This is a genomic window from Agromyces marinus, from assembly GCF_021442325.1.
Taxonomy (GTDB): Bacteria; Actinomycetota; Actinomycetes; order Actinomycetales; family Microbacteriaceae; genus Agromyces; species Agromyces marinus.
Genome location: NZ_CP087879.1, coordinates 2,949,048 through 3,061,864 on the forward strand (window position 1 = coordinate 2,949,048; position 112,817 = coordinate 3,061,864).

At 72.1% G+C, this 112,817-nt stretch carries 106 protein-coding genes and 1 pseudogene (2 of these 107 cut by a window edge); 44 read left to right on the forward strand and 63 right to left on the reverse strand.

Going from position 1 to position 112,817, the window contains the following annotated elements; all coding sequences use genetic code 11:
• Nucleotides 1–757 carry the 3' portion of an aminotransferase-like domain-containing protein gene (locus tag DSM26151_RS13920; RefSeq protein ID WP_234660117.1) on the forward strand. Its footprint begins 656 nt before the window's first position, so 757 of the gene's 1,413 nt are visible here — the last part of the coding sequence; its start codon lies off the left edge, out of view; its stop codon occupies nt 755–757.
• 193 nt (nt 758–950) lie between these two features.
• On the opposite strand, the gene DSM26151_RS13925 is transcribed toward DSM26151_RS13920, so the two are convergent.
• Together DSM26151_RS13925 and DSM26151_RS13930 are read right to left on the reverse strand one after the other, a co-directional pair.
• Nucleotides 951–1,172, reverse strand: coding sequence for a PLDc N-terminal domain-containing protein (locus tag DSM26151_RS13925; protein ID WP_234660118.1), 222 nt, complete (start codon nt 1,170–1,172; stop codon nt 951–953).
• Nucleotides 1,173–1,174: 2 nt separating this feature from the next.
• Complete coding sequence (locus DSM26151_RS13930) at nt 1,175–1,726, reverse strand: hypothetical protein (protein ID WP_234660119.1); 552 nt, start codon at nt 1,724–1,726, stop codon at nt 1,175–1,177.
• Between DSM26151_RS13930 and DSM26151_RS15210 the strand changes: the two are divergent.
• Nucleotides 1,643–2,689: pseudogene (locus DSM26151_RS15210) on the forward strand (DUF222 domain-containing protein); the annotation flags it as partial. The gene DSM26151_RS13930 and the pseudogene DSM26151_RS15210 sit on opposite strands and share 84 nt — an antisense overlap.
• 330 nt (nt 2,690–3,019) lie before the next feature.
• On the opposite strand, the gene DSM26151_RS13945 reads toward DSM26151_RS15210, so the two are convergent.
• From DSM26151_RS13945 to DSM26151_RS13955, 3 genes are all read right to left on the reverse strand, one after another.
• On the reverse strand, nt 3,020–5,080 hold the full coding sequence (locus DSM26151_RS13945; protein WP_234660122.1) for an elongation factor G: 2,061 nt from the start codon (nt 5,078–5,080) through the stop codon (nt 3,020–3,022).
• A gap of 98 nt (nt 5,081–5,178) precedes the next feature.
• Nucleotides 5,179–6,060 carry an LLM class flavin-dependent oxidoreductase gene (locus DSM26151_RS13950; protein WP_234660123.1) on the reverse strand — a complete coding sequence of 294 codons (882 nt, stop codon included), beginning with the start codon at nt 6,058–6,060 and terminating at the stop codon, nt 5,179–5,181.
• Nucleotides 6,061–6,098: 38 nt separating this feature from the next.
• Nucleotides 6,099–6,755: a phosphoribosyltransferase gene (locus DSM26151_RS13955; RefSeq protein ID WP_234660124.1), complete on the reverse strand. Its 657-nt coding sequence runs from the start codon at nt 6,753–6,755 to the stop codon at nt 6,099–6,101.
• A 45-nt stretch (nt 6,756–6,800) separates the two neighbouring features.
• On the opposite strand from DSM26151_RS13955, the gene cofD reads away from it, so the two are divergent.
• Nucleotides 6,801–7,850 (forward strand): 2-phospho-L-lactate transferase, encoded by a 1,050-nt coding sequence (cofD, locus tag DSM26151_RS13960; RefSeq protein ID WP_234660125.1) that lies wholly within the window; start codon nt 6,801–6,803, stop codon nt 7,848–7,850.
• A 33-nt stretch (nt 7,851–7,883) separates the two neighbouring features.
• Here cofD and DSM26151_RS13965 read toward each other — a convergent pair whose 3' ends face one another.
• The 6 genes from DSM26151_RS13965 to DSM26151_RS13990 are packed head-to-tail and all read right to left on the reverse strand — an operon-like array spanning nt 7,884 to nt 12,750.
• Nucleotides 7,884–8,234 (reverse strand): hypothetical protein, encoded by a 351-nt coding sequence (locus DSM26151_RS13965; RefSeq protein ID WP_234660126.1) that lies wholly within the window; start codon nt 8,232–8,234, stop codon nt 7,884–7,886.
• Complete coding sequence (locus DSM26151_RS13970; protein WP_234660127.1) at nt 8,234–9,073, reverse strand: DODA-type extradiol aromatic ring-opening family dioxygenase; 840 nt, start codon at nt 9,071–9,073, stop codon at nt 8,234–8,236. Before DSM26151_RS13970 ends, DSM26151_RS13965 begins: the two co-directional genes overlap by 1 nt.
• A 12-nt stretch (nt 9,074–9,085) precedes the next feature.
• A complete protein-coding gene (locus DSM26151_RS13975) occupies nt 9,086–9,949 on the reverse strand; it encodes an amidohydrolase family protein (protein WP_234660128.1) in 864 nt (287 codons plus the stop codon).
• Nucleotides 9,946–11,160, reverse strand: a complete 1,215-nt coding sequence (locus DSM26151_RS13980; protein ID WP_234660129.1) for a CaiB/BaiF CoA transferase family protein — start codon at nt 11,158–11,160, stop codon at nt 9,946–9,948. Before DSM26151_RS13980 ends, DSM26151_RS13975 begins: the two co-directional genes overlap by 4 nt.
• On the reverse strand, nt 11,157–11,753 hold the full coding sequence (locus tag DSM26151_RS13985) for an OsmC family protein (RefSeq protein ID WP_234660130.1): 597 nt from the start codon (nt 11,751–11,753) through the stop codon (nt 11,157–11,159). The genes DSM26151_RS13980 and DSM26151_RS13985 overlap by 4 nt, the downstream gene beginning before the upstream one ends.
• Nucleotides 11,743–12,750 (reverse strand): alcohol dehydrogenase catalytic domain-containing protein, encoded by a 1,008-nt coding sequence (locus DSM26151_RS13990; protein ID WP_234660131.1) that lies wholly within the window; start codon nt 12,748–12,750, stop codon nt 11,743–11,745. Before DSM26151_RS13990 ends, DSM26151_RS13985 begins: the two co-directional genes overlap by 11 nt.
• A 245-nt stretch (nt 12,751–12,995) precedes the next feature.
• Here DSM26151_RS13990 and DSM26151_RS13995 point away from each other — a divergent pair, with 245 nt between their 5' ends.
• Together DSM26151_RS13995 and DSM26151_RS14000 are read left to right on the forward strand one after the other, a co-directional pair.
• Entirely contained in the window at nt 12,996–14,075 is a 1,080-nt protein-coding gene (locus DSM26151_RS13995; protein WP_234660132.1) for an ABC transporter substrate-binding protein, read from the forward strand.
• Between the two features lie 149 nt (nt 14,076–14,224).
• Nucleotides 14,225–14,548, forward strand: coding sequence for a hypothetical protein (locus DSM26151_RS14000; protein ID WP_234660133.1), 324 nt, complete (start codon nt 14,225–14,227; stop codon nt 14,546–14,548).
• Between the two features lie 89 nt (nt 14,549–14,637).
• On the opposite strand, the gene DSM26151_RS14005 is transcribed toward DSM26151_RS14000, so the two are convergent.
• Genes DSM26151_RS14005 through DSM26151_RS14035 form a run of 7 tightly spaced genes read right to left on the reverse strand, consistent with a single transcriptional unit; the run spans nt 14,638 to nt 20,993 of the window.
• On the reverse strand, nt 14,638–15,072 hold the full coding sequence (locus DSM26151_RS14005; protein WP_234660134.1) for a RidA family protein: 435 nt from the start codon (nt 15,070–15,072) through the stop codon (nt 14,638–14,640).
• Between the two features lie 9 nt (nt 15,073–15,081).
• On the reverse strand, nt 15,082–15,921 hold the full coding sequence (locus tag DSM26151_RS14010; RefSeq protein ID WP_234660135.1) for an ABC transporter permease: 840 nt from the start codon (nt 15,919–15,921) through the stop codon (nt 15,082–15,084).
• Complete coding sequence (locus DSM26151_RS14015; protein ID WP_234660136.1) at nt 15,918–16,751, reverse strand: ABC transporter permease; 834 nt, start codon at nt 16,749–16,751, stop codon at nt 15,918–15,920. The genes DSM26151_RS14010 and DSM26151_RS14015 overlap by 4 nt, the downstream gene beginning before the upstream one ends.
• Nucleotides 16,748–17,584 (reverse strand): ABC transporter ATP-binding protein, encoded by an 837-nt coding sequence (locus tag DSM26151_RS14020; RefSeq protein WP_234660137.1) that lies wholly within the window; start codon nt 17,582–17,584, stop codon nt 16,748–16,750. The genes DSM26151_RS14015 and DSM26151_RS14020 overlap by 4 nt, the downstream gene beginning before the upstream one ends.
• Nucleotides 17,585–17,623: 39 nt before the next feature.
• Nucleotides 17,624–18,631, reverse strand: coding sequence for an LLM class flavin-dependent oxidoreductase (locus tag DSM26151_RS14025; protein ID WP_234660138.1), 1,008 nt, complete (start codon nt 18,629–18,631; stop codon nt 17,624–17,626).
• A 2-nt stretch (nt 18,632–18,633) separates the two neighbouring features.
• Nucleotides 18,634–20,046 (reverse strand): dihydroorotase, encoded by a 1,413-nt coding sequence (locus DSM26151_RS14030; protein WP_234660139.1) that lies wholly within the window; start codon nt 20,044–20,046, stop codon nt 18,634–18,636.
• Entirely contained in the window at nt 20,043–20,993 is a 951-nt protein-coding gene (locus DSM26151_RS14035; protein WP_234660140.1) for an alpha/beta hydrolase, read from the reverse strand. Before DSM26151_RS14035 ends, DSM26151_RS14030 begins: the two co-directional genes overlap by 4 nt.
• Before the next feature lie 234 nt (nt 20,994–21,227).
• Between DSM26151_RS14035 and DSM26151_RS14040 the strand changes: the two genes are divergently transcribed.
• From DSM26151_RS14040 to DSM26151_RS14050, 3 genes are read left to right on the forward strand one after another with little or no spacing between them, the layout of a single operon-like run.
• A complete protein-coding gene (locus DSM26151_RS14040; protein WP_234660141.1) occupies nt 21,228–22,244 on the forward strand; it encodes a putative F420-0 ABC transporter substrate-binding protein in 1,017 nt (338 codons plus the stop codon).
• Complete coding sequence (locus DSM26151_RS14045; protein WP_234660142.1) at nt 22,244–23,314, forward strand: putative F420-0 ABC transporter permease subunit; 1,071 nt, start codon at nt 22,244–22,246, stop codon at nt 23,312–23,314. The genes DSM26151_RS14040 and DSM26151_RS14045 overlap by 1 nt, the downstream gene beginning before the upstream one ends.
• Nucleotides 23,311–24,195: an ABC transporter ATP-binding protein gene (locus DSM26151_RS14050; protein ID WP_234660143.1), complete on the forward strand. Its 885-nt coding sequence runs from the start codon at nt 23,311–23,313 to the stop codon at nt 24,193–24,195. Before DSM26151_RS14045 ends, DSM26151_RS14050 begins: the two co-directional genes overlap by 4 nt.
• A gap of 30 nt (nt 24,196–24,225) precedes the next feature.
• Here the strand turns inward: DSM26151_RS14050 and DSM26151_RS14055 are convergent, their stop codons facing one another.
• From DSM26151_RS14055 to DSM26151_RS14065, 3 genes are read right to left on the reverse strand one after another with little or no spacing between them, the layout of a single operon-like run.
• Nucleotides 24,226–25,083, reverse strand: coding sequence for an ABC transporter permease (locus DSM26151_RS14055; protein WP_234660144.1), 858 nt, complete (start codon nt 25,081–25,083; stop codon nt 24,226–24,228).
• Nucleotides 25,070–26,023, reverse strand: a complete 954-nt coding sequence (locus DSM26151_RS14060; RefSeq protein WP_234660145.1) for an ABC transporter ATP-binding protein — start codon at nt 26,021–26,023, stop codon at nt 25,070–25,072. Before DSM26151_RS14060 ends, DSM26151_RS14055 begins: the two co-directional genes overlap by 14 nt.
• Before the next feature lie 10 nt (nt 26,024–26,033).
• A complete protein-coding gene (locus tag DSM26151_RS14065; RefSeq protein WP_234660146.1) occupies nt 26,034–27,314 on the reverse strand; it encodes a LolA family protein in 1,281 nt (426 codons plus the stop codon).
• A 157-nt stretch (nt 27,315–27,471) separates the two neighbouring features.
• Here DSM26151_RS14065 and ggt point away from each other — a divergent pair, with 157 nt between their 5' ends.
• Nucleotides 27,472–29,319 (forward strand): gamma-glutamyltransferase, encoded by a 1,848-nt coding sequence (gene ggt / locus DSM26151_RS14070; protein ID WP_234660147.1) that lies wholly within the window; start codon nt 27,472–27,474, stop codon nt 29,317–29,319.
• Nucleotides 29,320–29,367: 48 nt separating this feature from the next.
• Here ggt and fgd read toward each other — a convergent pair whose 3' ends face one another.
• The 6 genes from fgd to cofE form a co-directional block, all read right to left on the reverse strand.
• Nucleotides 29,368–30,402: a glucose-6-phosphate dehydrogenase (coenzyme-F420) gene (fgd, locus tag DSM26151_RS14075; RefSeq protein WP_234660148.1), complete on the reverse strand. Its 1,035-nt coding sequence runs from the start codon at nt 30,400–30,402 to the stop codon at nt 29,368–29,370.
• On the reverse strand, nt 30,399–31,208 hold the full coding sequence (locus tag DSM26151_RS14080; protein WP_234660149.1) for a 2-phospho-L-lactate guanylyltransferase: 810 nt from the start codon (nt 31,206–31,208) through the stop codon (nt 30,399–30,401). Before DSM26151_RS14080 ends, fgd begins: the two co-directional genes overlap by 4 nt.
• Complete coding sequence (locus DSM26151_RS14085) at nt 31,205–32,071, reverse strand: coenzyme F420-0:L-glutamate ligase (RefSeq protein ID WP_234660150.1); 867 nt, start codon at nt 32,069–32,071, stop codon at nt 31,205–31,207. The genes DSM26151_RS14080 and DSM26151_RS14085 overlap by 4 nt, the downstream gene beginning before the upstream one ends.
• Nucleotides 32,068–33,039 carry a TIGR03557 family F420-dependent LLM class oxidoreductase gene (locus DSM26151_RS14090; RefSeq protein ID WP_234661906.1) on the reverse strand — a complete coding sequence of 324 codons (972 nt, stop codon included), beginning with the start codon at nt 33,037–33,039 and terminating at the stop codon, nt 32,068–32,070. The genes DSM26151_RS14085 and DSM26151_RS14090 overlap by 4 nt, the downstream gene beginning before the upstream one ends.
• Before the next feature lie 179 nt (nt 33,040–33,218).
• Complete coding sequence (locus DSM26151_RS14095; RefSeq protein WP_234660151.1) at nt 33,219–33,992, reverse strand: GntR family transcriptional regulator; 774 nt, start codon at nt 33,990–33,992, stop codon at nt 33,219–33,221.
• Nucleotides 33,993–34,092: 100 nt separating this feature from the next.
• Nucleotides 34,093–34,875, reverse strand: coding sequence for a coenzyme F420-0:L-glutamate ligase (gene cofE, locus DSM26151_RS14100; RefSeq protein ID WP_234660152.1), 783 nt, complete (start codon nt 34,873–34,875; stop codon nt 34,093–34,095).
• A 98-nt stretch (nt 34,876–34,973) separates the two neighbouring features.
• Between cofE and DSM26151_RS14105 the strand changes: the two genes are divergently transcribed.
• From DSM26151_RS14105 to DSM26151_RS14125, 5 genes are all read left to right on the forward strand, one after another.
• Entirely contained in the window at nt 34,974–35,345 is a 372-nt protein-coding gene (locus tag DSM26151_RS14105; protein ID WP_234660153.1) for a hypothetical protein, read from the forward strand.
• A gap of 15 nt (nt 35,346–35,360) precedes the next feature.
• Nucleotides 35,361–35,858: a DUF6328 family protein gene (locus tag DSM26151_RS14110; RefSeq protein ID WP_234660154.1), complete on the forward strand. Its 498-nt coding sequence runs from the start codon at nt 35,361–35,363 to the stop codon at nt 35,856–35,858.
• Nucleotides 35,859–35,921: 63 nt separating this feature from the next.
• The gene (locus DSM26151_RS14115) at nt 35,922–36,764 is read left to right on the forward strand and encodes an exodeoxyribonuclease III (protein ID WP_234660155.1); all 843 of its coding nucleotides are present in this window, start codon (nt 35,922–35,924) and stop codon (nt 36,762–36,764) included.
• Nucleotides 36,765–36,806: 42 nt separating this feature from the next.
• Nucleotides 36,807–38,042 (forward strand): serine/threonine-protein kinase, encoded by a 1,236-nt coding sequence (locus DSM26151_RS14120; protein ID WP_234660156.1) that lies wholly within the window; start codon nt 36,807–36,809, stop codon nt 38,040–38,042.
• Nucleotides 38,039–38,494, forward strand: a complete 456-nt coding sequence (locus tag DSM26151_RS14125; protein WP_234660157.1) for a hypothetical protein — start codon at nt 38,039–38,041, stop codon at nt 38,492–38,494. Before DSM26151_RS14120 ends, DSM26151_RS14125 begins: the two co-directional genes overlap by 4 nt.
• 15 nt (nt 38,495–38,509) lie before the next feature.
• Here DSM26151_RS14125 and DSM26151_RS14130 read toward each other — a convergent pair whose 3' ends face one another.
• A complete protein-coding gene (locus DSM26151_RS14130) occupies nt 38,510–39,346 on the reverse strand; it encodes an SDR family NAD(P)-dependent oxidoreductase (RefSeq protein ID WP_234660158.1) in 837 nt (278 codons plus the stop codon).
• Between the two features lie 113 nt (nt 39,347–39,459).
• Between DSM26151_RS14130 and DSM26151_RS14135 the strand changes: the two genes are divergently transcribed.
• The 3 genes from DSM26151_RS14135 to DSM26151_RS14145 all read left to right on the forward strand — a co-directional run bounded on the left by DSM26151_RS14135 (nt 39,460) and on the right by DSM26151_RS14145 (nt 42,421).
• Nucleotides 39,460–40,350: an ABC transporter ATP-binding protein gene (locus DSM26151_RS14135; protein ID WP_234660159.1), complete on the forward strand. Its 891-nt coding sequence runs from the start codon at nt 39,460–39,462 to the stop codon at nt 40,348–40,350.
• A gap of 63 nt (nt 40,351–40,413) precedes the next feature.
• Entirely contained in the window at nt 40,414–41,439 is a 1,026-nt protein-coding gene (locus DSM26151_RS14140; protein WP_234660160.1) for an aliphatic sulfonate ABC transporter substrate-binding protein, read from the forward strand.
• A 25-nt stretch (nt 41,440–41,464) separates the two neighbouring features.
• Complete coding sequence (locus tag DSM26151_RS14145) at nt 41,465–42,421, forward strand: ABC transporter permease (RefSeq protein ID WP_234660161.1); 957 nt, start codon at nt 41,465–41,467, stop codon at nt 42,419–42,421.
• 18 nt (nt 42,422–42,439) lie between these two features.
• Here the strand turns inward: DSM26151_RS14145 and DSM26151_RS14150 are convergent, their stop codons facing one another.
• Together DSM26151_RS14150 and DSM26151_RS14155 are read right to left on the reverse strand one after the other, a co-directional pair.
• Nucleotides 42,440–44,071: a DUF5671 domain-containing protein gene (locus DSM26151_RS14150; protein ID WP_234660162.1), complete on the reverse strand. Its 1,632-nt coding sequence runs from the start codon at nt 44,069–44,071 to the stop codon at nt 42,440–42,442.
• Entirely contained in the window at nt 44,068–44,535 is a 468-nt protein-coding gene (locus tag DSM26151_RS14155) for a hypothetical protein (RefSeq protein WP_234660163.1), read from the reverse strand. The genes DSM26151_RS14150 and DSM26151_RS14155 overlap by 4 nt, the downstream gene beginning before the upstream one ends.
• 222 nt (nt 44,536–44,757) lie before the next feature.
• On the opposite strand from DSM26151_RS14155, the gene DSM26151_RS14160 reads away from it, so the two are divergent.
• From DSM26151_RS14160 to DSM26151_RS14170, 3 genes are all read left to right on the forward strand, one after another.
• Nucleotides 44,758–46,224: a DUF6421 family protein gene (locus DSM26151_RS14160; RefSeq protein ID WP_234660164.1), complete on the forward strand. Its 1,467-nt coding sequence runs from the start codon at nt 44,758–44,760 to the stop codon at nt 46,222–46,224.
• Between the two features lie 14 nt (nt 46,225–46,238).
• Nucleotides 46,239–46,904: an SDR family NAD(P)-dependent oxidoreductase gene (locus DSM26151_RS14165; protein WP_234660165.1), complete on the forward strand. Its 666-nt coding sequence runs from the start codon at nt 46,239–46,241 to the stop codon at nt 46,902–46,904.
• A 74-nt stretch (nt 46,905–46,978) separates the two neighbouring features.
• Entirely contained in the window at nt 46,979–47,821 is an 843-nt protein-coding gene (locus DSM26151_RS14170; RefSeq protein ID WP_234660166.1) for a PIG-L deacetylase family protein, read from the forward strand.
• Here the strand turns inward: DSM26151_RS14170 and DSM26151_RS14175 are convergent.
• Nucleotides 47,814–49,163: an MFS transporter gene (locus tag DSM26151_RS14175; protein ID WP_234660167.1), complete on the reverse strand. Its 1,350-nt coding sequence runs from the start codon at nt 49,161–49,163 to the stop codon at nt 47,814–47,816. The two genes, DSM26151_RS14170 and DSM26151_RS14175, sit on opposite strands and share 8 nt — an antisense overlap.
• A 91-nt stretch (nt 49,164–49,254) precedes the next feature.
• On the opposite strand from DSM26151_RS14175, the gene DSM26151_RS14180 reads away from it, so the two are divergent.
• On the forward strand, nt 49,255–49,644 hold the full coding sequence (locus tag DSM26151_RS14180; protein WP_234660168.1) for a phage holin family protein: 390 nt from the start codon (nt 49,255–49,257) through the stop codon (nt 49,642–49,644).
• 10 nt (nt 49,645–49,654) lie between these two features.
• Here DSM26151_RS14180 and DSM26151_RS14185 read toward each other — a convergent pair whose 3' ends face one another.
• From DSM26151_RS14185 to DSM26151_RS14195, 3 genes are read right to left on the reverse strand one after another with little or no spacing between them, the layout of a single operon-like run.
• The gene (locus DSM26151_RS14185) at nt 49,655–50,767 is read right to left on the reverse strand and encodes an ABC transporter ATP-binding protein (protein WP_234660169.1); all 1,113 of its coding nucleotides are present in this window, start codon (nt 50,765–50,767) and stop codon (nt 49,655–49,657) included.
• The gene (locus tag DSM26151_RS14190; protein ID WP_234660170.1) at nt 50,764–52,323 is read right to left on the reverse strand and encodes an ABC transporter permease; all 1,560 of its coding nucleotides are present in this window, start codon (nt 52,321–52,323) and stop codon (nt 50,764–50,766) included. The genes DSM26151_RS14185 and DSM26151_RS14190 overlap by 4 nt, the downstream gene beginning before the upstream one ends.
• A 9-nt stretch (nt 52,324–52,332) precedes the next feature.
• Nucleotides 52,333–53,349: an extracellular solute-binding protein gene (locus DSM26151_RS14195; protein ID WP_234660171.1), complete on the reverse strand. Its 1,017-nt coding sequence runs from the start codon at nt 53,347–53,349 to the stop codon at nt 52,333–52,335.
• Nucleotides 53,350–53,509: 160 nt separating this feature from the next.
• Here DSM26151_RS14195 and DSM26151_RS14200 point away from each other — a divergent pair, with 160 nt between their 5' ends.
• The 4 genes from DSM26151_RS14200 to DSM26151_RS14215 all read left to right on the forward strand — a co-directional run bounded on the left by DSM26151_RS14200 (nt 53,510) and on the right by DSM26151_RS14215 (nt 56,257).
• A complete protein-coding gene (locus DSM26151_RS14200; protein WP_234660172.1) occupies nt 53,510–53,848 on the forward strand; it encodes an ArsR/SmtB family transcription factor in 339 nt (112 codons plus the stop codon).
• Nucleotides 53,845–54,306 carry an SRPBCC family protein gene (locus DSM26151_RS14205; protein WP_234660173.1) on the forward strand — a complete coding sequence of 154 codons (462 nt, stop codon included), beginning with the start codon at nt 53,845–53,847 and terminating at the stop codon, nt 54,304–54,306. The genes DSM26151_RS14200 and DSM26151_RS14205 overlap by 4 nt, the downstream gene beginning before the upstream one ends.
• A gap of 44 nt (nt 54,307–54,350) precedes the next feature.
• On the forward strand, nt 54,351–55,451 hold the full coding sequence (locus DSM26151_RS14210) for a threonine aldolase family protein (RefSeq protein WP_234660174.1): 1,101 nt from the start codon (nt 54,351–54,353) through the stop codon (nt 55,449–55,451).
• A 215-nt stretch (nt 55,452–55,666) separates the two neighbouring features.
• Nucleotides 55,667–56,257 (forward strand): nitroreductase family protein, encoded by a 591-nt coding sequence (locus DSM26151_RS14215; RefSeq protein ID WP_234660175.1) that lies wholly within the window; start codon nt 55,667–55,669, stop codon nt 56,255–56,257.
• Between the two features lie 31 nt (nt 56,258–56,288).
• On the opposite strand, the gene DSM26151_RS14220 is transcribed toward DSM26151_RS14215, so the two are convergent.
• Together DSM26151_RS14220 and DSM26151_RS14225 are read right to left on the reverse strand one after the other, a co-directional pair.
• Nucleotides 56,289–57,338: a zinc-dependent alcohol dehydrogenase family protein gene (locus DSM26151_RS14220; protein ID WP_234660176.1), complete on the reverse strand. Its 1,050-nt coding sequence runs from the start codon at nt 57,336–57,338 to the stop codon at nt 56,289–56,291.
• 75 nt (nt 57,339–57,413) lie between these two features.
• The gene (locus DSM26151_RS14225) at nt 57,414–58,970 is read right to left on the reverse strand and encodes a carboxylesterase/lipase family protein (protein ID WP_234660177.1); all 1,557 of its coding nucleotides are present in this window, start codon (nt 58,968–58,970) and stop codon (nt 57,414–57,416) included.
• 92 nt (nt 58,971–59,062) lie between these two features.
• Between DSM26151_RS14225 and DSM26151_RS14230 the strand changes: the two genes are divergently transcribed.
• Nucleotides 59,063–60,358 (forward strand): MFS transporter, encoded by a 1,296-nt coding sequence (locus DSM26151_RS14230; RefSeq protein ID WP_234661907.1) that lies wholly within the window; start codon nt 59,063–59,065, stop codon nt 60,356–60,358.
• Nucleotides 60,359–60,366: 8 nt separating this feature from the next.
• Here the strand turns inward: DSM26151_RS14230 and DSM26151_RS14235 are convergent, their stop codons facing one another.
• Complete coding sequence (locus DSM26151_RS14235) at nt 60,367–62,577, reverse strand: ATP-dependent Clp protease ATP-binding subunit (protein WP_234661908.1); 2,211 nt, start codon at nt 62,575–62,577, stop codon at nt 60,367–60,369.
• Nucleotides 62,578–62,735: 158 nt separating this feature from the next.
• Between DSM26151_RS14235 and DSM26151_RS14240 the strand changes: the two genes are divergently transcribed.
• Nucleotides 62,736–63,173, forward strand: a complete 438-nt coding sequence (locus tag DSM26151_RS14240) for a nitroreductase family deazaflavin-dependent oxidoreductase (protein WP_234660178.1) — start codon at nt 62,736–62,738, stop codon at nt 63,171–63,173.
• A 22-nt stretch (nt 63,174–63,195) separates the two neighbouring features.
• On the opposite strand, the gene DSM26151_RS14245 is transcribed toward DSM26151_RS14240, so the two are convergent.
• The 11 genes from DSM26151_RS14245 to DSM26151_RS14295 all read right to left on the reverse strand — a co-directional run bounded on the left by DSM26151_RS14245 (nt 63,196) and on the right by DSM26151_RS14295 (nt 75,159).
• On the reverse strand, nt 63,196–64,353 hold the full coding sequence (locus DSM26151_RS14245) for an FAD-dependent oxidoreductase (protein ID WP_234660179.1): 1,158 nt from the start codon (nt 64,351–64,353) through the stop codon (nt 63,196–63,198).
• A complete protein-coding gene (locus DSM26151_RS14250; protein ID WP_234660180.1) occupies nt 64,350–65,126 on the reverse strand; it encodes a methyltransferase in 777 nt (258 codons plus the stop codon). Before DSM26151_RS14250 ends, DSM26151_RS14245 begins: the two co-directional genes overlap by 4 nt.
• Before the next feature lie 3 nt (nt 65,127–65,129).
• Nucleotides 65,130–66,290 carry a type III polyketide synthase gene (locus DSM26151_RS14255; RefSeq protein ID WP_234660181.1) on the reverse strand — a complete coding sequence of 387 codons (1,161 nt, stop codon included), beginning with the start codon at nt 66,288–66,290 and terminating at the stop codon, nt 65,130–65,132.
• A 163-nt stretch (nt 66,291–66,453) separates the two neighbouring features.
• On the reverse strand, nt 66,454–68,196 hold the full coding sequence (locus tag DSM26151_RS14260) for a SulP family inorganic anion transporter (protein WP_234660182.1): 1,743 nt from the start codon (nt 68,194–68,196) through the stop codon (nt 66,454–66,456).
• Nucleotides 68,193–69,329 carry an AI-2E family transporter gene (locus DSM26151_RS14265; protein WP_234660183.1) on the reverse strand — a complete coding sequence of 379 codons (1,137 nt, stop codon included), beginning with the start codon at nt 69,327–69,329 and terminating at the stop codon, nt 68,193–68,195. Before DSM26151_RS14265 ends, DSM26151_RS14260 begins: the two co-directional genes overlap by 4 nt.
• Nucleotides 69,330–69,404: 75 nt before the next feature.
• Nucleotides 69,405–70,073 carry a GAP family protein gene (locus DSM26151_RS14270; RefSeq protein WP_234660184.1) on the reverse strand — a complete coding sequence of 223 codons (669 nt, stop codon included), beginning with the start codon at nt 70,071–70,073 and terminating at the stop codon, nt 69,405–69,407.
• 22 nt (nt 70,074–70,095) lie between these two features.
• Complete coding sequence (locus DSM26151_RS14275; protein ID WP_234660185.1) at nt 70,096–71,970, reverse strand: alkyl/aryl-sulfatase; 1,875 nt, start codon at nt 71,968–71,970, stop codon at nt 70,096–70,098.
• Nucleotides 71,971–72,024: 54 nt separating this feature from the next.
• A complete protein-coding gene (locus tag DSM26151_RS14280) occupies nt 72,025–73,725 on the reverse strand; it encodes a SulP family inorganic anion transporter (RefSeq protein WP_234660186.1) in 1,701 nt (566 codons plus the stop codon).
• 13 nt (nt 73,726–73,738) lie between these two features.
• Nucleotides 73,739–74,362, reverse strand: a complete 624-nt coding sequence (locus tag DSM26151_RS14285; RefSeq protein ID WP_234660187.1) for a hypothetical protein — start codon at nt 74,360–74,362, stop codon at nt 73,739–73,741.
• Nucleotides 74,363–74,367: 5 nt separating this feature from the next.
• Nucleotides 74,368–74,715 (reverse strand): SHOCT domain-containing protein, encoded by a 348-nt coding sequence (locus tag DSM26151_RS14290; protein WP_234660188.1) that lies wholly within the window; start codon nt 74,713–74,715, stop codon nt 74,368–74,370.
• A 12-nt stretch (nt 74,716–74,727) separates the two neighbouring features.
• Nucleotides 74,728–75,159 carry a DUF6325 family protein gene (locus DSM26151_RS14295; protein ID WP_234660189.1) on the reverse strand — a complete coding sequence of 144 codons (432 nt, stop codon included), beginning with the start codon at nt 75,157–75,159 and terminating at the stop codon, nt 74,728–74,730.
• Between the two features lie 178 nt (nt 75,160–75,337).
• Here DSM26151_RS14295 and DSM26151_RS14300 point away from each other — a divergent pair, with 178 nt between their 5' ends.
• Complete coding sequence (locus DSM26151_RS14300) at nt 75,338–75,736, forward strand: SHOCT domain-containing protein (protein ID WP_234660190.1); 399 nt, start codon at nt 75,338–75,340, stop codon at nt 75,734–75,736.
• A 78-nt stretch (nt 75,737–75,814) separates the two neighbouring features.
• Here DSM26151_RS14300 and DSM26151_RS14305 read toward each other — a convergent pair whose 3' ends face one another.
• The 3 genes from DSM26151_RS14305 to DSM26151_RS14315 all read right to left on the reverse strand — a co-directional run bounded on the left by DSM26151_RS14305 (nt 75,815) and on the right by DSM26151_RS14315 (nt 79,544).
• Nucleotides 75,815–76,942, reverse strand: a complete 1,128-nt coding sequence (locus DSM26151_RS14305) for a hypothetical protein (protein WP_234660191.1) — start codon at nt 76,940–76,942, stop codon at nt 75,815–75,817.
• A gap of 83 nt (nt 76,943–77,025) precedes the next feature.
• Nucleotides 77,026–78,174, reverse strand: a complete 1,149-nt coding sequence (locus DSM26151_RS14310; RefSeq protein WP_234660192.1) for an AI-2E family transporter — start codon at nt 78,172–78,174, stop codon at nt 77,026–77,028.
• A complete protein-coding gene (locus DSM26151_RS14315) occupies nt 78,171–79,544 on the reverse strand; it encodes a sulfatase-like hydrolase/transferase (RefSeq protein WP_234660193.1) in 1,374 nt (457 codons plus the stop codon). The genes DSM26151_RS14310 and DSM26151_RS14315 overlap by 4 nt, the downstream gene beginning before the upstream one ends.
• 84 nt (nt 79,545–79,628) lie before the next feature.
• Between DSM26151_RS14315 and DSM26151_RS14320 the strand changes: the two genes are divergently transcribed.
• Nucleotides 79,629–80,498 (forward strand): bile acid:sodium symporter family protein, encoded by an 870-nt coding sequence (locus DSM26151_RS14320; protein WP_234660194.1) that lies wholly within the window; start codon nt 79,629–79,631, stop codon nt 80,496–80,498.
• Between the two features lie 40 nt (nt 80,499–80,538).
• Here DSM26151_RS14320 and DSM26151_RS14325 read toward each other — a convergent pair whose 3' ends face one another.
• From DSM26151_RS14325 to DSM26151_RS14345, 5 genes are all read right to left on the reverse strand, one after another.
• Entirely contained in the window at nt 80,539–81,036 is a 498-nt protein-coding gene (locus DSM26151_RS14325; protein WP_234660195.1) for a DUF2017 family protein, read from the reverse strand.
• Complete coding sequence (gene clpS, locus DSM26151_RS14330) at nt 81,033–81,329, reverse strand: ATP-dependent Clp protease adapter ClpS (protein WP_407651000.1); 297 nt, start codon at nt 81,327–81,329, stop codon at nt 81,033–81,035. Before clpS ends, DSM26151_RS14325 begins: the two co-directional genes overlap by 4 nt.
• A gap of 58 nt (nt 81,330–81,387) precedes the next feature.
• A complete protein-coding gene (locus DSM26151_RS14335) occupies nt 81,388–84,057 on the reverse strand; it encodes an adenylate/guanylate cyclase domain-containing protein (protein WP_234660196.1) in 2,670 nt (889 codons plus the stop codon).
• Between the two features lie 81 nt (nt 84,058–84,138).
• Entirely contained in the window at nt 84,139–85,269 is a 1,131-nt protein-coding gene (locus DSM26151_RS14340; RefSeq protein ID WP_234660197.1) for a class I SAM-dependent methyltransferase, read from the reverse strand.
• Between the two features lie 25 nt (nt 85,270–85,294).
• Complete coding sequence (locus DSM26151_RS14345; protein ID WP_234660198.1) at nt 85,295–85,666, reverse strand: ArsR/SmtB family transcription factor; 372 nt, start codon at nt 85,664–85,666, stop codon at nt 85,295–85,297.
• 89 nt (nt 85,667–85,755) lie between these two features.
• Here DSM26151_RS14345 and DSM26151_RS14350 point away from each other — a divergent pair, with 89 nt between their 5' ends.
• Nucleotides 85,756–87,090 carry an FAD-dependent oxidoreductase gene (locus DSM26151_RS14350; protein ID WP_234660199.1) on the forward strand — a complete coding sequence of 445 codons (1,335 nt, stop codon included), beginning with the start codon at nt 85,756–85,758 and terminating at the stop codon, nt 87,088–87,090.
• Nucleotides 87,091–87,139: 49 nt separating this feature from the next.
• On the opposite strand, the gene DSM26151_RS14355 is transcribed toward DSM26151_RS14350, so the two are convergent.
• From DSM26151_RS14355 to dnaK, 5 genes are all read right to left on the reverse strand, one after another.
• Complete coding sequence (locus tag DSM26151_RS14355) at nt 87,140–88,474, reverse strand: ion channel protein (protein ID WP_234660200.1); 1,335 nt, start codon at nt 88,472–88,474, stop codon at nt 87,140–87,142.
• Nucleotides 88,475–88,620: 146 nt separating this feature from the next.
• A complete protein-coding gene (locus tag DSM26151_RS14360; RefSeq protein ID WP_234660201.1) occupies nt 88,621–89,043 on the reverse strand; it encodes a heat shock protein transcriptional repressor HspR in 423 nt (140 codons plus the stop codon).
• Entirely contained in the window at nt 89,043–90,056 is a 1,014-nt protein-coding gene (locus DSM26151_RS14365; RefSeq protein ID WP_234660202.1) for a DnaJ C-terminal domain-containing protein, read from the reverse strand. Before DSM26151_RS14365 ends, DSM26151_RS14360 begins: the two co-directional genes overlap by 1 nt.
• A gap of 96 nt (nt 90,057–90,152) precedes the next feature.
• The gene (locus DSM26151_RS14370; protein WP_234660203.1) at nt 90,153–90,830 is read right to left on the reverse strand and encodes a nucleotide exchange factor GrpE; all 678 of its coding nucleotides are present in this window, start codon (nt 90,828–90,830) and stop codon (nt 90,153–90,155) included.
• Nucleotides 90,827–92,713 (reverse strand): molecular chaperone DnaK, encoded by a 1,887-nt coding sequence (gene dnaK / locus DSM26151_RS14375; protein ID WP_234660204.1) that lies wholly within the window; start codon nt 92,711–92,713, stop codon nt 90,827–90,829. The genes DSM26151_RS14370 and dnaK overlap by 4 nt, the downstream gene beginning before the upstream one ends.
• 595 nt (nt 92,714–93,308) lie before the next feature.
• On the opposite strand from dnaK, the gene DSM26151_RS14380 reads away from it, so the two are divergent.
• The 6 genes from DSM26151_RS14380 to DSM26151_RS14405 all read left to right on the forward strand — a co-directional run bounded on the left by DSM26151_RS14380 (nt 93,309) and on the right by DSM26151_RS14405 (nt 100,513).
• Entirely contained in the window at nt 93,309–94,061 is a 753-nt protein-coding gene (locus DSM26151_RS14380) for a DUF559 domain-containing protein (protein WP_234660205.1), read from the forward strand.
• Nucleotides 94,062–94,370: 309 nt separating this feature from the next.
• Complete coding sequence (locus tag DSM26151_RS14385; protein WP_234660206.1) at nt 94,371–95,864, forward strand: M1 family metallopeptidase; 1,494 nt, start codon at nt 94,371–94,373, stop codon at nt 95,862–95,864.
• Nucleotides 95,865–95,942: 78 nt separating this feature from the next.
• Nucleotides 95,943–96,509 (forward strand): hypothetical protein, encoded by a 567-nt coding sequence (locus DSM26151_RS14390; RefSeq protein WP_234660207.1) that lies wholly within the window; start codon nt 95,943–95,945, stop codon nt 96,507–96,509.
• Between the two features lie 51 nt (nt 96,510–96,560).
• Complete coding sequence (gene rlmN / locus DSM26151_RS14395; protein WP_234660208.1) at nt 96,561–97,871, forward strand: 23S rRNA (adenine(2503)-C(2))-methyltransferase RlmN; 1,311 nt, start codon at nt 96,561–96,563, stop codon at nt 97,869–97,871.
• A 217-nt stretch (nt 97,872–98,088) separates the two neighbouring features.
• Complete coding sequence (locus tag DSM26151_RS14400; protein ID WP_234660209.1) at nt 98,089–98,985, forward strand: serine protein kinase RIO; 897 nt, start codon at nt 98,089–98,091, stop codon at nt 98,983–98,985.
• Between the two features lie 97 nt (nt 98,986–99,082).
• Nucleotides 99,083–100,513 carry an MFS transporter gene (locus DSM26151_RS14405; RefSeq protein WP_234660210.1) on the forward strand — a complete coding sequence of 477 codons (1,431 nt, stop codon included), beginning with the start codon at nt 99,083–99,085 and terminating at the stop codon, nt 100,511–100,513.
• A 97-nt stretch (nt 100,514–100,610) separates the two neighbouring features.
• On the opposite strand, the gene DSM26151_RS14410 is transcribed toward DSM26151_RS14405, so the two are convergent.
• Nucleotides 100,611–103,784 carry an ExeM/NucH family extracellular endonuclease gene (locus DSM26151_RS14410; protein WP_234660211.1) on the reverse strand — a complete coding sequence of 1,058 codons (3,174 nt, stop codon included), beginning with the start codon at nt 103,782–103,784 and terminating at the stop codon, nt 100,611–100,613.
• A gap of 167 nt (nt 103,785–103,951) precedes the next feature.
• Nucleotides 103,952–104,554 carry a nucleoside deaminase gene (locus DSM26151_RS14415; RefSeq protein ID WP_234660212.1) on the reverse strand — a complete coding sequence of 201 codons (603 nt, stop codon included), beginning with the start codon at nt 104,552–104,554 and terminating at the stop codon, nt 103,952–103,954.
• A 45-nt stretch (nt 104,555–104,599) separates the two neighbouring features.
• Here DSM26151_RS14415 and DSM26151_RS14420 point away from each other — a divergent pair, with 45 nt between their 5' ends.
• The 8 genes from DSM26151_RS14420 to DSM26151_RS14455 form a co-directional block, all read left to right on the forward strand.
• Nucleotides 104,600–105,340 (forward strand): sirohydrochlorin chelatase, encoded by a 741-nt coding sequence (locus DSM26151_RS14420; protein ID WP_234660213.1) that lies wholly within the window; start codon nt 104,600–104,602, stop codon nt 105,338–105,340.
• Nucleotides 105,341–105,480: 140 nt separating this feature from the next.
• Nucleotides 105,481–107,205 carry a nitrite/sulfite reductase gene (locus DSM26151_RS14425; RefSeq protein ID WP_234660214.1) on the forward strand — a complete coding sequence of 575 codons (1,725 nt, stop codon included), beginning with the start codon at nt 105,481–105,483 and terminating at the stop codon, nt 107,203–107,205.
• Nucleotides 107,202–107,921, forward strand: a complete 720-nt coding sequence (locus DSM26151_RS14430; protein ID WP_234660215.1) for a phosphoadenylyl-sulfate reductase — start codon at nt 107,202–107,204, stop codon at nt 107,919–107,921. Before DSM26151_RS14425 ends, DSM26151_RS14430 begins: the two co-directional genes overlap by 4 nt.
• On the forward strand, nt 107,918–108,862 hold the full coding sequence (gene cysD, locus DSM26151_RS14435; RefSeq protein WP_234660216.1) for a sulfate adenylyltransferase subunit CysD: 945 nt from the start codon (nt 107,918–107,920) through the stop codon (nt 108,860–108,862). Before DSM26151_RS14430 ends, cysD begins: the two co-directional genes overlap by 4 nt.
• A 152-nt stretch (nt 108,863–109,014) precedes the next feature.
• The gene (locus tag DSM26151_RS14440; protein WP_326491024.1) at nt 109,015–110,283 is read left to right on the forward strand and encodes a sulfate adenylyltransferase subunit 1; all 1,269 of its coding nucleotides are present in this window, start codon (nt 109,015–109,017) and stop codon (nt 110,281–110,283) included.
• Nucleotides 110,280–111,452 carry an ABC transporter substrate-binding protein gene (locus DSM26151_RS14445; protein WP_234660218.1) on the forward strand — a complete coding sequence of 391 codons (1,173 nt, stop codon included), beginning with the start codon at nt 110,280–110,282 and terminating at the stop codon, nt 111,450–111,452. The genes DSM26151_RS14440 and DSM26151_RS14445 overlap by 4 nt, the downstream gene beginning before the upstream one ends.
• Nucleotides 111,449–112,198: an ABC transporter ATP-binding protein gene (locus tag DSM26151_RS14450; protein ID WP_234660219.1), complete on the forward strand. Its 750-nt coding sequence runs from the start codon at nt 111,449–111,451 to the stop codon at nt 112,196–112,198. Before DSM26151_RS14445 ends, DSM26151_RS14450 begins: the two co-directional genes overlap by 4 nt.
• Before the next feature lie 136 nt (nt 112,199–112,334).
• On the forward strand, nt 112,335–112,817 hold the 5' portion of the coding sequence (locus DSM26151_RS14455; protein WP_234660220.1) for an ABC transporter permease. 441 nt of this gene lie beyond the right edge of the window; the window shows 483 of its 924 coding nt (coding positions 1–483); the start codon lies at nt 112,335–112,337; its stop codon lies off the right edge, out of view.

Sequence of the window (112,817 nt, forward strand, 5' to 3'; positions counted from 1 at the left end):
CCCCGACGCGCTCGCGGCCGCCCTGCGCAAGCGCCCCGTCGCCGTGCTGCTCCAGCCCCGCGCGCAGAACCCGACCGGCGCGTCGATGACCGCCGAACGTGCCGAGGCGCTCGCGCGCGTCATCCGCACCGCCGAACGCGTCGACGACCTGATCGTCATCGAGGACGACCACTCCGGACTCATCTCGATCGAGGGCGACGTGACCCTCGGCACCTGGCTGCCCGACCGCGTGGTGCACGTGCGCAGCTTCTCGAAGTCGCACGGCCCCGACCTGCGCATCGCCGCCCTCGGCGGACCGCGCGAGCTCGTCGAGCACATCGCCGGCCGCCGCATGCTCGGCCCCGGCTGGACCTCGCGCATGCTCCAGACGATCCTGCTCGACCTGCTCACCGACGGCCGCTCGATCGACGCCGTCGCCGAGGCGCGTCGCGCCTACTACACGCGCCAACGCGCGCTCGGCGACGCGCTCCGCGCCCGCGGGGTCGCCGTCGCGCACGCCGACGGCATCAACCTCTGGATGCCCGTCGTCTCGGAACGGTCGACGCTCGTGCTGCTCGCGGCATCCGGCATCCGGGTCGCCGGCGGCACGCCGTTCCTCGCCGCGGCGAACGGATCGCCGACCGCCGGGCTCGCTCGCCGGCCCCCGCACGAACGCGACTTCGTGCGGGTCACCGTCGGCGCGGTGCGCGAGGATGCGGCATCCGTCGCCGACGCGTTGGCGGTCGCGGCGCAGCATGTCGCGGCCGGGGGGTACTAGGCGGTGTCTCCAGAGCACCTTGCGGTGTCGAGTCGGTTCGCCGGAGCGGGATGTCCCGGACTCCTTCGCCCCTTGGAAGGCGCTTCGTCGTGTTGATCGGACCGGGCCGAGCTGGCTACGTCGAGCCGGCGACCACCTACCGTGGCGGCGCCGTCCCACGAGCCATCACGCCGTGGCTGCGCGACGCCACGGGCTAGAACTGCTGACGCTGAATCCGGAGGCCGAAGGGATGCGGGCCGGCGGCGAACCACACGATCGCTCCCGCAAGCGGGAAGCACAGCACCGCTGCGATCCATGCCACCTTCTCGATCGAGTTCAGCGACTCGTTTCGAACGATCTGGACGATCGCGAAGACGAACGCCGCCAGAACAACCGCCGCGACCATCGTCACGACGAGCCCGCTGACCAAGTCCATCTCTACGTCCTACCGCCATCGACCGAGTGACCCCAAGCTACGGCATCCGCTCGACCGGCCGCCAGCCCACGACCCCCAACCCAGCGCCGCATCGGATCGAGGGTCACGGCCCAGGCGGGCGGGCGCGAGCGAGGCGGCATGCCGACCGGAGGCGGGTTCTGCCGAAGGCTCAGGACTCGTCCTCCACACGTCGGCGGCGAGCCGATCTTTCCACAGGAAAAACGCAGGTCCGGACGAATATCCGGGCCGATTCGAGTGTCGGTGGGTGGGTGCAGGATGGAAGCATGGACGAGCCGCTGACGCCCCTCGAGCGAGAGCTCGACGCGCTGCGCGATGCGTGGAGCGCGGCGATGCCGGCGTTCGGCCCGCTTCCCGGCGGTGCGCAGGTCGAGCCCGAGCAGATGAGCGATGCCGGGCTCGTGCGCGTGACCGATGCGCTCGCCGAACTGCGTCGCGGCGTCGATGCGCTCCTGGCCCGTACGGCTGCCGAAGTCGCCAGGCGGTCCGGGCCCGAGTTCGGCGACGTCGGACTTGCGAAGGCGCAGGGGTTCCACAACGCGACCCGTCTCGTCGCCGCGTCGACCGGGGCGTCACGCAGCGACGCCGCGCGCCTCATCTCCGTCGGGTCGGCGACTGCGGCGCGCGCGTCGATCTCCGGTGAGCGGATGCCACCCCGGCGGGCGCACGTCGCGCAGGCGCTCGATCGGGCCGCGATCAGCCTCGAGGCGGCTTCGGCGATCAGCACGATGCTCGACCGGGTGGCGCTGCGCGCCGACCCCGCCCTCGTCGAGGTCGCGGAGGCGGCGCTCACCGAACTTGCGGAGCGGGCTCCCCTCGAGATCGTGATCCGCGGTGTGCGCGAGGCCGAAGCCAGGCTCGATGCCGACGGCGTGGAGCCACGCGAAGAACAGCTTCGCGAGCAACGCTCGCTCACGATGCGCGAAGACCGGCACGGCGTCGTGCACCTCAACGCGCGGCTCGACCCCGAGACGGCTGCACCGATCAGGGCCGCCGTCGAGGCGTTCGTGACCGATGCGCTCCGGCGGCGCGATGCACTCGGGCAGCGCGAGGCGCACCCGAGCGCGTCATCGGTTCCGGGCGTGCGCCCGGTGCTCGACGACCGCCGATCGATTCCGCAGCTCCAGGCCGATGGGCTCGCTGCGATCGCGCGCCACGCCCTCGGCTGCGAGCAGACGCTGACGCCGCTCGCGAAGACCACGGTCGTCGTTCGGGTCGACCTCGACGCGCTCGTCTCCGGGCTGGGTGACGCTCGGATCGACGGGTACGACCAGCCGATCTCGGCGGGCACCGCGCGACGGCTCGCGGCCGACGCAGAGCTGATCCCCGCAGTTCTCGGCACGCCGAGCCTCCCGCTCGACCTCGGTCGGGCCGCACGCCTCTTCACGCGAGCGCAGCGGATCGCCCTCGGCGAGCGCGACGGCGGCTGCGCGAGCTGCGGGCAGAACATCGGCTACGTCGAAGCGCATCACATCCGCTGGTGGGAACGCGACGCCGGGCCGACCGACCTCGCCAACGGCGTGCTCCTGTGCAGCTTCTGCCACCACCAGGTCCACCGCGACGGGTGGGAGATCCGCGCGCAGTCCGACGCGATCTGGTTCATCCCTCCCCCGCACGTCGATCCCGACCGCATGCCTCGGCGGGCGGGCACGCTTCGACCTGCAGGTGACGGATGCCGCGGCGTGAGCCTGCCGACTGCCGGTGCGGTCCGGCGCGCTCCGGCGCGGTCGGGAGTGCTCGGGTGCGATCGGGAGTGCTCGGGTGCGATCGGGTGCAGTCGGGCCTGCTCGGGCGTGCTCGGGCCTGCTCGGGCGTGCCCGCGGTCGGGCTCAGGTCCGAACCCCGCCCGGCGCTTTCGCGTAGTGGTCCGGCGCGATCGTCAGCTCCGCCTGGCCGGCCGTGATCGAGCGCAGGTCGAGCACGTACCGCGCGAGCTCCGCCTCGGGCACGTGCGCGACCACGCGCGCACGCCCCGCGCCCGCGGCCTCGGTCGCGCTCACGCGACCGCGCCGCCCCGAGAGGTCGGTGAGCACCGCCCCCTGGAGCTCGCTCGGCACGGTCACGGTCACGCTCGACACGGGTTCGAGCAGCACCGTGCCCGCGTCGGCGAGCGCCGCCTTGACGCCGATCGACGCCGCCGTGCGGAACGCCATGTCCGACGAGTCCACCGAGTGCGTCTTGCCGTCGGTGAGCTCGACGCGCACGTCGACGACGGGGTGGCCCTGCGGCCCGCCCGACGCGAGCGCGTCCCGCGCGCCCTTCTCGACCGCGCTGATGTAGTGCTTGGGCACCGCGCCGCCCGTGACGGAATCGACGAACTCGAACCCGTCGCCGGGCCGCAGCGGCGACACGTTGAGCTGGACCACCGCGAACTGACCGTGCCCGCCGGACTGCTTCTTGAGCTTGCCCTCGACCGTGGCCGTGCCGGCGATCGTCTCCCGGTAGGCGACCGGTGCCGGTGCGGTGCCGACGCGCACCCCGAACACCCGCGCGAGCCGCTCGACGGCGACCGCGATGTGCGTGTCGCCGAGCCCGCGCAGCACGGTCGCGTCGCCGGCGCGGTCGATCACGAGCGTCGGATCCTCCGCCACGAGCCGCGCGAGCGCGGCGGGCAGCTTCTCGTCGTCGGACTGCGACGCGGGTTCGAGCGCCACGGCGTAGACGGGCGGACGCTCGGGCGTCGGGACGGGGCGTGCGGTGCCGCTCGAACGGGTCCACAGGAGCGAACCCGACGGCGACCCGGTGAGCTTCGCGACCGCGCCGACCTCGCCCGCCGCGAGGGTTCCGGCCGTGAGGTGCTCGGACCCGCGCAACCTGAACAGGCCGTGCACGCGCTCGTCGGTGCCCGTCGTCGCGTTGCGCAGCTTGTCGCCCGTGCGGAGCGTGCCCGAGAGCACCTTCAGCATCGAGACCTGCCCGACGAAGGGGTCCGCGACGGTCCGGAAGACGTGCACGAGCGTGTCGCCGGCATCGTTCGGGGCGACGCGGAGCTCGGTCCCGCCGGTGCCCTCTCCGACGAGCACGCGGCCGTCGTGCTCGGTCGCGTCCGGGGTCAGCTCGCACACGAGGTCGAGGACCCGGTCGACCCCGGTCCCGCTGAGCCCGGAGCACACGAGCACGGGAACGGCCTCGCCCTCGGCGACCTCTCGCCGGAACGTGCGTTCGAGCTCGGGCGCCGACGGTTCGTCGCCGTCGAGGTACGCCTCGAGCTGCGCATCGTCGTGCGAGACGATGTCCTCGGTCACCTCGACGTGCAGCGCATGCTCCTCGGCCTCGACCTCCGGCGGGAGGTCCTCGTCGTGACCGGCACCGTCGCCGTCGTAGACGCGGGCGCGTTCGCTCAGCACGTCGGCGACCGCGCGGAACCCCGCCTCCTCCCCGATCGGCAGCTCGAGCGCCCACAGGTGCTCGCCGAACGCGGCTCGCAGCGATGCGAGCACCCCGCGGAAGTCCGCGCGCGCCTTGTCCTCCTGGGTGACGACGACCACGCGCGGGACCCCGGCGGCGCCCGCCGCCTCCCACGCCGCGACGGTCCCGCCGACGACGCCGTCGACCGCGCTCACCGCGACGAGCGCGACGTCCGCCACCGAGAGCGCCGCATCGACGGCGCCGACGAAGTCGGGATGCCCCGGGGTGTCGGCGAGCGTGAGCGCGTAGGGCGTGCCGTCCGGTCCGGCCCAGTCGAAGTGGGCGAGCGAGAGCCCGAGGCTCGTGTGCCGGGCGATCTCCTCGGGCTCGTGGTCGCAGACGGTGCTGCCCTGCTCGACCGATCCCGCTCGGGGGATCGCTCCCGCCCGGTGCAGCATCGCCTCGGCGAGCGTGGTCTTGCCGGACCCCGATGCGCCCACGAGCGCGAGCGTCCGATGGGTCTGGGGCGATGCCTGGTTCATGGGGCCCTCCGCGCCGGTGCGGTTGCGTGCGTCCATCGTCGCGCGCGCGGGCCGCGAGGTCCAGAGGCGGATGCCACGGGCCGCCGTTCGGGCCCGCCTCAGCCGGCCCGCACGCCCCGCTGCGCGCGCCGCTCTGCGACGATCGCGCGCACCTCGGGCGCGATGCGCTCGCCCAGTTCGGCGAGCAGGCCCTCGTCGTCGCCGACGACCACGAACGTGTCGACGCCGTGCTCGGTCGCGAGGTCGGCGAGCGTGTCCGGGCGCGCGTCGCGCGGACCGACGTTCAGGAGCCGGCGGATGTCACGGGGCTCGCGTCCGACCGCACGGGCGGCATCGTCGACGACGGCGTGCCCCGCATCGAGCGAGTCCGCACCGTGCTCGAGGCGCCCGAACGACGGCAGCCAGCCGTCGGCGGCACTCCCGACCAGGCGGAGACCCTTCGGTTTCAGCACCCCGAGCCAGATCGGCATGGGCCGCTGCACGGGCGCGGGGCCGCGCTTGGCGCCGCGCACGGGGTAGTGCTCGTGGTGGAGGAACACGCCGCCCGCGGCATCCGTGTCGTGCAGTTCGCGGATGACCGCGATCGCCTCGGCGAGCGCGTCGCCCTGCTCGGCTGGGGTGCGGTTCGGCGCACCCATCGCCACCGCGGCCGGGGCGAATCCGCCCGCGCCGATCCCGAGGACGACGCGCCCGCCCGTGAGCAGGTCGAGGGATGCCGCTGCACGGGCCAGTACGGCGGGCGGGCGCAGCAGCAGGTTGTGGACGTTCGCGGAGATGCGGATGCGCTCGGTGCGCGCGCCGACCCAGCTCATGAGGGTCCACGTGTCGAGGAACCTGGGCTGATAGGGGTGGTCCTGGAAGGTGGCGTACTCCAGCCCCGCGTGTTCGCTCGCGACCGCGAGCTCGACCGTGCGCTGCGGATCGAGCGCCGACGGCGTGATGAACGAACCGAACTCGATGGGGCGGCCGTAGTCGGGCATGGTGTCACGCTACGCGAACCCGGTGCCGAGCCGTCGCCTCACCCCGGTGCCGACGCGTCGTCGTCCGTGCAGCGCGCAGCCTCGAGCAGTGCGAGCACCTCGGCGTCGTCCACCTGCCGGAAATCGGCGTACGCCTGGCCGACCGCCATGAACCAATCGGGGACCTCCGCCGCGACGACCTCGTCGGCTGCCGGCACCCGAACCGCGGCGTCCTTCGGCGCGACGGGGACGGCCAGGACCACGCGGTGCGCTCCGCGCGCCCGTGCGACGCGGCACGCGGCCTCGGCGGTCGCCCCGGTGGCGATGCCGTCGTCGACGACGAGCGCCGTTCGGTCGCGGAGCGGCACGGGAGCGCGTCCGGCCCTGAGCCCGGCGATGCGGCGTTCGAGCGTCTCCAGCTCGCGGCGTTCGACCTCGTCGAACCGGTCGCCGCCCACCCGTGCGCGCCGCACGATCTCGTCGTCGACGACGCGCACGCCGCCCTCGCCGATCGCCCCCATCGCGACCTCGGGCTGACCGGGGAGCCCGAGCTTGCGCACGACGACGACGTCGAGCGGCGCCCCGAGCCCGTCGGCGATGACCGCTGCGACGGGCACGCCGCCGCGCGGCAGCCCGAGCACGACGACCTCGTCGCCACGGTACGCCTGCAGCCGCGCGAGCAGTTCCCGCCCGGCGTCGGTGCGGTCGCGGAACACCCTTCCAGTGTCCGTCGCCCCCGCGCGCACCGCTAGCGTGGAACGGTGAAGATCACGGTGCTCGCAGGCGGGGTGGGTGGTTCGCGGTTCGTCCGCGGCGTGCGCGAGGAGTGCGCCCGGCGATGGCCGGCGGGCCCCGCGGGCACCGACGCTGCGCCGGCCGCCGACGGCACGCCCGCGACGACCGCGGAGATCACCGTCGTCGTGAACTCGGGCGACGACCTCTGGCTCTCGGGCGTGCGGTTGTGGCCCGACTTCGACTCGCTGCTGTACGCGCTCGCGGGCGTGAACGACACCGAGCGCGGCTGGGGCCGCGCGGGCGAGTCCGAGCGGGTCTCGTCCGAGCTCCGGGAGTGGGGTGCCGGCTGGCCGTGGTTCACGCTCGGCGACCTCGACCTCGGCACCCACCTGGCGCGAACGGGCTGGCTCGGCGAGGGCCGCACCCCGTCCGAGGTCGCCGAGCGGCTGCAGGGTCGCTGGCGACTCGGGGTGCGCCTCGTCCCCGCGACCGACCGGGAGGTCGACACCCACGTCCGGGTCGACCCGGCCCACCCCGACGTCGAGGGCCGCGACGAGCTGCACTTCCAGGAGTGGTGGACCCGGCACCGGGCGTCGATCCCCGCGCTCGGATTCGTCCAGCGGGGGCTCGACGACGCACGCCCCGCGCCCGCCGTCGCCTCGGCGCTCACGGACGCCGACGTCGTGCTCGTCGCGCCGTCGAATCCCGTCGTCTCGATCGGCACGATCCTCGCGATCCCGGGCGTGCGCGACCTGCTCGCCGCGACCGGGGCGCCCGTCGTCGGCGTCTCGCCGATCATCGGCGGCGCGGTCGTGCGCGGCATGGCCGACGCGTGCCTGTCCGCGATCGGGGTCGAGACGGATGCCGCGGCCGTCGCGCGCCACTACGGCGCGCGTGCCGCGGGCGGCCTGCTCGACGGCTGGCTCGTGGACGAGGCGGATGCCGCGGCGGTCGCCGCACTCGACGACGACGGCTTCACGGCGGCATCCGCCCCGCTCTGGATGCACGACCTCGACACGTCGGCCGCCCTCGCGGGGGCCGCGCTCGACCTGGCCGCGCGCGTGCCGCGCCGCTGATCGCCCGCGGCGGTCAGCCTCCGATCGGCCGGCTCACGGGATGTAGTCGACCAGCCCCTGCGGCGCGACGGCGGCACGGTAGCGCTCGACGAGCTCGCGCCATCCGAAGCCCTCGGTGTACTCGTGCTCGTAGACGGCCTCGATGAAGTGCCACAGCAGGTACGGGTGCGCGCCGAGCGCGTACAGGGCGCCGAAGTCGCGCGCGCCGAACGCGGCCTGCTCCGCCTCGGTCAGCACCCGGTCGTCGGTCGGCCCGGTCGCGTCGCCGCCGCCGCCGGCGAGCCAGCGCTCGACGAACGCGGGCGGGTCGGCGACGTACTCGGCGACGGTCGCGTCGCCGAGCTCGACCGCCCGGATGAACTTGTCGACCATGTACTTGCTCATCAGCGGGTCCTCCAGAGGAAGAACGGGCTCGTGGAGAAACGCGACTCGGGCACGTCGACGTGGTCGGCGGGCCGTCCCATCGCCGCGAGCGCGGCGACCGCGTTCAGGTACTGGTAGGTCATGCAGCCGGCCTCGGTCAGGCGGTCGAAGTCGCTGCAGACCCGGATGGCGCCCTCGAGGTCGCCGTCGCGCATCCACCCGGCCGCCGCGGCATCGAACTCCGGGTCGGGCGACCCGGCGAAGGTGCGGGGCCCGCCGACGTCGTTGGCCATGTGCCCCGACGTGAGGATCCCGACGCGCGCATCGGAGTCCCAGGCCTCGATCGAGCGACGCAGGTGCTCGCCGAGCGCGACGAACCGGCGCACCGAGGGCACCGGCGGCATCGACGCGTTCGCGTGGATCGGCACGACGGGGATGTCGAGCTCGGGCCGCACGTACTGCAGCGGGATGACGAACGCGTGGTCGAGGCGCCACTCGAGGCTCACCGAGAAGTCGATCGCGTCGGGCTGCACGCTGCGGCCGGCGATCTGGTCGGCGAGTTCGCGATGCCCGGTGAGTTCGGCATACTCCATGCCGAAGGTGCGCACCTCGTTCTCCCACGTGCCGTGGTACGTGTCGGCCTTGCCGATCGCGAACGCGGGCGAATTGTCGTAGAAGAACTGCCGCACGTGGTCGGTGCCGATCACGACGAGCACGTCGATCTCATGCGAGGCGACCGCTTCGCGGATCCGGGCGAAGTTCGCCTGGATCGGCTTCAGGTCGTCGGGGACGGGGTCGGAGATCGCCCGCCACAGCAGCGGGTTGTGCGGCGTGACCGCCGCGAGCACGAGTTCAGCCATCGAGTCCCCTCCTCAGATCCCGAACAGCCCGCGGGCGTTCTCGAGCAGGATCTTCCGCCGCGACTCGGGCTTGAAGGGCAGCTCGGCGAACTCGTCCATCCACCGGTCGGCGCTCATGACGGGCCAGTCGGAACCGAACAGGACCCGGTCGGTGATGAGCGAGTCGGCGTAGCGCACGACCTCGGGCGGCAGGTACTTCGGCGCCCACCCGGACAGGTCGAGGTAGACGTTGGACTTGTGCCACACCATCGCGAGGTTCTCGAGATGCCACGGCCATGCCGGGTGCGCGCTGATGATCTTCAGCTCGGGCAGTTCCGCGGCGACGTCGTCGAGGTAGGGCACCGGCTTGGCGTACTCGAGCCGGTAGCCGCCGCCGCCGGGCGTGCCGGCGCCCGCGCCGGGGAAGCCCGCGTGGAACATGACGACCAGGCCGAGTTCCGCGCAGGTCTCCCAGATCGGCATGAACTTGCGGTCGTTGGCGAGGAACTTCTGTCGTGCGGGGTTCAGCTCGCCGACGCCCTTGATGCCGTACTCGCCGTGCATGCGGCGGATCTCCTCGATCGCCGCCTCGCCCTTCCACGGGTCGATGCCCGCGAAGGGGATGAACACGTCGGGGTGGTCGACGGCCGCCTTGCCGATCAGGTCGTTCGGCGCGCCCTTGATGCCCGAGGTCGTCTCGGAGTCGGAGTTGACGATGACGGCCATCATCTTCCGGTCGCGGTACTGGTCGGCCTGCTCGGCGAAGCTCACCACCGGACGCTCGCGTCCGAAGTGCTTGGCCATCTGCTGGTGGCGCTTGCCCATCGCCGCGAGGAACTCCTCGGTCTGCGGGTGGGTGTGCACGTCGATCGCGACGAGGTCGTCGATGCGGCTCATGCGCGGCTCCCTTCGGGTTCGGTGACGGATGCCGCGAGCGCGGCGAGCACGTCGGCGTCGGCTTCGCCGAGCAGCGGGGCGGCCCGCAGGGCCGGGCGGCCGCTGCCGTGGAACACGGTGCTGGGCGCGGGCACGCGCAGGGGTGCGCCGTCGGGCCCGGCGATCTCCTCGACGAGGCCCATCGAGGCGACCTGGGGGTCGTCGAACAGGTCGGCGACGGTGTTGAGCGGTCCGTGCGGGATGTCGTGCGCGACGAGCCGGTCGAGCCAGTGCTGCCGCGGCATCCGCTCGGTGGTCGCCTTGAGCTCGGCGTCGAGGTCGTCGTAGTTGCGCACGCGCGCCTCGCGCGTGGCGAAGCGGGGGTCGTCGGCGAGTTCGGGGCGTTCGAGCACGTCGAGCAGGCCGGTCCAGAACTTCTCGGGGACCGACATGTGCACGACGAACGCCTTGCCGTCGGAGCCGACGCACGCGTATGCCTGTGCGCGCCGCGGGCGCGAGTCGGGCCCGGCGACCTGCCCCGTCTCGAGGTAGGTCGATGCGGCCTCGGTGAGGAAGTCGATGAGCGAGCCGACCATCGAGACCTCGAGGTGCTCGCCCTCGCCGCCGCGCCCGGCGCGGGCGTGCAACGCGGCGAGGATCGCCTGGGCCGCCGACATGCCCGAGAGCAGGTCGGAGAACGCGGGCCCGAGCGGGCGGAGCGTGTCGGCGGGGACGACCTGGCTGTACATCGCGCCGACCGCGGAGATGACGGTGTCGTAGGCCGGGCGCGCGGCGTACGGCCCGGTCGCGCCGAAGCCCGTGATCGAGCAGCTGATGATGCGCGGGTTCAGCTCGCGGAGCGCGTCGGGCCCGAAGCCGAGTCGGGTCGCGACGCCGGGCCGGAAGTTCTCGATGAGCACGTCGGCGTCGCGTGCGAGCGCGTGCAGGGCGGCGAGCCCGTCGACGCTCTTGAGGTCGAGGGTGACGGCCCGCTTGCCGCGGTTGTACGCGGCGAACTGCGGGCTCATGGTGCCGCTGCCCTCCCACCGGCGCATGGGATCGCCGTCGGGCGACTCGACCTTGATCACCTCGGCGCCGAGGTCGGCGAGCAGCTTCGCCGCGTACGGACCCGAGATGTACTGGCCGAGTTCGACGACGCGGATGCCCGCGAGCGGGCCCGCCGGTCCTGTTCCGGCCTGTGCACCCGCGTCGGGCGTGGGCTCCTGGTTCATCGGGTCTGCTCCTCTCGGTGCTCGTTCCTCAGATCGTCGGGCCGCGTGTCGAGCACCGTCCAGCCGCGCTGGACGAGCACGAGGTGCACGGGCACGGCCCGGGCCACGAGCGCGCTCGTCGGGCATCGGCGGGCGGCCTCGTGCAGCAGCGTCACGGCCTGCTCCGGGGTCGCGTCGTCGTCGATGCGGACCTCGATCACGAACCACAGCGGGTGCGCGGGGGCGCCGTCGACGAGGTGCTCGCCGCGCAGGTCGAGGCACGTGCGGACCTCGGCGTCGAGCTCGCGCACGGCGACATCCGCCGCCGACCAGGTCTTGGCGACCCAGCCGAGCATGCAGAACGCGATCGAGCTGAGCAGGTACCGCATCGGGCTCGGGGCGGAATCGTGCCCGCCGCGTTCGGTCGACTCGTCGGAGCGGAACGCGTAGCTCGTGCCGTACTGCTCGAACTCCGACACGGAGGCGACGTCGCCCTCGAGTCTGGCCGCGACCCAGGGGCGCATGCGGGCGGATGCCGCATCCGCCCGGGTTCGCTCGGAGATGCGCTGCAGCGAGGCGCGCAGCCGCGGTCGGTCGATGAGGTCAGCGGACATCGATGATCACCTTCCCGGGTGTCGTCGTCGGGAACTCGCGGTACGCCCGGTGGACGGCGTCGAGCGGGTAGCGTGCGCCGATGCGCGGCACGACCACGCCCGCCCGCACGAGGTCGATCGCGCGGCGCACCTGGGCCAGGTCGGCGCTCGCGACGCCGATCAGGCGCTTGCGCGAGAGGTAGAAGTCGCGGGCGTCGATGGTCAGGCGCGTGTCGACGGATGCCGAGCAGAACGCTGCCCGGCCGCCCCAGTCGAGTGCCGCGACCGCCTGGCCGAGGAGGGCCGCGCTGCCCGACACGTCGACGGCGGCGTCGAACCGGTCACCCGCGTCGAGCGCGGCGGCGAGGTCGGCCGAGGGCCCGGTCACGACGACGCGGACCCCGTCGGGTGCGTCGGCGAGCGGATGCCGCGTCGCGGCGGTCACCTCGGCGCCGAGGTGCACGGCGTACTCGATCGCGGCGCGCCCCAGCACGCCGCCCGCGCCGGTGACCAGGAGGCGATCACCGGCGCGGACGCCGGCGGCGTCGATCGCGTTGACGACGATGGGGAGGCTGTGCACCGCGGCGGTGGCGGTCGCAGCGGTGAGCCCGGAGCGTTCGAAGGCGACGACTGCCGGGACCGTGACGTACTCGGCGGCGCCGCCGTCGCGGTGGACGCCGACGACGCGCTGGCTCGGGCAGGTCGACTCGCGCCCTGCAGCGCAGGCGTCGCAACGGCCGCAGGGGATGTTCGGCTTGACCACGACGTGCTGGCCGATGCGCGCGGCGTCGACGCCCTCGCCGACGCCGACGATCTCGCCGGCCGGGTCGATGCCGAGCACGCGGGGCAGCTTGGCCGCGGCCCCGGGCCCGTGCCCGGCGATGACGTTGAGGTCGAGCTGGTTGACGCCGACGGTCTCGACGCGGATGACCACCTCGCCCGCGGCAGGTTCGGGGGCGTCGACGTGCGCGAGCTCGAGTCCGTCGAGGCCGTGGGCCTGGAGGAGGGCTGCGCGCACGGTTCGTCTCGCTTCCGGTCAGGGCGGCATCCGTTGCCGCTTTGGATACCGTATCCAAAAATCACCCGGTTCGTCCAGATGCGATCAGGACTTCATGGACTCCATGGTGCCCCTGTTCGAGCCCGATCCTCCGGAAACCCATGGACAGCGGCATCCATATTGGATACGGTATCCACCAATTCGCGAGAGGCTCCGCTCATCGCGGGGCGCCGATCGCGAGTCAACCCGCTGAGAAATGGAGAGTCATGCGCAGATCCATCCCCCGCTCCGGCCTCACCGTCGCGGCCGGCCTCGCAGTGTTCGCACTGCTGACCGGTTGTGCCGCGAGTGACCCCGCAGCAGAGACAGGCCCCGTCGAGATCGCCGACGGCGAACCCGGCGACGCCGAGGACTCCGAGATCACCGTCGCGATCCCCTTCCCCGACGTCACGATGTACTCGATGTACGTCCTCGCCACCGACCTCGGCTACTACGAGGAGGAGGGACTCACCGTCGAGGTGATCACCGCCGACAACGTGACCGCGGCCGTGGCATCCGGCAGCGCCGACGTCGGCGTCGAATCGACCGGCACCGTCATCGAGGCGGTCCGCGGCGGCGTCGAGGTCGACCTCATCTCCGGCCACTACTGCCGGCAGAACTTCGACTTCGCCGTCCAGCCGGACATCGAGTCCGTCGAAGACCTCGCAGGCAGCTCGATCGTGCTCGCCGGAACCCCCGGCGACCCGGCCGAGTTCCAGCGGGCCCGCGTGCTCGCCGAGGAGGGCTGGGACCTCGAGGGCGTCGACGTCGAGATCGTCTACCCCGGCCCCGGCTCCGAATCCTGGACCGAGTTCTTCGTGAACGACCGCATCACGCTGCAGCCCTTCTACGGCGACGACCGCCCCGCGCTCGAGGAGCACGGAGCCGAGATCCCCGTCGAGGCGCTGCGGAACTGGGCCAACGACGTCATGGTCGCGGGCAGCGGCTACGTGCAGGAGAACCCGAACACCCTCGTCCGGTTCCTGCGCGCGACGCTCAAGGCCGTCGACTTCATGACCGCACCCGCACCCGGCGAGTTCCCCGAGAACGCCGACGAGGTGCTCGACATCTACGAGGCGAACGATTTCGACGTCGAAGCGCTCCGCGGCTCCGACAGCCCGTGGGTGCTCGACGGTCACCTCGCGTGCCAGAACCTCTACTTCGACACCGAGGCCTGGGACACGACGGTCGAGACGCAGAGCCTCGAGCCCATCGAGTTCGACGAGTCGCAGCTGGTCTACCTCGAGAAGGCCCAGGAGCTCCTCGGCCTCGACAACGCCGGACCGGAGACGCTCCCCTACCCCTGATGGGCGTAGCCTGAACAGCACGAAGGGCCCCCGCCGCAGCGCATGACGGCGGGGGCCCTTCGTGTGCCGGCGTGAGCGGCGGACGCGAGCGGGTACCAGCACCGGGACCCATCCATCCCTGGGCCCTGCGGGGCTGCTAGGTTCCGACCATGGCGGACTCGGAAGTGGCGCAGGCGAAGGCCTCGCGAAGCATCATGTGGCTGGGCATCGTGCTCGGCCTCGCCCCGGTGTGGTTGTTCGCGATCGCCGCGTTCGCGGGCCCTGGGCCGGCCAGCGCGGTGCTGACGTTCGCCGTCCCGGTACTGGCCGCCACCGCCGGAACGGTGTGGGCGTGGGTCCGGCTGCGCCGCGCCGGCGCGACCGGGCGCGCCCGGACCGTCGCGATCGTCGGGATCGTCGCCGGGCTGCTCGGATACGCGGCGTGGGGGTACCTGGTCAGCCTCGGCATCCGATTCGGCGACGGCCCCCTCTGACCCCGCGGCCGCGCCGGCACGCGGAAGCCGGCCCCCGTCATCGCGCATGAGACGGGGGCCGGCGGTCTGTTGGACGAGCGGATGCCGCGTCAGCCGCTGCGCGCCGCGGCAGGCTCCGCGGCATCCGTTCGCGACGGCACCGCGGCGATCGCCTCGATCTCGAACCGGTACTCGGGGCCGGCGAAGCCGGCCACCTGAACGAGGGTCGACACCGGGAAGTCGTGCGTGAAGTAGCGCCCGCGGATCTCGCGGATGTCGTCGCGCACGAGCCGGAAGTCGTCGCGGACGAACACGTTCACCTTGACGACGTCCGCGGGCGTGGCGCCCGCGGCCTCCAGCACCCGCGCCAGGTTCGCGAACGCGAGTTCGACCTGTTCGCGCGTGTCCGTCGGCATCGAGCCGTCGGGGCGCATGCCGATGATCCCGCTGACGAACACGAGGTCGCCGCCCGAGACCCGGATGGCCTGGCTGAAGTCCGCCGTCGGCGGATACACCCCGACGGGCTCCACGATCTGCTTGTGCATGCCGACCCCCTACGACGCCCCGGCGATCTTGCGATCGTCGTACCAGGGTGCGAGCCGGCGCCGCAGCGCGGAGATCAGCCACAGCGTCAGGTTCGCGATGATCACCATGACGATCACCATGGCGATCGCCTCGGCCATCATGAACTGGTACGCCGCGAACTCCAGCAGGTGCCCGAGGCCGCCCGTGCCGCCCAGGAACTCGCCGAGCACCTCGCCCGTGAACCCCAGCGCTGCGCCGCGCTGGATGCCGGAGAGGCTGTACGGCAGGGTCGCCGGGAAGATGACCTTCCAGCCGAGCGCGATCCCGTTCACGCCGAACACGCGGCCGGCGTTGACGAGCGACGGGCTGACCGTCACCGCGCCCTCCATCGTGTTCAGGATGATCGGGAACACCGCGAGCAGGAACACGAGCGCGATCTTCGACTCGTTGCCGAGCCCGAGGACGAGGATGAACAGCGGCGCGAGCGCGACCTTCGGCGTCGAGTACAGCAGCCACAGGAACGGCGCGACCGTGAAGCGCAGCACGGGCGACCAGCCGACAGCGAGGCCGACGACCACGCCGACGACGATCGCCATCGAGAGTCCGACGAGCACGTTGCCCATGCTGAACGCGAACGCGGCCCAGAACTCCGGCTCGACGATGAGCCGGACGAACGCCACGATGATCTCGGTCGGCGGCGGAAGGAACGCGGCGGGCACCAGTTCCAGCCAGCTGACCGCCGCCTCCCAGATGAGGAGGATTCCGAGGACCACGGCCAGGAGGAGCCAGCCCCACTTGGCCTCGTCCGAGCGGACGACGCGGCGCGGGCGGACGATGCGATTCGTCCCGGTTGCAGAGGTGACGCTCATCGGCGGCCCTTCCTCGTCCACGGTGCGACCCATCGCTCGACGAGGGTCACGACCTGGGTCATCCCGACGCTCCAGACGACCACGACCGCGATCGCGGCGAACGCCTGGTCGGTCTGGTAGGTGTTGGCGGCCCTGATGATCAGGGCGCCCATTCCGGACGACGATCCGGCGAGTTCGGCGACGACCATGCCGATCGTGGCGAGCACGACCGCCTGTCGAAGTCCGGCGAACAGGAACGGAACGGTCGAGGGCAGGTACACCGAGCTGTACAGCTGCATGCGGTTCGCGCCGTAGACCCGTCCCGCGCGGATGATCGACGGGTTCGCCGTGCGCATCCCGGCCGCGACGTTGAGCAGGATCGGGAAGATCGCGCTGATCGTCACGAGGAAGATGACCGGTCCGATGCCGAACCCGAACCACGCCTTCGCGAGCGGCTGGTAGGCGATGGCGGGCGTGGCGTAGATCGTCCAGGCGATCGGGCCGACGATGCGGTCCACCGCGAGCACGCTGCCCATCAGCAGTCCGACGGGGATGCCGACCACGACCGCGATCGAGAAGCCCGTCAGCCACGCCTGGATCGAGATGCCCAGGTTGGCGGCGAGCGCGCCCGACTGCACGAGTTCGACGAACCCCTGCGCGATCGCCGACGGCGGCGGGAAGAACACGGGGTTGATCCAGCCCAGCACCCCGACGATCAGCTGCCACAGTGCGAGCATCACGACGACCTCGCCGGCCAGGACGAGCGCCTTGCCGCGGGCGCTCAGCCCGGCCAGCCACGCCCCGATGCCGGTGCGGCCGAGGTTCGGCCCCGAGGCGAGGAAGGCACTCACTTCGACACCGCCGCCGCGGTCGCCTCACCCTGCAGCGCATCCCAGAGGTGGTCGCGCAGTTCGAGGAAGCGGGGGTCGCTCTGCACGCTGCGCTCGGAGCGCGGGCGCTCGAGGCCGGTCTCGATGACCTCCTTGATCGCGCCCGGGTGGCTCTTGAACACGACGATGCGGTCGCCGAGCAGGATGGCCTCCTCGATCGAGTGCGTGATGAAGAGCACCGTCTTGCCGGTCGCGGCGATGAGCTTCTCGATCTCCTCGCGCATGACCTCGCGCGTGAGCGCGTCGACGGCGCCCAGCGGCTCGTCCATGAGGAGGATCTGCGGCTTCGCGACGATCGCTCGCGCGAGCCCGACGCGCTGCTGCATTCCGCCGGACAGCTCGCGCGGGTAGGAGTTCTCGAATCCGCTGAGGCCGACGAGGTCGACGGCCTCCTGGACCCGGTCGCGCCAGCCGGCGCCCTTGAGGCCCTTCTGCATCTCGAGTCCGAACTTGACGTTGTCGAACACGGTCCGCCAGGGCAGCAGGGCGTAGTCCTGGAACACGACCGCCCGGTCGGGGCCGGGGCCCGTGACCGGTTCCCCGGCCACGAGCACCTGCCCCGTACTGGGCTTGACGAGCCCCGCGATCACGTTCATGAACGTCGTCTTGCCGCACCCCGACGGGCCCAGCACGGTCACGAACTCGCCCTCGCGGACGTCGAGGTCGACGCCCTCGATCGCGAGCAGCTTCGATCCCGTGCGAGCGACGTCGTAGCTCACGCTGAGGTCGCGGACCGAGATCAGCGGCGAAGCGGATGCCTCGCCCTCGGCCGGCTCAGTGGTGGTGTTCGTCATGGCGATACTCTCTTCCACGGTCACGGGGGGCTCCGTCGCTCAGGTCAGAGCCGGTTCGGCGGCGTGCTCCCGCATCTTGGGCAGCACTTCGGTGCCCAAGAGCTCGATCTGCTCGAAGAAGCGGTCGAACTTGAAGCGGAAGTCGAAGACGAGGTGCTCGGTTCCGATCGCCTCGAACTTCTTGAGTTCCTCGACGGCCTCGTCGGGGTTGCCGACGATGAGCTGGCCCTCGAGGTCCTCGACGGTCTCGAACCGGCCCGAGGGCGGCTTGACCGCGAACTTGGCCTTGTTCGCCCAGGCGAGCAGGCCCGGGATGTTGACGTGCTTGAGCGCCTCCTCGCGGGTCTCCTCGATCGAGGTCGGGGGGATCACCGAGATGGTGGGCATCGGGCGGCCGGAGGCATCCGTCAGTTCGCGCATGTTCGCGATGCGCTTCTCCATGGTCGCGAGCGAGATGCGGCCCGGCATCCAGCCGTCGGCGTACTCGGCGGCCAGGCGCGCCGAGCGCGGCGTCGCGCCGCAGTACCAGAACGGCACGCGGCCGCCGACCGGCTTCGGCTCGATGGTCACGTTCTCGAACGAGAAGATGCCGTCATCGTAGGTGACGTCGTTCTCGGTGAAGACGCGCTTCAGGATCTCGGCGTTCGAGCGGACGGCCTCGACGCGGTCCATGTCGCCCCAGCCGATCGCCTCGAACTCGTGGTCGAAGGTTCCGGCGCCGAACCCGAGGATGAGTCGCGGCCCGAGCAGCTGGGTCATCGTGCCGGCCATGAGCGCGGTCACGAGCGGGTGGCGGAAGGGGATGAGCGAGCCGGTGCCGAGTTCGAGCTTCTCGGTCACGGCGCCGATCGCGGTGAGCGTCGTGAGCGCGTCGTAGAACGTGCGGTTCGGCTTCTCCATCTCGCCGTGCGGTTCGAAGACGAGGTGGTCGCGCACCCACACCGAGTCGAAGCCCATCTTCTCGGCGAGCTTGGAGCCCTCGAGCAGCTTCTCGCGGCTCGCCTCCTCGCCGAAGTGGGGCAGCAGCAGTCCGAACTTCATGGCCATGGTCAGTTTCCTTCCGTTGCGGCCAGTTCGGCCGTCCGTGCGGCCGGAGCGGCCGCGAGCTTTCCGTATCCGGGCTCGCCGACGACCTCGCCGTCGGCGTAGACGTCGCGTCCGCGGACGAGCGTGCGCTCGATCCGGGTGCTGATGGTGCGGCCGTTGTACGGGGTCCAGCCGATCTTCGACAGCACGTCGTCGTCGGTGATGGTCCATTCGTGTGCCATGTCGGCGATCACGATGTCGGCGTCGGCGCCGACCTCGAGGGCGCCCTTGATCCCCGCGAGGCCGAACTTGCCTGCGGGCACCTCGGCGACCATCTCGACGACGCGCTCGAGCGTGAGCTCGCCGCGGTTGACGGCGTCGAGCATGAGCTCGTAGTAGTACTGGATGCCGGGAGTGCCGGTGTGGGCGCTCCACATCTGGGTCCAGCCGATCTCCTTCTCCTCGCGCGTGTGCGGGGCGTGGTCGGAGCTGGCGACGTCGATGGTGCCGTCGCGCATGCCCTCCCAGATGGCGGCGCGGTTGTCGTCGGGCACCCAGTACGAGAGGGCGTACGGCCCGAGGGTCTGCACGTCGTCCCAGGTGGAGAGGAACGGCGCCCAGTGGTTGACCTCGCAGGTCACGTCGATGCCATTGGCCTTCGCACGGCGCACGGCCTCGATCGAGCGGCGCGTCTGGATGTGCGCGATGTGCACGGGGCATCCGGATGCCTCGGACAGGCGCAGCACGACGTCGATCGCCGTGTCCCAGATGACGCCCTCGCGGGCCGCGTACGCCGAGGCGTACCCTTCGGGCGTGTTGTCGCCGCTGGCGAGCACGGCGCCCTCGATGTAGTCCATGAGCGCCTGGTCGTGCGGGTGCACGATGAAGCGCTTCCCGGTCGGGGCGATCTGGTCCATGATCTGCAGCAGGTGGCCGTGGTCGTGGATGCCCGTGCCCGACGGGTGGGGGTAGTCGCGCCCCGTGTCGACGACCATGTAGATCTTGTACGCGTTGATGCCCATCTCGGCCATCGGCACGATGTCGTCGAACTTCGTCGGCGCCGGGTTGTGGTTCCAGTCGACGATCGACGAGTCCGTGTAGCGCTGGAAGACGTCGGTGAGGGTCTCGACGTCGACCGTCGGCGGCTTCAGGTTCGGCATGCCGAAGATGGTCGTCACGCCGCCGGCCGCGGCCTGGCGGGTGGTCGTGAGGATGTCGTCCTTGTGCTCGTAGCCGGGCTCGCGCGTGTGCACGTGCACGTCGACCATGCCGGGCAGCACGAGGCGGCCGGTGGCGTCGATGGTGCGTTCCGCGTCGACGGCGACGTCGCGTGCGACGACTCCGGCGACTTTCCCGTCGTCGACGAGCAGGTCGCCGGCGACGGGCCCGCTCGGGGTGACGACGGTGCCGCCGGTGATTCTCAGGTCGATGCTCACTGGGGGGCCTCCGTGTTCTGGATGGTCTCGCCCGATTCGGGCGAGAGGGTGGTGCGGATGACGACATCGCTCGGGCGCACGTAGCGGTCGAGCCATTCGACGATCAGCGGGGTGGTCTGCTCCCAGTAGCGGTCGTAGGCCGCGTAGTGGGTGGTGTGCCGTTGCATGATGAGCTGCTTCGGGCCCTTCGCGGCGGCGTACAGCGCCTCCGCGTGGTCGGTGGGCGTCGTCGCGTCGCCTTCGACGCCGATGACGAGCAACGGCGTCTCGAGGCGCTCGGCGGCGGCGAGGGGACGGTAGGTGAGGATCTCTTCAGCGCACGAGAGCGGGATGGCGCTCGGGATGCGGTCGTCGACGTCGGCCTTGATCTTGGTGGCGCGGCGCTCGGGCGTCGGCACCATGATCTCCTCGCGCGGGTGCACGAGCCGGCCGGAGCCGGTCGCGGCGCGCAGCTTGCGGTCCTCGTCGAGGCTGGCGAGGAACGAGAGCCACTCGTGCTCCTGGCGCATGCGGTGCAGCCAGTCGGTGCCGTCTGCGACGGGCACCTGGCTGACGGCGGCCTTGACCCGCGGGTCGGCGTCGGCGAGGAGCACGGCGTTGCCGCCGCCCGTGCCGCCGGTGCCGAAGACGCCGATGGCGTCGGCGTTCACGTCGTCACGGGTCGTGAGGTAGGTGACCGCGTTGACGAGGTCCTGGAGCTGGCGAGCGGGCGAGAGGATGCCGCGGTCGCCCGCCGAGTCCCCGAATCCGCGGTAGTCGAACACGAGCACGGCGAACCCTGCGGCGACGAGTGCCTCGTGGTAGCGCACGTAGAGCTTGGCGTCTTTGAGGCCGAGCCATCCGGGGCCCTGGACGATCGCCCGGTACGGCCCGGGGCCCTCCGGGGTGCGCCAGAGGCCTGCGAGGCGATCGCCCTCGCTGTAGAACTCGACCGGTGTCGTCTGCATGGATGCGACGTCCTTCCGTTGAACGCTGCGACGCGTTGGGTTGGGGCGATTCCTGCGCCCGTGTGATGATGATGCCGCATTTTGGATCCAGAATCCAGTATTGATTTCCTCGGAGCCCGCATGCGAGGATGACGACGACCGCCGGTAGGGATTTACCGGTCGGGCCGGCCCGGGTTGGGCCGCGAGTCGCCGACGCACGTCGGACCACGTACACGCACACCTCCCGGAGGCCCCATGTCCACGCTCACCCGAACCCCACGCCCCCGCGCAGCGCGCCTGCTGGCGCCGCTCGCCGCCGCGGCATCCGTCGCCCTGCTCGCCGGCTGCGCCGGCACCGCGTCCGCGACGGGCGTCGACGCCGCAGCCCCGGCCGCCGAGTCCGGCCACCCCGTCACGATCGACAACTGCGGCACCGAGGTGACCTTCGAGTCGGCCCCGGAACGCGTCGTCGCGATCAAGTCGTCCACCCTCGAACTCATGCTCGCGCTCGGGATCGGCGACCGCGTCGCCGCCGTCGCGTTCACCGACGGGCCGCCGCCCGCCGAGTACGCGGGCGCCGCCGAGGGCATCGCCACCCTCTCGGACAAGGTCCCCTCGCAGGAGGTCGTCCTCGAGGCCGAACCCGACCTCGTGTTCGCCGGATGGGAGTCCAACCTCACTGCCGAGGGCGCCGGCGAACGCGACACGCTCGAACAGCTCGGCGTGCGCACCTACGTCGCCCCGGCCGCGTGCAAGGGCGACGGGTACATGCCCGACCCGCTCACCTTCGAGCACGTCTTCGCCTCGTTCGAGGAGGCCGGCGACATCTTCGGCGTGCCCGAGGCCGCCGACGGCCTCGTCGCCGACCAGCGCGCCGCCCTCGCCGCGATCACCCCCGACGACGAGGGCCTCACCGCCCTCTGGTACTCCTCGGGCGGCGACCAGCCCTTCGTCGGCGCCGGCATCGGCGCACCGCAGATGATCATGGATGCCGCCGGGCTCGACAACGTCGCCGCAGACGTGCGCGACACCTGGACCTCGCTGTCCTGGGAGGCCGTCGTCGAGGCGAACCCCGACGTCATCGTGCTCGTCGACGCCGCCTGGAACACCGCGGCGGCCAAGATCGAACGACTCGAGGCGAACCCCGCGACCGCGGCGATGCCGGCCGTGCAGAACCGCCGCTACGTCGTCGTCGACTTCCCGGCGACCGAGGCCGGCGTGCGCAACGTCGACGCCGTGGCCTCGATCGTGGAGCAGCTCGGGGCCCTCTGATGAGCCTGCCGACGACTGAGGCGCCCGTCGCCCGAGGAGGCCGCACCGCGGCCCCCTCGAGGCCGGCGGCGGCCGCGTTCGGCGTCGGCATCGCGCTGGCGGCCGGGCTCGCGGCATCCGTGGTGCTCGCCGTGACCATCGGCCCGGCCGGCCTCGCACCGACCGACGTGCTCGCCTCGGTCGCGGCGCACCTCGGGCTCGGCGAGCCCACGCTCGCCCCCCTGCGCGACGCGATCGTGTGGGAACTGCGCATGCCGCGCGTGCTGACCGCCGCCGCCGTCGGCGCGGGCCTCGCGATCTGCGGCGTCGTCATGCAGGCACTCACCCGCAACCCGCTCGCCGACCCGTACCTGCTGGGCCTGTCCTCGGGCGCGTCCGTCGGCGCGGTCGTCGTGCTCGTGCTCGGGCTCGCCGTCGCACTGCCGATCGCCGCGTTCGCGGGCGCACTCGCCGCCCTCGCCGCGACCCTCGGGCTGGCCCGCGCCGCAGGCGGGCTCAGCCCCACCACGACCGTGCTCGCCGGTCTCGCGGTCTCAGCCGTGTTCGGCGCGATCACGAGCCTCGTCATCTTCTGGAGCGCGACGACCGACAGCTACCGCGAGATCCTCAACTGGCTCCTCGGCTCCCTCTCGGGCGCCGACTGGCCCGCGGTGGCGCTCGCCGGCGGCGCACTGCTCCTCGTGGGGATCCCGCTGCTCGCGACCGGGCGAACCCTCGACGCATTCGCATTCGGCGACACCGCGGCATCCGCCCTCGGGGTGCACGTGCCCCGCACCCGGACGCTGCTGCTCGTCGCGACCGCGCTGCTCACGGGCGCGCTCGTCTCCGTGAGCGGCGCGATCGGCTTCGTCGGGCTGATCCTGCCGCACGCCGTACGGCTCGTCATCGGCGCCCGCCACCGGGCACTGCTGCCGCTGTCGGCGCTCGCGGGCGCGGTGTTCCTCGTCTGGGTGGACACGGGCGCGCGCACGCTGTTCGATCCACGGGAACTGCCCGTGGGCATCCTGACCGCCCTCGTCGGCGGCCCGGTGTTCGCAGCGCTCCTGCTCCGCAGCCGGAGGGCGTCATGACCGCGCGGGCCCGGCCGGGCGCAGGACTCGAGGGGTCGCGCGTCTCGTTCGCGCGCGGCGACCGGCTCGTCGTCGACGGCGTCGACATCACCGTCCCGCGCGGGGCGGTCGGAGCGCTCCTCGGGCCGAACGGGGCCGGCAAGTCGACCCTGCTGCACCTGGTCGCGGGCGTCGAACCGTCGTCGTCGACCTCGCTCACGCTCGACGGCGACGACCTCGTCTCGCTGCGCAGGCGCGAACGCGCCCGGCGAATCGCGCTCGTCGAACAGGACGCCCAGGCGCCCGACGGCCTCGGCGTCGAGCACGTGGTCGGACTCGGTCGCATCCCGCACCAGTCGGCGTTCGGCGGCGACTCGGCCCGCGACCGGGAGCTCGTCGCCCGCGCGCTGGCCGCCGCGGATGCGTCGGCGTTCGCCGGCCGTCGGTACGACGAGCTCTCGGGCGGCGAGCGCCAGCGGGTCAACCTCGCTCGCGCCCTCGCCCAGGAGCCCGACCTGCTGCTGCTGGACGAACCCACGAACCACCTCGACATCCGCTCGCAGCTGGCGACGCTCGGGCTGCTGCGCCGTCTCGCGTCGGACGGCCTCAGCGTGCTCGCCGCGCTGCACGACCTCTCGCTGGCCGCCGCGTACGCCGACCACGTGGTCGTGCTCGCGGACGGACGCGTGGTCGCCGCCGGCGACCCGACCGACGTGCTCGTGCCCGCGCTCATCCGGGCGGTCTGGGGCGTCGAGGCGGCCGTGCTGCGGCATCCGTCGACGGGCCGGCCGCTGATCGCGTTCGCGCCGGTCGAAGCGGATGCCGCGGCTGCCGTCGACCTGCCGTCGGCCACCGCCGCGCCGTCCGGGAACCTCGCCGGGGCGGCCGGCCGGTCGCGCTGACCGGGGGCGTGGATGCCGAGCCGCGCTCGGCTACGACAGGATGTCGCGCGTCGCGAACCGCCAGGCCGCGAGCCCGCCGAACACGGCGATCCATGCGGCCTGCAGCAGCGCGTTGTCGGCGAACGACGCCCACGACGGCGGTGAACGCAGCAGGTCGGCGAAGTCGAACCAGCGATCGGTGAAGAGCATCGGGTGCACCCACTCGAGCTGGGGGATCGCGCCGACGATCTGCGCCACCACCGCGAGGATGGCCGTTGCGGCCATCGCGCCGACCGGCACGACCGTGAGCGTCGAGGCGAAGAGGCCGATCGCCGACAGGCCGAGCATCGAGATCGCGACGTACGCGCCGATCGCGAGCAGTCGGGCGAGGCCCTCGGCGACCGGGATCTCGACGCCCGAGAGCAGCGTCAGCGGCCCGACCGGGAACAGCGCCCACCCGGCGAACGTGCCCGTCACGACCACCGTGAACACCGCGGCGACGCAGAACGCGGCCGCGACCGCATACTTGACTGCGAGCAGGCGGAGTCGGCCCGCGGGAGCGATCACGAGGTACCGCAGGGTTCCGTGCCCGGCCTCGCCCGCGATCGTGTCGCCCGAGACGACCGCGACCGTGAGCGGGAGGAACAGGGGGGTCGCCACGACCAGCGCGGTCACGCCGACGAAGAGCCCGTTGCCGGCGACCTGGTCGAGGAACGCCGGCCCGCGACCGGGGCCCGACGGGCCCGCGAGCCGGATCGCGATCGCGATGAGGATCGGGATGAGCGCGAGGGCCGCGAGCATCGCCCACGTCCGCCACCTGCGGAACAGCGTCGCGGTGTCGGATGCGAGGAACGACACGAGGCCGCCCCGGCGTGCGCGCGCGGCGGCGGGTGCCTCAGGCGACGACATCGAACCCCTCCCCCGTCAGCTCGACGAATCGCTGCTCGAGGCTCGTGCGACGTATCGTGAAGCCGCGCACGCGCACGCCGTCGCGCACGAGCGCGGCGACGATGGCGTCCGCGGCGGGCGCGTCCGTCTCGAGTTCCGCCGTGACGAGCGCGTCGCCCGGTGCGGCGGATGCCACGGCATCCGCCCGCAGCCCCATCCGGGCCAGCACGGCGCCGGCCGTCTCGGGATCGGGCGTGAGCACCTCGACCCGCGCCCGCCCCGACCGGCGGAACTCCTCGAGCGTGCCCTGGGCGACGAGGCGCCCGGCGCTCATCACGCCGACGTGCGTGCAGAGCTGCTCGACCTCGGCGAGCAGGTGGCTGGAGACGAACACGGTGGTTCCGTCTGCCGCGAACGAGCGGATCAGCGAGCGCACCTCGCGCGTGCCCTGCGGGTCGAGGCCGTTCGTCGGCTCGTCGAGCACGAGCAGGTCGCGCGGCATGAGCAGGGCGTTCGCGAGGCCGAGTCGCTGCTTCATGCCGAGCGAGTACGCGCCGGCCTTCTTTCTGGCGGCGTGCGAGAGGCCGACCCGCTCGAGGGCGTCGGCCACGCGCCGCGCCCGGGTCGAGGGTGCGGCGTGCCGGTCGGCGGCGTCGAACCGGGCGAGGTTCGCCGCCCCCGAGAGGAACGGCGCGAACGCGGGGCCCTCGACGAGCGCCCCGACCCGCGGCAGCACGTCGTCGAGCCCCTTCGGCATGTCGGTGCCGAGCACGCGCGCGGTGCCGGACGTCGCGCCCACGAGCCCGAGCAGCATGCGGATGGTCGTGGTCTTGCCCGACCCGTTCGGCCCGAGGAACCCGAACACCGACCCCCGCGGGACCGCGAGGTCGATGCCGTCGACCGCGACCTGCGCGCGGAAGCGCTTGGTGAGCCCGTCGGTCCGGATGGCGAGGTCGCTCACCGGCGGCCCGTCAGCGACCCGACTCGGCGAACTCGACGAGGGCGTCGACCGGGACCGATCCGGCCAGCACCCGGCCGTCGTCGGTGAACAGCACCGACAGCAGCGAGGTCTGGAGCGCACGTCCGCCCTCGACGGGGGTCGTGAGCGTGTCGAGCAGGTCGAGCGCCTCGCCCTCGGTGAACGGCGGCTCGGTGGCGGGTGCGACCGGGTGGTCCGACATGTCGGCGACCGTCGCGGCATCGAGCTCGACCACCGTCGCCCAACCCTCGCCGTGCACGATCGGTCGCGGCCGGTCGGTCGCGGCATCCGCCTCGGACTCGGCCCGCGCCTGCGCGTCGGCGAGCCACTGCCGGAGTTCCTCGACCGTCGGCAGCGGCAGCTCCTCCTCGGCGACGACGTAGGCGTCGCTCGGCTCGAACGCGAACACCGACGCATCGGGCGCCGCGAAGGAGACGTCGGTGAAGCCGGTCTCGAACGCGGGTGCCTCGGCACCGCGTGCGGTGACGGATGCCGCGAGCGCCGCCCCGTTCTCGCCGTCGATCGCGACGCGGATCTCGCCGACGAGCGTCTGGTCGGTTCGCGGCTCGAGCACGAGTTCGTACGCCTCACGGCCCGCGACGCGCCCGTCGGTCCCGACGGAGACCGCCGTGGTCTCGTCGAGCCGATCGAGCGCGCGGTCGAGCAGCTGCTGGGGGGTGGGCAGCTGCTCGCCGTCGGGAAGTTCCGCCTCGGCCTTCGCGGCCGCCTCGGCCTTCGCCTCGTCGGCGAGTCGGGCGAGCTCGGCCTTCAGCCCGTCGACGTCGGCGTCGGGGTCCACTCCCAGCCGGGTCGCCGTCTGCGCTTCGGAGTCGACGAACCACGCCTCGCCAGGGCTCAGGTACACGTTCCGCTCGGCCATCCGGTCGAGCACCTGGAGCCTGGCGTGATCGCCGTCGAGGTACACGTTCGCGTCGAAGCTCCCGGTCGCGAGCGAGACGAGGTCGCCGAAGGCATCGGATGCCGCGGCATCCGTCTCGGACCCGCCGGCCCCGCTCATGCCGCCGCCGCCCATGACCGCGCCGAGGTCGGGCAGCCCGAGCTCGGAGCGCTGCTCGATCGTGCCGGACAGCGCCTCGACCTCGCCCGCCTTCGCGAAGGCGACGAGCTCTTCAGGAGTCATGTCGGGCAGGTCGACCGACGCGTTCGCCTGAATCGGCACCAGGACGGCCACCGCGATCGCGACGGGCACGCCGACGGCGGGAACGACGGTGCGGGCTCGGAACCGGGACGGCCCCGTGCGACGTGGGCTCATGCCTCTCAGGCTACGCCCGCCCGGATCGGTCGGGCCCGCTCCGGGGCGAATTCGCAGCCTGGGCGAGCGCACGCGCGCATCGCAACCCCATTGCCCGGTGTCACGTCCGGGGCTAGCGTGGGCGGCATCCGCATGTAACCATTTCGGGGGGTTCTCCATGGTCGACACCGCTGTCCGCCCTCGCTCCGCGCTTCGGCGCGCGGGCATCATCGCCGCCACCGCACTCGCGGCAGGGGGCCTCGTCGCAGCCGCCCCGGCGGTTGCGCTGCCGAGCGCCGCCCCACCCGGAGCGAGCACCACCGCGGGCAGACCCGCCCCGCCGGCACTCGCGACCTCGACCGGGTACGGCGGCGCCGTGACCTCCGTCGACGCCGAGGCCAGCCGGATCGGACTCGAGGTGCTCCGCAAGGGCGGCAACGCGGCCGACGCCGCGGTCGCGACGGCCGCGGCGCTCGGCGTCACCGAGCCGTACAGCGCCGGCATCGGCGGTGGCGGGTACTTCGTGCACTTCGACGCCGCCACCGGCGAGGTGACCACGATCGACGGTCGCGAGACGGCTCCGGCCGCCATGGAGAGCGACGCCTTCATCGACCCGGCGACGGGCACGCCGTACGCCTTCGCGAACGCCGTGTCGTCCGGCCTCTCGGTCGGCGTGCCCGGCACGCTCGCGACGTGGGAGACCGCGCTCGACGAGTTCGGCACCGAATCGCTGAAGGAGATGCTCAAGCCGTCCATCCTGCTCGCGACACGCGGGTTCGCCGTCGACGAGACGTTCCGGGCCCAGACGGCCGCGAACGAGGCGCGCTTCGCGCAGTTCCCGGCCACGGCCGAACTCTTCCTGCCCGGTGGCGAGCTCCCGGTCGTCGGCTCGACGTTCCGGAACCCCGACCTCGCGAAGACGCTCCGCGAGATCGCGCTCGAGGGCACCGACGCGTTCTACGACGGCGCGATCGCCGACGAGATCGCCGCGCTCGTGCAGGACCCGGTCACCACCGAGGGCGCGACGCTGCCCGCCTACCCGGGCTCCATCACCACGGCCGACCTCGCCGGCTACGAGACGCTGATGCAGGACCCGACGCACGTCGAGTACCGGGGCCTCGACGTGTACGGCATGGCTCCCTCGTCGTCGGGCGGCACGACCGTGGGCGAGTCGCTGAACATCCTCGAGAACTTCGAGCCGACGGCGGATGACCCGGGGCAGGCGCTCCACCTGTACCTCGAGTCGACCGCGCACGCGTTCGCCGACCGCAACGCCTACGTCGGCGACCCGGCGTTCGTCGATGTGCCGACCGAGACCCTGCTCAGCCAGGAGTTCGCGGACGCTCGCGCGTGCGCCATCGATCCTGGCGCGGCATCCGTCAAGCCCGTCGCACCCGGAGCGCTCGACGCGACGGGATGCGCCACCGCCGCCTCGGCCGAGCGCGCGGACACCGAGAACATCTCGACCACGCACCTCTCGGTCGTCGACCGGTGGGGCGACGCCGTCGCGTACACGCTCACGATCGAGCAGACCGGCGGGTCTGGCATGACCGTGCCCGGGCGCGGGTTCCTGCTCAACAACGAGCTGACCGACTTCAGCTTCGTGCCGAACCCCGACGACCCGAACATCGTCGAACCCGGCAAGCGCCCGCGCTCGTCGATGTCGCCGACGATCGTGCTCGAGGACGGCGACGTGCGCTACGTCCTCGGCTCGCCGGGCGGTTCGACGATCATCACGACCGTCGTGCAGATCCTGCTCAACCGGATCGACCTCGGCATGACCATGCCCGAGGCGGTCGCCGCACCGCGCGCGACGCAGCGCAACACCGCTGCGACGCTCGCCGAGGCCGACTTCATCGCCGAGTACGCCGACGACCTCGCGCCGTACGGCCAGGCGCTCTCTCCGACCGGCGAGATCGGCGCGGCCGCGACCATCGAGGTGGATGCCGACGGGCTCATGACCGCTGCGGCCGAGCCCGAGCGCCGCGGCGGCGGCACCGGGCTCGTGCTCGAGCCGGCCGGCTGAGCGCGCGTCGCGCGGGCCCGCTGCGGCGCGGGCCCGCGCGACCTCGCGTCAGGCGCCGGGAAGCGCCCGCAGCCGCGGCGCGAGGTCGCGCTCGAACAGCTGCAGGAACCGGCGCTGGTCGTGACCGGGCGCGTGGAACACGAGGTGGTTGAAGCCCCAGTCCACGTACTGCCCGATCTGCGCCACGACCGCGTCGGGGTCGGTGCCGACGATCCAGCGCTTCGCGATCTGCTCGATCGGCAGGGCGTCGGCGGCGCGCTCCATCTCGACGGGGTCGGTGATGTCGTGCTTCTGCTCCTTCGACAGCGACAGCGGCGACCAGAACCGGGTGTTGTCGAGCGCGGCCTCCTCGGTCTCCTCGTACGACAGCTTGATCTCGATCATGCGGTCGTACTGATCGAAGGTGAGGCCGTCGCTGCGTGCCGCGAGCCCCTCCTTGATCGCGGGGATGAGCTGGTCGACGTACAGCTCCGCGCCCTTGCCGGACGTGCAGATGAACCCGTCGCCCGCACGCGCCGCGTACTTGGCGACCTGGGGGCCGCCCGCGGCGATGTACACCGGAACGGGCGTCTCGGGGCGGTCGTAGATCGAGGCGTCGTGCGTCGAGTAGTACTCGCCCTCGAAGCTGACCTGGCCCTCCTGCGTCCAGAGCGCGCGCATGAGGCGCACCGACTCGCGCAGCCGCGCGTAGCGCTCGCGGAACTCGGGCCAGTCCTGCTCGCCCGCGCCGCGGAACCCGGTCGCGATCTCGTTGAGGGCCTCGCCCGAGCCGAAGCCGCCGATGATGCGGTTCGGGTACATGACGCCGAGCGAGGCGAACGCCTGCGCGAGCACCGCGGGGTTGTAGCGGAAGGTCGGCGTCATGACGCTCGTGCCGATCTTCACGCTCGACGTGCGCTCGCCGACGGCGGCCATCCAGGTGAGCGAGAACGGCGCGTGCCCGCCGGTGTGGCGCCAGGGCTGGAAGTGGTCGCTGGCCCAGACCGATTCCATGCCGTGGGCCTCGGCCGCGACGGCGATCTCGACGAGTTCGCGCGGGTCGAACTGCTCGGCGCTGGCCTTGTATCCGAGGGTCAGGGTCACGATGCTGCCTTCCTGTCTGCGCCGTCCGGCGCGGTTGCGGCGCCCTGGGGCGCGGTCGATGGGTCTGACGGATGCCGCGTGCCGGAGCGGTCGACGACGCTGCGGTCCACGATGCTGCGGACGGCGATCGTCGTGCGCGGTCCGACGCCGAGCGCGACGGCGTCGCGCAGCTCGGCGACGGTGTCGACGTCGCGGCGCATGCCCGGGCGGATCGCGTCCGGGTGCAGCGCGAGGAGGTCGGCGAACCCGGCCGCGCGGTGCCGCGCGGCGGAGTCCGCGCCGAAGTGCGCGGCGAAGCCCGTTCCGGGCGCGGCCGTCGCGAGCGTGGTGCCGGTGCCCTCGGCATCCGCCACGAACCCGAGCGGATGTCGCGCCGCGACCTCGAGCGCCGTGTCCAGGTCCTCCCCCCGCATCGCGGGCAGGTCTCCCAGCAGCACGGCCGTACCGACCTCCGTGTGGACAGTCGTTGCGGGTGTCGCGGCGCCCGCACCCGCAACGACTGTCGACACGGGGTCGGCGGTGCGGGCGGTGCGGATACCGTGCTCGATGGCGGCGGCGAGGCCGCGCGGGCCGGACTCGGGGACCACGTCGACGTCGGGCAGGGTGCGCAGGGCGGTCTCGATCGCGTGCTCGTCGGTGACGACGTAGACGCGCCGCACGGTCCGCGCCGCACGTGCGGCGTCGATCGTGTCGAGCGCGAACGCGCGCGCGAGCGCCGCGCGTTGCCCGGGATCGAGCTCGGGTGCGAGCCTCGTCTTCGCCCCGGTGAGGGACTTGACGGGGATCACGACGTGCCAGGCGGTCATACCCGCACCCGCTCCCGTTCGGCGGCCGAGAGTGCCGCGGCGAACCCCTCGGCGAAGCCGATCGCGCGCCCCGCGGAGTACCCCGCGCTGCGCCCGGCGGCCATGCCGTGCGCGATCGCCTCGTCCGTTCCGAGCCGGAACAGGTCGCGCTCGGCGGGCCGGACGATGCTGCGCGCGCCGGGGAGGTCGAGGTCGCCGACGAGGCGGCCGAGTCCGGAGACGACGGCCACGGGGCATCCGCTCGCCTTGCCCTTGACGAGGTCGCCGGCCGCGGCGAGTTCGTCGGCAACACAGGGCAGCGTGACGAGGAGGGGCTTGCCCGCGGCATCCGTCGTGCCGCGCAGGTCGTCGAAGACGTGCACGCCCGCGGCGCCGATCGCGACGTCGGTCTGGCCCTCGCGCCACGGGCGGCCCAGCGTGTCGCTCAGGAGGACGCCGAGCAGCTTCCCGGTGCGCTCGCGCAGGCCGGCGGCGATGAGCCGAGCGGATGCGTCGGGGTCCTCGGGCAGCAGGAGGACGGTGCCGTCGTCGGTGTTGCTCGCGTCGACGCCGGCCGCGGCGGCGACCATGCCGAGGCGGTTCTCGACGATGCGCGTGATGCCGCCGTCGGCCGTCGGCCGGGTCGCGACGACGCGCACGGTCTCGTCGGTTATGGCGCGTTCGCGATCGGTCGCGCGGATGATGCGCCCCTCGGCCTTGGACACGATCTTCGAGGTGACGACGAGGATGTCGCCGTCGGCGAGCGGCTCGCCCGCTGCCGCGACGGCATCGGCGATGACGGCGACGAGGTCGTCTCCGGGGCGGATCTCGCCGATGCCCGGCAGCGCCCGGACGCGGAACCCGCGCGACGAGGGCGCGCTCATGCGCGCACCGCCGGGATGACCTCGCGCCCGAAGGCCTCGATGAACTCGGCCTGGTTGCGGCCGACGTTGTGGACGTAGATGCGGTCGAAGCCGAGGTCGAGGTGGCGCTGGATGTGCGCGCGGTGCACGTCGAGGTCGGCCGAGACGAGCATGCGCCCGGCGAAGTCCTCGGGCCGGACGGTGCGCGCGAGCTGTTCGAACTCGAAGGGCGAGCGGATGTCGCTGCGCGAGAAGCGCATGCCCCCGATCGGCCACTCGGCGAGCGCGTTCGCCATCGCCTCCTCGTCGGTGGGCGCCCACGACACGTGGAGCTGGAGCACCTTCTGCATGCCGTCGACGTCGCGGCCGGATTCGCGCGCGCCGTCGGAGAATCGGCCGAGCAGCGCGGCGAGTCGGTCGTAGGGGGCGCCGGTCGTGATGAGGCCGTCGGCGACCTTCCCGGCACGGCGCGCCGTGACCGGGCCGGCCGTGGCGACGAGGATCTTGGGCGCGACGGGCGGCATGGTCCAGAGCCGGGTGGTCTCCATGCGGAAGTGGGGGCCGTGGTGGCGCACTTCGCGCCCGGCGATCGACGCGGTGAAGAGCTTGCGGATGAGGTCGACGGCCTCGAACATGCGGGCGATGCGCTCGTGCGCCTCGGGCCAGTACTGCCCGACGACGTGTTCGTTGAGGGCCTCGCCGGAGCCGAGGCCGAGCCAGTGCCGCCCGGGGTAGAGGGATGCCAGCGTGGCGCTGGCCTGCGCGACGACGGCGGGGTGCGTGCGGAACGTGGGCGTGGTCGCGCCGGGGCCGAAGTCGCCGCGCGTGCGGGCGCCGATCGCGCCGAGCACGCTCCAGACGTGGCTCGCCTGCCCCTGGCCGGGCAGCCAGGGCTGGAAGTGGTCGGTCGCCATGACGCCCGTGAACCCGTGCTGCTCGGCGAGCTCCGCATACCCGACGGCGTCGGATGGAGGGAACTGCTCGAGCATCGCGGCATAGCCGATGTGCACTGACACCCCTCCATCCTGACGCGTCGTCGCAGGTGTGTCATTCGGGCCGATCGGCTCGAACGGCGGGTCCACCTCCCGCATGACCATCATTTCGGATACTGGATCCAAAAAGCAAGTACGGATTCATCCGAAGCGAACACCGCCCGGTCCGCGGCGACTCAGCGGCCGGAGCGACGGCGGCCGGTTGCCGGCGCCGGCCCCGCCGTCGACTCGGCCGCGAGCATGTCCAGCACGCCGTCGCGCACGCCCTCGAGGTGGTGGCGCAGCAGCTCGACCGCCGCATCCGCATCACCGGCCGCCACGGCATCCGTCAACTCGTCGTGGGAATGCTGGTGCGCATCATCGCCCACGAGGCGCCACCCGAGCATGTACCGGCCGACCTTCAGCCGCAGCTGGTCGATCAGCTCCCACTGGATCGGACGCCGAGTCGCGTCGTAGAGCTCGGCGTAGAAGGCCGTGCGCGCCTCCACGAAGTCGGCGCCCTCCTGCTCGGCGTCGGCGGTGCGCCCGAGCATCCGGAGCCGCTCGAGGCGCGCATCGGACATCTCGCCCATCGACGAGCGCAGCGCCTCCGTCTCGAGCAGGATCCGCAGGTGGTAGACCTCGCGCGCCTGCTCGACCGAGAGCGACTTGACCACCGCGCCGCGCCGGTCGTGGAACTCGACGAGCCCGTCGGACTCGAGCTGGATGAGCGCCGACCTCACCGGCAGCCTCGAGACGCCGATCGACTCGGCGAGCGTCTCCTGGCGGAGCTTGTGCCCCGGCGGGAGGGTTCCGTCGAGGATGGCCTCGCGGATGATGTCGTACGCCATGACCCCGACCGATCGGTAGCCCGTCGCGTGCCGCCCGGCGAGCCGGGCCAGCGCATCCTCGCCTTCGCCACCGCTCGTTCGGGTCGGCTGCTCGTCCACGGCGTTCTCGTCCCGGGTCATGGATCCCGAATGTATCGGAAAGATCACGCTGGAGTCTGCATTTTGGATCCAGAAACTTTGCATCGCCCCCGGCGCTCCCCCGGTCGGCCGACCCCGCGGCTCACTCCGAACGCAAGGGCCCCTCGGCCTGCGCCTCGTCGAAACCGGCCCGGTAGCCGTCCTCGTACGCCTCCTCCGACCCCTGCCGGAACAGGTCCCGGTCGGACGGACGCACGATCGATCGGGCACCCGGCAGGTCGAGGTCGCCCACGAGTCGGCCGAGCCCCCGCACGATCGCGACCGGCACACCAGAGGACTTGCCCTTGACGAGCTCGGCCGCGCCGGCCAGTTCGTCGGCCACGCACGGCATCGTCACCGCGAGCGGCTTGCCCGTGGCATCCGCCCCGCCCCGCAGGTCGTCGAAGACGTGCACGCCCGCCGCTCCGATCGCGATGTCGGTCTGCCCCTCGCGCCACGGTCGGCCGAGCGTGTCGGAGACGAGCACGCCGACCCGGGCCCCGGTCAGCGAGCGGATGCCGGTGGCCAACGCGCGCGCGGACGCATCCGGATCGACCGGAAGGAGCAGCACGGTGCCGTCCGGTGCGTTCGAGGCGTCGACCCCGGCGGCGGCGCCGATGATGCCGAGCCGGTTCTCGACGATCCGCGTCACGGAATCGGCCGTCTGCCGGGTCGCGACGACCCGCACGGTCTCGTCCGTGATCGCCTGCTCGCGATCGTCCGCGAGCACGACACGACCCTCGGCCTTCGAGACGACCTTGGACGTGACGACGAGGATGTCGCCGTCGGCGAGGGGGTCGGCGAGCGCCCGGACGATGAGTGCGGCGAGGTCGTCCGCGTGCTCGATCTCGGGGATCCCCTCGATGCCTTCGATGCTGTACCTCACGCGCGCCCCTCCGCTCGGTTCACCTCACATCTTGGCAGCCGGACCCGTCGCTGGAAGACTTCGCTCAGGCGCGATCCGTGCCGCGGGGGGAGATGCTCATGTCCGAGGTCGCCGCGCAACGCCCGAAGCGGCCCGTGGTCGTCTGGGACCTCGTGCTGACCATCGCGCTGCTCGTGCTCATGACGGGTATCGGATTCGTGTTGTTCTTCATGTCGTTCTTCCTCGCGTTCGCGGGCGACTCGTGCGGGGCGTCCTCCGTGTGCGACTTCGATCGCATGGGCACCGGCATGCTCGTCGCGATCATCGGCGTCCCGGCGATCGGGGTCCTGGCGCTCGTCGCCGCGATCCTGATGCTCGTGCTGCGGCGCATCGCGTTCTGGGTGCCGCTGGCCGGCATCGTGCTCATGGCCGGGATGTTCGCGCTCGGCGCCTGGATCACGTTCTCGGCGGTGCAACCCGCCGCCGGCTGACACGAGGGGAGCCGCATGTCCGAGACCGCCGCCGTCGACGGCACCGACGAGGAGCGCCACGAGACCGCGGGCGAACGCCTGGATCGCAAGTGGAACGACATCCTCCAGGAGCTGCGCGTCGTGATGACCGGCACCCAACTGATCACGGGCTTCCTGCTCGCGGTCGCGTTCCAGCCGAAGTTCGCCGAACTCGAGGCCTACGAGGTCGGGCTGTACCTCGTCCTCGTGGTCCTCGCGACCGCCGCGACGATGCTCGGCCTCGCCCCGGTGATCCTGCATCGCGAACTCAGCGGCCAGAAGCAGAAGGAGCGCGTGGTCCGGATCGCCAACTCGCTCCTGCTCGCGCTGCTCGTGGTGGTCTCACTCGTGGCGGTCGGCGTGGCGAGCCTCATCTTCGACGTGACCGTGAACCGCCAGGCCGGATGGACGGCCGGCGGCGTGGCGTTCGCGTTGGTGCTGACCTTCTGGATCGTGGTGCCGAGGATCGGCAAGCGCGCCGCGCGGCGCACCTGACCGCTCGCGGGCGGCCGTCCGCGCGTACCGGAGCGGTCGGCGGCCGAGCCTAGGCTGGATCGCATGCGCATCGCCACGTGGAACGTCAACTCCATCCGCACCCGATACGGCCGCGTGGTCGACTGGATGGTGCGCGAAGACGTCGACGTGCTCGCGATGCAGGAGATCAAGTGCAAGCCCGAGCAGTTCCCGCACGACGCGTTCGAATCCGCGGGGTACGAGCTCGCGATCCACGGGCTCAACCAGTGGAACGGCGTGGCCATCGCGAGCCGCCTGCCGATCGCCGATGTCGAGACGGAGTTCCCGGGGATGCCCGGCTTCCTCAAGGGGCACGAGGGGCCCGAACTCCCGAAGGAGGCACGGGCGATCGGCGCGACGATCGACGGCGTCAGGCTGTGGAGCCTCTACGTGCCGAACGGCCGCTCGCTGGGCGATCCGCACTACACCTACAAGCTCGACTGGCTCGCGGCGCTCACCGAACTCGCACGCACCGAGACGGATGCCTCGCCCGAGCGCCCGTTCGCCCTCATGGGCGACTTCAACATCGCTCCGTTCGACGACGACAACGGCGACCCCACCGTCGTCGAGGGCGTCACGACCCACGTCTCGCCCGCCGAGCGGGCCGCGTTCCGCGAACTCGAATCGGCCGGCCTCCAGGACGTGGTCCGCCCGATCGTGCCGACCGGGTTCACGTACTGGGACTACAAGCAGCTCCGGTTCCCCCGCAACGAGGGTCTTCGCATCGACTTCATCCTCGGCTCGGCATCCTTCGCCGAACTCGTGACGGAGGCCTCGATCCACCGGAACGAACGCAAGGGCGACGCCCCGAGCGATCACGTCCCCGTCCTCGTCCGGCTCGACCGCGAGACCTCCGACGACGGCGACCTGCCCATGATCTTCGGCTGACCGCCCGGGGGGCGTTCGATCTCGGGCGGTACCCTTCCTGAGATGGAATCCCCGACCGAACAGGTGCCGCCGAGGCCGGCGACCGATCCGCTGATCGGTGCGGTCCTCGACTCCCGGTACCGCATCGAGAGCCTCGTCGGGCGCGGCGGGATGGCCGGCGTGTATCGGGCCCACGACACCGCGCTGGGACGACGCGTCGCGGTCAAGGTGTTCTCCGCACCCGGCGACGAGACCGACGCGGACCGACGTCGATCCGAGACGGCGCTGCTCGCGAGCCTCGCGCACCCCTCGCTGGTCACGCTCTACGACGCCGCGACGGATCCCGCGTCCGGCAGCGACTTCCTCGTCATGGAACTCGTCGACGGGCCCGACCTCCGCGTCGCGCTGAGCGAGGGTCCGCTGCCGCGCGAAGACGTCGCACGCATGCTCGCCGAGCTCGCGGAGGGACTCCACGTCATCCACGCGCGCGGCATCGTGCACCGCGACATCAAGCCGGCGAACGTCCTGCTCGCCCCGGCGCACCTGCCGACGCGGCGCTGGAACGCCAAGCTCGCCGATTTCGGGATCGCCAGGCTGCAGGGCGACTCGCGGCTCACGGCGACCGACCGGATCATCGGGACGCCCGGCTACCTCAGCCCGGAACAGGTGCGCGGCGAGGCGGTCGACGGCGCGACCGACGTCTACGCGCTCGGCCTGCTCACGCTCGAAGCGCTGACCGGTGAGCAGCCCTTCCCGGGGACCGCGATGGAATCCGCGAGTGCACGGCTCGTTCGCGGTCCCGCGATCCCCGCCGGGCTTCCGACGGCATGGGCAGACCTCATCGCCGCCATGACCTCTCAGGATCCTGCGGCGCGACCGACCGCGCTCGAGGTCGCGGTCGCGGCCGCATCGCTCGCCTCGGGCGACGGGGTCCCGACCGCACCGGGCGCCCCGGCCACCCGTGTGGCGACCGCGCCGACCGCCGTGCTCGCGCCGAGCGCGGTGCTCGCGCCGAGCGCCCCGCCCACGTCACCCGACGGGCGGGACGACGACACGCGAGTCCTCGCACCCGCCGGGGCCGCGGCTCCCGCGCCCGAGCCGCGCCGGCGACGCACCATCGCGATCACGGTCGCCGCGCTCTCGGCCCTCGTCGCCGCGGCGGTCCTGGTCCCGATCGCACTGGGTTCCCTCGCGGGCGGAGCGTCGACGCCGACGACGCCGCCCCAGGTGCCCATGCCGAGCGTCGAGGGTGAGCTCGGCGTGCACCTCGAGCAACTGGAGGAGGCGGTGACGCCGTGACGATCCGCATCCGACGCACGCTCGCCGCGGCATCCGTCGCCCTCGCCCTGGGGTGCGGCCTGTCCGGCTGCGGCTCTGCCGATGCCGACGCCGACGCTCGCGCCGCCGCCTACCGCAGCCAGGTGGTCTCGATCGCCGAGGCATCCGCGGCGGGCGACTTCACGGGCGCGCTCGGTCGTCTCGACGCACTCCACGACCAGGTGGATGCCGCGGCCGCCGACGGCACGCTCGAGGCTGATCGCGCAGCGCTCATCACCGAGGCGATCGCACTCGTGCGGGTCGACCTCGAAGCCGCCATCCGGGCGGCGACGCCGTCACCGGCACCGGAGCCGACCGACGACGCGGACGACAGCGGCGGCGGCGAGGACGAGGACAAGGACAAGGGCAAGGACGAGGACGACGACGCGGACAAGCCCGGCAAGGGCAAGGGCCGCGACAAGGACGACGACTGACCGCAGTCCCGGCGCTCAGCCGCGACCGCGGAACCGCTCCATGGAGCGGTAGATCCCGAAGCCGTCGCCGACGACGCGATCGAACACGGTCGTCGGCAGCACGGCACGGAGGACCCTCGACAGGCGCACGCTCCCGGGCAGCTCGACGAGGGGCCGCCCGGCGAGCATCGCCCGCCAGACGCGATCGACGACCACGTCCGGCTCGAGCACGGGAGCCAGCAGCGGGCCGCGCGCGCCTCGGAACATCCCCGTGGCGACGTACGACGGCGTGACCGTCGTGACCCGGATGTGCCGGTGCCCGGCCTGCCTGAGCTCGAGCCTGAGGGAGTCGCTCCACCCGGCGAGCGCCGCCTTCGACGCGGCGTAGACCGCCATGCGCGGATTGCCGAGCGTGCCCGCGGCGCTGCCGATGTTGACGATCCTCGCGGGCCGCCTGGCCGCGATCATCGCCGGGAGGAACTCGCGCGCGACGTGCATGGGCGCGAGGGCGTTGACGAGCATGGTCGAGCGGATGTCGTCGCCGCTGTCGTTCTTCCAGAAGTACGCGTTGCCGCGCACGATGCCGGCGTTGTTGATGATGACGTCCGGGCTGCCGACCTCGCGCCGCACCGCGTGCGCGACCTTCGCGATCGCGCCGAGCTCGGAGAGGTCGACGACGTACGAGCGCACCTGCGTCCGCCCCATCGCGGTCCGTCCGAGCTCATCGGCCGTGCGTGAGAGCGCCGCGGCATCCCGGTCCCAGAGCACGACGGCAGCGGCGCCCTCGCGGACGGCGCGCGCGGCGTAGTCGCGCCCCATTCCGCTCGCGGCGCCGGTGATGAGCAGGGTCGCGCCCCGAACGGTTCCAGCCATGCCGCCCATTCTGGCAAGCCGCCGGTGTTACGCCGTGCTTCGGCCGGCCGCGCGGCCTCAGCCCGATCCGGTTAGCGTCGAGCAACCCACCCGAGAACGAACCGGAGCACGTCATGACCAGCGCCACCACCGCGACCGCCGAGCGGCCGGTCGCGACCGCTGCGGCGTCCGAGTCTCCCGCGAGCACCGCCGCACCGGTCTCGCTGCGGCGGGTCGGGCGCGCGTTCGCGGCTCCCGACGGGGGCACCCGTGAGGTCCTGCGCGACATCGACCTCGAGGTCGGCGCGGGCGAGATCGTCGCGATCCTCGGCCCGAGCGGATGCGGCAAGTCGACGCTCCTGCGGATCATCGCGGGCCTGGACCATCCGACGGCCGGTCACGTGGCGATCGACGGATCGGCCGTGCGTGCCTACGACGTGCGCTGCGCGGTCGGGTTCCAGGAGCCTCGGCTGCTGCCGTGGCGGAGCATCGAGCGGAATGTCGCGCTCGGCCTGCCCCGCGGGACTGCGCGTCGCGACGGCCGCGACCACGTCGCCCGCCTGCTCGAGCTCGTCGGCCTGGCCGACTTCGCCGGGCACCGGCCGCACGAGGTCTCGGGCGGCATGGCGCAGCGCGCCTCGCTGGCCCGTGCGCTCGCGCGCAACCCCGAGGTGCTGCTGCTCGACGAGCCGTTCGGCGCGCTCGACGCGCTCACGCGCCTGAAGATGCAGGACCTCCTGCTCGATGTCCACGCCGCCGAACCGACGACGGTCCTGCTCGTCACGCACGACGTCGACGAGGCGCTGCAGCTCGCCGACCGGATCGTGCTGCTCGGCTCCGACGACGGCCGGCCGGGTGCCGACATCCGCCAGACCGTCGTCGTGCCCGGCCACCGCCCGCGCGACCGCGGCTCGGCCGAGCTCGCCGAGCTCCGCGGGCGCCTGCTCGACGGGCTCGGCATCGACCGGCACGGCGCCGCACGCGGCATCCCGGCCACGACCACCATCCCCCACTACCCGTACTGACCCGCGGCGGACCACAGCCCCGCCGCACCACCGCATCGCACCGCCATCCTGAAGGAGTCCACCGTGTCCCGCACCCCGTTCCTCCGCACCGCGCTCGTCGCGGGCGCCGCCGCAGCCGCACTCGTCCTCTCGGGTTGCGTCGCGGGCGAGGGCCAGGCCTCCGAGCCCGTCGCCGAGGGCGACTCGCTCGAGGGCCGGGTCCTGAACATCGACTTCGCGACGTACAACCCGCTGAGCCTCATCATCAAGGACCAGGGCTGGCTCGAGGCCGAAGGGCTCGAGGTCAACTGGGTGCAGTCGGCCGGCTCGAACAAGGCCAACGAGGCGCTGCGTGCCGGCGCCGTCGACGTGGGCTCGACCGCGGGGTCCGCGGCGCTGCTCGCACGCGCCAACGGTTCGCCGATCAGGACGATCGACATCTACTCGCAGCCCGAATGGTCGGCGATCGTCGTCGGCCCCGGCAGCGAGTTCGCCGAGGTCGCCGACCTGAAGGGCAGGACCGTCGCGGCCACCAAGGGGACCGACCCGTACTTCTTCCTGCTGCAGGCCCTCGAGGCGAACGGGCTCTCGGCCGACGACGTCACCGTCGAGAACCTCCAGCACGCCGACGGCTGGGCGGCCCTCCAGAACGGCGCGGTCGACGCGTGGGCGGGCCTGGACCCGATCATGGCCGGAGCCGAGGAGGCCGGCGCGACGCTGATCTACCGCAACGTCGATTTCAACAGCTACGGGTTCCTCAACGCGACCGAGTCGTTCCTCGAAGACGAGCCCGAGCTCGCGCAGCTCGTCGTCGACGCGTACGAGCACGCCCGCGCGTGGGCGGCCGAGAACCCGGAGGAGACCGCGGCGATCCTCGCCGAGGTCGCCGGCCTCGACGAGTCGATCGCGTCGAAGGTCATCCTCGAACGATCGAACCTCGACGTCGACCCGGCCCCGGGCGACGCGCAGCTCGCCCTGCTCGGCAAGATCGGGCCCGTCTTCGTCGAGCTCGGCGACGTCGCGGCGCAGGCTCAGGTCGATGAGGCGCTCGAGACCCTCCTCGACCCCTCGTTCGTCGAGGACGCCGACCCCGAGCGGTTCGCGAAGTAACCGGTCCGAACCCAGGGAGCAGACGATGACGACGGATGCCGCCGAAACCGCCGCAGCACGACGCCCGGGCCTGCCCGACGGCTCGGCCGACGCCGAGTTCGCGGCCCCCGTCGGCGTCGGCGGGACCCCCGTCGCCGCTGCGGGATGGCAGGGGTCTTCGGGGATCGACGCCCGCCCCGCGGCATCCGTCGCCTCGTCGAGGCCGGTCGGCGACCGGCGGCCGCTCACCGCCCGACGCTGGGTCCGCATCGTCGGCGGCGCGCTCATCCCCCTCGTGCTGCTCGCGACCTGGCAGCTCGTCTCGACCTCGGGCGCGGTGCCCGTGTCGCAACTGCCGAGCCCCGAGATGGTGTGGCTCGCCGCCGTCGACCTCGCCGAACGCGGTCTGCTCGGGCTCTACGTCGCGATCTCGACGCAGCGCGTGTTCATCGGCTTCGCGTTCGGGGCGCTGTTCGGGCTGCTCGCGGGCGCGGTCGTGGGCCTCTCCCGGCTCGGCGACGTGCTGCTCGCGCCGACGCTCGGCGCCGTGCGCGCCGTGCCGTCGCTCGCGTGGGTGCCGCTGCTGATCCTGTGGTTCGGGATCGGCGAGGACTCGAAGGTCATCCTCATCGCGATCGGCGCGTTCTTCCCCGTCTACACGATCGTCGCCGCATCCCTGCGGCACGTCGACACCCGGCTGCTCGAGGCCGGTCGTGCGTTCGGGCTGCGCGGCCCCGCGCTGTTCGCCACGGTCCAGCTTCCGGCGGTGGTGCCGTCGGTCATCGCCGCGCTGCGACTCGCGCTCGCCCAGGCGTGGCTGTTCCTCGTCGCCGCCGAGCTCATCGCGTCGTCGATGGGGCTCGGGTTCCTGCTCAGCGACTCGGGCAACACGGGGCGCATCGACCGGATCTTCCTCGCGATCATCCTGCTCGCCGTGCTCGGCAAGCTGAGCGACGCGCTCGTGGGGCTGCTCGAGCGGTGGGCCGTGCGCCGCTGGGCGTGAGGCTGCGACCGTCCGCGGCTATTCGACGAGCTGAAGCGCCTCCACCCGTTCGCCGGGGCCGACCAACAGCATCACCCGGCGCCCCGAGACGCCCTCGAGCGCCGCGACCAGGGCCTCGGGCTCGATCGGGCGGTCGCCGTCGACCGGTTGCCTCGCCCAGACCGTGACCGAGGAACCCGTCGCGGCCGCGAGGGCGCGTCGGATCTCCTCGGTGTCGCCCGCGGCGACGAGCACGATGCGGCCGATGCGGCGTTGCGGCGCCGCCGCGCCCGAGGCGGCGAGCGCCGCGCGATCGCCCCGCCAGACGGCGAAGTGGTACGCGAAGACCAGCGCGGTCGCGACCAGCAGGCCGAACGGCGCGCGGATCCGGTCGATGAGCGCCGAGCCGGTCCCCGCGTCGAGCAGGAACTCGAACAGGCGGAAGCCGACGACCAGTACCGCGACGATCGCGACGATCGCGCTCACGCCGAACACCGCGACGAGGTAGACCCGTCGTCCGACCCCGGCCGCGGCCGCGTCGGGGACCCGCCGCGTCGGTCGCCACGTCGCCCACCACGTCGGCCCGCCGACCAGGAGCGCACTGATCCCGCCCAGCAGGAGTTCGCGCGTGCCCGACGTCGCCAGCGGATCCGTGAACGCCGCGAGGGCGGCGTTCACGATGACCCCGATGCCGGATGCCGCGGCCACGAGCCCGACCCCCGACACGACGAGTACCGCGGCTCGGGCGATCGCCTCGGAGCTGCGCCGTGCGACCCGGGCGTGCAGGCGCCAGACGAGCGCGCCGACCGCGGCCGAGGCGAGCGCCGAGTCGAGCGATCCGAGGATGCTCGCGGCCCCGTCGGCGGGGTCGAACACGAGGCGCAGTCCGACGAAGAGCACGATCGCGAGCCCGGAGAGCGCGGCCACGGCGCCGCCGAGCACCCCGACCACGACGACTTCGACGCCCGCGAACGCCGTGGGGATGCGCCGGACGCCGTCGCCCGCCCAGTGCCACCACCAGACCGCGATGCCGAGCGCCGCCCAGATCAGGTGGCCGACGACGTCGAGGCCCCAGGGTTCGCCGACGATCACCGTCTGGAGCCCGGTGCGGAGTGCCGCATCGAAGAGCTCGGCGAGAGCGAGGATCGCGCCGCGAGCGCCGACGATGAGGCCGTACGCCGCCCCCAGGACGAGCGGCACGGTCGGCAGCCGCGTCGGCGCCTTGGCCGGATGGCGCAGCATCCGTCGGTGCCAGATCCAGACCGCCGCCCAGGTGAGCGCGATCGTGAACGCCCCGGGGTTCCAGTCCGCATCGACCAGGTCGACCAGGGTCGTCGCGAGCGCCGAGGTCGCGACGACCAGCGAAACGGTGGTCATGCCCGCGAGGTAGATCCCCCACGCGACGGAGCCGCGTTCGGCCGGTTCGGCGAGGCGGCGCCAGGCGGCCCACCAGAGCAGTGCGGCGAGCGGACCGCCGATCAACGTGAACGCGAGCGAGACCGCGAGGCCGGTCGGGTCGTCGCCCGCGAGGCCCCGACCGCTCTCGAGCGCGCGGTCGAGCAGACCCGAGACGCCGATCGCCGCGATCGTCACGAGCGCGAACAGCAGCACGAACACGATGAGGCGACGGACCACGCCCTGGACCGTGCCGCCGCCCCCGGGTGCGCTCATCGCCCCGCCGCCACGGGGTCGCACACGGCGAGCGGCCACGGCGCGGTGCCGATCAGCCAGAGTCCGTCGACCCGCTCGAGCTCGAACGTGCCCTGCTCCTCGTACTCGGAGCCGCCGAACGGCTCGTCGCCGTACGAGGTGGCGATGATGACGTCGACATCGGCCGTGTCGTCTCGTTCGACGGTCTCGGCGAGCGTGACGCGCGTGCGGTCGGCCATCGTCTGCGGGACCCGGACGCATGCGTCGACGGCGTCGGGCGTGAGCAGGTCCATCGCGGCGTCCTCGTCGCCGTCGATCACCGCCTGGGCGTATCGCTGCACGACGCCCTCCGGGGACGCCGGGTCGCGCGGATCCGGTCCGCCGCGCGCGAACACGACGATCAGTGCGATCACGACGAGCGCGACGAGTACCCCGAGGATGACGAGGAGGGTACGGTCGGGCCCCGTGCGGGCGGAGTCATCCATGTACGCATCATGGCGCTCGCGACCGCCGACACGGGGAATGCGCCGCATCCGGCGCGCCGCCTGCCGCATGATGCACGCGTCGGTTCCGACCCCGGCGCAAGATTCCCGCGTCGCCCCGCAATCAAACGCGGACCGGACGAACGTAGCCTTGGATTGCGCGCATCGCAGCGCGCCACCCCCGCCGCGCCGATGCGGCCCGACCCATGAGAACGGAGGTTTCCGATGTCACAGAGCACCACCATTGAGACGATCGTTGGCGAACCCGAGGTTCTCGAGGACGCGCGCCGCATCGAGATCACCGACGAGCTCATCGCGCTCGCGGACGGCGTCGAGCACGACCCCGCGTGGATCCGCCTGAAGGAGTCCGCCACGGCGCTGCACGCGATGCAGGTCAAGGACGGCTCCGTGCCCGCCGAGGCGGACCGGGCGCCCGCGGGCGCTCTCGTCGACGCGATCATCGAGTCGGTGGCATCCCTCGCGCCGAGGTTCCCGCACGAGGCGGCCTACCTCGAGGCGCTCCAGGCTGACTTCCGGCGCTGGAAGGCCGAGGGGCTCGGGGTTCCCGACTTCCTCGATTCGCTCGTGGAGTTCCAGCCGCAGCTGCACCGCGTCGACCGCCTGCGCCACCTGGTCGTGTTCCCGATGACCACGCAGAACGGCTCGTCCGATCGGCACGTCGAGGCGCTCGTCGTCGAGACGATCTGGCCTGAGTTCATCGCCCACCTCGAAGCCGGCGACTACGGCAACAAGCTCTTCGTGAGCCTGCGCCTGGTCGACTTCACCCCCGGGTACGACACGAACTCGGCGGTGCTGTTCCCCGAGACGGTCGCGATGCGCGAGATCCCGCAGTTCACGTGGGGGGCGATCTTCCAGGACCGCGAGGCCGCCCGGTACCGCCGGGTGGTGCGCGCGGCATCCGAGATCACCAAGCTCGACCTGCCGGCCGACGCCGCGTCGCTGCTCGAGGACCAGTCCCTGGCCGAGCGCACGTTCGTGATGTGGGACATCATCCACGACCGCACGCACATGCGCGGCGACCTGCCGTTCGATCCCTTCATGATCAAGCAGCGGATGCCGTTCTTCCTCTACTCGCTCGAAGAGCTTCGCTGCGACCTGACCGCGTTCCGCGAGTCGGTCAAGATCCAACGCGGGTTCGACGCCCGACTGGCCGCCGGCGAGGAGCTGACCGCGGTCGAGGAGCAGATGCGCTCGACCGGCAAGCTCGTGCAGTACGCGGTCATCTTCGACCGCATCTTCCGGTTCGCGATCACCGGGTCGCGCGTGCGCAACTACGACGGGCTGGGCGGCCAGTTGCTGTTCGCGTGGCTGCACCGGAAGCACGTGCTGGAGTGGCGCGACGTCGAGCTCAGCTTCGACTGGGAGAAGGTGCCCGATGCCGTTGTCGAGCTCGGCGATGCGATCGACCAGCTCTACTGGGAATCGATCGACCGCCCGAAGACGGTGCACTGGCTGAAGGCCTACGAGCTCGTCTCGTCGGTCGTCACGCCCAACCCTGCGTCGGCATGGGCCGAGGGGCTGCCGCGGGAGGTCCTCGCGGGTCCGCCCAAGGGGTACACCGACCTCGTGATGGACGACGAGTTCCCGCTGTCGATGTTCTACGAGGCGCTCGAGAAGAAGATGAAGCCGGTCATCGAGTCGACGGTCGGCATCACCGCATCCGACGCCTGAGGAGGGTCCTGCCGATGACCACCACCGAGTCCCGCGAACGCATCGTGATCGTGGCCGGTGCCACGAGCGCATCCGGGCGCGCCGTCGCCCGGGCGCTCGTGGACTCCGGTGCGAAGGTGGTGGTCGTCGGCACCCACCAGGGCAGGCTCGACGAACTCGAGGTCGAGATCCCCGGCGTGGTCGGCGAGCGCGCGGACCTCGCCGACGGCGACGACGTGCTCGAGCTCGCGATGCGCGTGCACGCGAGCCTCGGCCGGGTCGACGGCGTCGTCCACCTCGTCGGCGGATGGCGCGGCGGAGGCGGCATCCCCGGACAGACCGAAGAGGACTTCCGAGCGCTCGAGCGCTCGTTCTCCTCCCTGCGCCACGTCAGCCGGGCATTCTGGGACGACCTCGTCGAATCCGACGCCGGACGCATCGCGATCGTCTCGTCGACCACGGTCGAGCGCCCGACCGCGGGCGGGGCCAACTACACCTCGATCAAGGCCGCGGCGGAGTCCTGGCTGCGCTCCCTCGCGGACGGCTTCTCGAAGGCCGGATCGGAGGGCGCCGCGGTGACGTTCCGGGTGAAGGCCCTCTCGGGCCTCGAGCGGCGGCTCGCCGACGAGGTCGTCGCGCTGTGGGCAGCGGATGCCTCCGGCCCCGCGCTCAACGGACGCGTGACGACGCTCCAGCCCTGAACCGGTTCGGTTCCGGTCGTGCGCCCGGGGTAGCATTGCGCACCCCTACCCCGACCCGAACGGGAGCCATCAGCATGCGCAAGCGCACCGTCGCGCTCATCACCGTGTCCGCCGTCGTCCTCGCCGCGGTCGGCGCGGCCTACTGGGCGGGGCGCGACCTCTTCCACGAGCCGTCCGCCCGCGGAGTCGACTCCGTCGTCGCCGAACTCGGCGGCGAGCGCGTGCTCGGCGTGTTCGCGCACCCGGACGACGAGCAGACCGTCAACGGGCTCTTCTGGCGCGCCCACCAGGACGGCGCCGAGACGGCCATCATCACCGCGACGCGCGGCGAGGCCGGAACCCAGGTTCCCGTCGTGGGCCGGCAGGAGGACCTCGGCATCATCCGGGAGGCGGAGGCGCTGAAGAACAGCTTCAACCTCGGCGTCGACGAGCACGAGGTCTGGGACTACCCCGACGGCGGGGTGCCCGACGTCGACGAGGCCGAACTGGTGGAGCGGATCGTCGACGCGATGCGGTCGTTCCGGCCCGACGTCGTCGTCGCCTTCTGGCCCGCCAGCGGCGCGACCGGGCACGCCGACCACATGGAGATGGGTCGCGCGACCGAGCTCGCGATCGCCGAGCTCGCGGCATCCGCCGGCTCGTACCGCGGACCGGACCACCTCGTCTACACGATCAGCCCGACCAAGGCGCTCTCGCTGTTCGGCGGCGAGACCGGTGCGTTCGTGGTCGAGAACCAGCCCGATCCGGAGTACGCGATGTCGGCCGAGGTGGGGAAGAAGTTCGAGGGGTGGCAGATCCACGCGTCGCAGCGCGACTACCTTCCCGCGTCCTACATCCTCCCGACGTGGCTCGTCTACGCGCTGTGGGACCACGAGTTCTACCACGTGCGCGACCTGGCGGTCGACCCGCTCAGGTGACCCCCGGCCGCTCCGGCGGATCCGGCCGCTCCGGCCGCCCCGGAAGATCCGGCCGCTCCGGCCCCTCGGGCCGCTCGGGCGCGACCCCGCGCGCCGTGTCGGCGGGATCGCGTTCGGCACGACTCAGCAGCACGAAGGGCGTCGCGAGCACCTGCACGGCGGCCGAGCAGAGGAGCGAGAAGCCGTACCCGCCCAGGTCGGCGGCGCGGCCGAGCCCCGGCTGGACGGCGGCGCTTCCCGCGTGGCCGAGCAGCGAGTCGAAGGAGAGCACGGTCGCCCGCTGCCGCGACGGGATCATGTCGTTCAGGTAGGCCCGGTGGACCGGGTCGTCGATCGACGACGCGACACCCCACACCGCGATGAGCGCGACGGCGACCCAGAACTCGCTCGTGATGCCGAGCAGCACGAGCACGCCCGTGCTCGTCAGCGTCGAGAGCAGGATCACCGAGGTCCGCTTGCGGAACCACCGGCGCACGAGCGGTGCCGCGAACCCGCCGATGATCCCGGCTCCCGACAGCAGCGCCGCCGCGAGCCCGGCGATCGAGTAGGCGCCCTCGTCGCCCCACAGGTCGAGCAGGTACGGCTGCAGCGCGTAGAACGCGTAGAAGGTCACCGCGGTCGTGAACGGCGTGGTCAGCATGAGCCAGCGAACGGGCCGCCGCCCGAGGCCGTAGCGCACCGAGGCTCGGAGGACCTCACCGGTCGCCTTGACCGGGCCGAGGCCGCGCTCCGGCGTGAAGCCGATGTCGCGCATGAGCAACGCCGCGACGCCGAACATCACGACGAGGATTCCCACGCGCAGCAGGAACGGGACCCCGAGGTCGGTCGCCTGCGCGATCGCCCCGCCGAGGACCGACCCGCCGAGCATCGCCGTGTTGCCGACCACGACACCGCGTCCGAAGACCGTCTCGAGGCTGCCGTGGTACCCGGTCGCGGTGAGCGCATCGACGAGCCAGGCATCGACCGCCCCCGAGAAGAACGTGAAGCCCAGCCCGAGCAGGACCGACACGATCGCCCACGCCCAGAACGGCGACTGCCACACCCACAGCATCCAATACAGCGCCGTCGTGCCCGCCAGGGTGAGCGTGCCGAGCAGGTACGACGCCCGTCGCCCCACGGTGTCGGCGACGACGCCGGTCGGGATCTCGAAGAGGAACATGCCGAGGCTGAAGAACGCGTTCGCGGCGAACGCCTCGAGGTTGCTGAGGCCGGCGTCCAGCAGGAACAGGGTGTTGATGCCCCAGATGAAGCTCGAGGCGAGCGTGTTGCCGAGGGTCAGCGTGTAGTACGTGCGCTGGACCCGGCGCGCGGCGCGCCCGTCGTCGCCTGGCCCCTCGGTCATCGTGGCGAACTCCCGCACCCGGTCACCCGGTCATCATGCCCCCGCGGTCCGTCGTCCGCCACCGTCTCGTCCGCAGCGCTACGCTTCGACCATGATCCGGTTCCTGATCAACATCGCCATCTCGCTCGTGACGGCTGCGATCGGCCTGCTCGTCACCTCGTGGGTCCTGCCCGCGTTCCACCTCCAGGCGAGCGGCTTCGTCATCGCCGTGGTCGTCTTCACCGTGGCCCAGGCGATCCTGGCCCCGTTCATCTTCAACATCGCCCGGCAGTACGCGTCGGCGATCCTGGGCGGCATCGGGCTCGTCTCGACGTTCGTCGCACTGTGGATCGCGTCGCTCTTCCCCGACGGCATCCGCATCGACGGGTTCGTGGGCTGGGTGCTCGCGACGCTCATCATGTGGCTCATCACCGCGCTCGGCACGTGGCTGCTGGGGCTGTGGTGGCTGAAGGGCCGCGTGGAGGAGCGCCGCGACCGGTGACCCCGCGGTCTCAGTCGGTTGCGGGCGCGTAGGCGAGCACCGGTCCGGCGATCGACACGCGCACCTCCGACCCGCGCGGAACGAGCCCCGACGCGGTGACCCGCGCGCGAAGCCGCTGCCCGTCGGCCAGCGCGACCACGAGCATCGCGTCGTGGCCCGTGTACTCGACCTCCGTCACGATGCCGTCGAGTTCGACCTCGTCGGCCGGCGTCGCGACCGACGGCGCGTCCGCACGTCGCACGCGCACCTCCTCCGGTCGCACGAGCACCGTGACCTCGGAGCCGTCGGCGGGCGCCTGCCCCGAGGCATCCGCTGCCGGAACGGCACGCATCCGGCCGAGGCCGGTGACCACCTCGTCGCCGTGCAGGACTCCCGTGAGGAAGACCGCATCGCCCACGAAGCCGGCGACCCACGGCGTCGCCGGGGAGCGGTAGACCTCCTCGGGCGTGCCGAGCTGGAGCACCTGCCCGCCGCGCATGACCGCGACGCGGTCGGCGATCGAGAGCGCCTCGGCCTGGTCGTGGGTGACGAGGATGCCGGTGACGCCCTCGGCGCGCAGGAGCTCGCGCACCGAGGCGCGCAGCTCGGCACGCAGCATCGGGTCGAGCGCGCCGAACGGCTCGTCGAGCAGGACCAGCTCCGGACCCGAGGCGAGGGCCCGGGCGAGCGCGACGCGCTGCGCCTGCCCGCCGGAGAGCTGCCCGGGCTGGCGGGCGGCGAGCGGCCCGAGGTCGACGAGGTCGAGCAGACGCCGCACCTCGTCGGATCCCGCGGCGCGTCGCGCGGCGCGCGAGGAGCCTCGCCCTGCGAGCATCCCGAACGCGACGTTCTCGGCGACCGTCAGGTGCGGGAACAGCGCGGCGTCCTGCGGGACCCATCCGATGCGCCGCTTCTCGGGCGCGAGGTGGATGCCGTGGGTCGTGACCATCCGGAGGCCGATGCGGATCTCTCCCGATCGCGCGCGCAGCAGGCCCGCGATCGTGCGCAGGAGGGTGGTCTTGCCGCATCCGCTCGGGCCGACGATGGCGAGCAGCTCGCGTTCGGGCACCTCGACGTCGACGCCGTGCAGCACGGGCGCGCCCTCGTACCCGACCGTGAGGTCGCGCACCTCCAACCGGCTCATGCGATCGCCTCTCTGGTCGCCTCTCGTCCGGCGCGCGCGTCGGAGAGCAGGAATGCGGGCACCGCGGCGACCAGCAGCAGTGCAACGGCGTAGGGCGCGGCAGCCCCGTAGGCGGAGATGTCGGTGCGCTGCCAGAGTTCGGTGGCGAGCGTGTCGGTGCCGGTCGGCCGCAGCATGAGCGTGGCCGGGAGCTCCTTCATGGCCGAGACCGCGGCGAGCAGCGCTGCGGCGAAGATCCCGGGCCGGGCCAGGCGCGCCGTGACCGCCCACCAGGTGCGTGCGCGCGAGTTGCCGAGCGTGCGCGAGACGTCCTCGAGCGAGACCGGCACCTGCCCGGTCGCCGAGCGGATCGAGCCGATCGCCTTGGGCATGAACAGCACGCCGTACCCGAACGCGAGCACGAGCGCGGTCTGGTAGAGCGCCGGCACGACGCTCAGCGAGAAGAACACGAGCGAGAGGCCGACCACGATGCCGGGCAGGCCGAGCGCGAGGTAGCCGGCGGACTCGATCCCCCGGACGAGCCGGCCGCGGTGCCGCGCCGCGAGGATGCCGATGGGCAGCGCGAGCAGGACGGCGACGACCGCGCCTCCGGCCGAGAGCAGCACGGTGTTCGCGAGCGCGGTGCCGAGTTCGGCGAATTCGAACGCCTGCAGCGTCTCGGCCGTCAGCACCCTGCCGAGCAGCACCGCGACGGGCACGACGACGGCGACGGCGGGCACGAGCACGAGCAGTCCGACGGCGGGAACGGTCCACGGCCCGAGCCGCGTCATCCGTCGCCGCCCCACCGAGGGCGCCGCCTGGATGCGCCGCGCGGCGCGGCCGCGGGCGAACTGCTCGCCGACCACGACGAGCAGCGCCAGGCTCACCAGGATGACGGCGAGGACGGCGGCCTCGTCGCGGCTGAAGCTGGCCGAGTACGCCTGCTGGATGGCGGTCGTGAGCACGGGGAACCGGAACAGTGCGACGCCGCCGAAGTCGCTGAGCGTGTAGAGGCAGACGAGGAGGGCGCCCGCGAGCACCGCGGGCCGGATCTGCGGCCAGGTGCCGAGCATGAACGATCCGAGCGGTCCGCGGCCGAGCGTGCGCGCGACGTCGTCGAGGCCGGTGCTGCCGATGCGCAGCGCCGCCGCGACGGGAAGGGTGACGTACGGGACCGAGACGAAGCTCAGCACGAGCCACGCCGCCCAGAAGCCGCGCATCGACGGCTGCCACGCGAGCCAGCCGTATGCGGCGAGGTAGGAGGGCATCGCGAGGGGGAGGGCTGCGAGCACCGCCCACATGCCCCGCCACCGCAGCCGGGCCCGCGCGAGCAGGAAGGCGCTCGGCACGCCGAGCGCGACCGCGGTCGCGGTGACGGATGCCGCGAGCAGCACCGAGTTGCCGACGAGGAGCGGGATCCGGGGCCGCTCGAAGACCGCGGTGAGCTCGGCCGGGTCGGCGGATGCCACGCGCACGATGAGGTGCACGACCGGGATCGCGGCGAGCGCGACCGCCGCCAGGGATGCCGCGACGAGCCCCCACGGACGGCGTGGGGTCGTGGTCGCGGCCGCGGTCATCGCTCGAGGCTAGATCAGGCCGTTGTCGGCGAGGAGGCGCTGCGATTCGCCGACCGAGTGGAGGTCGCTGAGGTCGAGACCGGGATTCACGAGCGATTCGAGCGCGGGCAGGCCCTCGGGTGCGTCGATGCCGGGGAGCAGCGGATACTCGAAGGTCTCCTCGACGAAGTAGCGCTGGGCCTGCTCGGAGATGAGGAACTCCACGAACGCGCGCGCGTCGGCGTCGTCGGCGGCGCCCTTCAGGATCGCGGCACCGGTGACGTTGACGATGCCGCCCGGATCGCCCGGGAGGAACTTCAGCTGCGCGCGCATGTTGCCGGCGCCGACCTCGGCCGCCTGCCGGTACCAGTAGTAGTGGTTGATCAGGCCGATCTGCGCCTGACCTGTGTTCACGAGGTCGAGCGAGGCGAGGTTGTTCTCGGTCAGTTCGGGCTCGTTGTCGGCCATGCCGGCGACCCATTCGGCTGCGGCCTCCTCGCCCTCGAGCACGCGCAGGGCGGTGATGAAGGACTGGAAGCTGGCGTTGCCCGGAGCGAAGGCGACCTGCCCGCCCCACTCGTCGGCGGTGAGGTCGTCGACGGTCGAGGGCACCTGGTCTTCGGTGAGCTGCTCGCTGTCGTAGGCGAGCACCCGAGCGCGGCCGGTGACGCCGACCCACGAGCCGTCGGTGGAGGTGAAGCCCGCGGGGATCTGATCGGCGAGGTCGGCGGGGATCTCGGTCACGAGGTCGGCGTCGGAGAGGGCGCCGAGGGCGCCGGCGTCCTGTGAGAGGAAGACCTCGGCGGGCGTTCGATCGCCCTCTTCGAGGACGAGGGCGGTCAGCTCGGGGGTCGCCGCGTAGCGCGCCTCGACCTGGATGCCGGTCTCCTCCTCGAACTGCTCGATGAGGGGGCCGACGAGGCTCTCGGCGCGACCGACGTAGACGGTGAGCGTGTCGTCGTCGCCGGGCGAGGCGGTGCATCCGCTGAGGGCGATGGCCGTGGCGGCGAGGCCGCCCGCGAGGACGAGTCCGCGGTGTGCGCGCATGGGCGTGCTGCTCCAACGTGGTCGGTGTGAAAGGTGAGCGCCCGTCGAGTCCGGACCAGGCAAGCTTAGCCTCACCTGACCCACGGGACGAGTCGGGGGTCTTGACGCGACATCCGCTCCCGTTTAGATTAAGCAGATCACTAATTAAGGAGTTGCTTATATGGCGGGCGCATCCGACGAGCTCAGCCTCGTGTTCCACGCCCTCGCCGACCCCACCAGGCGCGCGATCCTCTCGCGCCTGCACCGGGGGCCGACGACCGTCGGAGACCTGGCCGAGCCCTTCGCGATGAGCCGCCCCGCGATCTCGCAGCACCTCGGCGTGCTCGAACGCGCCGGGCTCATCGAGCGCACTGCGAGCGCGCAGTGGCGAACCTGCACGCTGCGCACCGAACCGCTCGACGAGGCGTCCGACTGGGTCGAACGCCACCGCGGCGAGTGGAACGAGCGCTTCGACCTGCTCGACGAGCACCTCCGACGGATGAGAAGGGGAACCCCATGACCGCGCAGACCGACGCCCAGTTCACCATCACCCGCATCTTCGATGCGCCCCGCGAAGCGGTCTGGCTGGCCTGGACCGAGTCCGCCGACGCGGCCGAATGGTGGCACCCGCGCGGCATCGTCATCAAGGACGGCAGCGTCTCCGTCGACGCCCGGCCGGGCGGCAGGTACGCCTACACGATGGTGGACCCGGCCGACGGCACCGAGTACCCGACCGCCGGCGTCTACCGCGAGGTCGACCCGCCCCGGCGACTCGTCTTCACCTGGGGCTCACCCGGCGACCCGGACGAGAGCGCCCCCGTCATCACGGTGGACCTGCGGGAGCTCGAGGACTCGAGGACCGAGATGCTGTTCCACGTCCGCGGCTTCCCCGGCGCACCGGGCGATGAGAACGTGTACGACGGCTGGGACTCGGCGTTCGACATCCTCGGGGAGCACCTCCTCGCCGCCGCGCACTGACACGCCGCTCACCGACGCCGCCGCGCGTCTGGGAGAATCGTCCGGTGACCCCTGAGTTCCAGCCCCTGCACGACACCGCCTTCCGCGGCTTCGCCTCCGACAACTACTCCGGCGTGCACCCCGAGGTGCTCGCCGCGATCGCGGGCGCGAACGGTGGGCATCAGGTCGCCTACGGCGACGACGACTACACGGGTCACCTGCACGAGGTCTTCGCCCGTCACTTCGGCGACCCCGTCGAGGTGTTCCCGGTGTTCAACGGCACGGGCGCGAACGTGACCGCGCTGCAGTCGATGCTCCCGCGCTGGGGCGCGGTCATCGCGGCATCCACGGCCCACATCAACGTCGACGAGGGCGGGGCGCCCGAGCGCGTGGGCGGCATCAAGCTCCTGACCGTGCCGACGGATGACGGCAAGCTCACGCCCGAGCTCGTCGATCGCGAAGCGTGGGGCTGGGGCGACGAGCACCGGGCGCAGCCGCTGGTCGTGTCGATCACCCAGACGACCGAGCTCGGCACCGCCTACTCCGTCGACGAGATCCGCGCGCTCGCCGACCACGCCCACGAACGCGGCATGCGCCTGCACATGGACGGCGCCCGCATCAGCAACGCGGCGGCATCCCTCGGCCTGCCGCTGCGCGCGTTCACCCGCGACGCCGGGGTCGACGTGCTCAGCTTCGGCGGCACCAAGAACGGCGCGATGCTCGGCGAGGCGATCGTGGTGCTCGAGCCGGAGGCATCCGAGGGCCTGAAGTACCTGCGCAAGCTCAACATGCAGCTCTCGTCGAAGATGCGCTTCGTGTCGGCCCAGCTCGTCGCACTGCTCGACGGCGACCTGTACCTGCGCAACGCCTCGCACGCCAACGCCATGGCGTCGCGCCTGCGCGACGCGCTCGACGCGGGGATCGCCGCGGGCGAGCTGCCCGGCCTGTCGTTCACGCAGGCGACCCAGTCGAACGGGGTCTTCGCGGCACTGCCCGGCGGCGTCGCCGACCGGCTCCGCGACCGGGGCTTCAAGTTCTACGACTGGGATGCCGCGCGCGGCGAAGTGCGCTGGATGTGCTCGTTCGACACGACCGAGCACGACATCGACGCGTTCGTCACCGGCATCCGCGAGGAACTCGCGCGCGCACACCCCTCCGCCGAGTGATACTCGCGCCGCCGAGTGATGCCGCTGCAGCGACATCACTCGGCGGTACCGGCATCACTCGGCGACAAGCGCATCACTCGGAGGCAAGCGCGGCGAGGGCGAGGGCGAGGGGCGAGTTGCGGAGCGACACCGCTCCCGGAATTCTCGGAGCCTCCATGCGTTGCAATGGACTGGGACGACGGAGTCCTTCCCTCGGAACCACCGGAAGGCACCCCATGACCCTCATCGACGTCGCGACCCGTCGCGTCCCCACCGACGCCCCGCTCATCGCCCCGCTCCGCGAACGCTGGAGCCCCCGAGCCTACGACCCCACCGCCGACGTCTCCGACGAGACGATCCGCACCCTCCTCGAAGCCGCGCGCTGGGCGCCCTCGGCCAACAACGTGCAGCCGTGGCGGTTCATCGTCGCGCGCCGAGGCACCCCCGCATTCAGCGCGATCCACGATGCGCTCGTCGGCTTCAACCAGGCCTGGGCCGACTCGGCAGCAGCCCTCATCGTGAACGTCGCCGAGACGGTCGACGAGTCGGGCGCGCCGCGCCGGTGGGCCACCTACGACCTCGGCCAGGCGGTCGCGTACCTGTCGGTGCAGGCGCAGCACGACGGCCTCCACACCCACCAGATGGGCGGGTTCGACCCGGCACGACTCGCCGAGGCCTTCGGTCTCGACGAACGGTACGAGGTCGTGTCGGTCACCGCGCTCGGCATGCTCGGCGACGCGTCGACGCTGCCCGAACCGCTGCGCGAGCGCGAGGCAGCGCCGCGAACCCGCAAGCCGCTCGACGAACTGGTGATCGCCGCGGCGTGAGCCCCCGGCCGGGCGCTTCGCGGCCCCCTCGTCAGGGCCGCAGCAGCACCTTGATCGCGCGGCGCTCGTCCATCGCGGCGTAGGCCTCGGCGGCATCCGCGAGCGGCAGCTCGAGGTCGAAGACCCGGCCGGGGCGGATGGCGCCGGAGCGCACGTCGGGAAGGAGCTCCCCGATGTAGCCGCGCACGGGCGCGACCCCGCCGTTCACGCCGATGTTGCGGTTGAACATGGTCCGCACGGGCAGCTCGGGCCCGCCGTTCGGCGCGCCGACGTAGCCGACCATGCCGCCGGGGCGCGTCGAGCGCAGGGCCTGGTCCATCGACTCCCTGGTGCCGACGCACTCGAGCACGCGGTCGGCGCCGATGCCGCCGGTGAGCTCCCGCACGCGCGCGACACCCTCGTCGCCGCGCTCCTCGACGATGTGCGTCGCGCCGAACTCGCGGGCGAGCGCCTGCCGGTCGGCGTGGCGCGACATCGCGACGATGGTGGTCGCCCCGAGCCGCTTCGCGGCGATGATCGCGCAGAGCCCGACGGCCCCGTCGCCCACGACCGCGACCGAATCGCCCGGGCCGACACCCGCCGAGACCGCGGCGTGGTGGCCGGTGCCCATGACGTCGGAGAGCGCGAGGAGGCCGGGCACCTCGTCGTCGGCGACCGGGCCCGGCACGACGAACAGCGTGCCGTCGGCGAGCGGCACGCGCACCCGCTCGCCCTGGCCGCCATCGGCGACGCCGCCCACCCGGTCGTCGCCGCCCCACCAGCTGCCCGCGAGGCACGACGTGCTCACGCCGTTGCGGCAGTTCGCGCACGTGCCGTCGCACACGTAGAACGGTGCGATGACGAAATCGCCCGGCTTCACCGCGGCGACCTCGGGCCCGACCGACTCGACGACGCCGACGAACTCGTGCCCGATGCGGTGCGGTTCGTGCGTCGGCGTCACGCCGCGGTACGGCCAGAGGTCGGAGCCGCACACGCACGCGGCGACGACGCGCACGATCGCGTCGCCCCCGGTCGAGAGTTCGGGGTCGGGCACCTCTTCGACGCGGATGTCACGGGCGGCGTGGATCACGGTGGCGAGCATGCATGCGAGCCTACGCTCAGCGCCCGCGTGACCCTGTCGGCGGCACGGCCGCACGGAGGTTCGCGGCACGCCCGCTCACACGTGCGGCACGAACTCCTGCCATGCGCGCCGCTTCTTCCGTCGCGGGTCGGCGACCACGCGGTCGACCGCGTCGAACACGAGCGTGCGACGGTACCGCTCGTCGTAGCGCGGCCAAGCGGGGCGAGGGCGACCGGATGCCGCGAAGCCGGCCCAGTGCGCCTGCATCCGCCGCCCGACCGCACGGAACATGCGCCGCCCGCCGAGCAGGGTGAGCCCCGTGCCGACCGGGGTGTCGAACTTCTCGAACAGCGCGAACAGTTCGAGCCCGTGGGTCGCGTCGAGGCCGAGCCAGCGCGCCGCGCGCGGCGCGGCGTCGAACCGGTAGCACCAGGTCGGCGCGTATCGGGAGTGCCGCTCGGCGACCTTGACGCTCGGGAACCAGAACGTGAAGTCTCCCGCGAAGTCGGCGGCTGCGCGCCGCTCGGGCAGCCCCGGGTAGCGCGCCGTGATCGCCTTGCGCGACTTCTTCCGCGTGTTGGCGAAGATCGCGCGGATCCGCGGCTTGGTCGTCGGCAGGATGTCGATGCGCCCCTCGAACAGCGAGCCCTCGCGGTCGTTCGTGCCGATGATGAGCGGCACGCGGTGAGCGATACCGTCTCGGAACGCGTCGAGCGGGCGCCGCGGCAGGAACTCCCCGTCGATCACCGGCGCGAGGGCGATCGTGCCCGGGTTCTCGTCTGGCGTGCGCACGCAGAGTTCGGTCGTCGCGGCGGCCAGGAGCATGGGGTCGGTCGTGCGCAGCATCGTGGCGGCGTCCTCGGGCGCTTCGCTCTCCAGGTCGTCGTCGTCGACCATGCGCGCGAGGATGCGGACGTACTCGGCCGCCCACCGCTGCGCGATCTCGGGCGGGTAGACGGCGTTCGCGGGCGAACTCTGCGCGATCGCCCGCGCGAAGAGCCCCTCGGCAGCGGGAACCGTGAGCAGGGTCGTGACCGAGTTGCCGCCGGACGACTCGCCGAAGAGCGTCACCCGGTCGGGGTCGCCGCCGAAGGCGCGGATGTTGCGTCGCACCCACTCGAGCGCGGCGACCTGGTCGCGCAGGCCCAGGTTCGCCTCGAACGGATGCCGCGGACTCGAGTACGCCCGCAGGTCGAGCCAGCCGAGCGCGCCGAGGCGGTAGTCGATGCCGACGTAGACGACCCCGTGCGCACGCGCCATCCGCTCGCCCTGCCTCGGGTACTCGGCTGCCGAGCCGACGCTGTAGGCGCCCCCGTGCACGAAGACCATGACCGGTCGGAGCCCGCCGTGCTCGCCCGCATCCGGCGCGGTGACGTTCAGGTGCAGGCAGTCCTCGCTTCGCGCGAGGTGCTCGGCCGCGCCGAGGAACTGGCCGCGCCGGTGCTGCGGCGCGACGGGCCCGAAGTCGGCGGCGTCGCGGATGCCGCCCCACGGCGCGGCCGGCACCGGGGCGCGGAACCGCAGGTCCCCCGCGGGCGCGGCCGCGTACGGGATGCCGCGCCACTGCCGCGTGCCACGCCGACGCCGCCCTCGGACCGCGCCCGTGTCGAGTTCGACGACCAACCCATCGTCTCTGCGCACCCCCAACGACATGCGCTCGACGGTAGGTCGCCCGGGTGAACTGCCGGTAGCGGATGCCGCGTCGGCATGTCTGCGGGATGCGGCAGACTGCACAGGTGACCGGCATGCGACCCTTCTGGAACGCGCTCCCGACCGAGGGGCGTTGGCTGCTCTCGACGGTCGCGATCCAGACGCTCGGGCGCGGGCTGACGCTGCCGTTCACGATCATCTACCTGCACGAGGTGCGCGGGTTCGACCTCGCGCTCTCGGGTGCGCTCATGAGCGTCATCGCGATCACGGCGCTCGCCGTCACGGGGCCGGGCGGCTCCCTGATCGACCGGTACGGCGCCCGCTCGGTGCTGCTCGTCGGCCTGGCGGCGATGATCGCCGGCTGCACCCTGCTCGCGTACGCGACGCACCCGGCGGTCGCGGCGGTCTCGCTCGTGCTCATGGGCGTCAACTTCGGCGTCTCGTGGCCGGGCTTCAACGCGCTCATCGCCACGGTCGTCGACGGCGAGATCCGACAGCAGTACTTCGGCATCAACTTCGCGTTGGTGAACCTGGGCATCGGCGTGGGCGGCATCATCGGCGGCTTCTTCATCGACGTCGACGAACCGGCGACGTTCACGACGATCTTCCTGGCCGACGCCGCCGGCCAGCTCATCCCGATGGCCCTGCTGCTCGGTCCGCTCCGACACGTCCGCACGCAGGGCGGCGACGACGACCACCCCGACGACGGCGACGCGATGAGCTACCGGGCGATCCTCCGCCGCCCGGCGATCCTCTGGCTCACGCTGCTCACGTTCATCGCGATGTTCATCGGCTACGGCCAGATGGAGGCGGGCTTCCCCGCCTTCGCCCGGCAGGTGTCCGAGGTGTCCACGCAGGTCGTGGGCTTCTCGTTCGCGGTCAACACCGCGGTGATCGTGCTCCTCCAGTTCACCGTGCTGAAGCTCATCTCCGGGCACCGGCGCACGCGCGTGATGCAGGTCATGGCACTCGTGTGGATCGTCTCGTGGCTGATCCTCGGCGCGACCGGGCTGGTCCCCGACTCGATCGCCGCGGCGATCGGCGTGCTCGCGTTCATGGGCGTCTTCGCCTTCGGCGAGACGATGCTCCAGCCGACCGTGCCCGCGATGTACAACGACCTCGCGAGCGACCGGAACCGCGGCCGCGTCAACGCGGTGAACGCGGCCGCGTTCCAGGGCGGCGCGATCACCGGGCCGATCGCCGCCGGTCTGCTGCTCGGGCACGGGTGGCACGCGGGCTACATCGCGACGATGGTCGTCGGATGCGTGGCGATCATCGCGCTCGCGATCGCGCTCGAGCGCCGGGTCCCGGCGACGGCGAACGGCGTCCCGGAACCATCGACGCCGGCGTCGCCGTCCCCGATGCCGACGCCGACGTCCGAGCCGTCCTGACGCTCGTCCTACTCCTCGACGATCTCCGCATCGATGACGTCGTGGTCGCCGCCCTCGGGTGCGTCGCCCGGCGCGGGCGCGCGCGTGACCGTCAGGTGCTCGCCGTCGCCCGCGAGCCCGACGACGACGGCGTCGCCGTCGCGGATCTCGCCCGCGAGCAGTGCCCGGGCGAGCCGATCGGCGACCTCGGCCTGGATGAGCCGGCGCAGCGGCCGGGCGCCGAACAGCGGGTCGTATCCGCGCTCGGAGAGCCAGGTCCGCGCGTCGGGCGTGACGCCGAGCTCGAGCCGACGCTCGTGCAGTCGCGCGGTGAGCCGGTCGATCGAGAGGTTCACGATCTCGCCGAGTTCCTCGTGCGTGAGGGCCGAGAACACGACGAGGTCGTCGAGGCGGTTGACGAACTCCGGCTTGAACGACTGCCGCACCGCGGCCATGACCGCCTGCTCCTTCTCCTCCTCTGAGAGCGTCGGGTCGATGAGGAACTGCGAGCCCAGGTTCGAGGTGAGCACGAGGATCACGTTCCGGAAGTCGACCGTGCGGCCCTGGCCGTCCGTCAGCCGCCCGTCGTCGAGCACCTGCAGGAGCACGTCGAACACCTCGGGGTGCGCCTTCTCGACCTCGTCGAACAGGATCACCGAGTAGGGGCGGCGGCGGACGGCCTCGGTGAGCTGCCCGCCCTGCTCGTAGCCGATGTAGCCGGGGGGCGCGCCGACGAGACGCGCCACCGAGTGCTTCTCGCCGTACTCCGACATGTCGATGCGCACCATGGCGTGCTCGTCGTCGAAGAGCACCGACGCGAGCGCCTTGGCGAGCTCGGTCTTGCCGACGCCGGTCGGGCCGAGGAACAGGAACGATCCGGTCGGCCGGTCGGGGTCGGAGACGCCGGCGCGTGCCCGACGCACCGCGTCGGCGACGGCCTCGACCGCACGCCGCTGGCCGATCACGCGACGCCCGAGCTCCTGCTCGAGGTGCAGCAGCTTCTCGGTCTCGCCCTGCATGAGCCGGCCGACGGGGATGCCGGTCCACTGCGCGATGACCGCGGCGATGTCCTCCTCGGTCACCTGCTCGTTGACCATCCGCGGCTCGTCGGGCGCCTGCTCGGCCTGCTCGGCGGCCTCGAGGTCGCGCTGCAGCTGCGCGATCGTCTCGTACTCGAGCTTCGACGCGCGCGCGTAGTCGGCCTCGCGCATCGCGCGGTCGCGCTCGGTGACGGCCTCGTCGAGGCGCTTCTTCAGCTCGCCGACGCGGTTCAGCGACATCCGCTCGCGCGACCAGCGCTCCTCGAGCGACGCGAGCTCGCGCTCCTTCTCGATGAGGGTCTCGTGCAGGCGCTCGAGGCGCTCCTTCGAGGCCTCGTCCTTCTCCTTCTTCAGCGCGAGCTCCTCGAGCCTCATGCGATCGACCTGGCGCTTGAGCTGGTCGATCTCGACCGGGCTCGAGTCGATCTCCATCTTCAGGCGCGACATCGCCTCGTCGATGAGGTCGATCGCCTTGTCGGGAAGCTGCCGCGCGGTGATGTAGCGGTTCGAGAGCGCGGCGGCCGCGACGAGCGCGGCATCGGTGATCGTCACGCCGTGGTGCGCCTCGTACCGGCCCTTGAGCCCGCGGAGGATCGCGATCGTGTCCTCGACGCTCGGCTCGCCGACGAACACCTGCTGGAAGCGGCGCTCGAGCGCGGCGTCCTTCTCGACGTACTCGCGGTACTCGTCGAGCGTCGTCGCCCCGATGAGCCGCAGTTCGCCGCGCGCGAGCATGGGCTTCAGCATGTTGGAGGCCGCCACCGAGCCCTCGCCGCCGCCCGCGCCCATGAGCAGGTGAAGCTCGTCGACGAAGGTGATGATGCGGCCCTCGGCGTCGTTGATCTCCTTGAGCACGGCCTTGAGTCGCTCCTCGAACTGGCCTCGGTACATGGCGCCCGCGACGAGCGCCGAGATGTCGAGCGCGACGAGCTGCTTGTCCTTGAGCGAGTCGGCGACGTCGCCGGCCACGATGCGCTGCGCGAGCCCCTCGACGACGGCGGTCTTGCCGACGCCGGGCTCGCCGATGAGCACGGGATTGTTCTTCGTGCGCCGGGTGAGCACCTGGCTGACCCGGCGGATCTCGGCGTCGCGGCCGATCACTGGGTCGAGGCTGCCCTGCCGGGCGATCTCAGTGAGGTTGACGCCGTACTGTTCGAGCGCCGACTTCTGCTCCTCCTGCGAGCTCGGCGCGCCCTGCATGTTTGCCACATCGGTCCCTTCGTCAAACTTGAGTCTATACGACTCAACTCTGTCCTCGCCTCCCTGTTCCGCTCACGCACGAGCACGCCTGTGGACAGGGAATGCACGGTCGAGGGGTCGCGTTACGGTGGAGCACGGACCCGAACGAGGAGGAACGGATGCCGCTGCACGGCGACTACGCACCCAGCACGTCCAAGTGGGCGCGCGACCAGGCCGAGACCTACGAGGCGACAGGGGGTCGCGAGGCGAACTCGCTGCGCGGCCGGCCCGTCATCGTGCTCACCACGGTCGGCGCGAAGACCGGCAAGCTGCGCAAGACGGCACTCATGCGCGTCGAGCACGACGGCGAATACGCCGTCGTCGCGAGCCGCGGCGGCGAGCCCGAGCACCCCGCCTGGTACTTCAACCTGAAGGAACAGCCGCTGGTCGAGCTCCAGGACCGCCACGGCAAGGGCGACTACCTCGCACGCGAGGTGAGCGGCGCCGAGAAGGAGCTGTGGTGGTCGCGTGCGACCGAGGTCTGGCCCGACTACGACGACTACCAGGCGAAGACCGACCGCGAGATCCCGATCTTCGTGCTCACCCCGGTCGGCTGACCCGCGCACGGCGGCCCACGGGTCAGAGCCAGCGCATCGTGAACGTCCGGGCGAGCACGCCGCGCATCCCCGGCAGTCCGAGCACGCGCACGGCGGCGTTCCGCGCCCGCAGCGGCAGGCCGCTCGCCGGCGCACCCATGCGCATGTTGAACGCGGCCTGCCTGACGGCTCGCGACGCGGCCGCGCGCCGCGCGCGATCGTAGGCGCCGAACACGTCGACCGGTGCCGAGGCGGCGAGCGCAGCGGCCAGTTCGCGGTCGAGGTGCACGGCATCGCTCCAGCCGAGGTTCATGCCCTGGCCCCCGATGGGGCTGATCTCGTGCGCGGCATCGCCGGCGAGCGCGACCCGACCCGCCGCGATCGGGTACGCGACGTGCTGCGACGCCTCGAACGCCGTGGGTTCCGACGCGGCATCCGCGTCGAAGGCGGCGCCCGTCCGCGATGCGACGACCGTGGCGACCGCGGCCACGTCGAGGTCGACCGGTTCGCGGCGCACGCGCGCCACCCACCGGCGCCGGCCGCCCGGCATCGGGAACGACTCCACGACGCCCGACGGTTCGAAGTGCAGCAGGGCGGTCTCGGGCTCCCCGGTGTCGTCGCGCGTGTCGCACATGACGTAGTTCGCCCGCCCGCCGTGCGGTCGCCATTCCGCGCCCATGAGCGAGCGGATGCCGCTGCGCACGCCGTCGGCCCCGACCGCGTAGCGCGCCGCGAGGTCGACGGCGCCGTCGTTCCCGTCCGCGTGCACGATCAGGTGCGTTCCGCGGTCGGTGATGCCGTGGACCTCGAGGCCCCGCCGGAGGTCGACCGTCCGCGCCCCGGCGAGCCGGGCCTCCAGGAGCGCCTCGACCTCCCGCTGCGGGAGCGAGTGGACGCGGCCGGACTTCGGGAACCGGAGGGAGCCGAGCGTCCGTCCGTCGCACGTCACGCGGCCGTCGCGGATGACGACCGCCCGTCGGCGCACCTCGTCGCCGACGCCCGCCGCGGCGAGTGCCCGCAACCCCGGCGGGTGGATGCCGATGGCTCGCGACGACGTGCCGGCCGGCGCGGCATGGCTGCGCCGTTCGACCACGACGGCGCGCAGGCCCCGCCGGGCGAGCAGGCAGCCGAGCAGCAGCCCGACCGCTCCGCCGCCCACGACGACGACGTCGTGCATCGTGCGATCGCCCGACCCGGTCATCGGAGGATCTCGCTCCCCCAGACCAGTTCGAGGCGCGACGGGAACCCCCGCTTGACCCGCCATCCCTCGGGGAGGACGCGTGCCAGTTCGGGGGCCGTGTGGCTCCTCCGGATCGAGGTGAGCCCGTCGGGCCGGATGTACGAGCCGGAGAGCACGTTCCACGCGAAGGGCAGCGTCGCCGCCCAGAATCCGAGGTACGCGCCGCGCCCGCGCTCGATGTCGCCGTGCACGCCGATGCCGCCCGGTGCGACGAGTCGCTCGGTGTCGGCGAGCAGGGCGCCCAGCTCGGGTGCGGTGAGGTGGTGGAGCACGTGGTTCGACCAGACCACGTCGAACGCCTCGCCCTCGGCCACGAGGTCGGCGGAGGTCGCGATCCGCGGACGGAACGCGGGGTCGTCGAAGCGGGAGCACGCGCGCACGGCCCGCTCGTCGGGGTCGATGGCGACGACCTCGAGCGGCAGTCCGTCGCGCCGGGCGAGCTGCAGGATCCGGATCGGGAGGTCGCCGCCGCCCGCTCCGATGTCGAGCATGCGCGCCCGATGCGTCGCCGACAGCCTCGGCCGGACCCATTCCTCGTAGACCGCCGCCGGCCGGGAGACGACCCGGTTGACGAGGGCGAACCTGCGGTAGGTGCGTTCGAGCATCACGGGATCGGCCGCGGGGTCGTCCATGCGCTCACGCGACCGCCGGTCCCGTTCGCCGAGGCCCGCGAGGGCCCGGAGCAGCCCGGGTTCGCGCAGCCCTCCCCTCAGCGCGGCGTCGGCTCGCGACATCCGTCAGCCCTCGACCGTCATGAGCGCGGACTCGACGGTCAGGCCCGGGCCGAACGCCATGGCGGCGACGCGGTCGCCGTCGGCGGCCGCCTCACGGTCGAGGATGTTCCGCAGCACGAACAGCACGGTCGCGCTCGACATGTTGCCGAAATCGCGCAGGGTCTCGCGCGCGGGCCGCAGCTGCTCCTCCGACAGGGACAGGCGCGCCTCGACCTTGTCGAGGATGCTGCGCCCGCCGGGGTGGATGGCCCAGTGCGCGACGTGGTCGCCCGCGGCATCCGTCGCGAGTGCCTCGGCGAGGTCGGCATCCGGGGCGAGCAACGGTTCGAGCGCACCGGTGATGTGGTCGTCGATGATCGCCGGGACGGCGTTCGAGAGCACCATCTCGAACCCGTGGTCGCCGATCTTCCAGGCCATGTCGCCCTCGCCGACGGGCGTGATGCGGGTCTCGAACCGGTCGAGGACGAACGAGCGCTCGCCATCCTCGGGCGGGCGGGCGGTCACGATGCCCGCTCCGGCACCGTCGGCGAACAGCGACGAGGCGACGATCGTGTCGGGGTCGTTCGACGAGCGCAGGTGGAGCGTGCAGAGTTCGACGCTCACGACGAGCACGACGGCATCCGCATCCGCCGTGCAGAACTGCGCCGCGGTGCGCAGCGCCGGGAGGGATGCGTAGCAGCCCATGAATCCGAGGTGGTAGCGCTGCACCGCCGGCCCGAGGCCGAGCTCGCGCACGAGCATGTAGTCGGGGCCGGGCGCGTAGAACCCGGTGCACGAGACGGTGACGACGTGCGTGATGTCGGATGCCTCGACGCCCGGCGTCGCGGAGATGGCGCGCCGCGCCGCCTCGAGGTAGAGCTTGGTCGCCTCGGTCGCGTAGATCTCGTTGCGCGCCTTGGTCCCGGGCAGGAGCAGTTCGCCGCTGCCGTTGTCGAAGAACACGGGCTCCTCGTCGCGGGCGTCGAAGGTGAGCTCGGCGAGCGCCGTGTACCGCCGCTCGATGCCGGACACGTCGAACGAGGTCGTGATGATCCGCTGCGCGAGGCGGTTCAATCCGGGCTGCGCGGCGAACACGTCGCGGACCGCGGCCTGCGGGAGCTCGGTCGGGGGGACCGCGGTCGACAACCCCCGCAGGTGCACCCGCCCGTTCCTGCCCGGGCTCACGCCGTCGTTCCGATCTCGATCCGTCGCAGCGGCATGGGTGCCCCCTTCCCCGCTTGCAGACTAACGCCGGACCTCGCCCGTGGCCAGAACCGATCGTCCCCCTGCCAGCAGACTCACCGGTGCGCGACGGCCGGGCGGCCGCCGACCGTGAGCGGATGCCGCGTCAACCGTTCTCGCGTCGCTCCTCGACCCACTCGAGGGCGTCATCGTGCGCCTGGCGGAGGGTCTCGCCGAGCCACTCGGTGCCACGGTAGACGGAGGACTCGCCGATGATCGCGGTGACCCCGCCACTGCGGAGCTGGGAGACGATCCGTTCGCTCGAGACCACGAGCCTGAGCTGCGAGCCGAGCGCATCGAGGTCTGCGGCATACCTGCGGAGCACTTCGACGAGCGAGATTCCGAGCTCGTCGATCCCGCGGAGCCTGATGATGACGACCGTCCCCCGAGAGGTGTCCTCGACGACGGGCAGCCTGGACTCGAACACCGGGGCGCTTGCGAAGAACAGGCTCCCGTACGGCTGCAGCACCATGACCTCTCCGGCCGGCACGGTCGGGCCGGGATCGGTCTCCTTCACGCGGCCGTCGGGCATGACGATCGCGCGACGGACCCGGACCTGGTTGGACTGCTGCACGACGTAGAGGATGATCCCCATGCCGACGCCGACGAGCACCGCGAACTGCAGCGGGACGACCAGGGTGAGGGCGAAGGTGACCGCCATCACCGTCGTCTGGAGGACGCCGGTCTTCATGACCGAGAGGATCTTGGCGGGCTTGATCGCGCCGATGCCCACGACGATCAGGAGCGCGGCCAACGACGGCATCGCGACGTAGGCGACCACGCCCGACGCGAACAGGATCACCGCCGCCATGACGCCGCTCGCGAAGACCAGCGCGAGCCTGGTCCTCGCTCCGGCGGCGGCGATGAGCGCCGAGGCCGACATCGATCCGCCGACCGGCATTCCCCGGAAGAGTCCGGCGACGACGTTGCCGACGCCCTGGCCGATGAAGTCGCGCGACGCGTCGGCCGGACGGCCGTCGAGGTTCGGGATGCCGGAGGAGACCGCCGCCCCCTGGATGAGGCCGACGAAGGCGAGCGAGATGGCCGGGATGGCGAGGTACGCGACGTCGTCGAGGCTCGGGAGCACCGGCAGCGGAAGTCCGTTCGGGACGTCGGCGATGTCGCTCACCACCGCAACCGGCCATCCCAGCCAGGCCGTGCTCGCCCATGCGAGCACCGACCCGACGAGCACGGCGACGACCAGGCCGAAGGACGCCAGCCGGGTGCGCGTCAGCCAGACGATGAGGGCCAGCGTCACGACCCCGACGAGCGTCGTCGGAAGATCGATCCGCCAGATGTTCACGATCAGGTCGAACGCGCGGGTGACCCGGTTGGCGGCGTCGCTCTCGTACCCCGTCAGGTTGGAGAGCTGGCCGAGCACGATGTTGACCCCGACCGCGGTCACGAACCCGGTCATGACCGATGTGGGCACGAAGCGCAGGAGCCGCCCGCCCTTGAGCACCCCGGCCACGATCATGACGACCCCGGTCAGGACGGCGAGCGTGAAGAGCGCTCGGTCGGGGTCCGGGCGGGCCGAGAGGTCGGTGTCGGCGACGACGAGGGCCATGGCGCCGGTCGCCTGCACCGCCATGAACGAGCTGCTCGTGAAGAACGCGGCGCCGAGCATGCCGAAGAGGTACCCGTAGAGGCCGGCGATCGGGTTGACGCCGGCGAGCAGTCCGCTCGCGAGCCCGTCGGGCACGCTCTCGACGCCGAGCACGACGCCGGCGACCGCGTCCTTGCCCAGCGTCTCGCGTCGGAACAGCCGCCGCACCCGACGACCCCCCGGCACCTTGCCGAGTGCCTCGCGTGCCCGTGCGAACCGCCGCGGAGGCTCTGGTTCGGTCATCGATCCTCCTCGGCCGGCGAGGGCTCGGCCTCGGGCTCGGGTTCAGGCTCGGGCGAGGCCGCGGGCGGGACTTCGGGCGTCGGCCCGGGCGAATGCACGGCGGCGTTGCCCGACAGCCAGCGCAGCCACGACCGCTCGGGCCCGAGCAGCACCTCGCGCGCCACGAGCGTGAGCGGAATCGAGAGGATCGCGCCGAGCGGCCCGATGACGAAGGTCCAGAACACGACCGACACGAAGCTCAGGGTGAGCGAGAGGTCGACGGCGTCGCTGACGAACTTGGGCTGCACGAGCACCTGCAGCACGACGTTCACGACGCTGTACACGGCGATCACGGCGAGCAGCAGCGGCACCCCGCCGACGACGAACGCGAGGACGGCGGGCGGCACGAGCCCGAGCACGAAGCCGATGTTCGGGATGAAGTTCGTCACGAACGCGAGGATCGCCCACACGGCGGGCACCGGGATTCCGAGCGCCCACAGCGCGAACCCGTCCACGATCGCGACGACCGCACCGAACGAGGCGTTGACGACGTAGTACCGGCGGATGCCGGAGTTCAGGGCGCGGAGCCGATCCAGGCGGGGGCGGATGCCTGGGCCGAACGCGTGCTCGGCACGACCGTAGCGCGAGGCATCCGCTGCCATGAAGATCACGTACGCCAGCACGAAGAACGCCGCGGTCAGGAACGCGAGCAGCCACCCCCCGAGCCCCTGCGCGACGCCCAGCAGCACCGCCGGGTCGAGTGCGCTCGCGGTCGCCTCGGCGACCCGGTCGCCGAGGCCGATCGCGACGAGCCAGTCGGCGACGGATGCCACGGCCACCCGCAGGTCGGGGAACACCTCGACCACGAGCTCGGCGAACTCGACCCCGGCGAAGACGAGCAGCCCGGCGAGCACGGCGAGGATCAGGTACACGACGGCCACCACCGCGGTCGTCGCGGCCCAGCGCGGCCAGCCGCGCCGCTCGAGCGGATGCCGCATCGGGTGCACGATGACCACCAGCACGAGCGCGAGCGCGAGCGGCGCCACGAGGTCCCGTGCGAACCAGAGCGCCGCGAGCACGAGCAGCACGGCGATCGTGACCACCGCCCCGCGCGCGCTCGGGCCGGACGGGACGGGGGGCGCCGCGACGTTCACGGCACCACCCTAGGCGGCGCCGGACGCGCTGTTCCCTCGACCGGCCGTCGCGGGCGCGAGACGGCGCGGATCCGCTCAGAAATCGCCGATGCCCTTGCCGATCAACTGCACGCCGATCACGAGCAGCAGCACCGCCATGACCGCCGCATTGTTGTGCACCAGCCACTCCCGGAGCCGTTCGAGCGGCGGACCCATCCGCTCGGAGGCCACGAGGTAGGCGATCACCGGGACGGCGACCGATATCGCCGCGATCAGGGTGAAGACGGCGATGACGATCGCGCTCGGACCGACGCCGATGGCCGCCCCGCCGATCGAGACGCCCGCGCTCGCACCGAGCAGCAGGTTCTTCGGATTCACCGCCGCGAGCAGGAACCCGAGCCCGCCGGCCTTGACCGCCGTCATTGAGTCGATCCCGGCCATCCATCCCGGCATCGGAGGCTCCTCGCCCCGCCCCGGTCGCGCACGCCACTCGCGCAGCGCGAGGAACAGCAGCCCGGCACCGAGGACGAGCTTGACCGCACCGGCGACGGGCGACGCGCTGCCGTCGTCCTCCGGCAGCGCCGAGGAGAGCAACGTGAACAGGGTCACCGCGACGAGGATGCCGAGCACCCAGCCGAGCAGGAAGCCGACGCTCGTCACCCGGGCTCGCGGTGAGAGCAGCATGAGGATCGCTGCGATGATCGGGATCGGGCTGATCGCGATGCCGATCGCGAGCGGCAGGACTTCGCCGAGGACGCTGTTCACGGTGTACCTTCCGTTCGCCCGTTCAAGGCAGGACGATGTCGAATGCCGGGTCGCCCTGGACGAGCGCCCCCACGAGGCTCTCGAGCACGGCGGCATCCCCGGTGAGCTCGATCCCCGGGCTCTCGAGGTCTCCGGCGGCGAGTGCGAGCAGGCGGGGCTTCGTGAGCGTGATCGTCGCACCTGCGCTCTCGGCGTCGGCCGGCTTCACGATGTGGACCAGGACCCCGTTGCGGAGGGTGACGCGGTAGTTGCGGCCGAGGTCGCTCAGGGTGATGTCGAGCGCGAGGTCCAGGTCCCACGCGTTCGGCCCGTCGACCCGGATCGCGATCGAGTCGAGCAACTGCTCGACGGTGAGCTGCGCCACGATCTCCGGCGCGTTCGTGGTCGTCGGCGTGCCGAAGTTGTCGCCCCTGAGCTCGGTCGCGCCCGAGAGGAAGAAGTTGCGCCACGTGCCGTTCTCGGACCCGTAGCCGAGCTGCTCGAGCGTGTCGGCGTACAGGGTGCGCGCAACCGCGTGATCCCGGTCGACGAACACCGCGTGCGAGAGCAGGGTCGCCGCCCACCGGAAATCGCCCTCGTCGTACGCGGCCCGCGCGACCTCGACGACCCGGTCGATGCCGCCGATCGCCCCGACGTAGCGCTCGGCGAGCGGCTGCGGCGGGTGCGCCCAGAGGTTGGCGGGGTTGCCGTCGAACCAGCCCATGTACCGCTGGTAGATGGCCTTGACGTTGTGGCTGACCGACCCGTAGTAGCCGCGCGCGTGCCAGGCGTTCTCGAGCGCCGGCGGCAGCTGGATCTCCTCGGCGATCTCGGCGCCGGTGAGGCCCTGGTTCAGCATCCGGAGGGTCTGGTCGTGCAGGTACGCGTAGAGGTCGCGCTGCTGGCCGAGGAACTCCTCGATCTGGTCGGCGCCCCACGTCGGCCAGTGGTGCGACGCGAAGACGACATCCGTCCTCCCCGAGAACCGCTCGATGGCCTCCGTGAGGTATCCCGCCCAGACACGCGGGTCGCGCACGAGCGCGCCGCGAAGCGTGAGCAGGTTGTGGTGCGTGTGCGTCGCGTTCTCGGCCATGCAGAGCGCTCGGTACCGCGGCAGGTAGAAGTGCATCTCGGCCGGGGCCTCGGTTCCCGGCGCCATCTGGAACTCGAACTCGACGCCGTCGACCGTGCGGGTCTCACCCGTCTGCCGGATCTCGACGGTCGGCACCATGATCCCGGCGTGCCCCGTCGAGGTGGTCTGGCCGAGGCCCGCGCCCACGGCGCCCTTCGGGCCGCGCTCCAGCGCCGCGCCGTACATGTACCCGGCGCGTCGACCCATCGCGGTCCCCGCGTAGACGTTCTCGGCGACGGCCTCGCTGACGAGGTGCTCCGGATAGATCACCTCGACGGCACCGGAGGAGACCTCGTCGTGGTCGACGATGCCGAAGATCCCCCCGAAGTGGTCGATGTGGCTGTGCGTGACGATCACGGCCGTGACCGGGCGATCGCCGCGGTGCTCCCGATACAGCGCGAGCGCGACCGCCGCCGTCTCCTTCGAGATCAACGGGTCGACGACGATGACCCCGGTATCGCCTTCGATGAAGCTCACGTTCGAGAGGTCCATGCCGCGCACCTGGTAGATGCCCTCGACGACCTCGAACAGCCCGTGCCGCGCGACGAGCGACGACTGGCGCCAGAGACTCGGGTTCACGGTGGCCGGTGCGTCACCGGTGAGGAACGCGTCCCGGTCGGCATCCCAGACGACCCGGCCGTCCGCGTCGGCGACCGCGCCGGTTGCCGGAGCTCCGAGGAACCCGCGCTCAGCCGCTTCGAGGTCGCGTCGGTCGTCGAAGGGGAGTTCGTCGGCGAGTCGGTTGTTGGCGGATCGGATGGCTTCGGTTGCGTCGTTCTTGTTCACGCTCGGGTCTCCTTCGGACTCGGATCGGATGCGTGGGCGGCGTGGATGGTCTGCTCAGTCGGTCGGATGGGCCCCCGCCCCGCGAGGCCCTCCGTCGCGAACCGAACGCACCGCCTGCCGGTTGGTGTCGTAGACCTCGACGCCGTCGAGCAGCCCGAAGCGCTCGAACCTGGCTCGGACGGACGGCCGCACCCTGCTCAGGGAGAGCGTGACGTCGTGCTCGCCGAGCCAGGTCCGCAGGTTCCGGAACGCTTCCGCACCGGTCACGTCGAGGTCGGTGACCGACTCGCAGTCGAGGACGAAGTGGTCGACTGCGGAGCTCGCTCCCTCGACCGCGGCCTTCCCGGCGTCGGTGAACGTTCCGGCGTTGGCGAAGAACAGCGGCGCTGCGAGCCGCACCACGACGACCCCCGGAGCCGTGACGGATCCCCGCGGCGCCGAGGCGAGCAGCGAGTCCGCGGGGCTGTCGTCGTCGGCGAGCACTTCGAGGGCGGGCCTGGCGGCACGTCGGGCGAGGTTCACGAGCGCGAGCACGAACGCCACGAGGATTCCGGGGATGGCCCCGACGAAGAGGGTGACGGCGAAGCACACGACCGCGATGAGGAACTCGGACCGGACGGTCCGGAAGAGCTCCGCGAACTCCCGGAACCCGAGGAGCGGGAACACGGCGACCGCGACGACGGCGCCGATCGCCGGTGACGGGATGTCGGCGAGCAACGCGGTTCCGAACAGCAGCAGGAGCAGGGTCCCCGCCGCGGCGACGATCGCGGGCAGCTGCGTCCGCGCGCCCGCGAGGTCCATGGCCGCGGTGCGCGACGCCGACGCGCCGACCACGTAGCCGCCGGTCGCGCCGGCGGCGAGGTTGCTCACGCCGAACGCGAAGAGATCGCGGTTCGGCGCGTCCGGGTACCCGTTCTTCTCCGCGTAGGCGCGCGCGACGAGCAGGCCTTCGGCCACGGTGACCAGCACGAGCGCGAGCGCCGAGGGCACGAGCGCGAACCAGGTCGCCCAGTCGAGCACCGGCCAGGTGAGCGTCGGCGGTCCTGCCGGCACCTCGCCGAGCACGTCGACACCCGCACCGTCGAGGTCGAGGATCACGACGACGACCGTCGTGAGGATGAGCACGATCAGCGCCCAGGGCACGAGGCGCGCGATGCGGCGCCCGATGACCAGGATCAGCACCGAGACGACCGCGATCACCACCGACCAGACGTCGACCTCGCCGAGGTTCTCGGCGAGTTGCACGAGCTTCTCGACGAACTCCTTGCTCGAATCGATCGGAACCCCGAGCATCTTCGCGACCTGGCTGACGAGGATGTCGAGGGCGAGCCCGGCGATGAACCCGATCAGCACCGGCTTCGAGAGGAACGCCGCGAGGAACCCCAGCTTGAACACCGCGGCGAGCAGGAACACCACGCCGCAGATGATCGCCTGGGCGAGGGCCATGGTCGCGTAGTCGGCGTCGCCGGCGACCGCGAGGCCGCCGATGGACGAGGCGACGAGAGCGGATGCCGCGGCGTCGGGAGACGCGATGAGCTGCCGCGACGACACCGCGAACGCGAAGACGATGGAGGGGACGATCAGTGCGTAGAGCCCCGCGGTGGGCGGCAGTCCCGCGATCTGCGCGTATCCGATGTTCAGCGGCACGGCGATCGCGAGCAACGTCACGCCCGCGCCGACCTCACGCACGATGGTCCTCGGCGTGAGTTCGGCGAACGGTCCGGTCCGCTCGGCGGCACCCTCCTGTCGGCTCATTCGGTGGCGAACCTCAGATCCGGATCGGGAAGGTCGACATGATCACGATCCCGATGATCGCGACGACGACCGCCAGGCCGAGCAGCACGCGCGTCGCCCAGACGGCGACCTCACGCTGCGACATCGCCGTCAGGAAGAGGACCAGCGCGAACAGCACGGTCAGGAGCGAGTAGTTGTCGCCGCGCTGGTTGTTCTCGAGCGCCTCGGCGAACTTCGCGTCGGCGCGCGCGTTGAGCTCCTCGGCCTCGACCTTCCCCTGCGGCACGTACTCCTCGCGCACGAACGGCCCGTTCTCGACCTGGCCGTCGGCGACCCAGGCATCGAAGGCGACCGCGAACTCCGGCGTGAAGCGCGCCTCGACGTAGTCGGCGAGTTCCGTGTTGCCGTCGCCGACCGCCTGGACGTACGCCGAGTAGATGGTCAGGTCGAACGCTCGCGCCGATCGCGCCTCGCCGTCGGCGGATGCGGCCTGGATGCGTGCGCTCGAGGCCTGGCTGAACGCGATCGACATCTCGCCGCCCCACTTGGACGCCTCGAATCCGCACCACGCCGTGAGCACCGCGGTCACCGACAGCACGAAGACGGCGACGATCTCCTGTGCGCGCGACCAGCGGTCGCGCGTCTGTTCCGGGGTCACCCGCGTCAGCCCAGGAGCTTCGCCTTCGCCGCAGCGAACTCGGCGTCGGAGAGGATGCCCTGCTCCTTGAGTGCTGCGAGCTTCTGCAGTTCGGCGACGACGTCGACTCCGCCGCCGGCCGGGGCCGGAGGCGCCGCCGGTGCGGCCTGCTGGGCTGCGGCCTGCTGGGCCTGGTACTGCTGCGCCTCCCACTGCTGCTGGGCTGCCGCCTGCTCCTCGGCCTGCTTGTCGGCGTACCGCGACTGCTGTCGTCGCGCCACCCCGCCGCTGACGGCGGTCGCCGTCCCCGCGACCACCGCGGTGCGCGCGGCCATCCCGATCAGCCCGGGCCGTCCCATCCTCCGAATCGGCATCGCCGTCTCCCCCTATTCCTCGTCGCTCGCGACGGCGAGCACCTCGTTGACGACGGTCGCCGGGATCCGCTCGACCTGGAGGACCTCGCCTCCGGCCGTCGCGAACGACGACGCGAGCTTCTTCGCCCAGAGCAGTTCGACCGCCATGATGGCACCCGAGGTGCCGGGCGGGATCGAGTCGGCGAGGTCGTCGATGTCCTCGTCGCCGATGATCCCGGATGCCTCGAGCTCGACGACCGTGAACCCGGCCTCGTCCCGGAACTCCTCGTACTCGCGGACGGTGACCCCGCCCTCGTCGTCGCGCGAGACGACGAGCAGGTCGAGCAGACGGATCTCATCGCCCACCATGAGCTCTGCGAGCGCGTCGGCAGTGGCGCCGTCGAGCCGATCCCCCTGGAAACTCACGACGTAGACGTCGACCGGACCGTATTCGAATTCAGTCATCGATTCCCCCTCGCTCACACTGTATGGGTGCGATGACCACCGCACCAGTGTCGAAATCGCGCGGGGAGAGTTCGCGGCGCCCGGAACGCCCCTGTCCCTCCGTGCCCCGACGACGATAGTGTGACGCGCAGGGGGCCTCGAGACTCGCTCCCATCACCGATCGAAAGGGAACGTCCCCGTGGATTTTTGGAGTGACTTCTGGAGCTTCATCTGGATCTTCTTCTGGAGCTTCGCATTCATCGCCTACCTGTTCGCGCTCTTCGCGATCATCGGCGACCTGTTCCGCGACCACGAGTTGAACGGCTGGTTGAAGGCGGTGTGGATCCTCTTCCTGATCTTCGTGCCGTTCCTGACCGCGCTGGTCTACCTCATCGCACGCGGCAACAGCATGGCGCGCCGCTCCGCGAAGCAGGCCGCCGACGTGCAGTCCGCAACGGACGCGTACATCCGGCAGACGGCCGGGGCCTCCGCGAGCCCGTCCGATGAGATCGCCAAGGCCAAGGGCCTGCTCGACGCCGGCACGATCTCCCAGCAGGAGTACGACGCCCTCAAGGCGAAGGCGCTCGCCGGAGCCTGATCCTCGCCTCGAACGGAACGGCCGGGCACCCGCGGGTGCCCGGCCGTTCCGCGTCCGCAGCGGACGCCGCGGCATCCGTCACGCGGTCACTGCGAGGATCCGCCTCGCACCGGCGGAGTCGGCGTTGCGCAGGAACAGGATGATCCAGCTGAAGATCAGCAGCCCGGCGACGAGCTCGACCGCGGTCAGGTTGTAGTACCCGGTGGCGAAGAACACGCCGAGGACGACGATCACGCCCACGTACACCCAGCCGAGGATCACGAAGACTCGCGGCATCGACGGCAGGAACTTCGGCAGCCCGATCACGATCACGGCGTACACGACCGCCATTCCGCTGGCCACCGTGTTGTGCACGAGGAAGAAGTCGTCGACGTGGAAGATGCCGACGCACGCCAGCAGGATGCCGATGACGACGAGGCCGTACCGCACGAAGTCGCGACCGCGCCGGTCGCGATCGGTCGCCGAGGGGAGGCCGGCGGTCGCGTAGCGAGCGACGATCGTCACGATCGCTCCGGCGATGACGAGCGTGAGGTTGAACGCGAGCGCCGAGATGTCGTCGGTCATGCCGAGCGCGCTGAGGTTCATCTGCCACCACTGCGGATCGCTCGAGCTGAGCATGGCCGTGATGACCCCCACCACGAGGAACACCGCGAGCACGATCGACAGCAGCATGGGCGTCATCCGCACCGACGAGAGGAAGCACACGTACGCGGTGAGCGCCAGCGCGACGCCCAGCAGGATCGCGCCGGGGAGCACGAAGACCGGAGCGCCGACGAAGCTCTGCTCGAGCACGTCGGCGAGGCCGACCCATCCGAGCATCGCGATTACCGCGTGGGCGATCGACAGCGCGAGAACGTCGAACCACAGCAGGCGCGGCGGCTCCGCGCCGCGCGGCCCGCTCGCGCTGCGCGCGGCCGCGGCATCCTCCACGTCCGGGTCCGCGGGCGCCGGGCCGAACCGGCGGCGCAGCACGAGCCGGCCCGCCGCGAACGCGAGCGCCGCGACGATCGCCGCCCCGATGGCCACGTACATGCCGAGCGAGTCCGGCCCCGAGATCGGCAGTTCGCGCCCCCAGAAGGCGATCAGCCCGATCGGGGTCGCGACGACGAACGCGATCGCGCCGATGATCAGCGCGGTCGACTCGGTGGACTCCGTCGTGCGCGTCGGTTCCTGCAGGATCCGACCGATCGAGGACGGCTGGGACATGCTTCCTCCACTCGTTGCGACCATGATCGCCCGACCACGGCAGGGTCAGCATCCCACGTCCGGTCCGGGCGAGCGGATGCGATTCACGCGTGCGGCGTGTCACGCGCGGCGTCGGCCCCGGCCGCATCCGTGCGGGCCGCACCGGCCCGGTCGGCCAGGAGCGGGCGGAGCCAGGACATGCGCGGATCGGCCTCGACGAGGATGGCGCGCACCACGATCGTCAGCGGGATCGCGATCAGGGCGCCGATCGGCCCGAGGACGATCGCCCAGACCAGCACCGACAGGAGCGTGATCGTCTGGCTCAGGTTCACCGTCTGGCCGACGATCCGCGGCTGGATCACGGTCTGGATCACGGCGTTGATCACCCCGTAGACGACGATGACCGCGAGCACGACGGGCCAACCGCCCTCGAGCCCGCCGAGGATGAGCGGGGGGATGATCGCGATGAAGTACCCGAAGTTCGGGATGAAGCTGCACAGGAACGAGAGCAGGCCCCAGAGCGCCGCACCGGGAACCCCGAGGAGGGTCAACGCGGCCCAGTTCGCGAGCCCCTGGGCCACGCCGAGCCCGAAGGTCACCCACACGTACCGCCGGATCCCCCCGACTGCGCCTTCGAGTGCGACGACCAGGCGCTGGCGACGGATGCGCATGCGGCCCGTCACGGTTCCCATCCACGCCGCATCGATGCTCATGGCCACGAGCATGGTGATGAGCACGAAGGTGCTGGTGATCACCCCGGTGGCCCCGGCGACGGCGGCCACCGCCGCCTGGAGGAGTTGGGCGGGATCGACCGATGCGACGACCGCGGCGGCCTGCTCCTGGTCGAACCCGACCCCGACCAGCCAGTCGCCGACGCCGGCGAGCCACGCCTGGAGGTCGGAGGCGTACTGCGGCAGGATCCCGGCGAACTGCCCGACCGCGAGGATCAGGCCGTACCAGAACCCCAGGAGGATCGCGAGGACGAGCACGACGACGACGGCCGTCGCGCCACCGCGCGGAACCCCTCGCGCCTCGAGCCGGCGTTGGATCGGATGGACGCACATGGTCAGGGTCAGCGCGAGCAACGTCGCCGAGAAGACCGGACCGATCGCTGCGATGCCGAACGCGACGATGACCGCGCCGGCCCCGCCCATGAGGATGAACGCCGCCCGATGCGTCGACGTCGCAACAGGCGCGACGGGGGCGCCCGCCGCTTCGGGCTCGTCCGGACCAGCCCCCTCCGGTCGCGTCATCCCCGATCGCGGCCCGCACCGGCGGGGACGAAGTCGACCGGGGCCCCCTTCGGGACCGCATCGCCGTCGAGGGACCGCTGGTACTCCCCCGCGATCCGGCTGAACACGTGGTAGAGCACCCAGCTGTGCACCTGGTCGTAGTTGTACGGCGTGTTCTCGTCGGGGTTGACGGTGAGGTTGTAGACGTGGGGCGTGGCCAGTTGCTCGATGGGCGCCGTCCCGTCGACCACGCGGTGGGTGAGCACCTTGAAGTTGCGCCAGCGCATGCCGACCAAGAGCTGGTCGAAGAACATCAGGAAATGCTCGCGGCGCGAGTGCTCCTCATCGCCGCGGAGGAACGCGCTCTGGTCGACGCCGTCCAGGACCCGGTCGTCCGGGACGAGTTCGGGCGCCTCGACCATCGACAGGATGGTCGGGAACCAGTCCACCGCGTGGATCATCTCGTCGCTGCGTCCGGTCCGGAGGCGGTTCGGCCACCTGAGGATGCCGGCGGTCCGGTTGTTGCCCTCGTAGGTCGAGAAGTAGCCGCCGCGCCAGTTGCCCTCGGCGCCGCGGTTGTTCGGGGCGTGGAACGTCGTGTCGCGACCGTTGTCGCCCGCGAACACCACGATGGTGTCCTCGGCGATGCCGAGGGCGTCGAGGTGCTCGAGGAGCGTGCCGAAGTCCGCGTCGAGCATCTGGATGCAGTCGGCGAGCGGTCCGCCGTCCGAGCTGTCGATGAACTCGGCGCGCGGGAGCGTCGGGAAGTGCATGTTCGAATGGTTGAAGTAGAGGAAGAACGGTTCGTCGGCGTCGACGGCGTCAGCCATCCACCGCTTGCCCTTCTCGATGAGCTCGAGGTCGATGTCGCGCCGGACCTCGCGGTCGAGCACCTTCACGTTCCGTGCGCTCCCCGGCGCATCCGACTCGATGACGTACGAGGGTTCGAGGCCGGACGCCTTGAAGAACTTGTCATCCGGCCACATGGCCTCGTCCCAGGTTCCGAGGATCCCGTACCAGTAGTCGAATCCGTGGTCGGTCGCGTACCGCCCCGGCTCGGCGCCGCAGTGCCACTTGCCGAGGATGGCGTTCCGGTAGCCGAGGGACTTCAGCTGCGTGGCGATCGTGGTCTCCCACGCGACGAGGCCGCTGCCCGGCAGTGCGGAGGTGCACCCGGTCCTGGTGGAGTGGCGGCCCGTCATGAGCGCGGACCGGGTCGGGGTGCACTGCGCCTCGACGTTGTAGTTGGTCAGCTGCAGGCCCTGCTCGGCGAACCGGTCGATGTTCGGAGTCCGGGCTCCGATCGCGATTCCGCCGCCGTAGCAGCCCAGGTCGCCCGTGCTGATGTTGTCGACGTGGAAGTACAGGATGTTCGGCCGCTTCTGACTCATCGATCCCCCCGGATCCCGCGATCGGGCTTCCCTGCCCGGCCGTCTGCTCGCTAGCGTATGGGAGATCGGAGCGAGGGGGCACCCGTGGAGATCATCTCGTCGCTGTTCAACGTCATCCTGATGGTCTTCATCGTGACGACGATGCTGACGGCCGGCTTCAACACCACTCTGGAGCAGCTCGGCGCCGTGCTCTCCCGGCTCGGCCTGGTCGCCGCGGTCCTGGTCACGGGGTTCCTCGTCAGGCCGCTCGTCGGATGGGGCATCGCCGAGGTCTTCGGGCTCGCCGTGCCCGCCTACGTGGCGATGGTCCTGGTGTGGAGCTGCCCGGGAGCACCGTTCGGCGCGAAGCTCGTGATGACGGCGAAGGCCGACCTCCAGAGCGGGGCGGTCCTCCAGGTGCTGATGGCCGCGATCGGTTCGCTGACGTTCGCGCCGACCGCGAACCTCATCATCGGGGCGGCCGACCTCGGCTCGGACGTGTCGCTGCCGGTGTGGGACCTGATCCGCACCGTCGCGCTGCTCCAGTTGCTCCCGTTCGTCATCGGCATGATGGTGCGCCACTGGACCCCGGAACGAGCCGAGGAGTTCGGCGGGTTCACCGCCAAGGTGTCCGGCCAGACCTTCCTGGTCGTGCTCGCGGGCGCCCTGCTCGGCAGTTGGAGCGAAGTGGTCGGCCTCATCGGCTCGACGGTGCTGATCGCGGCGATCGTCGCATCGGTCGTCATGATCGGCATCGGCTGGCTCTTCTCGACGGGCGAGCGGCGCACGCGATGGGCGACGGCGCTCATCCAGCCCTGCAGCAACTCGGGCCCGGCGTTCGCGGCCGTGGCGATCGCGTTCGGCAACGATCCGGCGATCCTCGGCGCGATCACCGCGATCCTCCTGTTCCAGATCGTGGTCGGCCTGCCGACGGCGTCGTTCGTCGGCCGTCGCCGGGCCGCCGCGGCCGGCTGAGCCGGGAAGCCCGCCGGCCCGTCTCGACCGGAGCCCGAGATCAGTGGCCGATCGGGTCGAGGACCTCGAGCATCGACCCCTGCACGATTCCGGCCCATTCGTACGCGGCGCGCAGGTAGTCGTCGCGCTGGTCGTCGTCCGGTCCGGCCTCGTCCGGGTCGGTGACCCCGACGCGCTCGGCCAGGATGAGTCGCAGGTCGGTGAGGAAGGTCAGCCATCCCCAGGCCTGCGACTGGTCGAGCTCGATCTCGACGACCCCGGCGTCGCGTTCGGTCGCGGTCGCATCCCGCACGGCCTGCGCCGCCTGCCGCTTGCCGTCCACCAGGCTGTCGCGCGTGTACCTCGCGAAGTCGTCGGTGGCCGAGGCATCCTCGGCGTACGCCGCGGGGAACAGCCGACCGAGCGCCGGGTCGTCGTCGCCGCCGAGCAGCAGCACCGAGTCGACCTGGTCGGCGAGCTCGGAGAGCAGCATCGCCTCCTCGGTCTCGAGCACGAGGCGGACCCCGTCCGCTCCCCCCTCGCGTCCGGCGACGATCACGACTCGTCCTTCGAGACGGTGGCCTGCAATCCGTACGCGTGCATCGCCTGCACGTGCCGCTCCATGCTCTCGCGATCACCGGATGCCACGACGGCGCGCCCTTCGTGGTGCACCAGCAGCATCAGCCGCTCGGCCTCCTCGCGCGGATAGCCGAAGTAGCTGCGGAACACGTACGTGACGTACGTCATGAGGTTGACGGGGTCGTCCCACACGATGGTCCGCCACGGCACGTCGGGCCGGACGACCTCGTCGAGGACGAGGTCGCGGTCGAGCTGCTCGAGGGTCGGCGTCACCCCTCCAGCCTGACACTTCCGGGCATCCGTCGCACGTTCCCGCGGAACGGTCTTCCGGTCATCCGCCGCCGGGCGAGGGCGGGCGCCCGAGCGCGTAGGCGACCGCCTGCGGGAGGTCCATCGCCAGACCGGATCGGTACAGCGGAGCGAGGTCCTCCCGGTCCGGATCCAGCTCGTCGATCGAGAGGCCCCGGATCCGCGTGACCTCGTGGTCGACGATCTTGGCGCCCGACGAGTTCCGGAGGCCCCGCACGGCCCCGGCGAGGCGGGCCGCCCGCTCCTCGTCGCCCGCGGCCTGTGCCAGGGCCGCGGCCAGGGAGAGGAACATCACGACCGCGGAGACGTCGCGGTGCGGCGCGAAGAGGTCGAGCCCCTGCTCGAGGTAGTCCCAGGCGGTGTCGAGGTCGTCGATGCGGGCGGAGAAGATCGCGACCTCGAACATCCCCCAGCCCATGCCGAACTCGTTGCCCGCGCGACGGTAATGCTCGATGCTCTCGTGGAAGAGCTCGAGCGCGTGCGGGATGTCGTCGTCGAGGTCCGAGACCGCCAGCCCCCGGCCCCAGGCGATGTTGCCCAGCCCGTCCTCGTTGCCGAGCCGGCGATGGATCGCCTCCCCCTCGTCGTAGAGACCGTGGACCTCGCGGCGTACCTCGTCGGTGATCCCGGCGGTGATGGCGGCGACCGAGACCCCGATCGCGAGGTTGTAGATCGCGTTGGCGACGTCCGCAGGCCCGCCGAGCTCGCGCTGGATGGCGAGCGCCTCCCGGTACGGCTGGACGCAGCGCTCGACGTCGCCCTGCCACCAGTACACCCCGCCGAGCGCTTCGAGGGCCGCCGCGCGATGGAGCGGCTGCCCGCCCCGGAGGGCGACCACGGTCTCGAGGCGGCTCCGCCCCTCGTAGAGGTGGCCACGCGTCTGCCAGAACCGCCACGACGCGGCGGCCAGGCGTGAGGCCAGGTCGACCTGGCCGTGGACCGCTGCCCAGTCGAGGGCGGTTCGGACGTTGTCGTGATCGGCGTCGAACCGGTCGAGCCAAGCGGAGCGTTCTTCGCCGAGGACGTGCGCGGCGAACACCTCGGCCCAGTCGGCGTACGCCTCGAGGTGCCGCAGGTGCGCGGCCTCGCCCGATCCGCTCGCCTCGAGCTTCAGGAGCGCGACCTCGCGGATCACGTGCAGGGTGCGGAACCGGGCCCGCCCGCCGGGAGCCGCGACCTGTCGCAGCAGTCCCTGGTCGATGAGCTCCGCGAGTCCGGTCATCAGGTCGACGTCCAGGTCGTCGCACACGCGCTCGATCTGCTCCAGGTCGGCGCCGCCCGCGAACACGCCGAGCCGGGCGAAGAGCTCCTGCACGGGCGGGTCGAGCAGGTCGTGGCTCCAGGCGATCGCGCCCTCGATGGTGCGCTGTCGCGGCGGGAGGTCGATCGTGCCCGTCCCGGGCCTCGCGGGGTCCAGCCGCGACAGGATCTCCGACACGGGGAGGAGCCGGACCCGCGAGGCGACCAGCTCGATCGCGAGCGGGAGCCCGTCGAGGCCCCGGACGAGCTCGGAGACGGCCTCGGCGTTCTCGGGTGTCACCGCGAAGTCCGGCCTGACGGCGGTCGCCCGGTCGACGAAGAGCGCGACCGCGTCGGCCTCGCTCACGGTCGCCGGGTCGCCCGCTCGGGGCAGGTCCATGGGCTCGAGCGGCATCTCCTGCTCGGCGGCGATCCTGAGCGGACCGCGGGAGGTGATGAGGAACCGCGACCTCGGTGCGGCCCGCACGAGGTCGGCGACGACGGATGCCGCGGGGATGAGCTGCTCGAAGTTGTCGAGGATCAGCAGCATCTCCCGGTCGGTCATCTGCTCGACGAGTGCGGCACGCGGGAGCCGGTTGCCCGGCGACGAGTCCTCGCCCAGTGCGCGCAGGATCTGCGACGGCACGACATCGGGATCGTCGACGGGGGCGAGGTCGACGAAGAACACGCCGTCGCGGAAGCGGCTGCCGATCTCGGCGCCGACCTGGAGCGCGAGTCGGGTCTTGCCGGTTCCACCGGTACCGGTCACGGTCACGACGTGCGCGCGCTCGAGCAGTTCGCGGACCCTGGCCCGCTCACGACGGCGCCCGACGAAGTGCGTCACCGGTTCGGGCAGGGTGTTCGGCGCCTCCGCCTCCGTGCGCAGCGCCGGGAACCCGGCGCCGGCGCCGGGCAGGTCGAGTTGGAACAGCCCCTCCGCCTGCGAGAGATCCCGCAGGTGGTGCCTGCCGAGGTCTCGGAGCGCGGTGCCGTGGGGCAGGTCGTGCTCGACGAGCGCGGCGGTCGCGGCCGAGAGCACGACCTGCCCGCCGTGCGCGGCGGACATGATGCGGGCCGCCCGATGGACGTCGAGGCCGACGTAGTCGTCGCCGCCCAGCAGCCCGACCCCGGAGTGCAGTCCCATCCGCACGCGGAATGCGAACCCGTCGGGCCAGTCGTGCGCGGTGAGCGCGTGCTGGGCGTCCGCAGCGGCAGCCGCGGCGTCGACGGCCGACGCGAACACCGCGAAGAACCCGTCGCCCTCGCTCTTGACGACGGTTCCCCGGTTGCCCGCGACCGCCTCCCGCACGATCCGGTCGTGGTCGGCGAGCAGCGCCGGCCACCGCTCGCCGGCGCGCTCGACCAGCCGGGTCGACCCCTCGACGTCGGTGAACAGGAAGGTGACCGTCCCCGTCGGGAGACGACGACGGCTCGTCTCGGCCGTGCTGGTCACGTTTCGAGCCTGACACGTGGCGGGCGCGTCCGCACGCCCCAGTTCGCGTCGCCCGGCTCGAGCGGACGAGGAACGACCCCTTCAGCGCACCGACGCCGTGACGGTGAACTTCGGGTTGCGCGCGATCTGGCGGGTCGGGCCGATGATGCGCTCGAGCAGGCCGCGGTACCGCAGGTGCGAGTTCCACACGCACCACAGTTCGCCGCCCGGCTCGAGCACGCGTGCGGCCTCGGCGAACAGGTGGGCGGCGATGCCGGTGTGGACCGCCGCGTCCGAGTGGAAGGGCGGGTTGAGCACCACGAGTCGCTCGCTCGCGTCCGGCAGGTGCTCGAGGCCGTCCGCGCGGGCGACCTCGACGCGCTCGGCGACGCCGTTCGCGCGTGCGGTGAGGCGAGCGGATGCCGCGGCCGCGGCGCTCCGGTCGGACGCGCGCACCACGAGCCCGGGCCGCTCGCGCGCGAGCCGGGCCGCGACGACGCCCGAGCCGCACGCGAGGTCCACCGCGCTGCGCGCGTCGGGCACCGCACCCGCGAGGACGTCGAGCAGGAACCGCGTGCCGATGTCGATCGCCGTGCCGGCGAACACGCCGCCGTGTGCGACGACGACGAGATCGAGGCCGGGGTCTCGGCGTTCGCGCGGCCACGCCTCGGCGGGCGGCATCCGCTCGGGTCTCGGACCGGTCGCGACGAGCAGGCGGGACTTCTGCCTGGCATGACTGACGTCGACGCGGTCGAACCACGCGCCGAGCACGTCGTTCATCTGGAGGGTCATGTGCTTGATGCGGCCGCCCGCGACGACGCGGACGTCGGCCGCGGCGTGCCGGGCGACGAGCCCGGCGACCTCGTCCAGGCGGTCCAGCGAGCGTGGGAGCCTCATGAGCACGAGCTCGGCACCGGCGATGAGTTCCGGCTCGAGCGGCAGGCTGCGCGGCCGGTCCTCGACGGGGATGCCGAGGCGGTCGGCGTTCGCGGCGAGCGCGCGCTCGCCCGTGATCGGGTCCTGGTGCACGCGGACGGCGCGCGCCCCGGCGAGCGTCGCGCCGAGGGCGAGCGCGCCGTAGGCGTCGTCGATGACGGCGACGGAGCCGGCGGCCGCCGGGGCCTCGGCGAGCGCGCGCACGGATTCGTCGAGGATCAGCCGATCCGCGGCATCCGCTGCGGCGAGCCCGGGCGCCTCGAGGTCCGGGTGCCTGCGCAGCGCGTCGAAGTCCACCCCGGAACCCTATCCGCGGAGCGGGTCAGCCGTCGGCGAGGAGCTGCGACATGCGGTCGAGCGCTCCGGGCACGAGCTTGTAGTAGGCCCAGGTGCCGCGCTTGCTGCGCTCGAGGAACCCGGCGGTCGCGAGGATCTTCAGGTGGTGCGAGACGGTCGGCTGGCTGAGACCGACGGGGTCGATGAGGTCGCAGACGCAGGCCTCCTCCCCATCGGACTTCGCGACGATCGAGAGCAGCCGCAGCCTCGTGGGGTCGGCCAGCGCCTTGAAGGATGCCGCGAGCCGCTCGGCGCGGTCGAGGTCCATCGGCTCGGTCACGAGCGGGCTGCAGCAGGCGCCGTCGCTCGCGCTCGAGCCGGCCGCGGCGCCGACGGGCGTGAGTTCGAAGGTCGTCATGCACCGATCCTAGCTTGTACATTGACAAACTTCGATGAATGGGTCGAGACTGGGCATCGACGAACTTCGATATGCCGGAAAGGCCCGCCATGACCCTGCTCGACCTCACCCGCCCGACGTCCCGATCCGATCGCCTCGACACCCTGCCCGTCGCGATCATCGGCGCAGGGCCGATCGGCCTGGCCGCCGCCGCGAACCTCCTCGAGCGCGGGATCGACGTCGTCGTGTACGAGGCCGGCGACCGCGTCGGCGCGAGCATCCGCGAGTGGGGGCACATCCGCCTGTTCTCGCCGTGGCGCATGCTCGTCGACCCCGCCTCGCGGCGCCTGCTCGAGGCATCCGGGTGGCAGCACCCAGCGGAGGACCGCCTGCCCACCGGAACCGAGCTCGTCGAGCGGTACCTCGAACCGCTCGCCGCCCTCGAACCGCTCGCCTCGCGCATCCGCTTCGGCATCGACGTGACGGCCGTCGCGCGCGAGGGCATGGACCGCACCCGCACGGCCGGCCGCGCGGCGACGCCGTTCGTGCTGCGCGTGCGCGAGGCATCCGGTGAGGTGCAGGATGTCGCGGCGCGGGCCGTCATCGATGCGTCGGGGACCTGGCGCACCCCCAACCGGCTCGGCTCGAGCGGCCTCGACCCGCTCGGGCTCGACGAGGTCGCAGACGCCGTGACCCACGCGCTGCCCGACGTGCTCGGCACCGACCGCGCCCGCTTCGCGGGCCGACGCGTGACCGTCGTCGGCGCAGGCCACTCCGCGGCGAACACCCTGCTCGCGCTCGCCGCGCTCGCACGCGAGGAGCCCGGGACCCGCATCACGTGGGCGATCCGCAACGCCTCGGCGGTGCGTGTCACCACATCCGAGGACGACGGCCTCGCCGCGCGCGCCTCGATCGGGCGCCGCGTCGACGACCTCGTCGCGGCGGGGCGCGTCGAGGTGCTCGACCGCTTCGAGATCGTGCGCCTCGGCCGTGCCGCCGACGGCGGCGGCGGCGACGGCGGCGGCGTGCGGATCGTCGGCTCGCGCGGCGGCGAGCTCGTCGAGCACGACGCCGACGTGATCGTGAACGCCACGGGGTTCCGACCCGACCTCGACATGCTCCGCGAGGTGCGCCTCGAACTCGACGACGTCGTCGAGGCGCCGAAGCGCCTCGCCCCGCTCATCGACCCGAACGTGCACTCATGCGGCACGGTCGAACCGCACGGCTTCGCCGAACTCCGGCAGCCCGAGGACGGCTTCTTCCTCGTCGGCATGAAGAGCTACGGCCGCGCCCCGACCTTCCTGCTCGCGACCGGGTACGAGCAGGTCCGATCGATCGCCGCGTGGCTCGCGGACGACGCCGCAGGCGCGGCGAAGGTCGAACTCGTGCTGCCCGCGACGGGCGTGTGCTCGACGAGCCTCGACGGGTCGGCCGGCTGCTGCTGACGGTCGCGGGCGCCCGGGCCGCCGGGCGAACCATCCGTTCGATCGCGCCTCAGGGGGCCGGGGGCGGCTCGGCGTCGGGCTCGGACGCCCGCCCGGCATCCGCCGTCGCCGGCGAGGCCTCCGGGCCCGACCCCGACACGATCCGGAACTCCGGCGCCCGCGACACGAGCAGCCACGCCGGGAGGATGATCACGCACAGCCACGGCAGGAGCGCCAGGTCGCCGGCGACCGCCGCCGCGACGAACAGGGCGAGCCATCCGTCCTTCGCCATCACCAGGAGGATCCCGATGAGCGCGCTCGCGACGCACAGCGCGATCGGCAGCGACGGGATCAGCGCGTGCGCGAGCAGGCCGAGCGCCGCACCCGCGAACGCCGCCGGGAAGATGCGACCACCGCGGAACGCGGCGCTCGCAGCCACCACCAGCGCGACGAGCTTGATGAGCACGATCACGACGAGCTGCCCGGGGTCGTAGGCGTCGGGGTCCTCGAACAGCTCCCCCATCTGGTCGAGCCCCTTGAACAACGTGATCGGGCCGCCGATGAGCCCCAGCAGCCCGAGCACCAGCCCGCCCGCCGTCGCGATGAGCAACGGCTGCCGGAGCGAGTGGAACGCCCGGTGCACGAACGGGAACGCGAACGCCCCGATGAGTCCGATCGCGACGCCCGCGACGGCGATGACGATGCCGGCCAGGAGCAGCAGGGGCGTCGTGGGTGCCGTGGGCAGCGTGAACTGCAGCGGCGGCGCGCCCAGCACGTGCATCGTCCCGGCCGCGGCGCCCGCCGAGGCCAGCGGCAGGAACAGCTTGTCCCACAGCGCGCCCCCGCCGCGGATCGCGGCGAGCGTCCCCGTGAAGAGCAGGGCCGCGGCGACGGGCGAACCGAACAGGGCGCCGATCGTGCCCGCAGCGGCCATCAGCATGCCGAGGTTCGCGCCCACGCGCGGCATCAGCCGGCCGAACAGCGCGACCGTGAGCGCGACGTTGATCGCGATGATCGGGTTCTCCGGGCCGAGGCTGACCCCGCCCGCGAGCGCGAGACCCGTGACGATGACGAGCCCGGGCAGCGTGCGGAGCTTCAGCGGCTCGGCGACGAGTTCCGTCGTGGCCGAGTCGGGGCCGCCGTGGCCCGGCAGGAACTGGAGCCCCAGCCCCACCGCGAACCCGGTCGCGGTGAGCACGACGACGATCCACCAGCCGTTCGGATCGACGCCCAGTGCGCCGGGCAACGTCGTCCACAGCACCCCCTGGAGCGCGCCCGCCGCGAGGTCGAGCGCGCGGAGGACCAGCGCGCAGAGCACGCCGACGACGAGCGCGGGCACGAGGAGGACGAGCAGTTGGGCCGGCGTGGGCGCCGGCATGGGCATGTCGGCCGAGTCATCCGTCATCGTCGCCCCCGATCGCGATCGCGCATCGCCGGACCGCCGGAGCAGGTCCGGACCGCTGGGCACAGCCTCGCACACCGCGGGTCCCGACGCAGGAGGGAGCACGTGACATCCTGCGCGCCGAGTCGCCCCCCGGACCCGCTCCGGTCTCAGTCGCGCTCGAGCGGGCGCCACACGACGACCGCGTTCTCGCGCCGAACGCGCGTTCCCGTGCGCAGCGAGACGACCTCGCCCGCGGAGCCCGCAGCGAAGACGCGGCGCCCCGGTCGGTTCAGCATCTCATCGGCGAGCGCGCGCTCGAGTTCGCGCACCCGACCGCGCAGCTCGCTGACCTCGTTCTCGAGGCCGAGCACCCGCCGGATGCCCTCGAGGCTCACGCCCTCGCTCGAGAGCTGCTGGATCTCGCGCAGCTGGGCGACATCCCGCATCGAATAGCGACGCGACTTGCCCGCCGTGCGCTTCGGCGAGACCAGGCCCATGCGGTCGTACTGGCGGAGCGTCTGGGGGTGCATGCCCGCCAGCTCGGCCGCGATCGAGATGACGAACAGCGGGCTCTCGCCGTCGACCTGCATCAGGAACTCCGGGCCTTGGCGAGCAGGTCCTCTCGGGGGTCCTCGTCGGGAAGCTGCGACTGGAACTCGCGCAGTTTCTCCTCGGCATCCTTCGTCAGATGGGCGGGAACCGCGACCTGGACCACGGCGAGCAGGTCGCCCGTGCCCTTGGCGGTCTCGACACCTCGGCCCTTGACGCGCAGGACGCGGCCGCTCGGGGTTCCGGGCGCCACCCTGAGCTTCACGGGGTCGCCGCCGAGCGTGGGCACCTGGATGGTCGCGCCGAGCGCGGCCTCGGCGAACGTCACGGGCACGTTCACGCGCAGGTTCAACCCGTCGCGCTCGAACACCGGGTGCCTGCGGACCTTCACCGTGAGCACGATGTCGCCATGCTCGCCCCCGTCGGGCGACGGGTGGCCCTTGCCGCGCAGGCGGATCTTCTGCCCGTCGGAGACGCCCGCGGGAACGTTCACGGTGATCTCGCGGCCCTCCGCGGTCTGCAGCGTGATCCGGTCGCCGCGTGTGGCCGTGATGAAGTCGAGCGTGGTCGACGCGGTGACGTCGCGGCCCTTCGTCGGCCCGCCGAACCCGCGGTAGCCGCCGGTGGGCTGGCCGAACCGGCCCCCGCCGAAGAGCCCGCCGAGCAGGTCGTCGTACTCGCCGCCGGGGCCGCCCGGCCCGCCGGCCCCCGGACGGAACGTGTACCGGGCGCCGCCGCCCTGCTGGCCGAACATGCCGCCGAAGACGTCCTCGAAGCCGCCGGCGCCGGCGCCGCCGGGTGCGGTGAATCGCGCGCCGCCGCCCATCGCGCGCACGGCGTCGTACTCCTTGCGCTGCTCGGCATCCGAGAGCACCGAGTTCGCCTCGCTGATCTCCTTGAACTTCGCCTCGGCCGCCGCATCCCCCGGGTTCTGGTCGGGGTGGTACTTGCGGGCGAGCTTGCGGTACGCCTTCTTGACGTCGGCGTCGCTCGCATCCTTCGAGACGCCGAGGATGGCGTAGAAGTCCTTGTCGAACCAATCCTGGCTGGCCATCGGCGCCTCCTTCCTGCTGAATCTACTGGGAACCGGGGCGGGCCGGACCGCGACGCCCGCCGAGCATGGCGGATGCCGCGGACCGGCCCGTGCGGGTCACGCCGGCGTCTTGACGACGACCTTCGCGACCCGGAGGAGCGTGTCGCCCAGCAGGTAGCCCGTCTCGACGACGTCGGCGACCGTGTCGACCTCGACCTCGTCGGAGTGCTGCTGGAAGATCGCCTCGTGGCGCTGCGGATCGAACGCCTCGCCCACCTCGCCGAACTTCGCGAGGCCCAGCCGCTCGACCGACGCGCGGAGCTTGGCCGCGATCGTGGCGAACGCCCCCTCGCTCTCGAGGTCGCCGTGCTTCTCGGCGCGGTCGAGGTCGTCGAGCACGGGCAGCAGCACCGCGACCGCCGCGCCCATCGCGCGCTCGCGCTCGAGTTCGCGGTTCGCCTCGGTGCGCTTGCGATAGTTGGCGTACTCGGCCGTGACGCGCTTGAGGTCGGCGAGGTGCTCGGCCGACGGGTCGTCGACCTCGGCCTGCGCGGCGCTCAGGATGTCCTCGACGGTCAACTCGTCCTCGCCCTCGGCGGGCGCGTCGGCATCGGGCTCACCAGCCGCGTCTGCATCGGGCGAAGCGGATGCCGCGGCAGCCGTCGCACCGGCCTCGGGGGCGGACTCGGCGTCCGCCCCGTCGGCCTTCGGCTTGCGAACCTCGCCCGTCTCCGGGTCGATCCGCCGTTTGTCGCGGATGATCGACTCGTCCTGGTTCTGGTTCTCGTCCGTCATGCCTGCTTCTTCTCATCCTCGTCGTCGATGACCTCGGCGTCGACGACGTCCTCGTCGGAGGAGTCAGCGCCCTCGGCGCCGGTCGCCGTCGCGTCCTCGCCGGGGTTGGCGCCGGCCGCGGCATCCGCCTGCTGGCCCTGCGCGTAGATCGCCTCGCCGAGCTTGCCCTGCGACTGCGAGAGCTTCTCGAACGCCGACTTCACGGCGTCGTCGTCCTCGCCCGCGAGCGCGGTCTTCAGCGCATCGACATCGCCCTGCACCTCGGACTTGACGTCGGCCGGGAGCTTGTCGTCGTTGTCCTTGATGAGCTTGTCGACCGAGTAGGCGAGCTGCTCGGCCTGGTTGCGGACCTCGGCGGACTCGCGGCGCTGCTTGTCTTCGGCCGCGTGCTCCTCGGCGTCGCGGACCATCCGCTCGATGTCCTCCTTCGGCAGCGACGAGCCGCCGGTGATGGTCATCGACTGCTCCTTGCCGGTGCCCTTGTCCTTCGCAGACACGTGCACGATGCCGTTCGCGTCGATGTCGAAGGTGACCTCGATCTGCGGGATGCCGCGGGGCGCCGGCGCGATGCCGGTCAGCTCGAACGTGCCGAGCGGCTTGTTGTCGCGCGTGAACTCGCGCTCGCCCTGGAAGACCTGGATCGCGACCGACGGCTGGTTGTCGTCGGCGGTCGTGAAGGTCTCGCTGCGCTTGGTCGGGATGGCCGTGTTGCGCTCGATGAGCTTGGTCATGATGCCGCCCTTGGTCTCGATGCCGAGGCTCAGGGGGGTGACGTCGATGAGCAGCACGTCCTTGCGCTCGCCCTTGAGGACGCCGGCCTGGAGTGCCGCGCCCACGGCGACGACCTCGTCCGGGTTGACGCCCTTGTTGGGCTCCTGGCCGGTCTCCTGCTTGACGAGCTCCGAGACGGCGGGCATGCGGGTCGAACCGCCGACGAGCACGACGTGCGCCACGTCCGACAGCTTGATGCCGGCCTCGCGGATGACGTCCTCGAAGGGCTTCTTGGTGCGGTCGAGCAGGTCGGAGGTCATGTTCTCGAACTGCGCACGCGTGACGGTCTCGTCGAGGTTGGCCGGGCCGTTCTCGGTGAGCGAGAGGTAGGGCAGCTGGATGCTCGTCGACATGCTCGACGACAGCTCCTTCTTGGCCTGCTCGGCGGCCTCCTTGAGGCGCTGCAGCGCGATCTTGTCCTTCGAGACGTCGACGCCGGTCGAGTCCTTGAAGCGCTTGATGAGGTGCTCGACGAGGCGCTGGTCCCAGTCGTCGCCGCCGAGGCGGTTGTCGCCCGAGGTCGCGCGGACCTGGATGGTCGAGAAGTCGTCGTCCTTGCCCACCTCGAGGAGGGACACGTCGAACGTGCCGCCGCCGAGGTCGAAGACGAGGATGAGCTCGTCCTCCTTGCCCTTGTCGAGGCCGTAGGCGAGCGCGGCCGCGGTCGGCTCGTTGATGATGCGGAGCACGTTCAGGCCCGCGATCTCGCCGGCCTCCTTCGTGGCCTGGCGCTCGGCGTCGTTGAAGTACGCCGGAACGGTGATGACCGCGTCGGTCACGGTGTCGCCGAGGTACTGTTCGGCGTCGCGCTTGAGCTTCTGCAGGATGCGCGCCGAGATCTCCTGCGGCGTGTACTTCTTGCCGTCGATCTCCTGCGTCTTCCAGTCGGTGCCGACGTGGCGCTTGACCGACGCGATGGTGCGGTCGACGTTGGTGACGGCCTGACGCTTCGCGGTCTCGCCGACGAGCACCTCGCCGTCCTTGGTGAATGCGACCACCGACGGGGTGGTGCGGAAGCCCTCGGCATTTGCGATGACGACGGGCTCGCCGCCCTCGAGGACGCTGACGACCGAGTTCGTGGTGCCGAGGTCGATTCCGACTGCACGTGACATGTGTGTATCTCCTTCTGCCGGGAGGTCTCTCGTTCGTACTCCCGACGATCGGCCCGGCGGTCCACCGCGACCGAAGCCTGTGATCGGCGAGACTTGAGCCTCGCCGACTCAAGTGTCTCCGTGGGCGATTCGGAAGTCAAGTCGAGACCCCAGAACTTGAGTGCAGTTGACTCAATTCAAGGTGCTCTCCCAGCATTCCCCTGCCCTGCAACCACTCCCACCTCCCTTCTCCCTCCCTTGCTCCCCTCCTCCCCTCCCTTCCGCAGCGCCGAGTGTCCAATGGATGCCACCTCCAACCACGTCGAGCGACATCCATCGGACACTCGGCGGGGCAGGGGCAGGGCAGGACTCAGGGGGCGGGGGCGGGGCGAGCGCAGGGGTCCTCCACAGGGCGGGCGTCGGGTGGGGTGCGCGGCTGAGGGCGGCGGCGTCGGGGGTGTCGGCGCGGGGCGGCGACGATGGGGCGATGCGAGCGCGACCACTTCCTCCCAGGCTGCGTTCGGGCCCGTTCTCGGTGCAGGCCGCGGACGCGCTCGGAGTGTCGCGCGGGCGACTCCGGGCCGCCGATCTCACGGCGCCGTATCACGGAGTGCGCATGGCGGGCTCACCCGAAGACCTCGAGACGCACTGCCGTGCGTTCGCGAAGCGGATGCCTCCGGCCCAGGTGTTCAGTCACGCGACCGCCGCATCGTTGTGGGGCCTCCCGCTCCCGTACGCCCACGAGCGCCCTCCGCTGCACGTCTCCGCCCTGACTGGACGCGAGCCGCGGACTCGCGGCGTGATCGGTCATCGCATCGATCCCACGCGCATCCGGCTCGGCGTCGTGCGGGGCCTGCCGGTGGTCTCGCCCGCCGACGCGTGGTGCCAGATGGCCGGGCGGCTCTCCCATCCGGATCTCGTGGCGGCGGGCGACGCACTCCTGGGCTGGCCCGTGGCGATCATCCCCGTCGATGAACTCGACGCGGCGATCGAACGGCACCGCCGCGGGCGCGGGTCGCGGGCGCGCGACGAGGCTCGCCGCGACATCCGCTCCGGCTCGGCATCGAGACGCGAATCGCTGCTCCGCCTCGAGGTGGTCGCGGCGGGCTTCCCCGAGCCGGAGTGCAACGCAGCGATCCGCCTGCCGGGCGGAGCGACGGTGTACGGCGACCTGGTGTTCCGTGCCGCCAAGGTGCTGCTCGAGTACGACGGCGACCACCACCGCACCGATTCCGGGCAGTTCGCGCGAGACGTGGGGCGCCTGAACGCCCTCGCAGCGGCGGGGTGGACCGTCCTCCGTGTGCGCACCTCCCTCGGAACGCACCAGGTGCTCGCCCAGCTCGCCGCCGCCCTGGCCACGCGCCGCTGAGGCCCCCTCCCCGGGGCATCCGCGCTTCGCCGAGTGTCCAGCGGATGCCGACACCGGGGCGGGTATCCCGCATCGGTTGGACACTCGACGGGTCAGGAGGAGGGGAGAGGTGAGAGGTGAGAGGTGAGAGGTGAGAGGTGAGAGGTGAGAGGTGAGAGGTGAGAGGTGAGAGGTGAGAGGTGAGAGGTGAGAGGTGAGAGGTGAAAGGGGGGTTCCGCAGGAAGGGGGGTGGCCATAGAGTTCGGGCACGATGCCTGAATCGAGCAGGGAGAACAACGGATGAGACCGAGCACGAGACTTCTGGGCGGAATGGCCGTCGCGACGCTGGCACTGGGTGCCGTCGGCGCCGCGGGCGCGACCGCTGCACCCGGTGGCAAGCCGGGGCCGAGGTACACGGCGGGAGCCGAGGGCGTCGGCGACGCCTACTTCCCGTTCGCCGGGAACGGCGGCTACGACGTCCAGCACTACGACCTCGACATCACGTACACGCCGCCGGCACCGGATCCGGCACCGCTCGTGGGCGAGTTCGACGGCGTGGCCACGATCGACCTCGTCTCCACGCAGGACCTCGACCGGTTCAACCTCGACCTGCGCGGCATGGAGGTGCACGCGCTGAGCGTGAACGGGAAGCCGGCGGCATCCGTCGCCCCGCCCCTCGCCGGGGAAGAGGTCGACGGCGCCGCGTACTGGCACGTCCAGGACGACGACGCTCGCGTGTGGGAGCTCACGGTCCAGCCCCGGCCGAAGCTCAAGGCCGGCGAGCAGGTGCAGGTCGTCGTCGAGTACGGCGGCACGACCACCAGGCCGAGGGACATCGAAGGAGCGCTGTACGGCTGGGTGACCCAGCGCGACGGTGCGCTGGTCGCGAGCGAGCCCGACGGCTCGATGACCTGGTACCCGGTGAGCGACCACCAGACCGACAAGGCGACGTACTCGTTCGAGATCACGGTGCCCGAGGGCAAGGTGGCCGTCGCGAACGGCATCCAGCCCAAGCCCGAGGAGACCGCGAACGGGTGGACCACGTGGTTCTGGGACGCCCCCGATCAGCAGGCGAGCTACCTCACGACCGCCTCGGTCGGCGACTTCGACCTCCGCGAGACGTACACGTCGAGCAGCGGCGTGCCGATCATCGACGCGGTCGACACGAAGCTCTCGACGTCGCGCCTCGCGACGACGAACGCGAGCCTCGGCCGGCAAGCGGCGATGGTCGACTTCTTCGAGTCGAAGTTCGGGCCGTACCCGTTCGTCGCCTACGGGTCGATCGTCGACAACGACTCGGTGGGCTACGCGCTCGAGACGCAGACCCGACCCGTGTACTCGTCGTCCGCCAGTGAGGGCACCGTCTCGCACGAACTCGCACACCAGTGGTTCGGCAACGCCGTGAGCCCGGAGCGGTGGCAGGACATCTGGCTCAACGAGGGCTGGGCGACCTATGCGAACTGGATGTGGAACGAGGAGCGCGGCATCCGCACGGCCCAGCAGTCGTATGACAACTGGTACGCCCCCGCGCGCGACGCCGCCTACTGGGGCCTCCAGATCGGCGACCCGGGCGAGCTGGGACTCTTCGCGACGCAGGTGTACAACCGCGGCGCGGCGACCCTGCACGCACTGCGGCTCGAGGTCGGCGACGCCGACTTCCTGGCCGCGGCGCAGCTCTGGCTCGAGCGCTACAACGATTCGGCGGGCACGAGCGAGGACTTCCAGGCCGTGTACGAAGAGGTCTCCGGTCAAGACCTCGACGAGTTCTTCCAGATCTGGCTCTACGACCAGGTGAAGCCGCCGGCCGACTGGACGACGCCCTGACCGTCGCCCACGAGAGCCGAGGGGGCCGGATGCCGCGTGGCATCCGGCCCCCTTCCGCACGCGCACTAGGTTGAGCCCATGACCCGACTCCGCTCGCGTCGCGACGCGCCCGCCGCCGCCCTGCTCGCCCTCGGCATCGCCCTCGGAATCGGCCTCACCGGGTGCGGTCCGTCGCCCGCGCCATCCGCTGCACCGACGGACGCCGCAGAGTCGGGGCAGGCAGCGCCGGCGACGGACGCACCGGACGACCAACCCGCCGCGATCCCAGCGACCTGCACGACGGTGCTCGCACCCGATGCCTACACGACGCTCGAAGCCGACGGGCTCGAGCAACGCGCGCCGACCCTGTTCGACCCGATCGCAGTGCGGATCTCCGAAGCCGGCGGGCTCGTGTGCTCCTGGGGCAAGCCGGACTCCGACAACGTGGTCGATGTCGCGCAGATCGCAGTCGCCGGGGACGACGCGGCCTGGACGGACGCGCTCACCGAAGCCGGCTACACGCCGAGCGACGACCCGGTTCCCGGCGGGTACCGGGGGCAGCCCGACGCGGCGAACGGCATCAGCCCCGTCGTGGTCATCGAGGGAGGCACCGTGACCTACCTCAGCACCCCCGCGTTCGCGGGGTTCCTGCTCCCGGCGAGCTGACCCGGGCGGCCGTCCAGCCGACGCACGGACCCGGCGCGTACCCTTGGGGTCATGTCGACCGACGCGCCCGAGACCCCCGCACGCCCCGCGGAGGCCGCGACGCCCCCGAACGACGGGGCCGTTCGTGAACCGCGCGGAGGCGGCATCCGCTCGACCAAGCCCCGACAGGTGCGCCCGAAGACCGAGGGCTGGCAGCAGGCGAAGGATGCCGACGGCCGGCCGCTCCTGCAGTTCGCCTCGCCCAAGCGCGGCAAGCCGCCGGCGCACCTCGCCGACCTCGCGCCCGACGAGTGGAAGGGCAAGGCCGACGAACTCGGCATCCCGGCGTTCCGCCTGAAGCAGGTCGCACGGCACTGGTTCACCCGTTGGACGAGCGACCCGGCCGAGATGACCGACCTGCCGGCCGACGGTCGGGACGAGCTCGTCGCCGGTCTCCTGCCGCCGCTGCTCACCGAGGTGAAGCGGCTCGAGACCGACCGCGGCGACACCATCAAGTTCCTCTGGAAGCTGCACGACGGCGCCCTCGTCGAGTCGGTGCTCATGCGCTACCCCGGCCGCATCACGCTGTGCGTGTCGAGCCAGGCCGGCTGCGGCATGAACTGCCCCTTCTGCGCGACCGGGCAGGCGGGCCTGACGCGAAACATGTCGGCCGCCGAGATCCTCGCGCAGGTCGTCGAGGCGAACCGGGTCATCGCGGCGGGATCCCTGCACGGCAAACGCGCCGACGACGGAACGCCCGAGCGCGTGTCGAACATCGTGTTCATGGGCATGGGCGAGCCGCTCGCGAACTACGCGCGCCTCATGCGGGCGGTCCGCACCATGGCCGAACCCGCGCCGAACGGACTCGGCATGTCGGCGCGCAACATCACCGTCTCGACGGTCGGGCTCGTGCCCGCCATCCGCAAGCTCGCCGACGAGCACGTCCCGGTGACGTTCGCGCTCAGCCTCCACGCACCCGACGACGGCCTGCGCGACGAGCTCATCCCCGTGAACTCGCGCTGGAAGGTCGACGAGGCGCTCGATGCAGCCCGCGAGTACTTCGAGAAGACCGGTCGACGCGTGTCGATCGAGTACGCGCTCATCAAGGACATGAACGACCACGGATGGCGCGCCGACCTGCTCGCCGAGAAGCTCAACGAGCGCGGCAAGGGGTGGGTGCACGTCAACCCGATCCCGCTGAACCCGACGCCGGGCTCGATCTGGACCGCCTCCGACCTCGACGTGCAGCACGAGTTCGTGCGCCGGCTCAGCGACGCCGGGATCCCGACCACGATCCGCGACACGCGCGGCAAGGAGATCGACGGCGCCTGCGGGCAGCTCGTCGCGACCGAAGAGGACGAGGCGGCCGCCGCGCGCGCCTGAGCGAACCCGCTTGGCGGATGCCGCGAACCGGCGTATGCTCGGTCGGGCCGCACCACGCGGCATCCGTCGCAGCCAGTGCGACCACCCGCATCGCGGGCCGAGACCGGAAGGAGTGAGTCATGAACCCCGACGTCGTCGCGCGTTTCGCAGACACCCTTCCCTGTGAGGCCGCCCGCTAGATCAGCGTCGGTGGCCTCCATGATCTCGGAGACCCACCGTGAACCTGATCTCGTCGTTCGACGAACCCGCCGCGCGCGCCCGCGCGGCATCCGCTGCGCCGTTCGGCGCGGCATCCGACGCCCTCGCCTTCTCGGACATCGAGCCGGGCGACGGCCAACGCTGGTCGACCTGGCCGGCGACCCAGCCCAGCGAGCGCGGGCCGCAGCCGCGGCCCGACTGGCTCGTCACCTCCGCTGCCGCGATCGACACCGAGCTCGGCATCGTCAAGACCGGCAAGGAGGCCGACCTGTGGCTCATCGAACGCGCCGTTCCCGGGGCGCCGGCCGACGAGCCCGGGAACGCGTCGCTGCTGGCTGCGAAACGCTACCGGGGTGCCGAGAATCGGCTGTTCCACCGCTCGGCGATCTACACCGAGGGGCGCGGAACGCGCCGCTCGCGCGACGTGCGTGCGCTGCAGCGGGCCTCGTCGTACGGCCGCGAGGTCGCCCGCGTCGAGTGGGCGTACGCCGAGTTCGCCGCGCTCTCGCGCCTCACCGAGCTCGGCGCGCCCGTGCCGTATCCGGTGCAGGTGGGCGAGACCGAGGTGCTCATGGAGTTCATCGGCGAGGGGCGCGTCGCCGCGCCCCGCCTCGCCCAGGTGCGTGCGGATCGTGACGCGCTGCGCGACCTGTTCCACCAGGTGGTCGACTTCATGCACACCCTCGCGCACGCGGGTCTCGCGCACGGCGACCTCTCGCCCTACAACCTGCTCGTCGACCGCGGCCGTGTCGTCGCGATCGACCTGCCCCAGGTCGTCGACGTGGTGGCGAACCCGAACGGGTTCGACCTGCTGCACCGCGACTGCGTGAACGTGTGCGAGTGGTTCACCCGGCAGCGCCTCGAGTGCGACGCCGAGGAGCTGTTCGCCGATCTCGTCGGCGACGTCTACCGGTGAGCGCCTCCGAGGCGCTAGCCTGCACGGGATCGACGCGGATCGGCCCGGCCGGGCGCGCCGTCACCGCCCGTTCACCCCGCGTCGGAAGACTCCCCCCATGACCGACCTCCCCCAGCCCCCGGCACCCCGACCGGACCCGGCGTCCCTCTCGACCGACCAACTGCCCGCCGTGACCGGCCTCGACCTGCAGGCCGAACGCACCGTGCCACGGCGGCAGGTCTGGGCGTGGGCGATGTGGGACTGGGCGACGCAGCCGTTCAACTCGGTCATCCTGACCTTCGTCTTCACGGCGCTGTACCTCACGAGCGACTGGTTCCTCGATCCCGCGATCGTCGAGCTCGGCGAGGGCGACCCGGCGTACGAGCGGGGCCTGGCCGACCTCGCGAGCGGGCTGGGCTGGGCGATCACCGTCTCGGGTGTGCTCATCGCGTTGCTCGCGCCGGTGCTCGGGCAGCGAGCGGATGCCGCGGGGCGGCGCAAGCTCTGGCTCGCGGGCGCCACCGCGGCGCTGGTGCTGTCGATGGCCGCGTTGTTCTTCGTGCAGGGTTCGCCCGCGTACTTCCTCCTCGGGATCTCGCTCATCGCCGCGGGCACGGTGTTCAGCGAGATCGCCGGGGTGAACTACAACGCGATGCTCGTGCAGGTCTCGACGCCGCGCACGGTCGGTCGCGTGTCGGGGCTCGGTTGGGGGCTCGGCTACCTGGGCGGGATCGTCGCGCTCGTGCTCGTGGTGATCGCGACCGCGTTCGACTGGTGGGGCATGCCGACCGACGACGGCCTCGTGTACCGCGTCATCGCGGTCGGCTGCGCGGTGTGGACGGTGCTGTTCGCGTGGCCGGTGTTCGTGTACGTTCCCGAGGCGCCGCCGGCGCCCGGCCGGGAACGCGTGGGGTTCTTCCGCAGCTACGGGGTGCTCGTGCAGGACATCGTGCGGCTGTGGCGCGGGTCTCGCCCGACGTTCTGGTTCCTGCTCGCGAGCGCGGTGTTCCGCGACGGCCTGGCGGGCGTGTTCGCGTTCGGCGCGGTGATCGCGGCGGTCGTGTTCCATTTCACGTCGAACGAGGTCATGATCTTCGGCATCGCGGCGAACCTGCTCGCGGGCGTGTCGACGATCGTCGCGGGCAGGTTCGACGACCGGTTCGGCCCGCGCGCGGTGATCCTCGCGGCGCTCGGCGGCCTGGTCGGTGCGGGCCTGATCGTGTTCTTCCTGCACGACGCGGGAACGACGCCGTTCTGGATCTTCGGGCTCCTGCTCACGATCTTCGTCGGGCCGGCGCAGGCCGCGTCGCGCTCGTTCCTCGCGCGCGTCACGCCCGCGGGTCGCGAGAGCGAGATCTTCGGCCTCTACGCGACGACCGGGCGGGCGGCGAGCTTCCTCTCGCCGTTGCTGTGGTCGTCGTTCATCGTGCTGTTCGGCGCGACGTACTGGGGGATCCTCGGGATCGTGCTGGTGCTCGCGGCGGGGCTGGTGCTGATGCTGTTCGTCCGGGTGCCGAAGCGATCGACGGATGCCGCGGTCGCGGCGTAGCGACTGAGGCCCGGGCCGCGCGGCGCCCTTCCCCGGACGTGCGACGACGCGCCGCCCGGGGAGGGGGCGACGCGCCGTCGGGCCTACGGCCTACGGCCTACGGGCCGACCGTGATGACGACCTCCTGCGTCGTCGTGTTCCCGCTCGGGTCGACGGCCTCGAACACGACCGTGTAGACGGCCCCCACTCGGGCGAGCACCCGCACCTCGGTGTCGGAGACGATCTCGACCTGCGCCTTGTGCCCGGTCGCCGTCGCGTCGACGATCGACACCTCGACCTCGCCGGAGGCGTCGGTCGCGTCGATGTCGAAGGTGACGCTGCGCCACTTCGCGTTCGGCGGGAAGACGACCTCGGGATCGGGCGTGACCGAGAGCTCGGGCGCGATGAAGTCGAACCCGATGATCACCGGGTCGTGGTCGCTCGAGCGGTACGGGTCGGGCGCGAAGATCGCGTCCTGGGCGTCCTGCTTGAACCCCATGAGGTAGTCGAGCAGGTCGGGCTCGTCGGCGTTGACCGCCCACGTCGCGGCGCCCGTCACGTTGGCGGCGAGCCCGGAGCCCACGAGTCCGTAGTCGAGGTAGCCGAGCTGGCCGTCGAACACGTACGAGTAGGCGTTCTCACCCTGTTCCTCCAGCAGGAGGTCGGTGAAGCCGGCCGCGGTGAGGACCTGGATCGGGTCCTCCTTGTCGTAGGCGTTGAGGTCGCCGATGATGACGTCTCGGCCCGGCTCGGCGCCGGTCGGCCCGGTGGCGAGCCAGTCGACGAGCGCCTCGGCGGCCGCGGTGCGGACACCGTTGCAGTTGCCCTGGCCGTCTCCCGCGTCCGGGTCCTCGGCGCACGCCGAGCCCTTCGACTTGAGGTGGTTCACGACGACGGTGACCTCTTCGCCGGTCTCGACGTCCGCGAACGTCTGGGCCAGCGCCGGACGGTTCCGGTTCGTGTCGAAGCGCGGGTCGATCGTCTCGTCGAGCACGGCGTACCCTCCGGCCGGCATCACCGCTGCCGGCTTGTAGATGAGTGCCGTGGTGATCTCGTCGGTGCCGACGACGCCCGTGTCGATCGCCGCGTAGGTCTCGGCGCCGAGCGCATCGTTGATCGCGGCGACGAGGGTGTCGACCGCGGTGCCGTTGTTCTCGATCTCGATCAGCCCGAACACGTCGGCGTCGATCTCGGTGATCGCGCTGACGATCTTCGACTCCTGGCGTTCGAACTCCTCGGGCGTCGCCGCCCCGCGCGAGCCGAGCGTCGTGAAGTAGTTCAGGACGTTGAAGCTGGCCACCGTGAAGTCGCCGCCGACCTCGGGCGCTGCGGTCCGCGGGTTGACCGACGTGACATCGGCGCCCTGCGTGGGCTGGACCCGCCAGAGGCCGAAGCGCCAGTCGAGGATGCCCGTCGCGTTCGAGACGAGGTCGCCGCCGCGGAACAGGTTGTCGAGCGTGAACTCGTCGCCGTTCGGGTGGATGGCCGGGTCGGGGTTCTGCACCCCGCGGCCGTCGTCGAGCGTGATGCGGTTCGCGGCGTTGTCGGCCGCGAGCCGCACGGCCTCGGTCGATCCCGGTGCGTACACCGCCGTCGGCTGCATCTGCCGTTCGGTGCCGAGCACGATCTCGCCGAAGCGGTCGAAGTTGAAGTACTCGATGATCGTGAGCTCCTGCGGCAGGGTGACGCGCATGCCCTCGAGGGCCTCGTACGTCGCCGTGCTCGAGGGGATCGTGACCTCGGCCGCCGGGGGAAGCGCGGCGCCGGTGTCGCAGACGGCGTAGGCATCCGCGACGACCTGCGTCATCCCGAACGACTCGCCGACCTCGCCGACGACGTGCACGAGGTCACCGGCTTCGACGTCCGCGCCGCCCGGCGCGGAGACGAAGACGCCGTCCGAGGTGGCGGAGTCGCCGTCGCCGAGATCCTGCACGTAGTAGCCGTCGAACCCGCCGACCTGGAAGTCGCCGGTCACGACGCCTTCGATCTCGACCGTCTGCCCGGCGACCGGGGAGCTCGCCCCGGAGCCCTGCACCGACCCGATGGTCACGATGGGCGCCTCGCAGTCCGCGACGACGGGCGGCTCCTCGATGGTGAGCGCGTTGACGGCGCCGGGCGTGTTGACGGCCTCGCCGTCGATGAGCGTGCCCGCGAAGCCGGGGATGCCGGCGAGGTCGAAGTCGTTGCGGACCCAGTCGGAGGGCGAGTCGGTGTCGGTTCCGTCGGGGATCCGCGACGCGCCGCCGGGCGCGAAGGCGAGGCCGTCGTACGCGACGCCGAGCACGGTGTCGCCGTACGCGAGGTCGCCGGCGCCGCCGTCGTTCACGGCGACCGAGTCGAGCACGCTCGGCAGGCCCGGTCCGTCGTCGAGCACGCCGTCGTCGTTCGCGTCGAGGTCGTCGCCGGCGGCACCCGTGAAGCCCTCCACGAGCAGGAGGCTCATCGTGCCGTTCTCGAGGGCGTTCGCGGGAAGCTCGGCGAGGTAGCGGCCGTCGGCGTCGGCCGTGCCGAGGGCGATGACCTCGTCGACCACGCCCATGTTCGAGTTCGAGTCGCCCTCGATCTCGAGCACGGCGTAGGCGGAGAGGTCGGCGGCCGCTGCGCCGAGCACCTCGACGTACTCGACGTCGGTGCCCGTGGTGCTGGCGGAGAACTCGTTGATCACGGGCGTGGTCGGCGGTGCGTCACCGCAGTCGGCGGTGTGCGCGCCGAGGCCGTCGAACGTGTCCTGCGCGAAGCCGGTCCACTCGACCGCCGGGTCGAACTCGTCGGTCGGGTCGGTGTCTCCGAGGCACACGGATGCGTTGCGGCGGAGCGTGTTGTCCTGGGTCGAGACCAGGCCCGTCCCCCACTGCGAACCCGGGTCGAACCCGACCTGGCCGAGAGAGTCGACGACTGCCCCGTCGTGCTTCAGGACGATCGCGTCGTCGCCGTTCCAGAGGCTGCTCGCCGTGACCTGGTCGGCGAATGCGGCGAGGTCCTCGTCCGCGAAGACGAAGGCGTCACCGGCGCCGACCGTGCCGGTCAGGGCGAAGGTGCCCGCGGGCGTCACCGTAGCGCTGCCGTTGAAGTACACCTCGAGCGAGTACGCCGCGAGCGGGATGTCGGCGTCGGTCGGGTTGACCAGCTCGATCGCCTTGTTGAACGACGAACCCTCGACGTACTCGCTGATGATGAGGTCGGACGGCTCGGCCGCGGCCGCGACTGCGGCACCCGTCGGCACCGCCATTCCCACCCCCATCAGGGCGGCTGCGGTGAGCCCCACGGTCAGGCGTTGGACGGGACGTTGCATCTCGGCACCTCCGGCACACAAGCAGGGGCCCCCATGACCCCCTGACGCGCGTCAGCCTAGGGAAGCGCCGCGGATCGCGATAGCCCCCGCAACGCGACGTTCACGCGATGCAGGCGAATGTGCACGGAACGGATGCCTCGTTGCTCACCTGAGCACGGCCCGCACGGTCAGGCCGATCCGGAGCCGCGCGCGTTGTAGACGACCGCGTCGGAAGCGCCGAACGCCCGGAAGACCTCGACGGCCTCGGCGCGCCGGGTCCCCGAATCAACGCGGATGCCGCGCCGCGCGAACTCGCCGATCCAGTCGTCGGGCATCGGCCCTTCGTCGAACCCGGTCAGCCGTTCGCATTCCTCGCCGTGCCCCGCGATCACGAGCCTGCGCACGCCCGACCACATCGTCGCGCCGTAGCACATCACGCACGTGGCCCAGTTGACGACCAGCTCGAGCTCGGCGCCATCCGCCCCGAGGTCCCAGCGGCCGAGCCTCCACTGCGCGAGCGAGAGCGCGGTGACCTCGGCGTGCAGTGAGCTCAGCCCGCTCGAGAGCACGAGGTTGACTCCGGCCGACACCAGCTCCCCGGTCGCCGCATCCACCACGAGGGCTGCGAACGGCCCGCCCGTTCCCGCACGCCAGTTCCGGTCCGCGAGCTCGATGGCGACCGCCATCCGCTCGTCGTCATCGCCCAGCGGTCTCGCCGCGATCCGGGGCAGGTCGGCGACCAGCCACGCGGGCAGCGATGCGGAGAAGGACGACGACACCGTGGCATCCATGCGCCCATTCTGCCTCGCGCCCCGCGGCCGTGCGAGCATGGGCGGATGACGCAGCCGCCGCCCGCACTCGTCGCGGTCTCGCACGGCACGTCGTCGCCCGAGGGCCGTGCGGCCGTGCGCGGCCTGTACGACGCCGTGGCAGCCGCCGCGGCCGAGCGCTGGCCCGACGCGGTTCCCGAGACCCGACTCTGCCACGTCGACGTCGAGCAGCCCGACGTGCCGGCGACGTTCGCGACGCTGCCCGCGGGCGAACCCGCGGTGATCGTGCCGTTGCTGCTCTCGGCCGGCTACCACGTGCACGTCGACCTGGCGCGGGCGGCCGCCGACGCGCGTGCGGGCGGCCGCGAGGTGGCCGTCGCCGACGCCCTCGGGCCCGACGACCGGCTCATCGACGTGCTGCGCCGCCGGCTGGCAGAGGCGGGCGCCCGCGAGACCGATCCGGTCGTGCTCGTCGTGGCTGGTTCGAGCGACGCACGCGCGGTGGCCGCATGCCGTTCGGTCCGCGATGCGATGGCTGCGGCATCCGTCGCCGACGTCTCGATCGGATTCCTCTCGGCGGCCGCCCCGTCGGTTCCCGACGCGATCGCGGCCGCACGCCGCGCGGGCGGCGACGGCGCGCGCGTGGCCGCGGCGAGCTACCTCCTCGCGCCCGGCTACTTCCAGGACCTCGCGGCGGGCGCCGCCCCCGACGTGCTCGCCGCACCCCTGCTGCGCCCCGACGACACCCCGGGCGAACTCGTCGAGATCGTGCTCGACCGCTACGCGGCATCCGTCTCGGCCTTCTGACCCCGCGTCATATTTCGGCGTGCGACGCCGGATGACACCGCGTTTCCCACGGTGACGGGTGCGGGTTCCGGCATGCCCCGGAGCGCAATAGCTTCGTCGGCACGCGCCCCGGAACCCGGGCGCTGTCGAGAGGGGGAACCGTGACGATCGAGACGACGGATGCCGCGCCGCGCGCCGCACGCGCCGCGCGGCCGGCACGACCCTCGACCCGCCCGAACGGGCAGTGGAAGGTCGACGGCACCGCGCCGCTCAACGCGAACGAGGAGTGGAAGCAGGTCGACGGCGGCCTCGCGGTGCGCGAGCGGATCGAGACGATCTACGCCGACGGCGGCTTCGCGTCGATCGACCCGACCGACCTGCACGGCCGGTTCCGGTGGTGGGGGCTGTACACGCAGCGCAAGCCCGGCATCGACGGAGGCCGGACGGCCACGCTCGAGCCGCACGAGCTCGAGGACGAGTTCTTCATGCTCCGCGTCCGCATCGACGGCGGGCAGCTGACCACCGAGCAGTTGCGCGTCATCGGCGGCATCTCGACCGAGTTCGGCCGCGACACCGCCGACCTCACCGACCGGCAGAACATCCAGCTGCACTGGATCCGCGTCGAGGACGTGCCCGAGATCTGGCGCCGGCTCGAGTCGGTCGGACTCGGCACGACCGAGGCGTGCGGCGACGTGCCGCGCGTCGTCCTCGGCTCGCCCGTCGCGGGCATCGCCGCGGACGAGCTCATCGACCCGACGCCGCAGATCGACGAGATCACGCGGCGGTTCATCGGCGACGAGTCGCTCGCGAACCTGCCCCGCAAGTTCAAGTCGGCGATCACGGGCCACCCCAGCCAGGACGTCGTGCACGAGATCAACGACGTCGCGTTCGTCGCGGTCGAGCACCCGTCGCTGGGCGTGGGGTACGACCTGTGGGTCGGCGGCGGGCTGTCGACCGCGCCGAGACTGGCGGAGCGGCTCGGCGTGTTCGTGGCCCCCGACCGCGTCGCCGACGCCTGGCACGGCGTCGCGCAGATCTTCCGCGACTACGGGTACCGGCGGCTGCGGAACAAGGCGCGCCTGAAGTTCCTGCTCGCCGACTGGGGCGCCGAGAAGTTCCGCGAGGTGCTCGAGACCGAGTACCTGGGGTACGCGCTCCCCGACGGACCGGCCGCGCCGACGCCGGCGACTCCCGGCGACCACGTCGGCGTGCACCGGCAGAAGGACGGCCGCTTCTCCGTCGGCGCGACGCCCATCGTCGGGCGGGTCTCGGGGCCGACGCTGACGAAGCTCGCCGACCTCGTCGAGGCGCACGGGTCGACGAGGCTGCGCACGACGCCGCACCAGAAGGTCGTCGTCCTCGACATCCCGGAAGGCCGGGTCGAGTCGCTCGTCGCCGGCCTCGACGAGCTCGGACTCCAGGCACGACCGAGCCTCATCCGCCGCGGCACCATCGCGTGCACGGGCATCGAGTTCTGCAAGCTCGCGATCGTCGAGACGAAGGCGTTCGCGACGGCCGCCGTGCTCGAGCTCGAGGAACGCCTCGACGCGTTCGACCTGCCGCACCCGATCAGCCTGCACGTGAACGGATGCCCCAACTCGTGCGCGCGCATCCAGACCGCCGACATCGGGCTCAAGGGCCAGCTCGTCACGATCGACGGCGAGCAGGTACCGGGCTACCAGGTGCACCTCGGCGGAGGGCTCGCGTCGCAGGATCGCGACGAGGCCGGCCTCGGCCGCACGGTGCGCGGGCTCAAGGTCACGGCCGACGGCATCGCCGACTACGTGTCACGGGTCGTCACCCGGTTCCTCTCCGAGCGTGACGCGGGCGCCGACGAGACGTTCGCCCAGTGGGCGCACCGCGCCGACGAGGAGGCCCTGCGATGAGCGCGCGACGCACCGCCGACGAGCTGCGGGCCCTCGCCGCGGCCGGCGACGCGGCGCTCGGCAGCCTGACCGGCCACGAGGCATCCGCTGCCGAGGTCGTCGCGTGGGTCGCTTCGAACTTCGAGACGGATGCCGCGGCGGTCGCCTGCTCGATGGCCGACGCCGCACTCCCCCACCTGGTGGCGGAGGCGCTGCCGGGCGTCGACGTGCTCTTCCTCGACACGGGGTACCACTTCGCCGAGACCCGCGCGACGCGCGACGAGGTCGCGCGTCGGCTCGACGTGCGCGTGGTCGACGTGCTGCCCGAGCAGACGGTCGCCGAGCAGGATGCGCAGTTCGGCGCGGACCTGTTCTCGCGCGACCCCGCGCTCTGCTGCGCGCGGCGCAAGGTCGAACCGCTGCACCGCGCGCTCGGCGGCTACGAGGTGTGGTTCACCGGCGTGCGCCGCGACGAGGCGCCGACGCGCACCCGCACCCCGCTCGTCGCCTTCGACGAACGCAACGGGCTCGTGAAGGTCAACCCGGTCGCGGCATGGACCTTCGACGACCTCCTCGACTACGCGGGCCGGCACGGGGTGCCCGTGAACCTGCTCATGTCGTACGGCTACCCGTCGATCGGGTGCGAGCCGTGCACGAAGCCCGTGGCCGCGGGCGAGGATCCGAGGTCCGGCCGCTGGGCCGGCCTCGCCAAGACCGAATGCGGGTTGCACCTATGAGCGAGAACCTGATCACGGCGGATGCCGCGGCATCCGTCTCACGCACCTCGTCCCTCGACGCGCTCGACGTGCTCGAGGCCGAGGCGATCCACGTCATCCGCGAGGTCGCCGCCGAGTTCGAGCGCCCGGTGCTGCTGTTCTCGGGCGGCAAGGACTCGGTCGTCGTGCTGCACCTGGCGACCAAGGCGTTCTGGCCGGGGAAGGTGCCGTTCCCGGTGCTGCACGTCGACACCGGCCACAACTTCCCCGAGGTGCTGCGCTTCCGCGACGAGACGGTCGGGCGGCTCGGCATCCGCCTCGAGGTGGCGTCGGTGCAGGACTACCTCGACGACGGCCGCCTGCAGGAACGCGCCGACGGCACGCGCAACCCGCTGCAGACCCAGCCGCTGCTCGACGCGATCGCGGCCGGCCGGCACGACGCGGTCTTCGGCGGCGCGCGCCGCGACGAGGACAAGGCGCGCGCCAAGGAGCGCATCATCTCGCTGCGCGACGAGTTCGGCCAATGGGATCCGCGCAACCAGCGGCCCGAACTCTGGAGCCTCTACAACGGGCGCCACACGGTGGGTCAGCACGTGCGGGCGTTCCCGATCTCGAACTGGACCGAGCTCGACGTCTGGCGCTACATCGAGCGCGAGGGCATCGCGCTGCCGCCGCTGTACTTCGCGCACGAACGCGACGTGTACGAGCGCGACGGCATGTGGCTCGCGGTGAGCGACGTGTCGGCCCCGCGCGAGGGCGAGCGCGTCGAGCGCCGCACCGTGCGCTACCGCACCGTGGGCGACCTCAGCTGCACGGGCGCGGTCGTCTCGGAGGCCGCGACGGTTTCGGACATCGTGCGCGAGGTCGCGGCATCCACCCTCACCGAGCGCGGCGCGACCCGCGCCGACGACCGCCTCTCGGAGGCGGCCATGGAGGACCGCAAGAAGGACGGGTACTTCTGATGAGCGAGCACACCGCGGCACGCCCCGACTCGCGAGTGATACCGGCCGCGCCGACTGATACCGGCCGACCAGCATCACTCGACGGGGCCGGTATCACTCGGCGGGAGGATGCGACGGCCGGCACGCTGTTCCGCTTCGCGACGGCGGGGTCGGTGGACGACGGGAAGTCGACGCTCGTGGGGCGGTTGCTGCACGACTCGAGGGCGATCCTCGCGGACACGCTCGAGTCGGTGACGCGCACGAGCGCGGAGCGCGGATTCGGCGGCGAGCCGGGCGCGATCGACTTCGCGCTGCTCACCGACGGCCTGCGCGCCGAACGCGAGCAGGGCATCACGATCGACGTCGCCTACCGCTACTTCACGACCGGGCGGCGCTCGTTCATCCTCGCCGACTGCCCCGGGCACGTGCAGTACACGCGCAACATGGTCACCGGGTCGGCCACCGCCGACGCCGTCGTCGTGCTCGTGGACGTGCGCAGCGGCGTGCTCGAGCAGACGCGCCGCCACCTCGCCGTCGTGCAGCTGCTGCGGGTGCCGCACGTCATCGTCGCGGTCAACAAGATCGACCTGGTCGCCTACGACCGCGCCGCGTTCGAGGCGGTCGCAGCGGATGTCGCCGCGCTCGCGCGCGACCTCGGACTGCCCGACGTCCACGTCGTGCCCGTGTCGGCCCTCGCCGGCGACAACGTCGTCGAGCGCTCCGCGAACACGCCCTGGTACGACGGGCCCGCACTGCTCGAGCTGCTCGAGGAGCTCGCCACGATCGACGAGCTCGAGACCGACCTCGAGGCACTGCGTCTGCCCGTCCAGCTCGTGATCCGCCCGCAGGGCGGGCTGTCGCCCGAGGTGACGGATGCCGCGGCCGACGCGTTCCGCGACCACCGCGCGTTCGCCGGGCGCATCGAGTCGGGCACGGTGAGGGTCGGCGACGCCGTCGAGGTGTTCCCCGCGGGCGTGCAGACGACGGTCACGGGCATCCGCCGCGGACCCGAGGCGCTCGACGCGGCATCCGCCCCGCTCTCGGTCGCGCTCGAGCTCGCCGACCCCGTCGACGCCGCGCGCGGCGCGGTGATCGCCGCCGCCGGCTCGCTGCCCGCACCCCGCCGAGAGCTCGACGCCGACGTGTTCCAGCTCGACGGGCGCCCGCTCGAGACCGGGGCGCGCGTGCTCGTCAAGCACGGAACCACGACCGTGCAGGCGATCGTCACCGACATCCGCGGCCGCCTCGACCTCGACACGCTCGAGACGACGCCCACCTCGGCGCTCGCGACGAACGACATCGGGCTCGTCCGCCTGAAGCTCGCGGCCGACCTCGCCGCCCTGCCGTACGCCGCGCACCGGCGCGCCGGCGCGTTCCTCGTCATCCACCCGCAGGACGGCGCGACGCTCGCCGCCGGCATCGTCGTGGAGGCTCCGGCGTGACGCGCCGCGGGCTCGGTGCACAGCTCGGCGAACTCGTCGCCGGCGTCGCGGTCGCCGCGGCGATCGTCATCGTGCCCGTGGTGATCGGCTCGGCCGGGCGCGCAGCGGCCGAGGGTCCTGCTGCGACCGGGGCGACTGATGCCGCGGCGCTCCGCCTCGGCTACTTCGCCAACCTCACGCACCTGCCCGCCCTCGTCGGGCTCGAGACCGGGATCCTCGCCGACGCGCTCGGCGCGAGCTCGACCGTGCTCGAGCCGCAGGCGTTCACCGCCGGCCCCGCCGCGGTCGAGGCGCTGAGCGCCGGCGCGATCGACGCCGCGTACCTCGGCCCGAGCCCCGCGATCAACAGCTTCGTGCAGTCCGGCGGCACCTCGCTGCGGATCGTCGCCGGCGCAGTGGGCGGCGGCGCCGCGTTCGTCGTGCGCGACGGCATCGACGACGCGTCCGACCTCCGCGGCGCGACGCTCGCGACCCCGCAGCTCGGCAACACGCAGGACGTCGCCCTGCGCACGTGGCTCGCCGACCACGGCCTCGCGACCTCGCCCACCGGCGGGGGCGACGTCGACCTCGTGCCGACCGACAACGCGCGCACGCTCCAGCTCTTCACGACCGGCGAGCTCGACGGCGCCTGGCTGCCCGAGCCCTGGGCCTCGCGACTCGTCGTCGAGGCCGGCGCGAACGTGCTCGTCGACGAGGCGGAGCTCTGGCCGGGCGGCGCGTTCCCCACGACCCTGCTCGTCGTGCGGACCGAGTACCTCGAGGCCCACCCCGACACGGTCGCGGCGCTCGTCGCGGGCCACGCGGCATCCGTCGACTGGATCTCGACGCACGCCGGTCAGGTGCCGGCGACCGTCAACGCGCGCCTCGCGGCCGACGCGGGCGGCGCGCTGCCCGACGCCGTGCTCGAGCGCGCACTCGCGCACGTCGAGGCGACGGTCGACCCGTTCGCCTCGACCCTGCCCGTGCTGCAACGGAACGCCGTCGCCGCCGGGACCGCGCACGGCGGCGACCTCAGCGGCATCCTCGACCTCGGGCCGCTCGACGCGGTGCGCGCTGCGGCGGGCCGGGAGCCGATCGACGTCGCCGGCCTCGACGGGGCCGGACTCGACCGGGCCGGACTCGACCGGGCCGGACTCGACGGGGCCGGACTCGACCGGGGGTCGCCATGAGCGCGGCACCCGCCATCCGCCTCGCCGGCGTCGGAAAGCAGTACGCGCCGGACGCGCCGGTCGTCCTCGACGGCATCGACCTCACCGTCGCAGCCGGCGAGTTCGCCTGCCTCCTCGGTGCATCGGGCTGCGGCAAGTCGACACTCCTCGCCCTGATCGCCGGCCTCGAGCAGCCGACCACCGGCACGATCGACGTCGACGGCCGGGCGGCCGTGATGTTCCAGGAGGCGTCGCTGCTGCCCTGGCTGAGCGCGCGCCGCAACGTCGAACTCGCGCTGCGCTTCGGCGACGCCGGCCTCTCGCGCGCTGCCCGCCGCGCCCGCGCGCTCGAGCTGCTCGACCTCGTGCACCTCGCCGATGCCTCCGAGAAGCGCCCGCACGAGCTCTCGGGCGGCATGCGGCAGCGAGTCGCGCTCGCGCGCGCCCTCGCGCAGGACCGCTCGGTGCTGCTCATGGACGAGCCGTTCGCGGCCCTCGACGCGATCACGCGCGACCTGCTCCATGAAGAGCTCGAGCGTGTGTGGCGCGAGACGGGTCGCACGATCGTGTTCGTCACGCACAACGTGCGCGAGGCCGCACGGCTCGGGCAGCGCGTGCTGCTCATGTCGAGCCGCCCCGGGCGCATCGTCAACGAGTGGCGCCTCGCCGACGACGGTCCGCGGCGCATCGAGTCGCCCGCCGTGTCCGAGCTCTCGCTCGAGATCACCGAGCACCTGCGAAGGGAGATCCGCCGCAATGCCGCATGACACCCTCGCCTCACACAGCTCCTCCCACCACAGCAAGCCCACCCCCAGCACCACCCCCAGCACCCCCACCCCCAGCACCACCCCCCACACCACCCCCCACCCCAACACCCCCAACCCCCACCCCGTCGAGTGTCCAATGGATGCCACTGCAGCCCCCCTCGACCCGCATCCATCGGACACTCGAGGCGCCTCGGGCAGCGACGACGAGCTGCGCACGCTCGAGGCGGGGCTCGATCGGCTGCAGACGACCGCCGAGCGGCGCACGCCGTGGTGGCGCCGCGCGATCGACGGGGTGCTGCCGCCCGTGCTGCTCCTCGTCGTGCTCGTCGCGGCGTGGCAGGCGTACACGGTCATCGCCGACCCCCGACCCGACCTCGCGCCCGGCCCGCTCGACGTCGCCGCCGCGCTCGGCCGGGCATGGGAGGACGGCCGGCTGCAGCTCGCCGTCGCGACGAGCCTCGAACGCGGCATCCTCGGCTTCTGCATCGCGGTCGCGGTCGGCACGCCGCTCGGCCTGCTGCTCGCCGAGTGGGCACCGCTGCGGCGTGCGCTCGGCCCGCTCATCTCGGGCCTGCAGGTGCTCCCGTCGGTGGCGTGGGTCCCGGCCGCGATCCTCTGG

Coding starts and splice junctions, on each gene's coding strand:
- DSM26151_RS14350 (WP_234660199.1), top strand. CDS start 85,756: ATGACCCTGCTCGACCTCACCCGCCCGACGTCCCGATCCGATCGCCTC.
- DSM26151_RS14175 (WP_234660167.1), bottom strand. CDS start 49,163: ATGACCGAGGGGCCAGGCGACGACGGGCGCGCCGCGCGCCGGGTCCAG.
- DSM26151_RS14170 (WP_234660166.1), top strand. CDS start 46,979: ATGCGCAAGCGCACCGTCGCGCTCATCACCGTGTCCGCCGTCGTCCTC.
- DSM26151_RS14085 (WP_234660150.1), bottom strand. CDS start 32,071: ATGAGCGCGCCCTCGTCGCGCGGGTTCCGCGTCCGGGCGCTGCCGGGC.
- DSM26151_RS14245 (WP_234660179.1), bottom strand. CDS start 64,353: ATGACCGGGTCGGGCGATCGCACGATGCACGACGTCGTCGTCGTGGGC.
- DSM26151_RS14185 (WP_234660169.1), bottom strand. CDS start 50,767: ATGAGCCGGTTGGAGGTGCGCGACCTCACGGTCGGGTACGAGGGCGCG.
- DSM26151_RS14155 (WP_234660163.1), bottom strand. CDS start 44,535: ATGGATGACTCCGCCCGCACGGGGCCCGACCGTACCCTCCTCGTCATC.
- DSM26151_RS14310 (WP_234660192.1), bottom strand. CDS start 78,174: ATGACGCGACCGGAGGGGGCTGGTCCGGACGAGCCCGAAGCGGCGGGC.
- DSM26151_RS14230 (WP_234661907.1), top strand. CDS start 59,063: ATGCGACCCTTCTGGAACGCGCTCCCGACCGAGGGGCGTTGGCTGCTC.
- DSM26151_RS14135 (WP_234660159.1), top strand. CDS start 39,460: ATGACCAGCGCCACCACCGCGACCGCCGAGCGGCCGGTCGCGACCGCT.
- DSM26151_RS14145 (WP_234660161.1), top strand. CDS start 41,465: ATGACGACGGATGCCGCCGAAACCGCCGCAGCACGACGCCCGGGCCTG.
- DSM26151_RS14080 (WP_234660149.1), bottom strand. CDS start 31,208: ATGACCGCCTGGCACGTCGTGATCCCCGTCAAGTCCCTCACCGGGGCG.
- DSM26151_RS14385 (WP_234660206.1), top strand. CDS start 94,371: ATGGCCGTCGCGACGCTGGCACTGGGTGCCGTCGGCGCCGCGGGCGCG.
- DSM26151_RS14415 (WP_234660212.1), bottom strand. CDS start 104,554: ATGGATGCCACGGTGTCGTCGTCCTTCTCCGCATCGCTGCCCGCGTGG.
- DSM26151_RS14280 (WP_234660186.1), bottom strand. CDS start 73,725: ATGAGCCGACAGGAGGGTGCCGCCGAGCGGACCGGACCGTTCGCCGAA.
- DSM26151_RS14000 (WP_234660133.1), top strand. CDS start 14,225: ATGGCGGACTCGGAAGTGGCGCAGGCGAAGGCCTCGCGAAGCATCATG.
- DSM26151_RS14065 (WP_234660146.1), bottom strand. CDS start 27,314: ATGAGCCCACGTCGCACGGGGCCGTCCCGGTTCCGAGCCCGCACCGTC.
- rlmN (WP_234660208.1), top strand. CDS start 96,561: ATGTCGACCGACGCGCCCGAGACCCCCGCACGCCCCGCGGAGGCCGCG.
- DSM26151_RS14195 (WP_234660171.1), bottom strand. CDS start 53,349: ATGCGCGCACACCGCGGACTCGTCCTCGCGGGCGGCCTCGCCGCCACG.
- DSM26151_RS14360 (WP_234660201.1), bottom strand. CDS start 89,043: ATGCAGGTCGACGGCGAGAGCCCGCTGTTCGTCATCTCGATCGCGGCC.
- DSM26151_RS14005 (WP_234660134.1), bottom strand. CDS start 15,072: ATGCACAAGCAGATCGTGGAGCCCGTCGGGGTGTATCCGCCGACGGCG.
- cysD (WP_234660216.1), top strand. CDS start 107,918: ATGAGCGAGAACCTGATCACGGCGGATGCCGCGGCATCCGTCTCACGC.
- DSM26151_RS14450 (WP_234660219.1), top strand. CDS start 111,449: ATGAGCGCGGCACCCGCCATCCGCCTCGCCGGCGTCGGAAAGCAGTAC.
- DSM26151_RS14150 (WP_234660162.1), bottom strand. CDS start 44,071: ATGAGCGCACCCGGGGGCGGCGGCACGGTCCAGGGCGTGGTCCGTCGC.
- DSM26151_RS13975 (WP_234660128.1), bottom strand. CDS start 9,949: ATGAGCCGCATCGACGACCTCGTCGCGATCGACGTGCACACCCACCCG.
- DSM26151_RS14095 (WP_234660151.1), bottom strand. CDS start 33,992: ATGACCCGGGACGAGAACGCCGTGGACGAGCAGCCGACCCGAACGAGC.
- DSM26151_RS14105 (WP_234660153.1), top strand. CDS start 34,974: ATGTCCGAGGTCGCCGCGCAACGCCCGAAGCGGCCCGTGGTCGTCTGG.
- DSM26151_RS14430 (WP_234660215.1), top strand. CDS start 107,202: ATGAGCGCGCGACGCACCGCCGACGAGCTGCGGGCCCTCGCCGCGGCC.
- DSM26151_RS14420 (WP_234660213.1), top strand. CDS start 104,600: ATGACGCAGCCGCCGCCCGCACTCGTCGCGGTCTCGCACGGCACGTCG.
- DSM26151_RS14130 (WP_234660158.1), bottom strand. CDS start 39,346: ATGGCTGGAACCGTTCGGGGCGCGACCCTGCTCATCACCGGCGCCGCG.
- DSM26151_RS14220 (WP_234660176.1), bottom strand. CDS start 57,338: ATGCTCGCCACCGTGATCCACGCCGCCCGTGACATCCGCGTCGAAGAG.
- DSM26151_RS14380 (WP_234660205.1), top strand. CDS start 93,309: ATGGCGGGCTCACCCGAAGACCTCGAGACGCACTGCCGTGCGTTCGCG.
- DSM26151_RS14190 (WP_234660170.1), bottom strand. CDS start 52,323: ATGACCGCGGCCGCGACCACGACCCCACGCCGTCCGTGGGGGCTCGTC.
- DSM26151_RS14115 (WP_234660155.1), top strand. CDS start 35,922: ATGCGCATCGCCACGTGGAACGTCAACTCCATCCGCACCCGATACGGC.
- DSM26151_RS14165 (WP_234660165.1), top strand. CDS start 46,239: ATGACCACCACCGAGTCCCGCGAACGCATCGTGATCGTGGCCGGTGCC.
- DSM26151_RS14370 (WP_234660203.1), bottom strand. CDS start 90,830: ATGACGGACGAGAACCAGAACCAGGACGAGTCGATCATCCGCGACAAA.
- DSM26151_RS13985 (WP_234660130.1), bottom strand. CDS start 11,753: ATGTCCGCTGACCTCATCGACCGACCGCGGCTGCGCGCCTCGCTGCAG.
- DSM26151_RS13970 (WP_234660127.1), bottom strand. CDS start 9,073: ATGGCTGAACTCGTGCTCGCGGCGGTCACGCCGCACAACCCGCTGCTG.
- DSM26151_RS14250 (WP_234660180.1), bottom strand. CDS start 65,126: ATGTCGCGAGCCGACGCCGCGCTGAGGGGAGGGCTGCGCGAACCCGGG.
- DSM26151_RS14110 (WP_234660154.1), top strand. CDS start 35,361: ATGTCCGAGACCGCCGCCGTCGACGGCACCGACGAGGAGCGCCACGAG.
- DSM26151_RS14410 (WP_234660211.1), bottom strand. CDS start 103,784: ATGCAACGTCCCGTCCAACGCCTGACCGTGGGGCTCACCGCAGCCGCC.
- DSM26151_RS14295 (WP_234660189.1), bottom strand. CDS start 75,159: ATGACTGAATTCGAATACGGTCCGGTCGACGTCTACGTCGTGAGTTTC.
- DSM26151_RS14040 (WP_234660141.1), top strand. CDS start 21,228: ATGTCCACGCTCACCCGAACCCCACGCCCCCGCGCAGCGCGCCTGCTG.
- DSM26151_RS13965 (WP_234660126.1), bottom strand. CDS start 8,234: ATGAGCAAGTACATGGTCGACAAGTTCATCCGGGCGGTCGAGCTCGGC.
- DSM26151_RS14365 (WP_234660202.1), bottom strand. CDS start 90,056: ATGGCCAGCCAGGATTGGTTCGACAAGGACTTCTACGCCATCCTCGGC.
- DSM26151_RS14390 (WP_234660207.1), top strand. CDS start 95,943: ATGACCCGACTCCGCTCGCGTCGCGACGCGCCCGCCGCCGCCCTGCTC.
- DSM26151_RS14020 (WP_234660137.1), bottom strand. CDS start 17,584: ATGACGAACACCACCACTGAGCCGGCCGAGGGCGAGGCATCCGCTTCG.
- DSM26151_RS14090 (WP_234661906.1), bottom strand. CDS start 33,039: ATGCTCGAGCAGTTCCCTCCATCCGACGCCGTCGGGTATGCGGAGCTC.
- DSM26151_RS14050 (WP_234660143.1), top strand. CDS start 23,311: ATGACCGCGCGGGCCCGGCCGGGCGCAGGACTCGAGGGGTCGCGCGTC.
- DSM26151_RS14215 (WP_234660175.1), top strand. CDS start 55,667: ATGACCCTCATCGACGTCGCGACCCGTCGCGTCCCCACCGACGCCCCG.
- DSM26151_RS13925 (WP_234660118.1), bottom strand. CDS start 1,172: ATGGACTTGGTCAGCGGGCTCGTCGTGACGATGGTCGCGGCGGTTGTT.
- DSM26151_RS14035 (WP_234660140.1), bottom strand. CDS start 20,993: ATGCAGACGACACCGGTCGAGTTCTACAGCGAGGGCGATCGCCTCGCA.
- DSM26151_RS14120 (WP_234660156.1), top strand. CDS start 36,807: ATGGAATCCCCGACCGAACAGGTGCCGCCGAGGCCGGCGACCGATCCG.
- ggt (WP_234660147.1), top strand. CDS start 27,472: ATGGTCGACACCGCTGTCCGCCCTCGCTCCGCGCTTCGGCGCGCGGGC.
- DSM26151_RS13945 (WP_234660122.1), bottom strand. CDS start 5,080: ATGAACCAGGCATCGCCCCAGACCCATCGGACGCTCGCGCTCGTGGGC.
- DSM26151_RS14010 (WP_234660135.1), bottom strand. CDS start 15,921: ATGAGCGTCACCTCTGCAACCGGGACGAATCGCATCGTCCGCCCGCGC.
- DSM26151_RS14235 (WP_234661908.1), bottom strand. CDS start 62,577: ATGCAGGGCGCGCCGAGCTCGCAGGAGGAGCAGAAGTCGGCGCTCGAA.
- DSM26151_RS14045 (WP_234660142.1), top strand. CDS start 22,244: ATGAGCCTGCCGACGACTGAGGCGCCCGTCGCCCGAGGAGGCCGCACC.
- DSM26151_RS13950 (WP_234660123.1), bottom strand. CDS start 6,060: ATGCCCGACTACGGCCGCCCCATCGAGTTCGGTTCGTTCATCACGCCG.
- DSM26151_RS14240 (WP_234660178.1), top strand. CDS start 62,736: ATGCCGCTGCACGGCGACTACGCACCCAGCACGTCCAAGTGGGCGCGC.
- dnaK (WP_234660204.1), bottom strand. CDS start 92,713: ATGTCACGTGCAGTCGGAATCGACCTCGGCACCACGAACTCGGTCGTC.
- DSM26151_RS14260 (WP_234660182.1), bottom strand. CDS start 68,196: ATGACCGAACCAGAGCCTCCGCGGCGGTTCGCACGGGCACGCGAGGCA.
- DSM26151_RS14180 (WP_234660168.1), top strand. CDS start 49,255: ATGATCCGGTTCCTGATCAACATCGCCATCTCGCTCGTGACGGCTGCG.
- DSM26151_RS14025 (WP_234660138.1), bottom strand. CDS start 18,631: ATGGCCATGAAGTTCGGACTGCTGCTGCCCCACTTCGGCGAGGAGGCG.
- DSM26151_RS14200 (WP_234660172.1), top strand. CDS start 53,510: ATGGCGGGCGCATCCGACGAGCTCAGCCTCGTGTTCCACGCCCTCGCC.
- DSM26151_RS14205 (WP_234660173.1), top strand. CDS start 53,845: ATGACCGCGCAGACCGACGCCCAGTTCACCATCACCCGCATCTTCGAT.
- DSM26151_RS14290 (WP_234660188.1), bottom strand. CDS start 74,715: ATGCCGATTCGGAGGATGGGACGGCCCGGGCTGATCGGGATGGCCGCG.
- DSM26151_RS14405 (WP_234660210.1), top strand. CDS start 99,083: ATGACCGACCTCCCCCAGCCCCCGGCACCCCGACCGGACCCGGCGTCC.
- DSM26151_RS14055 (WP_234660144.1), bottom strand. CDS start 25,083: ATGTCGTCGCCTGAGGCACCCGCCGCCGCGCGCGCACGCCGGGGCGGC.
- DSM26151_RS14355 (WP_234660200.1), bottom strand. CDS start 88,474: ATGACGGATGACTCGGCCGACATGCCCATGCCGGCGCCCACGCCGGCC.
- DSM26151_RS14345 (WP_234660198.1), bottom strand. CDS start 85,666: ATGACGACCTTCGAACTCACGCCCGTCGGCGCCGCGGCCGGCTCGAGC.
- DSM26151_RS14160 (WP_234660164.1), top strand. CDS start 44,758: ATGTCACAGAGCACCACCATTGAGACGATCGTTGGCGAACCCGAGGTT.
- DSM26151_RS14305 (WP_234660191.1), bottom strand. CDS start 76,942: ATGTCCCAGCCGTCCTCGATCGGTCGGATCCTGCAGGAACCGACGCGC.
- DSM26151_RS14315 (WP_234660193.1), bottom strand. CDS start 79,544: ATGAGTCAGAAGCGGCCGAACATCCTGTACTTCCACGTCGACAACATC.
- DSM26151_RS14225 (WP_234660177.1), bottom strand. CDS start 58,970: ATGTCGTTGGGGGTGCGCAGAGACGATGGGTTGGTCGTCGAACTCGAC.
- DSM26151_RS13980 (WP_234660129.1), bottom strand. CDS start 11,160: ATGAACCAGGAGCCCACGCCCGACGCGGGTGCACAGGCCGGAACAGGA.
- DSM26151_RS13995 (WP_234660132.1), top strand. CDS start 12,996: ATGCGCAGATCCATCCCCCGCTCCGGCCTCACCGTCGCGGCCGGCCTC.